The organism is [Erwinia] mediterraneensis, assembly GCF_900604315.1.
GTDB lineage: Bacteria > Pseudomonadota > Gammaproteobacteria > Enterobacterales > Enterobacteriaceae > Pantoea > Pantoea mediterraneensis_A.
The window spans coordinates 1,478,360-1,589,920 of the sequence record NZ_LR026978.1 but is presented as its reverse complement, the minus strand read 5'-3'; the positions used below and the strand labels follow the sequence as shown (position 1 = coordinate 1,589,920).

Below are 111,561 nucleotides of genomic sequence, written 5' to 3'. Positions count from 1 at the left end.
TGATTTTGTTATCACCCGGAGGGCCGCCCGCTGCGACCACCCCGCGAGACGTCGTCGGCGGCGTAAGATGTGAAAAAGAGAAAGGAGGCCCGCCGCCCCCCCCGGTGCCGTTTTCGGGGAAACACCCCAAAAGGCCGCGGAGGCCGGCGGGCCCACCCCCCACAACCCCCCGCCGGCCCCTGGGCCGCGCGGTATCAAATCCCCGCGGGAGGGTGAGGTTTTGGTGGGGGTTCCCCGCCACTATGTTGACCTGCTGCGCAATTGTTGAGGAAAGATCATGACGACTCATGAAAACGGCACCCTGGATGTGGTGACTATCGGCGAAGCGATGGCGATGTTTGTCGCCAGCGAAACCGGCGATCTGGCATCCGCACAAGCCTTTGTGAAGCGGATTGCCGGTGCCGAGTTGAACGTAGCCATTGGTCTGGCGCGTCTTGGCTTGAAAACGGGCTGGGTCAGCCGCGTCGGCAATGACTCTTTTGGCCGCTATGCCTGCCAGCAGTTAGAAAAAGAGGGCGTTGACCATCGTCAGGTCACAGCGGACAGCCGTTATCCGACCGGTTTTCAGTTGAAATCCAGAGTGGATGATGGCTCCGATCCGGTGGTGGAATATTTTCGTAAAGGCTCTGCAGCCAGTCATCTCTCCGTGGAAGATTTCAATCGTGACTACTTTGGTGCCGCGCGGCACCTGCATCTGAGCGGTGTGGCGGCAGCCCTGTCCGACAGCTCGCTGGCGTTGCTGAAGTATACGGCAAAAGAGATGCGCGCCATGGGCAAAACCATCTCGTTTGACCCTAACCTGCGTCCGGTGCTATGGCGCAGCGAAGAGGAGATGCGTACCCAGCTTAACGAACTGGCGGCCTGGGCCGACTGGGTGCTGCCCGGCGAAAAAGAGGGCGAGATCCTGACCGGCTACCGTCAGCCGGAAGCCATTGCCGATTTTTATCTCGATAAAGGGGTAAAAGCGGTGGTAATCAAAACCGGTTGTGAAGGTGCCTGGTACAAAACCGCCTCGGGCGAAAAAGGCCAGGTGGAAGCGATTCGGGTGGATAACGTGGTCGATACCGTCGGCGCGGGTGATGGCTTTGCTGTCGGCGTGATCAGCGCGTTACTGGAAGGGAAAAGCCTGCCGCAGGCGATCCGTCGCGGCAATAAAATCGGTTCTCTGGCCATTCAGGTGATCGGCGACAGCGAAGGTTTACCCACGCGCGCTCAGCTTGGCGATTATTGATCGCCATCATCATCTGCATGCCAGTTCGGCAATAAGACCTGAGGCGCAGCCGTTCCCTGGAAATCAGCGTGCGCCCACTACCTCAACAGAGGATACAACCATGAAAACGCAGACAATCGCCCCGAAACGCTGGTGGTATATTATGCCCATCGTGTTTATTACCTACAGTCTGGCGTATCTGGACCGGGCGAACTTCAGTTTCGCCTCAGCTGCCGGTATCAATGATGATTTAAATATCACCAGGGGGATGTCGTCGCTGCTGGGTGCCCTGTTCTTCCTCGGCTACTTCTTTTTCCAGATCCCTGGCGCTATCTATGCTGAACGCCGCAGCGTGAAGAAGCTGATTTTCTGGTGCCTGATTTTATGGGGCGCCTGTGCCTCACTGACCGGGATGGTAAGTAATATTCCGATGCTGGCGGCGATCCGTTTTGCCCTGGGCGTGGTGGAAGCGGCAGTGATGCCCGCCATGTTGATTTACATCAGTAACTGGTTTACCAAATCGGAACGTTCACGCGCCAATACTTTCCTGATCCTGGGTAACCCGGTGACGGTGCTCTGGATGTCGGTGGTGTCCGGCTATCTGATTGAGTCCTTTGGCTGGCGTGAAATGTTCATCATTGAAGGTTTCCCGGCCATTCTCTGGGCGGTCGCCTGGTGGTTTATGGTGCAGGATAAACCGGAACAGTCGCGCTGGATGAGCGATCAGGAAAAAGCCGCGCTGCAGGCCCAGTTGCTGAAAGAGCAGGAGAATATCAAGGCGGTACGCAATTACGGCGAAGCTTTTAAAAACCGTAACGTCATTATCCTCTGCATGCAGTATTTCGCCTGGAGCATCGGCGTGTACGGTTTTGTACTGTGGCTGCCTTCTATTCTGCGTGAGGCCAATACCGCCATGGGCATGGTGGAAGCGGGCTGGCTCTCTTCCGTGCCTTACCTGGCTGCAACCATTGCGATGCTTGTCGTCTCCTGGGCTTCCGATAAAACCCAGAACCGTAAACTGTTCGTCTGGCCGCTGCTGCTGATTGGCGCGCTGGCGTTCCTCGGCTCTTATATGGTGGGATCCAATAACTTCTGGCTCTCTTATACCCTGCTGGTGATTGCCGGTGCTGCGATGTACGCGCCTTACGGTCCCTTCTTCGCCATCATTCCGGAGATGCTGCCGCGCAACGTATCGGGTGGTGCCATGGCGCTGATTAACAGTATGGGCGCGCTGGGCTCTTTCATCGGCTCCTGGATCGTCGGCTATCTGAATGGCGCTACCGGCAGCCCGGCCGCCTCCTATATCTTTATGGGCTCCGCGCTGCTGATTTCGGTCTGGCTGACACTGATTGTGAAACCGGCTGCCAATACCAAACAGCCGCCGGTACCTGATGCCCGCCATGCCTGAAAACGGCTGAAATAGCGTAACGCTTCCCGGGGGACTCTGTGTCCCCCGCCACGCATTCGACAGGGAACTTTTTATGAAGCCTTCTGTAATTCTCTATAAAAAATTAGCGGATGACCTGCGTGCCCGCCTTGATGAGCACTTCACCGTCACAGAGATCGACGGACTGACGCCAGAGAATCTGGACGTCTATGCGGATGCGTTCCGTACGGCGGAAGGGTTGATCGGCTCCAGCCAGAAAGTGGATGCCGATCTGCTGGCGAAAATGCCGAAGCTGCGCGCCTGCTCGACCATCTCGGTCGGTTACGACCAGTTTGATGTGGATGCGTTAAACCAGCGCGGTATTGTGTTGATGCATACCCCTACAGTGCTTACCGAAACTGTCGCCGATACCATGATGGCACTGGTGCTCGCCAGCGCGCGTCGGGTAACGGAGCTGGATGCCTGGGTTAAAGCGGGCCAGTGGAAAAAGAGCATCGGACCGCAGCAGTTTGGCGTGGATGTACATCATAAAACCATTGGTATACTTGGGATGGGCCGAATCGGGATGGCGCTGGCGCAGCGCGCGCATTTTGGTTTTGGCATGAAAGTGCTCTATAACGCCCGCAAGGCGCATCAGGAAGCTGAAGAACGCTTCTCTGCCCGCGGCTGCGATCTGGAGACCTTGCTGAAAGAGAGCGATTTCGTCTGCATCAGCCTGCCGTTGACCGAACAGACGCACCATATGATAGGCGCAGACCAGCTGAAGCTGATGAAGCCGGACGCCATTCTGATCAATGCGGGTCGTGGCCCGGTGGTCGATGAGTCGGCACTGATCGCCGCCCTGAAAGCCGGTACCCTCCACGCCGCAGGACTGGACGTGTTTGAGCAGGAGCCGGTCGCAGCGGATTCAGAACTGCTGAAGCTGCCCAATGTGGTGACCCTGCCCCATATTGGCTCGGCCACGCATGAAACCCGTTACGGCATGATGCAGGATGCGGTAGAAAATCTGATTGCCGCGCTGGAGGGCAATGTCAGGAAAAACTGCGTAAATCCGCAGGTTGTGAAGTAAAGCGTCCAGCCGTTCTTTATCACCTTTTCCCTGTAACCATTGCGCCCGGGTCAGCCGGGCGCTATGGTGGATCCCCACTCAGTCATTACACATCATTTACACCTTATGAGCTTTTCCCAGTTCGGCGATAAATTCACCCGCCATACCGGCATTTCACGTCTGATGGAAGATATGGGCGCAGGCCTGCGTACGCCAGGCACCATCATGCTGGGCGGTGGTAACCCGGCGCAGATCCCGGCGATGAGCGACTATTTTCATCAGCTGCTGCAAGAGATGCACAGCGCGGGCAAACTGACCGACGCGCTCTGCAATTATGATGGTCCACGCGGCAAAGCGACCCTGCTGGAAGCGCTGGCGACGCAGTTGCGTAACTCGCTGGGCTGGTCCATTTCGGCGCGCAATATTGCCCTCACCAACGGCAGCCAGAGCGCTTTTTTCTATCTGTTTAACCTGTTTGCTGGCCGCTGCGCCGACGGCAGCAAAAAGCGCGTGCTTTTTCCTCTCGCGCCGGAATATCTGGGTTATGCCGACGCCGGGCTTGATGAGTCCCTGTTTGTCTCCGCCAAACCGCATATTGAACTGCTGCCGGAAGGACAATTTAAATATCACGTCGATTTTGAGCGGCTGCCGCTGAGCAAGGAGATCGGGCTGATCTGCGTCTCACGGCCCACCAACCCCACCGGCAACGTGATTACCGATGAAGAGCTGGTACAGCTGGATGCGCTGGCGCAGCAGCATCAGGTGCCGCTGCTGATCGATAACGCTTACGGGGTGCCTTTCCCCGGCATTATCTTCAGCGAGGCGCGTCCGCTGTGGAATCCCAATATTATTCTGTGCATGAGCCTGTCGAAACTCGGCCTGCCGGGATCACGCTGCGGCATTATCATTGCGGATGAAAAAACCATCAGCGCCATCAGTAACATGAACGGGATTATCAGCCTGGCGCCCGGCAGTATTGGCCCGGCCATCGCCTGTGAAATGATTCAGCGTGGCGACCTGCTGCGCCTGTCGGAAGAAGTGATCAAACCGTTCTATCATCAGAAAGTGCTTGAAACTATTGCGCTGATTCGCCGCTATTTGTCGGAAGATCGCTGCCTGATCCACAAGCCGGAAGGCGCGATTTTTCTCTGGCTCTGGTTCCGCGATCTGCCGATCACCACCGAAGCCCTGTATCAGCGGCTGAAGGCGCGTGGCGTGCTGATGGTGCCCGGTCACTTTTTCTTCCCCGGACTGGAACAGCCCTGGCCCCATATGCACCAGTGTATGCGCATGAACTATGTGCCTGATGCTGAGCAGATTGAGCGCGCGGTGCAAATTCTCGCCGAAGAGATCGAGAACGCCTGGCAAGCCTGAGCCTGAGCCTGTCCGTCTCCTGCTGACGGGCGGGCTTTTACGCTGATGCCACTCCGCTTACGGAGAGCTGACACCACTGCGCCAGCTGCCTGATGGCCTGTTCCACCTCGTCGTTCCAGCCAAAGCCGGCGTTCAGCCGGAAACAGCGATCGTAGCGGTGATCAGTGGCAAAAATATGGCCGGGCGCAATACCAATGCCGGCATTGCGCGCTTTCAGAAACAGGGCGCGTACATTAAGCGCCCCGTCCGGCATCTCTACCCACAAGACATAGCCCCCTTCCGGATCGGACACCCGCGTACCGGACGGAAAATAGCGTAGCACCGCCTGACGCATCTGCTGGATCTGGCGCGCCAGTTCGCGCCGCAGCTTACGTAAATGCGCATCATAACCGCCGTTGCGCAGCAGTTCAGCAATGGCGGCCTGCGACAGTACCGAGGTGCCCATGGTGGAAGTGTATTTCAGCGACGCAATTTTGCGCATGTAGTTAACGCTGTGCACCCAGCCGATCCGAATCCCTGGCGCAACGGTTTTGGAGAAGCCGCTGCATAAAATCGCATTCGGGCTGAAGGCGCGCATGGGAAAAGGACGCCGTTCGCCAAACGCCGTATCGCCAAAGATATCGTCCTCCACAATCACCACATCGTGTTCGTCGGCCTGACGGGCAATATAGGCTTTCTGCTCATTGGGAATGCATTTCCCCAGCGGGTTATTGATATTGCTGATGGTCAGAAACGCCTGCACCGCGTGACGCCGGAACAGGCCGGTGAGCTTTTCCACGTTCACATAGCCTTCCGGCCCGGCCTCTATCTCAATCACTCGCAGATTAAGGTTACGCAGCATCTGCAGCAGGACGAAATAACAGGGGGATTCTACCGCGACCACATCACCGGGTTTCAGTGTAGCGCGCAGCGACAGGGAAATCGCCTCAATGCAGCCATTGGTGATCAGGATATCGTCGGCGTTGATATTACAGCCATACTCCACCGCCCGACGGGCAATCTCCGCCTTCAGCGGCGCATAACCGGTACCTTTCACCGTATTGCCCAGCAGTGCCGGTTTGCTGTAGCCCATCTGGCGCATCAGCAGGCCCAGCTTGCGTACCGGATAGAGCGAACTGTCGCCATTAGCCAGATCAAGCCGCACGCGACAGTCGGATCCCACCATCGCCAGATGCAGCTCGGTTTGCTCATCCAGCGGCGCCACCGTACGCGCCTGTTGCTCAACCTGCGGCACTGTGCGGGACGCTCCTCTCTGGCGCGACACCACAAAAAATCCCGACTTTGGGCGCGCCACGGCATAACGTTCATCTTCAAGGGTGCGCAAGGTTTTTAACGCCGTCGTCAGGCTGACGCTGTATTGCGTCGCCAGCGTTCGTACCGAGGGTAAACGACTCTCGGGCGGCAGTGAGCCTGCGTCAATGGCGCGCTTGATCTGTTCTGCTATCTGGCGGTAACGACTATAATGACTCTCCTGATCTTCCCTTTCCCCGATCATCTGTTACACCCCATATCGTACTGATCTGTGCGTATTCAACAGAGTACATTCAAAGTAGTTTAAGCTGCATCTCTTAATTATTAACCCACCGCGGCGCGCTTTGCCGATGCGCTTAACAGCAGGTCAGCATTATCAGCATCGGGTTATTCATCCCCCTGACACTTATATGGCGTATTTACATTGGAATCAGAGCGTTAATTTCGTTTTTACGATTTTACTGGCCAAAGGAAAAGTGAAAAATGGATAATCTTTCCCTCATGATGCGCGAAATAGCAGGCTACCTTTCTCCTGCAATTATCGATTCTGCTAAACATTGTTCCCGTCGCCTGCTGGCCGCCTTGCCGCATCCCGATCAGCTTGAGCGTAACCGCGTATTGCTCGCTTACGGCGGCGGCAAAGACAGCAGCTATATGGTCGCTTACGTTCGCTATATTCAGGGATTATTGTGGCAACAGTATGGCAATACCTTTCGCCTGCGTATCAGTACCAATCGTCATGCGGCGATGAATCACAGCGTGATGGAGAATATCGATCGCGTTTATCAGGCGCTGCGTATCCATAAAGATGAATGTGTCGAGTGCCTGGTCACTGACGGCCTGCTTATCCGCCCTTTTACACGCGATTTGCCGCTGCCTGACGCCGTGCGTCAGCAGAACCGCAGCGATGTGCTGATGAATGGGCACCGCTTTCGCGCTGACGCCCGCTCCACCTTTTGTAACGCCTGCAACCTGAGCATGGCGAACTCCTTTGGCCTGGCGGCAGACTACGCAGGTGGCGTCGATATGATCATCACCGGCGATTCGCCGCAGGAACAAACCGCCTATCTCGCCTGGGCGCGCCATCTTGCCCGCCTGTTTGACGCGGCGCCCGCCGCTAAGCCCCGCGGCTTCAGCGGGTTCCTGCAAACGCTGGATGGCGTGGCGCAGCGCTATTTTGCAGAAATCTACGGAGCCGATCAGGTGACAGCGGCGCATCGCATCATGCATCAGCTGGCGCGGGATCCGCTGTTCTTCAACATCTATCAGGACACCGCCTATGAAGCGGGCGCGCACTGGGCGTTGCTCACCGACTTTATGCATTTCCGCTTTGATGATCTGATGTTCAGTTTTTCTGAGTCAGACTGCGGTAATCCTACCCTGATGGCGCATATTCGCGGACTGCGTGCCGAAACGCTGCTGCAACGCAGCTACGCCGAAGGCATTCGTGAATATGTACGCTTTGCGCTGGGATTAATGGTGCAGAAAGATTTTCCCCGGCCACTGATAGATGCAATGGCCGCCCGTTACCAGGATGACGAGGCTGTTAGCCGCCAGCGACAACGCGCCGCTGACTTTGCGCAACAGGCGTTCGGCCTGACTGAACAGCAGCTGATTTGCATGATCTATTCGCCTTTTGTCGAACAGGGCAAACAGCTGGCGCTGTGGCTGACGCAGCAACAGCTGGCGCTGGATGAACAGGCGATTCGCGCGCTGCTGAGCGGCGACGGCGAAAATGCGCGCCTGGCGCAACAGCTTGCTGCCCTTTCCGGCCTGACGCTGACGCAGATGCGTCACTGCTGGCGCAGCAAGCAGGTCAGTTCGCTGCTGGAGGGGAAAAGCCAGGATCCGCTGTCGCGCATACTGCGCTTCGATCCGCATAAAGCGGTGATTCAGGTTAACAATGGTTACCTGCGCGATACCGTGACAGAAGTGATCTCCGGACGTTGATCCGGTAAGGCGAGCCAGTGAGAAAGATTTTTCTGCAGATTGGCGCCTCGCGTGATGGCCAGAACCCTTACAGCGCGGTGGCAAAACGTGAAGGGTATTTTACCGTACTGGCGGAAACAGCGGATGTCGTCGACCACCTGTCGCTGCCGTTCGATTTGATTCTGCGCCTCGATCGCCCGGAACAACCCTGGGAAGTGATGCAGGCTTATCTGGCTGCCGGTCTGCTGGAGCCTCCCCGGGTAGTGGTGGCGGGTTTTGATGCCTGTAACGCCAGCGCAGGCCGGGTGCGGGCCATGCTGGCGAGTCCGACGGCCGGGCACGACTTCGTTCCGCTGGACAAGTATGCACAGCGTATGGCGTTGAAAAAAGCGTGCGCACGTTTTCCGCAGCCCGAGTTTCGCTTCTTTGCCTCGCCGCTCAGCATTCTTGCTGCACGCGACGCGCTGCTTTATCCCTGTGTCATCAAGCCGGTCGATGGCGGCGGCGGGCGGGGGATCTGGTTGCTTCAACGCGCCAGTCAGCTCGATCAGGTGATCGCCAGGCTGATGGAAACCGTAAACGATGGCGGACGACGCTTTTCCGGCTTTATCGTCGAGTGCTGGCTGCCGGGCGATGAATATTCGCTGCAGGGCATCGTGCATAATGGCCGGGCGCTGGCGTTGACCTGCTGTCAGAAAGTGATTGAGCAGCACAGCGACGGCGATGGCGGCATCAGCTTTTATGAGGCGGGACATGTGGCGGTTGCCGCCCATGCCCTGCCCGCCCCCTTTGCCAGCCTGATGGCGTTTTGCTGTGAAACTTTCGCCTACCATCAGGGCGCGTTTCATATTGATTTTATTGTGGTGGATGGCGTACCCCATTTTCTTGAGATGGGTTTCCGCCTTTCCGGCATGGGGGTAGTGAATCTGGTTCAGGAGGCTACCGGGATCAACTGGGCAGAGCTGGCCTTTTCTGTTGAGGCCGGACTGCGTTTGCCACCGCTGCGTTTTACTCACGAGATGCGCGCCGTGGGTCAGTTGCGTCTGCGACAGCCTGCGCAACTGTTACGGGCACAACGCTGGATCGAACAACATCAGTGCGGCAGTCTGCTGCCGCGCTCTGCCCCGAACAACGATCTGACGCGCCATGCCGCTATGCTTTCCACTTTTCACCTGACTGCCGCGGCGCGTGATGACGTGCTGGCGGTATTTCAGCAGATTATCCAGGCACACCCTGTCATCCGGCGGAGGAACCTGTTATGTGCAGAATGATTCTGGCGCACGGCCGTTTTGAGGTTGCCGCCGTGATGGACGCCGCGCGCGCCATGAGCTGCGGGGAAACTGCTTGTCATGATGGGCCGATCCGGGAGCATCCCAACGGCTGGGGCTGCCTGTGGCGCGATAAGGGGCGTATCCGTACGCTGCATGGCACTGGTACTTTTGCCGCAGCCCTGCCGGATATCGACCTGACGGCCATTCACACCGATTTTCTGTCGGTGCATGTACGCCATGCCACCCTGAGTAAAAACCAGGGAATTGAATTTTCCCATCCGCTACGGCGCGCCAGCGGCGCCACCGAGTGGCACATGATGCATAACGGCTTTCTGCCGACCCTTTATGTACAACTCGGCCTGGCGGAATCGCGTTTCGATTCAGAGGAGTATCTGGCTTATCTGGTGGATCGCATCACACCCGCAGATTTCACCCGCGACTATCTGCGCAGCAAAATGGCGCAGGTGGCGCCGGGAGGCAGTGCAGGCAATGCCATTATCGTGACGCCTGAAAAAGCCTGGGCCTGGCAATGGTATCCCGATGACACCCCTTATCCCGACTATTTCACCATGCAGCTCTGCCAGCAACACGGCAGCACTTTTATAGCGTCTGAACAGATTCCAGCACTGGGCGAAGCGTCAACATGGCGCCGAATGCGTAATCATGAACTTCATGAGATTCCTTTTGGGGAGTGAATACTGTGGCTATTTTCAATCAGATACGCGTTATCAATCCGGAGATGTTTGTAGAAAAAACCTGGCTGGACGACATCGTCACGGCACGCGTGCCGCTGCTGGTGTTGCGACATTTCCTTGATCCGGACGTGCGCACTGCGGTGGTGACGGATCTGCAGCATTGTCGTGAAAAGATTCGCGTCTCTCACTACCCCAACGGGGCGCTGACCACGCTGGGACCCTATCTGGCGAAGCATACCGCTGCGCCGGAAAACTATTTTACCGAACTGCGGGATATTCAGCCTGCGCTGCCTCACTCCCTGAATGCGCTGCGTGATCAGGTCTATCGCTGGGTGAAACATGTGCTGAAGCTGGAGAGCCTGCAAACCGCCAGCGAGCCGCGCCTGGGGGATTATGCCGGTTCTGTGGTGCGCTTTCATGCCGATGGCGTGGCCAACCCCCTGCATAATGACAATATTGTGCGTGATGCCGCTGGCACGGGCCTGGTGGTAAGTGAGATTTTGCATCAGCTGGGTTGCGTGGTCTGCCTGCAGGAGTGCAACGCCGGCGGCGCGCTGCGCATTTACAACAAAAAGTGGACTCCGGAGGATGAACGCTTCAAGACTCCGGGTGAACTGGGCTACCAGCGGGCGGTCATCACCGGTAGCGAAACCTGCGAGTTTTCACCGCGCAGCGGTGATATCTACCTGTTTAATCCCGCTTTTTATCACGAGATTGATCGGGTAGAGGGTGATACACGCATTACGATGGGCTTTTTCTTTGGCCTGACCGATAAAAAAATGAAGCACGCCATCGCCTGGAGCTGAGGCTGGTGCCGTGACGGAGGGACTGGGGTATGACAACATTTGAAAAAGTGATCGGACTACTGGATCGCCAGCAGGCGGATTATCGGCTGGTAGCGCATGAGGCTGTCGGACAAACCGAGACTATCAGCGCCATCCGCGGCAATGCGCTGCAACAGGCGGCAAAAGCTATGGTGCTTGAGGTTACGATGCCTGCGGATGCTGACGTACGCTACCTGCTGGCGGTCGTACCCGGCGACTGCAAAATTAACTTCAAGGCGGCTGCACGGGCTATCGGCGGCAAGAAATCGCGCTTTGCGCCGCCCAACATGGCCGCCGCCTTAACCCGGTGCGAAATGGGAGCGGTGCCGCCGTTCAGTTTTGATGATCGGTTAGCGCTCTGTGTGGATAGCCGCCTGCGTGAGGTGGGCACCCTCTGGTTCAATGCCGGCGTGCTGGATAAATCTGTCGCGCTGGCGGCGAACGACTATTTTCGTATCACTGGTAACTGCTGTACTGAGATTGCAACGCCGGTGACCACCGCGACTGCCTGAGCGAGGCAGAAAGGATGAGGTTATGTCAGTAAAAGATATGCTGTTAGCGCTGTGCGTTGTGGTGGCCTGGGGGGTGAATTTCGTGGTCATCAAGCTGGGCTTACAGGGCATGCCGCCCTTTTTGCTGGCTGGCCTGCGTTTCACCCTGGTCTTTTTTCCGGCGGTTTTCTTTGTCCAACGGCCGTCCATCCCGCTGCGCTGGTTGCTGGTTTATGGCATCACCATCAGCTTTGGTCAGTTCGCCTTTCTTTTTCTGGCGATTAAGCTTGGCATGCCCGCCGGGCTGGCGTCGCTGGTACTGCAAGCGCAGGCGTTTTTTACCATTCTGCTTGGCGCGCTGCTGCTGGGAGAGAAACTGAGCTGGAACCATATCGCCGGCGCGCTGGTGGCCAGCGTGGGGATGTTTATGCTGGCCAGCGCCGGTATGCAAGGGCAGGCGACAGCGGGCATTACGCTGACCACAATGCTGCTTACGCTGGCCGCCGCCTTGTCGTGGGGACTGGGCAATATCACCAACAAAGTCATTATGCGCAACCATCCGGTCCCGGTAATGTCACTGGTGGTCTGGAGCGCGCTGGTACCGGTCATTCCCTTTTTCGCCTGCTCCTGGTGGTTTGAAGGTAAAGCGGCGATCGCCAGCAGCCTGATGCATATTTCACTGCAGACGATACTGGCGCTGATCTATCTGGCCCTGGTCGCTACTGTTATCGGCTACGCCATCTGGGGCCGCCTGATCAGTCGTTATGAAACCTGGCGTATTGCGCCGCTGTCGCTGCTGGTGCCGGTAGTGGGTATTTTCAGTGCGGCGCTGTTGCTGGGCGAGCGTTTGTCAGTGCAGCAGGCTGTGGGCGCGGCGATAGTTATTCTGGGGCTGCTGGTGAATCTGTTTGGCGGCAGGCTGACACAACGCTTGCGGCTACGCCTGCAACACTAAGCCTCGCTGCCGGAGGCAAAAAAAACACCGCTTTGCAGCGGCGTTTTTTGTTAGCTTTCGACAGGCGAATTAGCTCAGAATTTCAATCCGGCGCGGTTTCATCTCTTCGGGGAGAATACGCTCCAGATCGATGCTCAGCAGACCATTTTCTAAACGTGCATCACGCACCACGATATGGTCGGCCAGCTGGAATTTGCGCTCAAAATTGCGCTCGGCAATCCCCTGATAGAGATATTTACGCTCCGTTTGTTCTTCCGGATGCGCGCCACGCACAATCAGCATGTTGTCGTGTGAAGTGATTTCCAGTTCACTCTGCGCAAAACCGGCCACCGCAATGGTGATGCGATAGTGGTTTTCATCTACCAGCTCAACATTGTACGGAGGATAACCGCCGTTTGACTGGTTCTGATTCGCTTCAAGCAGGTTGAACAGACGATCAAAACCGATGGCAGAACGATAAAGCGGAGAGAGATCAAAATTACGCATAAAAAGACTCCTGATAGTCAGCAAGTTTTGGCAACCTTCCACCATGGACAGGTTGTCCGGCCTGTTCGTGTCCCTGTCGGCGACAGCGTTTCTGACCGTGCTTTTAAAATGGGTACAGAGTCAGTTTTTTCAAGCGTTCAAAGACAAATTTTTTCAGCAAATAAGGTGAAATGTCATAGACTCAGGGTTAAATTGACCGGGTAATGACGGAATCACCACAGCATGTGGGTGATGTCAGGCGATCATATTAGCCAGACGATCGCCACGACTGAAGGGATGATGAAAATGAAGATGATGAAACGTTTTCCGCTGGCAGGGATGTTAATCGGCTGCGCTTTTGCCGCCACAGGTTGCTCCAGCGTCATGTCTCATACCGGTGCCAGTCAGGGTTACTACTCCGGCACGCGCGCCAGCGCCGATATGCTGGTGGATGACAATACCAGCTGGGCGTTGAAGCCGCTGGCGTTGATCGACCTGCCCTTCTCAGCGCTGATGGATACTCTGCTGTTGCCCTGGGATTACCTGCGGTCCGATGATGATAAAACCCTCGACTCTCCACGCGAACGCGTCCGGCAAAGCGAAAAGCTGGCGCGCACGCAAGATCACCTCTCGCATGCCGCGCCAATGCCGGTCAGACGGCCGTCACCGTAAACAGCTGACGCCAGCCGTCCACCTCACGCATAAAGGCGATCTGCTGTCCATCCGGCGACCAGACCACCGCATCTCCACTGGGGGGCAGATCGCTGCGGGCCGTCAGGCGCCTGCATTGCCCGCTGGCGACATCGCAGCGCATCACGCTGTTATCGCAGATAAAGGCAATCGCCTCGCCTGCCGGCTGCCAGCTGAAAGCAGACTGAATGCTGCTGCTCAGCTGCGTCACCTGACGTGCAGGTCCACCGTTCGGCGAGACCGTCCACAGCTGCACCACGCCATTATCGTCTGCCAGTAAAAAAGCGATGGCACTGCCGTCTGGCGAGGCGCGTAACCAGTGACGCGGCTGCAGCGCCAGGCCCCGGGTATACGTAATACGTCGTTGCTGCACGCCTGCGGGCGGCGCGGGTAGCTTATCGGGCGTCCCCTGTAACGGCGATGTCCCTGGTCTGGCGTAATCGGCCAGCGTTTCCGGTAAGTCCACCACAAACACTTCCGGCACTTTGTCACCGTTGGCAGCACGCGTATCGCCAATAAAGGCGATCGCCCAGCGCTGCCAGCGGCCATCGGGCTTCTGATAGCCACGATCGCCAATCCAGCACTCTTCGTAAGCGCGGTCGATCTGATCGCTGCCCGGCAGCGGATCGCGCTGCGTCTGGCTGACCAGCACGCAATAGTGGCTGCCATCATATTCCCGCGGATGCTGCTTCGGCGGACAGACCGGATGCAGCGGCAGCGCGACACCCACATTACGCAGATCTTCAGCCGTATCTTTCTCATGCATCACATGATCGTTGTAGGTAAAGCTCAGACGTGAGCCGTCCGGGCTGAATACATGAACGTGTGAGCCGCCACGCAGTGCTCCGGGCGTAAAGGGCGGCGTGATATCACAGGCGTCGAGATTTTCTGCGCGGCCATCCTGAATGATCACGCCGCGCCGGTGGTGAAAATCGTAATGCCAGCGGGCATCGGGATGTTCCGGACCGTGGATGCAGACATAGCGCGGTGGCAGGTCCGGACTGACGGTAACGACGCCAACATGCGCACCGTCACACGCCTGATACAGCACTTCCAGCGCGCCGCTCGCCACATGGACACGCTCAATCGTAAGGCCGGTAAACGCAGCGCCGGAGGGACGCACATCAAACGCCAGCCACTGGCTGTCTGCAGTCCAGACATTGATGTTGGTCAGCTGATGATGACGCGGGGCAAAGGTGAGTTGTTTTTCTGACATGAGGCAACCTTACATCTGACAGTTGCCGAACAAACTACGCGATTCTGCGGCACGACGCAGCACTTTTGCTGCGTGTGGGATGCCGGGCCGCACGGGCCCGGCAGGGGTTACAGCGCTTGCAGCAGTTAGCCAACGCGTTTCACATTGCCCACCAGCAGGATGTAGGAGAGCGCACCAATCAGCGCCACCACGGAGATATAGACCAGTGCCGGGGCAAACCCGTAGTCCTGCGCCAGATAGCCGACAACCAGCGGTACGGTGATACCACCCAGCCCGCCGACAAAGTTGAACACGCCGCCGGTCAGACCAATCAGGCGCACCGGTGCCAGTGACGATACCAGAGACCAGGTAATCGAGGCGAAGCCGTTGCCGAAGAACGCCAGCGCCATGAGGGCCATAATCCATACCGGATCATTGGTGTAATTCGCGCCCATGATGCAGGTGGAGATCAGCAGACCACAAATGATCGGCGTTTTACGCGCAAAGCCGAGCGAACGACCGCTGCGCACCAGGCGATCGGCCACGATACCGGAGAGGATCACGCCGACAAAGGCAGCGAGGAACGGCACGGTGGTCATAAAGCCGGCGGTGAGTGCCGCGATCTGTTTTTCCTGGGTCAGATAGTTCGGGAACCAGGTCAGGAAGAACCACAGCGTGGACGTAACGGCAAACTGCCCGAGATAGACGCCGCACAGTTTGCGGTGAAACACCAGTTTCCAGTCGGCAGCGGTAAGAGGAGTACGCGTTTTTTTCGCTGCCGGCGCGTCGCCATCGACCATCGCCCCGCCTTCACGGATGTAATTCAGCTCTGCCTGGTTGATGCTTTTGCTCTGGCTCGGCGCCTGATAGACTTTGATCCACACCAGCGACCAGATGATGCCGATACCGCCGGTCACGATAAACACCCAGTGCCAGCTCAGCAGTTCCTGAATCCAGATCAGCAGCGGTGTGAGGAAGGCCAGTCCCACGAACTGTCCGGAGGTATAAAAACCGACGGCAGAAGCGCGCTCCTGCTCCGGGAACCAGCTGGTGACCAGGCGGTTATTGGTTGGAAACGCCGGGGCTTCAAAAATGCCGGTAATCGCACGCAGACCAATCAATGACAATAAGCCGGTGGCGAAACCCTGAAATAATGTCGCTACGGACCAGCCGAGAATCGCAATAAAATAGGTCAGGCGGGAACCGACGCGGTCGAGAAACCAGCCGCCCGGGATTTGGCACAGCGTATATAACCAGGCAAAGGCAGAAAAGACATAACCCATTTGCGCTTTGGTAATGCCAAATTCTTCCTGAATATGCGCTGAAGCCACGGCTAAATTCGCACGGTCTACGTAGCAAATAACCACCGTAATAAAAATCATCAGTAACGTAATATAACGCCGGCGCGTCGGTTTGGTATTAACAGCAGAGAGATCCATGGTGTTTCTCCGTAATCTTGCAGGCAGGTTATCTGCCTGGCAGGGCATCGTTTTCGAGAGTAAAACCGCCGCAGCGGTGAAGCGGGTCCGCAGCCAACCGGCAAAGAGATATCCCCGCCTGACGTTGCTGTGTTCCGGTAATGCGGTGAAAAAGGGGTGAGCGTCGCCCTGCGCCCTTTTCACCGGCACATTTTTATCTTTGATTTACACTATTTTTAGCGGGGCTTACTTACCATTCAGCGACAGAACCGTCCGGATAGCGCCATAATGGGTTACGCCAGTCAGGTGCGTTTTTGCTGCGCTCAATAACCAGCTCTTCGTTAATTTCCACGCCCAGGCCTGGTTTATTCAGAGGATAGAAATGGCCGTCGTCCATTTTGAAGTCCTCTTTATTAATCACATAATCGAGCAGCTCTGCGCCCTGGTTATAGTGAATTCCCATGCTCTGCTCCTGGAATACCGCATTGCGCGACACGAAGTCCACATGCAGACAGGCGGCCAGCGCAATCGGGCCAAGTGGACAGTGCGGGGCCAGCGCCACGTCAAAGGATTCCGCCATTGCCGCAATTTTGTAACATTCGGTGATGCCGCCTGCATGCGACAGATCCGGCTGCAGAATCGCCAGGCCGCCCGCTTCCAGCACGCGTTTGAATTCGAAACGCGAGAACATACGTTCACCCGCCGCGATAGGAATATGGGTTTGCGCCGCCAGACGAGGATAGTATTCCGCCTGTTCAGCCAGTACTGGTTCTTCAATAAACAGCGGTCGATAAGGTTCCAGCTCTTTAATCAGCACTTTCGCCATTGGCGCACTGACGCGGCCGTGGAAATCGAGACCAAATTCAATTTCGCTGCCAAAGGCTTCACGAATCTGCGCCACAGTATTGACCGCCGCATCCACCTTACGCGAGTTATCGATAACACCCATCTCTTCACAACCGTTCAGCTTAAAAGTGTCAAAACCGATAGTGCGCAATTTTGCGATGCCATCAATCACTTCCGCCGGACGATCGCCGCCCACCCAGCTGTACGCCTTGATGCTGTCGCGTACCAGGCCGCCGAGCAGCTGATATACTGGTACGCCAAGCGCTTTACCTTTGATATCCCATAATGCCTGATCGATACCGGCGATGGCGCTCATCAGAATCGGGCCGCCGCGATAGAAGCCGCCGCGGTACATTACCTGCCACAAGTCGTTAATGCGCGCCGGATCCTGGCCAATCAGGTATTCCGACAGCTCATGCACGGCCGCTTCGACGCTGCGCGCGCGCCCTTCAATTACCGGCTCGCCCCAGCCAACGATGCCTTCATCGGTTTCAATTTTCAGGAACATCCAGCGCGGCGGCAGGCGATAAGTGGTCAGTTTGGTAATTTTCATCGTACAGCATCCTTATAAGCAGCAATAAATGCGCGGGCCTTTTCTACCGTGCGCGACAGCGGCTGGCCAGCGCGATAGAGATCGCTGCCCAGACCGGCGCCAGTGCAGCCTGCGGCCATAAATTCATGGAGGTTTTCCGGCGTAACGCCACCTACGGCAAACACCGGCACCTCAGGCGGCAGCACAGCTTTCAGCGCTTTGATGTAGCCCGGGCCAAAGGCCGAGGAGGGGAAGATTTTTAGCGCCTGCGCACCGGCCTGTAAGGCGGTGAAAGCTTCGCTGGCGGTGGCGCACCCGGCGGCGACAATCATACCTCTGGCGACCGCCTGACGAATAACGGCGGCATCGGTATTTGGCGTCACCACCAGTTGGCTGTTGAGCGCGGCCAGTTCATCCACCTGCGCCGGGCTCAGTACCGTACCAGCGCCAATCAGCGCTTTATCGCCAAAGGTTTTGACCATCGCGCCGATGCTTTTCGCCCACTCCGGTGAGTTCAACGGAATTTCAATCGCATCAAAACCGGCGTCGATTAAGGCGCCTACGTGCGCTTCCGCTTCATCCGGCGTAATACCGCGCAGGATGGCAATCAGCGGAACTTTAGTTTGCCAGGACATTCGCAATACTCCTCATTCCCTGCTGGAAGGCACGATCGCCCTCCAGCGTGACTGAATCCACGTCAATAAAGGTCAGCGCCTGTTGATAACGCTGCGCCAGTGCGCTGCCTGCAATAAGGGTGATCGGCTGGCGGCTGCTCATCATCTGCTGCGCCATCAGCGTCACTTCATGGCCGATCAATAATCCTGACAGGAAATCACTGATATGGCGCGGATCGCGTGCGCCCAGCACATGCGCGGCGCGCACTTCAAATAAACGCGCCAGAATCGACGCATCGTTGCTGCCCACCTGCACGCCATCCAGAAACGCGCTGCTGCTCGATTCCTGTTCCGGCAACCCCGCACCAATCAGCGACTGCTTCAGCAGCAAATGATGCAGCTCGCCGGTCATTACGGTACGGAAGTCCAGCACGCGATCCTGTGCCATCTGTACCCATTTAGCGTGCGTGCCCGGCATGACATACAACGACGCGGGCTGTAAGCTCAGCGCACCCAGCAATTGCGTCTCTTCACCGCGCATGACGTTGTAGTTCCCGTCACGTTCAACGCACAATCCCGGCACGATCCACGCTTTATCTTCTACGCGCGTCAGACGGCTGCTGATATCGCCCAGCGCGACCGGACAGGATAAATAGGGCACCGACTGCCAGCCAGCGTTGCTGCCCACCATGCCAGCCATTACTACCGGGACATCATTAACCGGCCAGCCTGCGGTAACGCTGGCAAACACCTGCGCAGGCGTGCGGCCTTCAAGGCGCGTGACGCCCGCTTCCGAACGACGTTCATCCACACATTCTTCCTGCTGATAATGCCAGGCGCGCAGGTTGGTGGAGCCCCAGTCAATTGCGATATAGCTGGTCACATAAACTCCTTGAGTCGTGCCGTTGAACTGGCGATCATCGCTTTTGCCGCCTGCTCCGCCGCATCGCCATCCTGATGCCGGATCGCATCAAACAGCGCTTTATGTTCGGCCAGAGTACGCGGCATGTTGCCTTCGTCCGCCATATAGGTCTGTGCGAACACCGCTTTCTGCAGCTGGCTGATCGCCACGTTAAGCTGTTGCAGCACCGGATTGTGTACCGAGGACATCACCGCTTCGTGATAGCGGATGTCCGCTTCGTTAAAGGCCTCACGATCGAGGTGATTGGCCACCATATCGTTATAAGCCTGCTCAATCGCTGCCAGATCGCTGGAGTTAGCCCGCTCTGCCGACCAGCGCGCAATCTGCGGCTCCACCAGCACACGCACTTCATTCATCGCCGCAATCAGACGCGGATCGTGATCGTGCGCCAGCGCCCACTGCAGTACGTCGCTGTCCAGGTAGTTCCACTGGTTGCGCAGCGTCACAAAAGCGCCGCGATAGCGCTTCATCTCCACCAGACGCTTGGCCATCAGCGAACGAAAGACTTCGCGGATAATATTGCGCGACGTGCCAAAGCGTTCGCATAGCTCGGCCTCGGCCGGTAGTGGCGCGCCCGGTACATACCTACCGGCGACAATCTCTTCACCCAGCGTCAGGATGATGCGCTCTGTTTTGCTTAATTGTTCGTGCGTCATGATTTTCCGTTCCGTGAAAACATTGAGCCATCAGCTTACTGATTTCATGTCGCGAAGCCTAACGACTGCCTCCGTTGCTGACTCGCATTGTAGTACCATCAAAGTAAGTTGTACTACAATATGAATCACAAAACAGGCAATCTATGCGCAAAAGCGCGGCAGAGAGACCGGGGAAAAGCGGACGGCAGGTCACCGTCCGTGAAAGAAGGGTTACAGCACCAGCTCTTCGATAGCGTACGCCACGCCATCTTCCATATTGGTTTTAGTAATAAATTGTGCGACTTGCTTCACTGCATCAATGGCATTACCCATCGCCACACCGGTACCGGCATACTCAATCATCGCCAAATCGTTTTCCTGATCGCCAATCGTCATTACCTCAGCCTGCGTCAGTCCGAGTTTTTCCGCCAGCATGCGCACGCCCTCGCCTTTATTGACGCGTTTGTTGAGGATTTCCAGATAGTAAGGGGCGCTTTTCAGAATGGTGTAATTCTCCTGTGCGTGCGCAGGCAGACGGCGAATCGCCTCATCCAGCAAGCCGGGTTTATCCAGCATCATCAGCTTGGGAAAACGCATCTGCGGATCCATCTCCTCAACCGCTCGGTAGCGCACCGGAATGCCGGTCAGGCTCGCTTCGTGGATGGTGTATTCGCTGATATCTTTATTCGGTGTGTAGAGATGCGTTTTGTCGAACGCCTGAAAATGAACACCCAGCTCGCGCGCCAGCTGTTCTATGTAGAGATAGTCATCAAAACCGAGCGTCACTTCCGCCACACAGTCGCCGTTCTGCGCCTGCTGCACCAGCGCACCATTGTTGCTGATGCAGTATTGCCCTTCCTGCTGCAGGTCCAGTTCCATCAGATAACGCTCAACGCCAACAAATGGCCGGCCAGTTGCCAGTACGATGGAAACCCCTTTATCCCGGGCGCGGCCAATGGCTGCTTTTACCGCCGGGGTGATCTGGTGTTGAGGGTTAAGCAGAGTACCGTCCATATCAATCGCAATCAGTTTTATCGCCATTACGTCCTCGTCATCTCAGGGTCAATTCAGTTAACTGCATGCTAGCGCGATTCAGCTCACGTTGACCAGTTACCCGACAGAATGAAATAGCCGGAAACTCAGCGGAGACGGGGAAGCCATACGGAAAGGATGCCAGCACTGGCAGAGGAAACAGACAGAAAAAAATCCCTTCCCGGGCGGGAAGGGATTGCAGGGTCAGATATCAATATTCGCCGCTTTCAGGGCGTTTTCTTCGATAAAGGCACGACGCGGCTCAACGGCATCACCCATCAGCGTGGTAAAGAGCTGATCGGCAGCAATAGCGTCTTTGATGGTTACGCGCAACATACGGCGGCTGTCAGGATCCATGGTGGTCTCCCACAGCTGTTCCGGGTTCATTTCACCCAGACCTTTGTAGCGCTGAACTGCCAGGCCGCGACGCGACTCTTTCACCAGCCATTCAATCGCCTGTTCGAAGCTGGCAATCGGCTGGCGACGGTCGCCGCGTTCAATAAAGGCATCTTCTTCAATCAGACCGCGCAGTTTTCCACCCAGCGCGCAGATTTTGTGATACTCCGGCCCCTGAATAAATTCACCATCCAGCGGATAGTCGGTGTCAACACCGTGCGTACGCACACGCAGAACCGGCTCAAACAGTTTCTGCTCACGGTTTTCGCGTACCTGCGCCAGATAGGTACTGCCGTGCGCTTCCCGTTCGGTCAGGTAAGCCACCAGCGTATCCAGCCAGTTTTTCACCGCGCTCTCATCGCCGAGGTCGTTCAGCGTCGGATGATAAATCAGCGCGCGCAGCAGGGCGACAGGATAACGGCGCTCCATACGCTTGATCATTTTCTGCGTGCTGTTGAACTCAGCCACCAGATTTTCCAGCTGTTCACCACCCAGCGCAGGCGCACTGGCGTTGGTGTGCAGCGTGGCGCCATCAAGCGCGATGGCGATCTGATATTGATCCATCGCTTCATCATCTTTGATGTACTGTTCCTGCTTGCCTTTTTTCACTTTATACAGCGGCGGCTGAGCAATGTAGACGTGGCCGCGCTCAATGATTTCCGGCATCTGGCGATAGAAGAAGGTCAACAACAGTGTACGGATGTGCGAGCCATCGACGTCCGCATCAGTCATGATGATGATGCTGTGATAACGCAGTTTGTCCGGGTTATATTCATCACGGCCAATGCCGCAGCCCAGCGCGGTGATCAGCGTAGCCACTTCCTGAGAGGAGAGCATTTTGTCGAAGCGTGCCTTCTCCACGTTAAGGATTTTCCCTTTCAGCGGCAGAATCGCCTGGTTTTTACGGTTACGTCCCTGCTTGGCGGAACCGCCTGCAGAGTCACCCTCCACCAGGTAGATTTCGGAATGCGCCGGATCGCGCTCCTGACAGTCGGCCAGTTTGCCCGGCAGGCCCGCCAGATCCAGTGCACCTTTACGACGCGTCATTTCACGTGCGCGACGTGCCGCTTCACGCGCACGGGCCGCGTCGATAATTTTGCTCACGACAATTTTGGCATCGTTCGGGTTTTCCAGCAGATACTCTACCAGACGCTCATTCATCTGCGATTCCACCGCCGATTTCACCTCAGAGGAGACCAGCTTATCTTTGGTCTGTGAGGAGAATTTCGGATCCGGTACCTTCACGGAAACCACAGCAATAAGCCCTTCACGCGCATCATCGCCGGTAGCGCTGATTTTGGCTTTTTTGCTGAAGCCTTCTTTGTCCATATAGGCGTTCAGGGTACGGGTCATCGCTGCGCGGAAGCCCGCCAGGTGGGTACCGCCATCACGCTGAGGAATGTTGTTGGTAAAGCAGTAGATATTTTCCTGGAAACCGTCGTTCCACTGCAGCGCCACTTCTACCCCGATACCATCTTTTTCGGTGGTGAAATAGAACACGTTCGGGTGGATCGGGTTTTTGTTTTTATTCAGGTATTCCACAAAGGCTTTGATGCCGCCTTCATAGTGGTAGTGATCGCTCTTGTCATCGCGCTTGTCTTCAAGACGAATAGAGACGCCAGAGTTCAGGAACGACAGTTCGCGCAGGCGCCTGGCCAGAATCTCATATTCAAAGCTGGTGACGTTGGTGAAGGTTTCATGGCTTGGCCAGAAACGTACGCGCGTACCGGTAAGCTCGGTTTCGCCTACTACCGCCAGCGGTGCCTGCGGCACACCGTGCACATAGGTTTGCTGATGCACTTTACCGTCACGGCGAATAGTCAGCTCCAGCTTTTCTGAAAGCGCATTCACCACCGACACGCCCACACCATGCAGACCACCGGAAACTTTGTAGGAGTTGTCGTCAAACTTACCGCCGGCATGCAGCACGGTCATGATCACTTCTGCGGCCGACACGCCCTCTTCTTCATGAATACCGGTAGGAATACCACGGCCATCATCCTGAACCGAGACGGAATTATCCGCATGGATGGTAACCACGATCTCTTTACAGTGACCCGCGAGTGCTTCGTCGATGGCGTTATCCACGACCTCGAATACCATGTGATGCAGACCGGTGCCGTCATCCGTATCGCCGATATACATACCCGGGCGTTTGCGTACCGCATCAAGCCCTTTCAGAACTTTGATACTTGAGGAGTCATAAGAATTCGACATCAACGTTTCTCGCTCATTTAATCTTCAGGTTGAACCACTATTTTACCCTGTTCCACGCGGAACATCTTGCCCTTTTCATCACTCATGTCGATAACATGGTCAGTCCCAATGGCACTGACAAAGACCTGTGCCTGGGTGGCTTTCAGCCGCGCCGCCAGCAGGCGACGGCGGCTCTCATCCAGCTCCGATGCGAAGTCATCAATAAGGTAGAGGCAGCGGCGTCCGCTCTGACGCGTCAGGTATTCCCCCTGCGCCAGACGTAATGCACACATCAGCAGCTTGAGCTGCCCGCGTGAGAGTAAATCTTCTACCGGCGTGCCGTCGGCACGGATCCGAAAATCCGCCTTGTGCGGCCCGCTGGCGGTGTAGGTGAGCGCACGATCGCGCTCGAAGTTGCGTTCCAGCAACCCGGCATAGTCGCTCTCTTTGTCCCAGCCGCGCTGGAAGGAGAAAGCGAGTTGAAACTCAGGCAGAAACTGGGCGCAGGTCGCTGTGATATCGGCGGCAATCGCCTCGCTGTAGCCCGCGCGCCACTGGCTGATCTGTTCCGCCAGCGGCACCAGCTCCTGGTCCCAGGGGCGAATCTGGCTGTAGCGCGTGACCTGACGCAACGCGGCGTTGCGCTGTTTCAGCAGCCGACGCAGGTTGCTCCAGGCATTGAAAAAGCCGGGCGCATCATGGAAACAGCCCCAGTCTATGTAGGCTCTACGGTATTTGGGGCCGCCATTGAGCAAAGTAAACCCCTCCGGGGTAATTAATTGCATCGGCAACAGTTGCGCCAGCTCCGCCACTTTATGACCATCGCTGCCGTCTATCCGCACTTTGCTTTCCCCGGCGCGGTTTTTAGTCAGCCCCACCGCCATTTCACGTTCGCTGTTCACTACGCGGCCATGCAGCACAAAGGCGGGCTGGTCATGACGGATCACACGTCCCGCCTGCAGGCTACGGAAGGCACGACCATGACCCAGCGTATAAATCGCTTCCAGCACGCTGGTTTTGCCGCTGCCGTTGGCACCGATCAGAAAATTAAATCCTGGTGCCAGCGCCAGATCGGCCTGCTCGATATTGCGGAAATCTTTTATAAGAAGGCGGGTTAAAGCCATGTACACGTCCAGCAGCGGGAGAATGTCGGGGACCAGTCGGCATTGTAAACAGACATACCCGGCAGAGGTAGTGACCAGCCTGGTCTGAAGACCAGGCCGACATATCCTACAACCGCATAGGCATCACAACATAAGCCGCCGCCTGGCTGGCAACGTCTTCAATCTGCACGCTGGAAACCGAATCGGTCAGCAGCAAGCGCACATTTTCACATTTCAATGCGTTAAGCACATCCAGCACATAACTGACGTTAAAGCCGATCTCCAGATCGCTGCCGTTGTAGACCACATCCAGCATCTCTTCAGCTTCTTCCTGTTCCGGGTTATTTGCCGTAATTTTTAACTGATTTTCTGTGATGTAGAGACGAACGCCACGGAATTTTTCGTTCGACAGAATCGCCGCGCGCGCAAATGCCTGCTTCAGCAGATCGCAGCCTGATTCCAGCGTTTTGTCCGGATTTTTCGGTAATACGCGGCGATAATCAGGGAAACGGCCATCAACCAGCTTGGAAGTAAAGATAAAGTCGCCTACATGGGCACGGATGTTGCCGCTGCCGATCTGCATCTGGAGCGGCGTGTCACCGCCATCCAGCAGGCGCACCAGCTCCACTACCCCTTTACGCGGCACGATCACCGAATGGTCAGGCAGGGCCTGGCCAACAGGCATTGAGCAAACCGCCAGACGGTGGCCGTCGGTCGCCACCGTACGCAGCTCTTCCCCCTCGGTTTCAAACAGCATGCCGTTGAGGTAATAACGTACATCCTGATGCGCCATGGAGAACTGCGTGGCTTCAATCAGGCGCTTCAGCGTTGCCTGCGGCAGGGTAAATTCCACTTCGCTCTGCCAGTCGTCCAGATTCGGGAAATCACTGGCGGGCAGCGTGGAAAGCGAGAAGCGGCTGCGCCCTGAGCGCACCAGCATCCGGTCCCCTTCCAGCGTCACGTTAATTTCCGCACCTTCCGGCAATCCCCGGCAGATATCGAGGAATTTACGCGCCGGGACCGTGGTCGCTCCGGGTTCATGCGGTTGCGTCAGCGCAACGCGTGCAACCATCTCCATTTCCAGATCGGTACCGGTCAGTAATAACGTGCCCTCATTCACCTGCAGCAGCAGGTTGCCGAGAATCGGTAAAGTAGGACGACCGCCCAGCGGGCCGCTGACCTGCTGGAGCGGCTTAAGCAACTGTTCACGTTCAACAATAAATTTCATAGCGTCACGAAGATAATGTTCTGATGAGATTAGAGAAATCTTCTTTGATATCGTGGCTCTCTTCACGCAGTTGCTCGATTTTGCGGCAGGCATGAAGCACCGTGGTATGGTCGCGACCGCCGAAGGCGTCGCCGATCTCCGGCAGGCTGTGGTTGGTCAGCTCCTTTGCCATCGCCATCGCCATTTGACGCGGGCGCGCGACCGAACGCGAACGACGTTTAGAAAGCAGATCCGCCACTTTGATTTTGTAGTATTCAGCGACTGTCTTCTGGATGTTATCAATGGTGACCAGCTTTTCCTGCAGGGCCAGCAAATCACGCAGCGCTTCACGGACAAAATCGATGGTAATGGCGCGACCGGTAAAGTTGGCATTGGCAATGACGCGATTCAGTGCCCCTTCCAGCTCACGCACGTTGGATCGCAGTCGCTTGGCAATAAAAAAGGCCACCTCGCCCGGCAAGCGGATATCGTTCTCATCCGCTTTTTTCATCAGGATCGCCACGCGAGTTTCCAGTTCCGGCGGCTCGATCGCCACCGTCAGTCCCCAGCCAAAGCGCGATTTCAGGCGATCTTCCACGCCGTTAATCTCTTTGGGGTAGCGATCTGAGGTCAGAATAATCTGTTGATTGCCTTCCAGTAGCGCATTGAAGGTATGGAAGAACTCCTCCTGCGATCGCTCCTTGTTGGCAAAAAACTGGATATCATCGATCAGCAGGGCATCCACCGAACGGTAGTAACGCTTAAACTCTTCAATCGCGTTGTTCTGTAACGCCTTCACCATATCCTGCACAAAGCGCTCGGAGTGCATATACACCACTTTCGCATTGGGCTTACGGGCAATGATGCCGTTACCCACCGCATGCAGCAGGTGCGTTTTCCCGAGGCCGGTGCCGCCATAGAGAAAGAGCGGATTGTAAGCGCCGCCAGGGTTATCGGCCACCTGACGCGCCGCCGCGCGTGCCAGCTGGTTCGATTTACCTTCGACAAAGTTATCGAAGTTATGGCGACTGTTAACATTGGAGCGGTAGGTGACATCCGCCGGGGCGGGCACATTATCCCAGCTCGGGCGCAGGTTTTGCGCAGGAGCCGGACGGTTTTCCGGGCGCGGCGGTACGTTGACGCTGGCCATTACCGGCTGACTGACAGCGGCCTGCGTCACAGGACGCGTTCCCACTTCAAAGCGCAGCAAGGGCACATCCGTACCGCAAAACTCGTTCAGCAGCCCATTAATACTGTTGAGGTATTTATCCCGAACCCAGTCGAGTACAAACCGATTTGGTGCATATAAGGCGAGCGTATTGTCGTTTAACTCAGCCTGGAGTGGACGGATCCACATGCTGAATTCGGTGGCAGGTAGTTCATCCTGCAAACGGGCAAGACACTGTTGCCAAAGCGTAAGTGACACGGCGGACTCCACTCGTACAAAATCGATAAGATATCAGGCGCTAATAAAGAAACGTTCATATTTGACACAGACGTAAGAAAGCGCCTGCGACCGCTATCAGCGGTAGCTCCGCACTGCGATCGCGTCAGGATCATCAGCGGAAGGGCGGATCATAACGCAAAGCGAGACAGAGATCTTCCCTTTCTACACAGTTTTGATCCAATTTATCCACAGGCTGTCAGCAAGCAGTTTAGTTTACGCCAGCCGGGTGAAAAGGCATCAGGGATCGTGCCGAATGATGCAATTTTTCTGGTTAGCTCTCGTTTTCTGCCTGACTATCTTGAAATTGATCGCAAGAAGATCCTGAGCGATCCTTGCGCTTTGAACTGGAGGCCGTATAATTCTTTCCCCCGGCGTTGTACGCTATTTACCCGATGCCGGCTTCAGCGGGCTGTATCGGGGCTTCCAGGTACCGCGACCAGCGAAGTAAATTGACTCCGGACTGTACAATTATTACAATCCCGCCTCTTTATTAAAGACACATTGAGGCGTTGGTCGTTTTACTGGCCCAAAAACGCGTCACCAAGTGAAAATTTTCAAGTTTAGGTAGAAATCGCCATGAAACGCACTTTTCAACCGTCCGTACTGAAGCGCAACCGTTCTCACGGCTTCCGTGCTCGTATGGCTACAAAAAATGGTCGTCAGGTTTTGGCACGTCGTCGTGCTAAAGGCCGTGCTCGTCTGACCGTTTCTAAGTAATAAAAGCTAACCCTCGTGGTTAAGCTCGCATTTCCCAGGGAGTTACGTTTGTTAACTCCCACTCATTTCACTTTCGTTTTCCAGCAGCCACAAAGGGCTGGCACGCCGCAAATCACCATCCTCGGCCGCCTGAACTCGCTGGGGCATCCCCGCATCGGTCTTACCGTCGCCAAAAAGCATGTGAAACGCGCGCATGAACGCAACCGGATCAAGCGATTGACCCGTGAAAGCTTTCGTCTGCGTCAGCATGAACTGCCTGCAATGGATTTTGTGGTCGTGGCGAAAAAAGGGGTAGCGGATCTCGATAACCGTGCGCTGGCGGAAGCGTTGGAGAAATTATGGCGTCGTCATTGTCGCCTGGCTCGCGGCTCCTGATTGTTCTGATACGCGTCTATCAACGCGTCATCAGCCCATTACTGGGACCTCACTGTCGCTTTCAGCCCACCTGCTCGCAGTATGGGATTGAAGCATTGCGCCGCTTCGGCGTGATAAAAGGCAGTTGGTTGACGATAAAACGCGTATTAAAATGCCACCCTTTGAACCCGGGTGGTGACGATCCGGTGCCGCCAAAACCCTTTGATACCAGAGAACATTAACGATGGATTCGCAACGCAATCTTTTTCTCATCGCTTTTCTGTTCGTGTCTTTTATGATCTGGCAAGCCTGGCAGACGGACCATGCTCCGCAGCCGCTGCAAACCCAGACCACGCAAAATACGAACAGCGCAGCAGGTGATGCCGCCAGTCAGGGCGTTCCGGCCAGCGGCCAGGGCAAAACGATCACCGTTAAGACCGATGTCCTGTCTTTAAACATCAACACCCGTGGTGGCGATATTGAGCAGGCGCAACTGCTGACCTATCCCGACAAGCTGGGCTCAAACGAGCCGTTCCAGCTGCTGGAAACCACGCCGGCGTTCCTGTATCAGGCGCAAAGTGGCCTGACCGGTCGCAACGGTCCTGATAACCCGAACAACGGCGCGCGTCCGCTGTATAACACCGATCAGGATCACTTCGAAATGGCCGAAGGCCAGACCGAACTGCGCGTACCGCTGACCTGGACTGCTGATAATGGTGCTGTGTACACCAAAACCTTTGTGTTTAAGCGTGGCGAATATGCGGTCAATGTCGACTATCTCGTCAACAACGCCACTCAGCAGCCGCTGGAAGTGTCGATGTTTGGCCAGCTGAAGCAGACGATTGAACTGCCCAAGCATCGTGATACCGGCAGCAGCAACTTTGCTCTGCATACTTTCCGTGGTGCGGCCTACTCCACCAGCGATGAAAAGTATGAGAAATATAATTTCGATACTATCGCTGATAACGAAAACCTGAATACCACCACCAACAATGGTTGGGTGGCGATGCTGCAGCAATATTTTGCGACTGCATGGGTTCCGCGTACCGCTGGCAGCAATACGCTCTACACCAGCAATCTGGGTAACGGCGTTGCCGCTGTAGGTTATAAATCTGCGCCGGTGACCATTGCCGCAGGCGCGCAGCAGAACCTCGGCGCTACTCTCTGGGTCGGCCCGGAAATTCAGGACAAAATGGCGGCCGTTGCGCCCCATCTCGACCTGACCGTCGATTACGGCTGGCTGTGGTTTATCTCTCAGCCGCTGTTTAAGCTGCTGAAGTTCCTGCACAGCTTTATCGGTAACTGGGGCTTCTCGATTATCGTTATCACCTTCATCGTGCGTGGCATCATGTACCCGCTGACTAAAGCGCAATACACCTCGATGGCGAAGATGCGTATGCTGCAGCCGAAAATTCAGGCGATGCGTGAGCGTCTGGGTGATGACAAGCAGAAGATGAGCCAGGAGATGATGGCGCTGTACAAATCGGAGAAAGTTAACCCGCTGGGTGGCTGTCTGCCGTTAGTGATTCAGATGCCGATCTTCCTTGCCCTTTACTATATGCTGATGGGCTCGGTTGAACTGCGTCATGCGCCGTTCGCGCTCTGGATTCATGACCTTTCAGCGCAGGATCCCTACTACATCCTGCCGATTCTGATGGGCGTGACCATGTTCTTTATCCAGAAGATGTCACCAACCACTGTCACCGATCCGATGCAGCAGAAGATCATGACTTATATGCCGGTCATCTTTACCGTCTTCTTCCTGTGGTTCCCGTCAGGTCTGGTGCTCTACTATATCGTGAGTAACCTGGTGACCATCCTCCAGCAGCAGCTGATCTATCGCGGGCTGGAAAAACGGGGCCTGCACAGCCGCGACAAGAAAAAAGCGTAACGCCCCTGTTACGCAGCGCTTTCAGAAAGCAGCCCGCAAAGTTGCAATTTGAAAGCTGAAGGGTATAAAGGCGGTCAAAGCGACCGCCTTCTTTTTTTATGGTGTGAGAGAACATTTATGAGCCACAGCGATACGATTGTCGCCCAGGCGACGCCCCCGGGACGCGGCGGAGTCGGTATCCTGCGTATTTCCGGTGCCAGAGCAGCAGAAGTAGCGCAACAGGTACTGGGTAAGCTTCCCCGGGCCCGCTACGCGGACTATCTGCCGTTTAAAGATGCTGATGGCAGTGTGCTGGATCAGGGCATTGCGCTGTGGTTTCCGGGGCCTAACTCCTTTACCGGTGAAGATGTGCTGGAGCTGCAGGGCCACGGTGGCCCTGTCATCCTCGACCTGCTGCTGAGGCGCATCGTCGCGCTGCCCGGCGTACGCATTGCCCAGCCGGGGGAATTCTCGGAACGCGCCTTTCTTAACGACAAACTTGACCTGGCGCAGGCGGAAGCGATTGCTGATCTGATCGATGCCAGCTCGGAACAGGCTGCCCGCTCAGCGGTGAATTCACTGCAAGGGGTCTTTTCTACCCGTGTTAATCAGCTGGTGGAAGCACTTACTCACCTGCGCATCTATGTGGAAGCAGCAATCGACTTCCCGGATGAGGAGATAGACTTCCTCTCCGACGGCAAAATTGAAGCGCAGCTGAACAACGTCATCGCCGATCTTGATGGCGTACGGGCGGAAGCACGCCAGGGCAGCCTGCTGCGCGAAGGGATGAAAGTAGTGATTGCCGGTCGTCCTAACGCGGGTAAATCGAGCCTGCTGAATGCGCTGGCGGGCCGTGAGGCGGCCATCGTCACCGACATTGCCGGTACCACGCGTGACGTGCTGCGTGAGCATATCCACATTGACGGCATGCCGCTGCATATTATCGATACCGCAGGCCTGCGTGAGGCTCATGATGAGGTGGAGCGCATCGGGATTGAGCGTGCATGGCAGGAGATAGAGCAGGCCGATCGTGTGCTCTTTATGGTAGACGGCACCACCACTGCGGCCACCGAGGCAGCCCAGATCTGGCCCGATTTCGTGGCTCGTCTGCCTGATTCGCTGCCCATTACGGTGGTGCGTAATAAAGCTGACGTTACAGGTGAGCCTCTGGGCATGAGCGAAGTAAATGGTCACTCACTTATTCGCCTCTCTGCCCGCACCGGCGCAGGTGTGGAAATCTTGCGCGAACATCTGAAACAGAGCATGGGCTTTGCCGGTAACATGGAAGGCGGCTTTCTGGCGCGAAGCCGGCATTTACAGGCCCTGGAGTTAGCGGCCACTCACTTACAGCAGGGTAAAGCGCAACTGCTGGGAGCCTGGGCGGGTGAGCTGCTGGCTGAAGAGCTGCGCCTGGCGCAGCAGGCGCTAAGTGAGATCACCGGTGAGTTTACCTCTGATGATCTGCTGGGGCGTATTTTTTCCAGCTTCTGTATTGGCAAGTAATGTCTGCCGCCTGGCGACAGATTGAAAACAGAACAAGCCATGGCACCGTCGCGCCATGGCTTTCCCCTCACGAGTCATTCAGCATCACTCTGTCATTTTCCCGATCGTAGATCCCCTTCGCAGCCAGATCGATGGGATAAGGCTGCCAGTAGATGAGAGCGTGGATCTCGAACAACATCATGCCATTCTGAAAGGGCGTATCGAGGTTGCCGGGTGCGGTTACCCGCAGCGATTCCGGGATAATGCGTGGCTCAAAGCGCAGGATCGCCTCACGGAAGATTTTTTCGATGGTGGTCCAGTTATGCTGAATGGCGTAGCTGCCGGTCATGGGCGCAATGCCATAGTTCAGTACCGATGCCGTGACATGTTGATGCCGGACAGGGTCAAGCTGGTCTTCCAGATTGGCATTATTCAGGAGTGCGATGAGATCGCGCAGTACAATAGCGCGCATCTCTCTGCCGCTGTAAAAAAAGCGATCAAAGCGCTCCTCCTGCAGCTTAGGCTCCTCGTCAATCAGCCGATCCAGCAGCGTCGGCAGAAACGGTTTTTTCGCCTCCATGATGGTTAACAGGCGAAATGGACAGTTTCAATTTCAAACAGAGAGAGCTCTTTCTTATCGGTGATCAAGACTTTCCTGCCGGATCCAACCGCCAGCATCCCGGTTAATGTTTTCCATTCGGTTTTATGTCCCAACCGGGCCGCTTCATCCGTTTCGCTGTTTATCGGGTAACGTGCAGGAATAAAGCCAAAAAAGGTCTCCCCTTTCACTACGATCTGTGCCCGGGCCCAGATCAGCTCCAGGATCTCTTCAGGCGCGTATACGCGCAGTGATTCTATATCCGCATAAGGGATCCAGCGATAGCCGCCCGCATAGATAAATTCACAGACCGGGCCAAGACGCGCATCGCTGTCTGCCAGCCAGCTGAAGTCACCCGTATTCTCCCCCTGACCGGCGCTCACCGGCGCCGCGCCGAAAGCTTCTGCCCGTAACCGATCGGATAAATCCATCTTACCTTGTTGATATGCCTGATTCGCCTGCTGTAGACGGAGCAACCATACACAGGGTGCATTATCCAGGGTCGCTGCCTGCTTTTCTCCTTTCAGCACTTTATCGCGCAGCAGTTCACTGAAAATAAGATTTTTATAAAGCTCATTTTGTTGATTATTATGCTCATCAAGTAATAAAAGCGTGTCGAGCTGAATAGCAGCTTTTTCCCATAACCCCTGAATGCAATAAAGCCGGAATAATATCTGCCGCCAGGGTATATTATCCGGTCGGCTTTTTACCTGACTGCAGATATTTTTCGTGACTTCATTTAATGTGCTCTGTTTTAACCAATCCTTCAGTTTTGCATAGGTCTGCATGATTCCCTCCTTGATATTAAAACTGGCTGTCCAGGCCAGGCTGATAAAGATGCTGATACGCCAGCGCTGAGAGGCTTTTTTTTCTGCCCTTCACGTAATTTTCCGGCGCCAGCATACTCAGCAGATCGTACGGCTCCTCTGCTGGTGTAAAATCCTCGGGTGCCAGCGTCTCATCCAGTTCAGTTAATACTTTCCCTATTAACGCCGGGGAGGCAAAAAGACATTCGGTTAATGTTCTCGCATTCATTTGTTCCTGCATCCTTGCAAACTGTTTATCGTCGCAGAAGCTTATCTGTGTCTGCCGGACCACACTCTCCTGTACGGGCGTCGCGTGTTCACCCGTCACCAGCCAGGTTTTATATTCCCGCTCGAGTTTTTTGAGTATATCGTCTTCGCCATTTTCTTCAGGTTCGCCGATCAGCAAACTTTCTGCACTAATACTATGATAGCCACTGCCGGGTAGTATCTCTGCAATGTTCCCATGTTGATGTAGGATGTCATCAAACAACGCGGCTTCTGTCTCCGTGTTGTCGCTACCTGGCGTGATAAAACTAAAGTTACCCGCCTGTATTTTACTGTTTTCCCGCAACAGCCGACATTCGCCATTCGCCAGCGCAATGCCCTCCTCAATACAAACATAGTCACGGCAATGATTGCGAATAACCGGACCGATGCCGCACCAGTAAAAATGGATGCTCTCACTGGTATCTGTTTCCTGCAGGGTAAATATCCCGTCGACAACATCAAAGCGCAGCGGCTTATCCGCGCTACAGGTTTCGGCAAGAAAGAATGCATGCTGTTGTTCCGGCCAGGTTAACAGGATATTCATGGCGTTTAGCCTGTGAAAACATTTGCTGAACCGGTCACGATCACCGAACCGCATCCCAGCATATCGCCGCAGCGCGCCGCCGCAGCGCCGTTGATAAATACTGAAGCCGATCCGCTGACAACCGCTGTTGTTCCATGTCCGAGACCACAGCAAGCGCTGGATGCGCCAGCGATGGCGGCCGGAGCGCCATTGATAAAGACATCACCTGAGCCGGTGGTCACCACACCGCCATGACAGATGGCATCGCCCACTCTGGCTGCTTTTTGAGACATGATGCACCTCACTGTTACGTTAAAGCGTTATCTCCTGTGCCCTTCCGCTGACACCCTGATCAGGAAGAGCGCTTGTTATTGTGTCGGCCTGCGTCTGGCTTCTATCGTTGGCGCTGGCGTTTCTGTAGGTTCTGGAGTTTCTGTAGGTTCCGGAGTTTCTGTAGGTTCCGGAGTTTCTGTAGGTTCCGGGGTCTCAGTCGGCTCTGGCGTTTCCGTGGGTGCCGGGGTTTCCGTCGGTTGTGGTATTTCAGGTGGCTGGGGAAGATCCGGACGAGGAAGTTCCGGCAGAGGAGGCAGAGAGCCGGGCAGAAAGCTCATCAGACCGGCCACAGGTGCCAGCCCAGTCAGGCTGGAAATCGCAGCTAATTCCCCGCATTCCTTTCCTTTTCCCCTTCCTTTATCTGCACATTCGCCGGAGTTAAGGTGAATTTCCGGGGCATCAATAATGACCTTACAGTCTCCCTTGATGCGGATGACGCTCCCTTTCAGGCAGAGTTCACCACCTGCGGTTACAGAAACGCTTCCTCCGCTCTCCAGTGTCGCGGCCCCGCCGCTGGTCACTTGCCAGGCCCCGCCTGCGGAAAGTCCATAATATCCCCCCACATTGCTTAAACTGGCGCCGCCAACATTCAGCGCATGCATGCCCCCGACATTGACCGTATTTGCTCCACATACTGAAAGCTGGCGAAACAGGCCAATCTCTTTGACAGCAGCACCGAGAATGGAGCAGCTATAATTCAGGCCAACCGAAAGGATTTTTCCCAGCGAAACCGCTTCTGTCGCTGAACCAAAAATATTTTTGTTGTAGTTGCCGCCGACACTTTTTTCACTGTCTCCAACGACTTTTTTAACCTCATTCGCAGCAATGCTGATATTTCTGTTAGCACCAATGGTAATGCTGGAATTGCAGCCTATCATCTGTTCTTCATTATATTTAATCAGTCGCGTCATATTACGCTCCGCTTGCTCCCAGTATTGTTCCTGACCGGGCTTATCTTCAAAGCGGATACCGTTAAAGTTTTCCCGCCCGCCTCCGACAGAACGGCTGATAATACCGCTCTGGGTGGCATTGGCCGGTAAATCCCAGGGCGGCATGGTCACATCGTTATACAGACTGCCGATAATCAGTGGGCGGTTGGGATCGCCATTAAGAAAGTCGACGATGACCTCTTGTCCGACACGAGGAATATAAATACCGCCAAAATTATTTCCTGCCCAGGCCTGACTGACCCGAATCCAGCAGGAATCCGTTTCACGGTTCTGGCCATAACGATCCCACAGGAAACGCACCTTGACCCGGCCATATTCATCTGTCCATATTTCCTTGTTGGCAGGCCCAACGACAATGGCAGACTGCGGGCCCCGTGTTTCCGGTTTAACCGCCGTCAACGGATGACGGTAAATTTTGCTGGTGGGCTGAACAGTAAAGGTACATTTATATGCAAACTGCGTCTGACCACTTAGCTGCCCCGTTTCGGTAGCAGTAAAGTGCGCGCTGATAACCAGATACTCCTGGTTCGCTTTTGCGAGTGGATGGCCCTGCAACGTAAAATCAGTACCGCAAACAATGGCTCTGACTTCCGCCTCGCCTGTGGCGCGAGAGCCTTCAGCCCCCCGCTCCTCCATGCGCACCCTGGCCAGATGTTCACCTGTCGCGGGATTGTCATAACCTCCCGGCCAGTGAAAAATTTCCATTTCATTAAAGCGGGTTTTTCGGGGTTTCACATCCAGCGCCACAATATCTGCACGTGATTTTTTAAAATCATAATCGCTGGTGACCCACTTACCAGGTGTAATAGACTCCTCGACATGGAACTGACTGATATATTCCCTGATATGCTGATTATCATCAGGACGATAATCCAGGCAGTGGTAAGCGGGATGTGAATAACGCCGGTGCGCACCGACATGGTCAACCAGAATCAACCGGTGCTTATGATCAGAATGTTCGAAAAACCAATAGATGCCCCACTCCTCCATCAGGCGCTGAATAAAATTAAAATCTGTCTCACCATACTGAACCTGAAAATCCAGCAGGGGATAAACGGCTGTTAAACGTTTTTCAAAAGGAAAGTGATAGTCTGACAATACTTCTTCAATAATATCGACCACGTTTTTTTGCTGGAAAATTTTATAGTCAGTGGTCAGATTGGTTAAGTAGAGCCAGGGACGTATAACCAGTTCATACTGCGCCTGACTGGCATCGCGACCAATAAACCGGGCCTTCTCCACCAGCCCGGAGATTTCACGTTTACTGCCCGCTGCTCCTGACAGCTCTGTATCATTCTCAAGCTCAATTTCAATGGTCAGCTCTTTGCCAATAAAGGCTTTTAAATTGAGGTTTGCGGCAGACTGCCAGGAAATGGCCGGGTTCGCTGGCGTTTTCGCACTGATTTTGTATTCGTAAAGCTCCGAAAGCGCCTCTTTTCCCTGAACGCAGGTCAAAACTAAAGCGGGCTCACCCAGCAGCAAAGGCATCGACGGGCAGCTAAAACTAACGGTACGTGACATAACAACACCTGATCCTTAGTGAATAAATCAGAGCGCACCATTCGCTCTGTTTTTTTACTGAAGCGTGATTTTTTGCGAATCAATGATCCTGGCCTGTCGGCTTTGCCGCCATAACCATGCGACATGGCTATGACGAAGACAAAACGGCCACGCTGTCCAGGGCATTCGTTCTACGCCTGCATCTGCGGATAACGCAAAATCGGTTTTACAGCAGGCTGAAAGTAATAATGTTTTTCTGCGCGAGAAACCATTATCCCGGCGGAAAAAGGCGTATTTCCAGCCAGGTAATAGCGCGCGTTCTAATGACAATAACCAGTTACTCCACTGTTCTTCATCCACGCTTTGATTGTCATTATTTACAAGCATCGCCAGTATTCTGGCCTGCCAGAAAGTGAAATTCATGTGATGTAACAGCAATTGTTCGGCCTGTTTTATTTTTAGCGCGACACAGGAAGCAAAAAACCTTTTTTCTTTGCCCTGATACGCGACTACAGCACCAAGAAAACAGCGGTCACCTTTCCGCGATCTGTCGGGCAATACAAAGCTCCATGGATAATCCGCAGGAACCTGTGCTGAGAGCATACTCTTATCAGACTCCCGGTTAATGATCTCCATGATAAGCGATGTAAACTGCTTACCTGGTTGCCATAAGCACCTTCTGGCGGATATTATTTCTCCACCTGCCGATATCATTAATTTTATTTTCATATCTCTCCCTGATTCTCCGCTCCTTGCTTCCGGCGCCAAATCACGATAACAGCAATGTGGCGCATAAAGGCAGCATGGTGAAAAACTTCACTTATTCTGCAGAAGGACAGCGAAACTGCCTCAACATCTTATTCAGTAAAAGAGCGTTGTTACTTAATCCGGTAATTTCTAATGTCAGACGCTTCTTAGCCGTATCGTGTTTAATGCCGGTCAGGGTCGCTGCTTTTTCTGTCGTGGTTACGTTGCCTGTTAAGCTATAGGACAAATGTAATCTTCCCTCCGGTGTTTGCTTAAGCTGATCGGCCTGATCAAGCCAGTGTAACAGCGCCCAGGGACCGGTAAATTTGAAAGCAACGTCCTCTGGTTGTATGGACATACCGATATGCGTATCTGTCGCACTGTCCCAGACAAAATTCACCGGGACGACCGGGCCATGCTTATATTTATACTGGCTTTCATTAACATTTATTTTAATGGCATTGATATCAGGCTGCATAAAAACAACGGAAAGTACAAAGGGGATATGCAGCTTTTTTCCATCCTCTCCCTGGAAAAAGAACCGTTGTATCTCTGCAGCTTGCTCAAAAGAAGGGAGAATATCTTTTCCTGACGCACTAATCTGCATCGCCTGCTTATAGCGCCAGGGCTTTGTGGCTATCTCAACTTTGTCAGCGAGATGAGACTGAAAATATTGATCCATCAATCCTCCCTTACCAAACAGTCGCTCAAAGTCGCGCAGCTGCACTTCTTGCCTGCTGTCGGAGAAAGGGTATTTATCAGCCACCACTGCCCGACATGCTTCACCAATGCCACTCCGGGCATGATGGCTCAGATGGTCGACAATCTGACCGTTGATTTTTAACGTCGTTTTTTTTAGCAGTGACAGGATAATGTTGCCCAGGGGTTCCGGCCAGGATAATGCAGCGGCCCTTAATTGCTGAGCTTTATCCGTCACGGGTGGCATATCACCATTTTTTATTGCTTCCCGTGTTATCACCAGAAAAGTGTAATATTCCCGCAGCATAGCCAGAATAGCCTCCAGGCCGGGGCTGTCATCATGTTCTTCTGCGGCTTTCTGCGGGTACGGGCGGACCAGCTCATGTAAGGCGCTGAAATAATTGTCGAGCTGCTCGTGCAGGAGTTTAGTTTCATGAAATGCCAGCGTCTCCTGCACCTGCGCCACCTTGTGCAGTAACGCGTCCATCCTCTTCTGCGTCGCGCCCGCCTTTCCTGGCAACGGCGCAGCTAAGGTAGTCTCTCTGACAAGGTTTACGATCAGGTTTTTTAACGGCGAGTCAGGCGCAATCATCATACGCAGCGCATAGATATCAAACGTCAGGTTATTGCCGACCTTTTCTCCTTCCGCGTCGCTCTTTAACCGGATGTTGCTGATAAAGGTACTCCAGTTTCGCGCATATTCTTTCAGATAAAGCCTCAGCACCGCATCCTGCAATGTTTCACTCTCCGTAAGCTTGTCGCCGGACAGGTCAAAAGGCAGCGAAACCCGTAAGGAATTGCTGATTTTCCGCGTACCAATAACCCAGTGTTCTTCGCTCTGTAATTGTCTGATAAATTCTTTCAGATATTTTTTAAAAAAATGGTGGTAGCCTTCATAGCTAAACAGACCGGAGATGCCGCTGAGCGCCATCTGAGGATCGTTAAGGGTAAATAACCCGCTGTCCTGCTCGCCGGTCAGCTTATTCAGGGTAATGTTCTCTGCTATCTCAGAAAGAATTTTTTCTTTTAATTGTTCATATATCCGGCGGGCCGGACTCTCTTTTTGCAACAGCGTTCTGGCTTGCGCAACCAGCTCAGCATCGGCAGCCTGCCCATATTTTCGCCACGCCGCTCCCGACAACAGCGTCTCAATAAAAGTCGCAAGCGTTTTTCTGTCACCGTATGCTTCTGCCCTGCCTGCTGATTGCCACTGGCTGAGTAGACTGTCTGTCAGCCAGTGGCGCTCCATTTTCCCCTGTCCGAACACCATCAGATAGGTTTTCAACTGACGATAAAGTTCATCTCTGTTTTCAGAGGTAATGGCTTTCTTCAGCGCCAGCGTTGCCTGCTCCTCAATCGCGGGCAGTAATAAACGCTGAAGGAAAAAAGTATGTAAGCGGTCTGCGGCAGCGCGAATCACATCGCCTGTGTAGAGTCCATAACGATAAGCAACAGGGGGATGATGAATATCAAACTGCTCGCTGACAGGTAACTGATAACTGAGACGTAACAGACCGGGCAACAGCGCTTCCTGAGTAGCGTCAACCCCATGCTCAACCTCTTTTTTTACTGTTTCTGCCCGTTTATTTATCTCAGCGAGATAGGCGTTATTATGAGAATAACTATGATATAAACCATAAAGCAGCCAGATAACGATGCCCATGCATATGGCATGACCAGATAACATTCCTGCGCGGTAATGGAGCGTGGTGAGGCTGTTAAATCCGGCAAGGGCAGCATCCTTTATAATCAGATCAGAAAACAGACGCTGCAGAAAATAATGTTTGCTGTAGTTTGCATCGTTTACAGCTGCATAACCCGTTTCTGCTTTCGTCTCTTCAACAGTCCCTAACGATGAAGAAATGCCTGCAACATAATTCCGCCATTTCTGGATCAACGTTTGCTGGTTAATTAAGGGCTCTTTGCCGGGTTGTATGACACTCGTAAAGTAGATGCCGCGCAGCTGCGCCCGCTTTTGCGTATCCTCATATCTGGAAATTAAAAAAAGATGATGGGCAATCTCAGCGACGCCCGCAGCCAGTACGCTGAAATCCTGTGGGAGGGAATAGAGCTGTTTTCTGTCAGCCGTATCGTACTCCTCCTGCATGCGTAGCGTTATGCCGCGTTCAATACGCTCCTCAAGCAGGGCGAGTTCCGCTTCTATCGTCCCTTTCAGATCGCTTGCCATCCTTTTGTTATCTTCGCCATAAGGTAAGGTGAAACCCCAAATTTGCTCGCGCGCCTCGGGTGTCAAAGTGCGAAAATAGGGGGTAAAACCCGCCAGCCTGTCCATTTGCGTAATACATAAGTAAACGGGAAAATGCATGCCCAGGTGGTTTTTTATCTCCTCAAGGCGCGCACGTAGTCGGGAGGATAACGCATATCGTGCTGCTTTATCGGGCGTCATCACCTCAGCAGCAGATAACATCATCATGACGCCATTGATTGGTCTGAGGGGACGCTGTTTTCTTATCTCTTTTAACAGGGTAATCCATTCGTTATTTGCTTTTTCCTCGTCGCTGACATATTTACCCGCGGTATCGATAAAAATCGCTTCGTTAGTGAACCAGCACTCACAGCAAGTCGTAGGCGCGCTTCTCTTTCCCATACATGCCAGCTGTTCCGGAATCGGGAAAGCCTGGCCAGAAGAGAGGATTGCTGCAGTCTTTCCCGCTTGCTCAGGACCGATCGCGATATACCAGGGCAGAGCTTCAGCAGCGCGACGTGAGGTAAAAAAAAGTCGCCATGAGGATATTTTTCTCTGTTTGGTTTTAAGGATATGCACTGCATGTTTAATAATGTTGCGCACCTCCCGTATGGCTGTTTCATCTGGCTGCACGTCCCGTTTTTTTACCAGAGGATTTAACAATGCCGAATTGGATCTGACGACCTTCATTAAACGCCAGACGCTATACAGCATTGCGATAAAAAATATCGCAATAATGATGCCCTCTCTTACAGCCACCGGGGCCAGGGGAGAGATTTCTCCCACCCGCATGAAAGGACCAAAAACCCAGATAACCATACCCAGCGTCGCAAGAAGCGGGAAAATAAGAGGAAGACGGAAAAGCAGGAAAAAAAACCAGAACAATACGAATAAACTTAACATCATTCTTGCGGTGATGCTGGTCAGCGGCCGCATCTCACCAAGCCCCAGATACGGTCCCAGAAAAGCGATGGCCAAAATAATTATCAGCAGGCCCACCAGCATCAGTGTCCATTTAGTCAGCCTGAGCACATAAGATCTATTAAAAGAAGTCATGGTTTAACTCATTAATAGGTTACGTAGATTTCTACACGTCGGTTTTTTGCCCGTCCCTGCATGCTGTCATTGCTGCTGACAGGCTGTGTATCGCCGGCTCCCCTGATTATTATTTTTTCCGGGTCGATTCCTGCGCGTTTAAACCAATACGCCACGTTCCCGGCGCGTTTTTCTGAAAGTACCTGGTTACTTGCATATTTCTCTGTGCGGATGGGGACAGCATCTGTATGCCCCGTAATCACGACGCTGCCATTTACCCGCCGCACCTCTTGCGTAATACGCTGCAGAGTCGCGATGATTTCCGGTTTCACTTTTTCTGAACCTGAAAGAAACATCGCATCGCCCGTAAATATAATTTTTCTTTCCCGACTGTTTTCAAAAACCTGCACCCGTTTTTGCGTAATTTCTGGTTTCAGCAAAACTGATAAACGCAGCTTTTCCGCGGCTGGTTTAACAGCAGGGATAACATTAATGTGCTGCAGCGCTGCAATGCCGCTTGTGACACTGGCAGAGTGAGAGGAAAGCTTGTACTTAAAAATGAGAAACGCAGCGCTAAGGATCAGCAGGCTGGCCATAAGCGTAACGCGTAGCGGCAGAGAGAAACTCAAGCGTGCCCGCTTTTCATACGGCGCCAGCGGATGAGGAGAAAGTGCCGGAGGCAGCGAGTCGCTGCTATTCTGAATAATATTCAGCAGACGTCGCCGGATTTTGGTTAACTGACGGTCGCCGTCGTGGATAATGCTGTAACGGCCTTCAAATCCTAACCCCAGTATTCTTAACAGTATCTCCAGCACATCCCTATATTCATCCACATTCATTGACAACCGACCGATAAGCAAAAAGAACTTGTTCCCGCCGTCATTGTCGCCTTCAAAATGGTTGAGTAAGTTACTCTGCGACCAGGCTGCAGCTATTCCCCAGGGTTTGGCATGTGCTGACTCATCCAGTGCGGTACAAAGGCAATAACGGACGATAGCCATTTTTTGCCAGCTGATGCCGACCTCATCACAAACCACGGTAAAAGCGTTTATTTCGTTAATTAAGCTTTGTTTTAAAATGGCCACATAGTGTGTATTCGTAACGCTCTCCGGCAGGTCACTTAATGTACGCAATAAAGGTTGAGCCGCTTCCAGTAAGGGATTCTTGCTGCGTCTGAGCATACTGACACGCTGTTGAATACTGTCATGGTGAACAGGAGGAGCTTTTCTCACCTGCATGGCTGGCCCTGACGTGCCTTCATATAATGCTTCGCCCTGCTGGCTGCTGGCTGCATCCGGCAGTATTTGTTCATCAAGGAGGAATTTCCCTGACGCCTGCGGATTAGGCTGTTCGTTATCCATGGCTGATGTTATGCCCCGGGAATCAGTGCGTTCATGGTTCAATGTCTGATCCCCCAGAGTTCCATTTTTAACCCGGGAAGCTCGCCGGCGACATGCATAGCCATGGCCCCACTACTGACTATCTGATCCCAGCAAGCGCCGTCTTTTTGTAATTCGTAATACACATAACCGGAGTGATAAGGGATTTGTCGGGGCGGGACCGGGAGGTATTGCAAAGCCAGTCCGGGCAGATGAGACCTGACCAGCTCCTGTAATTGCTGAGGCGCGCTCATTTTCGTTTGCGCAATAAACTGTTGTTGCAGCAAATCCATCGGCAGCTGTGCATGGACTGCCAGCACAATATGGGTGAACGATCGCAGCTCCGCGGGCATCACGACTGCAGACCAGATGCCATTTCCCTTATATTCCAGAGCAATAAGCTGACCCGCCCGGATAAGAACCTGATTAAGCAGTTCATGAAGGTCTTTAACCAGCGGATAAACCGAGTGGTAGAGCTGCGCATGAGCGTACCCGGGCATGCGTACGGGACGGCGCGTCTCTGACCGGATGAAGGTAGAAAGTTCGGCCGCGAACTTCGCCAGTTCCAGGTAAAGCGTCACGGGCGGCAATTCAGGGATGCTTCTCAGATGATCAAGAACAGATTCATATTTATTAAATAGTTGCAGCAACAGATAATCGGCAATCTCGGCACTGGCTTTTCCATTACCCACAGCCAGGCGCCCGGCTAACATTTCGGCACGTATTTTTACCAGGCCATTTAGGTGCGTTAACCATTCATTTAATAAAGGGCTTGCCCCATACCCGGTAACGGGGGGGATATAATCATCCAGATGCAACACCACGCTGCCATCAGGCTGAAGTGCTTTTATTCGGGTTAAAGGGAGCCCAATCCAGGAGGCTGTCATTTCATGTTCAGCGATCAGCTTTAAGCGCAACCTGGCGAGCTGTACTGGTTTGGGCCCTTGCCGGATGGCATTAGTGTCATGAAGCTCGGTTTCAAAGGCTTCAAACCGCGCCAGTGAGCCCGAATCCAGCACATCAAAAATGGTCTCCTCACTGTTATCAAGGCGCAGCGGCACAGCCAGACAGATAACTTTTCCCAACAGTTCAGGGGTAATGGTTAAGGGCTCAGGTAATTCAGCATGTCCCGGAATATCAAAAGGCGTACCGTCCGGCAATACACCTTTACCGGAACGTACCACCAGTTTGCCGTAAGTCAGCGCCTCTTTATCCAGCTCATAACGGGCAAATCCCCAAAAAAAGGGAGTGATGGTTGCTGCGCGCTGATGCGCATAATATTCAAAATAACGTTCCTGCTGCTGAAAAAGCTGAGGACGCAGAAATAATCCTTCATTCCATACGACTTTGTTTGTTTTCACAGCTTATTCCATTACTTTATCGTCGAAAGATAATTTTTTAAGATGAATATTCAGTTGCATCTTCTCGGGTGAGGAAAAAAAATCATACCAGGGGCGCTTTTTTTGCTCCTGTAACAGGATCACTCGTTTCCACTCTGACTTATTGATATTACGAAAAGCAGCTACAAGGCCAACAGCCACCTCTTCCGGTGCAGCAGGCAGTAGCACTTCCTGCCTTTCGCCCGGCCTGATAATCATCTCTTTCGCAGCGATAATATCTTTTGCAAAACCTGCCGGATTTTTACCCGGCGAAAAAAATTCATCCTGTTGCTCCATGAATTGCTCAGTTGCTCTGAGTTGGTAGATAAACACATTTAATGGCGCAGGCTGGTTAAATTCATTAGGATTAATATCTTTATCGGCGCTAAAAACAAGTACCCTTTCTGTTTTAGTGCCAGACAGCGTATTGTTCGTACAACCTGATACTGTAGCCGCTAACCAAAACATTAATAAAATGATAACAGGCCTCATAGAAACTCCATCGTTCCCTACTGTTTAAGTTTTTTAATATTAATAATAAATAAAATCTCGCAAGCGATTAATAACGAAATTAATTTATAGCTGTCATCTATTGACAGCCATAATGTTCTGCCAGAGCCGTAAACAATTCGCTATATGATACATAAGCCCGCAGAAAGGAATTCTCCAGGTTCCTGAAACTTGCCATCGGTGATGGCAAGTTTCAGGCTTAACACATTAATTAACTCAGATCGTTTCCTTTGATGTTATAGGTCAGCGAAACCGCACCTGCCTGACCACCTTTGTCATTTTGCTCAATATAGTCGGCCGTAACGCTGGCAAAAGTAAACTGTACATTCTCTGATGGGCGAGCCTCGTCAACATGTGAACCATCCATAGAGACGTCCGTAATCAAAACATCCTCAAACACCATTTTTACATATTCCAGCGGCGAGCCTCCCGCTTTACGAATAGTGAAATGGGCTTTAGGAATATGTTTCCCGGCCAGACAATACTTCATCAGATTTATAGAGGCTTTATCAATATAATGAGAAAAACAGAAGTTTTTGACTGTCGCTTTCCCTGCCCCCCCGCCTGTTCCTAAATGCATATTAGAATGCTGGCTTGCGCCCCAACTCCAGCTGTTCACTTCGATTTCATTTTTGTGTGCAACATCATGAGATTCACCCTGAATCCCTTCCAGTTTCAGAAAGATATCTTGTGCCATTTCGTTTCTCCTTGAGCACGTAGGGTTAATGTTACAGGAACTGTAACAACCATAGCAGGAAGTAAGATAATTATAATCATCCGTAAATTACCCTTCCTTTTCCTTAAGTGTTATTGTAATAAGCTCTACAACAACCGACAAATTCTTCCGGTTGAACACCAGAATAAAATATCAAAACCTGAATGAATTATGCTTTGCCTTTAACGGATGGAAGCCTGGCGACCATACGTAAAGAAACGGTAAGACCTTCTAACTGAAAATGAGGGCGCAGAAAAAACTTCGCCTGATAATACCCCGGATTTCCTTCAATATCTTCGACGATGACTTCTGCATCCGCCAGAGGCCGCCGCGCTTTTGTGGCTACCGAGGAGTTATGCGGATCGGCATCGACATAATTCATAATCCAGTTATTCAACCAGTTCTGCATATCCTCACGTTCTTTGAATGTTCCGATTTTGTCGCGGACGATACACTTTAAGTAATGAGCGAAACGAGAGCAGGCGAACATATAAGGCAGACGCGCAGATAAATTGGCATTTGCTGTGGCATCAGCATCATAATACTCAGCGGGCTTTTGCAGCGATTGAGCACCAATAAAGGCAGCATAATCGGTGTTCTTCCGATGAACCAAAGGTATAAAGCCATTTTTGGCCAGCTCTGCTTCACGACGATCAGAAATAGCAATTTCGGTAGGACACTTCATATCTATGCCACCATCATCTGTCGGAAAGAGATGACAGGGAAGATTTTCAACTGCGCCGCCACTTTCCACGCCACGAATCAGGGTGCACCAGCCGTACTCTTTAAAAGAACGGTTAATATTCACGGCCATCGCATAGGCAGCATTGGCCCAGACATATTTTCCGTGGTCGGCACCGTCGGTAGTCTCTTCGAAGTTAAAAGCATCCACCGGGTTGGTCTTAATGCCATAGGGCAGGCGCGCCAGGAAACGCGGCATTGCCAGACCGATGTAACGAGCGTCTTCTGACTGACGCAGCGAGTTCCATGCAGCATACTCAAGGTTCTGCGTGAATATCATCGTCAGATCGCGCGGATTCGCCAGCTCCTGCCAGGAATCCATCTGTAGTACCGAAGGGGCAGCGCCCGTTATAAAAGGGGTATGGGCGGCGGCAGCAATCTTGCTGACCGAACTCAGCATATCGACATCGGGTGGGGTATGGTCAAAATAGTAATCAGCAATGATACAACCGTAGGGTTCCCCGCCCAGCTGACCATACTCTTCTTCATAAACTTGCTTAAACAGCGGACTCTGATCCCAGCCCACTCCTTTAAAACGCTTCAGGTTACGTCGTAGTTCATCTTTGGAGATGTCCATAAAACGCAGCTTGAGCTTTTCATCGGTTTCCGTATTGTTAACAAGGTAAAACAAGCCTCGCCAGGCACTTTCCAGCTGCTGAAACTCGGGATGGTGCAAAATTAAATTAATCTGTTCTGATAACTTACGGTCTATTTCTGCAATGATTGACGCGATATTTTTATAGGCGTCGTCTGCCATAATAACGGCGTTTGCCAATGCCTGTTCTGCAAGGGTTTTCACCGCACTTTCTACAGCAGCCTTTGCCTGCTCCGTTTTAGGCTTAAACTCTTTCGCCAGCAACAGATTAAAATCATCTTGTAATACCGTTGTCGCCACGTTTTTTTCTGTTACGGTTTCTGTTAGTGCAGTCATATGCGTTACTCATTCCATTCATTTTGACCAGCAGCTTCTGCCGCTGTTTGATCATTTTTCGGCTGAGAAGCCAGAGCATTAAGCAGCGCTTTATCTTTTAATACCTCCATCACAAGATTTTCTGCCCCTGATTTGCCATCCATATAAGTTTGCAGGTTCGCCAGCTGCGTACGAGCCTCTAAAAGCTGTGATAGTGGGGCAACTTTTTTCGCAATGGTGTCGGGGGAAAAATCATCCATACTCTCAAAAGTCATATCCACCATCATTTGCCCATCCCCGGTGAGCGTATTCGGGACAGCAAAAGCAACGCGGGGTTTCATGGCTTTCATACGCTCATCGAAGTTATCGATATCAATATGCAGGAACTTTCTTTCTGCCAACGGCGGTAAGGGATCCACTGGCTTACCAGAAAGATCAGCCAATACCCCCATGACAAAGGGTAATTCGATTTTCTTTTCGTTGCCGTAGATTTCGACATCATATTCAATCTGAACTCGCGGCGCGCGATTTCTCGCTATAAACTTTTGTGAACTCTTATTATTCTTTGACATGGTTACTCTTTATAATGCTGGTTATCGAGACACAATAATTATTTTTATTGCAACCTATAAGAGCATAAAGAATTTCTTGGTTATAATATTAAGACGAACTTACCAGAATAGATTATGGGTAAATAATTTCTATTATTGCTTTAGCCTCAACCTCCCCTGCCGTGACAGAATCGTTACCTTTCGCATAATAGCTTGCTGTATAATTGTGAATGACTTCTTCCCCCGTAGCGGGAATGATATAATCTTGCGCTGTTGTTATATCATTAATTTTAATTGCAATTCCATTCTCTTTACGCAGCCTCACCTGAACATTTTTAGCATAGCTCTGACCGTCACTATTAATCAGATTTCCGGTTAAAGTGTCTACACCAGAGAGGCTTCCTCTGAAGATTAACGCAATATTTCTGTTAAAAGGACACTCTTTCAACCCGACAGTAAATGGCTGGATTCCAACCTCGCTGCCATCCTTACTCAGACTGTTAGCTAAAAGCGTCGGCAGTCTTACTGTTTCATTATAGCTTCCGCCGTTGATGCTTATTTCGCATGTTTCTTCCAGATAATTTCCGGCAAAGCTGACATTGACGCTTAAAGCACAGTTTTGACAGGACTGAGCCGCGTACAGGATCTTATTGTAAAAAATATAAGTTATGAAAACCGTGATAAAGATATAAAAAATCGCAAGTAACCTTTTTAGTGAATGCATGTTACCTCCAGCTGTATAACATCATTCGTATTCGCTTTTATTTTTCTCGCCAGTTTTTTATCTGCAGGTATATGACACTTAGGCTCAGCAGAATTCATTCCGACATAGAGTTCCTCATCTTCGGCCTGCCAGCCGCGTAAAAAAGCCATCCCGCTTTGCCCAATAAGGCTTTTTTCTGTACCGTTTTTATCGTAAATCGCGCTGCCAACAGGTAAATAATCTCCCTTTTCATCGCGCACAATTAAGATCACAGGTGTCCCAACGATTGTTTTCATACGAACATACAGTGAGGAGCCCATCCGCGGAATAACCGTATGCTGGTTTTCAAGTATATCGACCTCATTCAAAGCACCATAGCTATTCACAGTCACATTATTCTCACGATATGGCGTCAGAGAGGGCATGATGGCGTAACCATTCCAGTCGAACTGTGTGCCATAGCCATTTAAAATACGTGCTCCTGTCGCCCCTTTCGCTTCAACAATCGCAAAAGGCGCTTCACCAATTTGTGGGCCCAGCGTTACCCCTCCCGAATGCGCGACCAGACTACCGCTGGCAGACAGTGAAAACTGCCGGGATGCATGATTGTCTGCCAATGCTGTCATCCCGTAGCGGCCAATCGGCGAGCGATAACTTATATTCCCGGATAACGTTTCCAGTGATTGTCCATGGTGATATTTTCCTGTTGAGGTTCCCACAGCGTAATTCAACTCATTCTGTTCGCCCTGGCTTCCGGACGCATTCAGCTGAAACGAGGTTGAATTGGTCGTATCATGCATCAGCGATGTATAGAGCGAGCTAAAAGGGGGGTGCTCACTCATATTGCGTCCCAGCGGCACGCTGATGGAGAGCAGGAAAGTATTAACCGCGTTTTTAAAACGGCTGAATTCACGCTGTGCCGTAACAGAGAAGGTGAAATGTTTCATCGGCTGCATAAAGGTGACGGCAAACTGTTTGACCGAGGGTCGGCTATCCCAGTAACTGTAGGTCGCCCCGGAAAGGCTGAGGTAGCTACTGTTCCAGAGTCTTTGCCCGATATTCATCGTCAGGCGATTACGGACCCGGTAGTTAACATCATACAGGTGATTGCTACCGTATCGTGCAAGCGTGGCCTCGGGTAAGGTGTAATATCCTTTGGAAGAGTATCGGTATGCGGCCAGCACGACATCGGTATCTGTCGGTGCCAGATATTTCGAATAGCCAATCCGGAAACTGTTGCCTTTTGAGACTGTATGCTTGCCAATGCTGCTGCTGGCATGGGTTACGTCAGCAGAGAAGCCACCTAAAGAGGTATTCACCGCACTACCCGCCACGACAGCACGATAATGGCGGGCTAACTGAAATCCAGTGTAAGGGGTCAGAATATTCGACAACCCATACTGATAGATTCCCTGGAATATCCCGGGTTTTTTCCTTATTCGGTTATCTCTGAATTGGCCTGCAGCTAAGCCATACTGATGTATACCTTTATGCAGCAGCATAGGAGGAGCAGAAAAGGGAATATTTTGTGTATGCTCCCTTCCGTCTGCTTCGGTGATAACCATTTTTAAATCCCCGCCGTACCCCATGGCACCTATGTCATCAAGTTCGAACGTGCCGGGCGGAACGACCGTTTCATAGATAGTTTTATCACGCTGGATAATTCTGACTCGCGCGTTTGTTTCAGCGATGCCACGTAAGACAGGGACGAAATTGCGATAGGCTTCCGGTAACATGCGGTTTTCGGATCTCAGATAGATTCCGCGCAAGGAGTAACCATCAAAGATATCGCCATGGGTATTGCTATCACCCACTGTCAACCGGCTTTTTATCGTGTCGACATCTGTTTCTGCATAGGAGAAAATACTTTCATTCTTCATTCTCCCTTCGTTTGTCCAGGAAGAGATAACGCGTTTCCTGATACGCCAGCCACCAACATTCAATCCAGCCAGCCAGCCGATATTTGTGCTTTTGTTGCTGTACCGGTTCCCTCCCCGCCGGGCAGAATTATAATGGTTGACGTTATAATCAAAAAAAGCAGAAGTGACACCTTTATCCCAAAGAGACGGATCAACATAGCCACGCGGATATTTGATCATATTCAGTTGCGGAACAGAAATATCCATTTCATAGTCGCCGCTGTTATAACTGACGTTCCCGTCTTTAACAAAATTTTCGATATAAGAACATGCTGAAGCGTTATCTGGGTTAGTCGCGTTATCACTGTCAGGTTTAATCCCGATACTCCGCAACTCTGCTGCTGTAAAACAGGCTCGCGCGTTACGCTCAGGTCCATCAGCAACAAAATTGATCATAAAGTTGCCGCGGCTTTTACCGTTTAGCCTGATCAATACCGGATAGGTTCCGGGCTCAACCGGGTTCCCTTGCGAAAAACGTGATATATCAACATCGATACCCCGGATAAAATCGGCGTTGAACTCTATGTTTGATGCTTTCGAAGTATCTGTGTCGGCTTCTTTTACTCCCTGATGATTCTGTGATGCACAGGCTGGTCCGGAGAGACACAGGATACCTGTTACAGCAGCGATGATTGATTTAGTTAACCCTGGAAAGATTATCTTTCTCTTTATTACATGGCGCTTTATTCTTCCTGAAATGAGCACTTTCGGACTCCTGATGTGAAACAGAAAAAATTACAGCAGGCGAGTTACTCCATTAAACTCGCCAGAAATCAATTATTGGTTATTATCTGACGGTACTACAATAACTGGTTTGTTTTTATTATCATATTTAAATTCAACTTCTACCGCAGCCCCATAATCATTTAACAGCCTTAATCGCCCCTGCGAGATAGCTTCAATGCTGCCGGTCGATTTTTCAAACGGGAAAACCTTGCTGGCTAGTGGCGGTATCATTTCTACTTTTAAATTCTTTTTACCGGAAGCTGTGGTGACATAGCCGCTGTCGAACGAAAAATAGTAAGGTGTCGGGTTTATTATTTTTACACCTTTAGTCTTGTTGTTGTTGATCATCTCCCAGCTCAACTTGTTCACCTCATGGGCGCTACTGCTGGTTAACCCTTCCGGACGATAAAATATCTTTATCCGCGTGTTGAAGGCCAGTTCAAGACGAAGCCTGCTCGCCTTTTCTTTATCGACCGGCGGGATCTCCATCATATTAAACCAAAAAACGGATTCACGATCTTTTGGTAAGGCCATGCCATTATAAATTAACCTGACACTTTGCCCCTTGTTGGGCTCAACCCGATACACCGGTGGCGTAACCAGAAAAGGAACTTTCATCTGATTGATATCTTTATTGGTGCTGCCATCATCAACCCAGACTTGTATCAGTGCAGGCTGTTTCCCTTTATTGCTTGTTCGAATAATTTGCTCTTTTTCTTTTGCAGGGAAAATAATTCGTGTTCCACTTATCGTCATTGCCGCACTGGCAGTATCAAAAATTGACAAAAGCCCAATAAGTAAAAAAGCTTTTCTGTTATACATACCTACTCCGGCAGCGTAAACGATATTGCTATATTTTAATATCCGTGTGTAAATTAAATAAAAGCAAGAGCCGTCATAAAATACAGTACGACTCTTGCAAGAACGTTAATAATCAGGGGTAACTGAGAGTAAATTTCGCTTTCGCCAGTACATCACCTGCGGTCGTGGCACCTGTTGCATAATAACCGCCATAAAAAGCCAGAGATGCGGTATGCGTACCCGCCTCTACAGGCTGAGGAGCGCTGGAGTTACCTAAGGCGAGATGTTTCGCATCAAAATCATAGAGCCGGATTTCGACATTATTGGCAGCTGTTGCGGCATCAGCGCTGTTTTTCAGGTTGCCTGTCGCTGAGTTCATGCCTGAAGAGCCAATAGCTTCGAAATGAGCAGCAACCTGTGACATAGAAGGAGGACAGCTATTTACATTAATACTGAATTTCTGCGTACCCGCTTCTGCACCTGCCGCAGGCAGCGAAGCCGTTGCCAGCGTCGGTAAGGTAACAATAATATCTTTAGAGTCGTCAGCTACCCGGCAGGTTTCATTTTGCAATTTACCGTTGAATGTTACTGTTCCCTGACCTTCCTGCAACGTGTCAGCAGCATTAACCCACGATGCGCCTGTCATGCTTAATAAAGCGACGTACATAGCCAGTTTTTTGCTTTTCATCTTCAATCCTTTAAATTAATTGGTAAAACCTGCTTTTGGCAAGCATAGAGATAAACGCTTTTCATTAAAATAATATGTTTATAATCTTTCCTTTCGGCTAATCGTCCTCCCGTATAAAAAAGGTTATTTTCTCCTCTCCCTCTTTAGCTAACGTTATGGCCTTTTCTGTTTTTCTTGGCTGATGGTTTAAAACATAACGGCTTATAACGGGCAAAATAGCTTGTTCAATATAGCGAATAATTCCCCTTGCCCCCTGAGAAGCCAGGGTATACTGATTCACAATTTGCTGCACAATCTCATCGCTGTATTTCATGGTCAGTTGATGCTGGCCTAAACGTTTCGCGATACGATCCAGATGCAGGTGGGCAATAACTTTCAGGGCCTCGTCATTAAGTGGATAATAAGGCACTACGCTGACGCGTCCCAGAAAAGCTGCCGGGAAAAATTTCAATAACTCTGATTGCAACGCATTGGTCAGATTTACAGGGTCCGGAATAGTGTCGGGATCATGGCACAAACTACTGATAACCTCACTGCCCGCATTGCTTGTTAACAGGATGATAGTATTTTTAAAGTCAATATAGCGTCCCTCGCTATCTTCCATCCCGCCTTTATCAAACACCTGATAAAATATTTCATGAACATCCGGATGCGCTTTTTCAATTTCATCCAGCAGCACCACGCTATAAGGTCTGCGGCGCACCGCTTCCGTTAACAGACCGCCGTCACCATAGCCGATATAACCGGGCGGCGAGCCTTTTAAGGTAGAAACACTATGCGCTTCCTGATATTCACTCATATTAATAGTGATAAGATTTTGTTCACCCCCATAGAGTTGCGCTGCGATCGCTAATGCCGTTTCTGTTTTCCCTACGCCAGACGGACCAACCAACAAAAAGACCCCTCCAGGCTTATCAGGATCGGCCAGCCCGGTTCGGGCGATTTGTATACTGTCGCTGATAAGTTGCAGAGCGGTATCCTGCGCGATAACGCGCTCAGCAAGGCGCTGAGGTAATTCTTTTACAACACAGGCTTCGTCTTTAAGCATTTGTCCGACAGGAATGCCTGTCCAGTCGGCAACAACTGAAGCAATTACGTCACTATTCACTTCCGCCTGTACCAGCAAGGCCTCACTGCGTAGCGCGTTCAGGCTGTTTTCAAGTTCAGCCAGCCGTTGCCGCTGGGCTTTGATCAATTCGGCATCGTCGTTTCCCTGTTCGATAGCCCGATTAAGCGTCTCACGAGCTGTCACCAGTGCAGACACCAGTTCACGCTCTTCGTACCAGCGTTGGCTTAACACCTTCTCTTGATTCTGACACTCAGCCACAGTGCTTTTTAAAGCATTCAGCCGTTCAGGTTGCGTTTTGCCTACATTAACGGCTTTTTCAATCAGGGCCTGCTCAGTAACCACCGACGCTGTCCGGCATTTCAGATGCTGTAATTGTACCGGAGGCATAAATCGGGCAGCGGCTACGCGCGCGCAGGCTGTATCCAGCAGGCTGATTGCCTTATCCGGCAACTGTCGGCCCGAAATGTAACGATGAGAAAGACGAACAGCGGCCTGAAGCGCATCATCCATAATCCATATTTGATGATGTTTTTCTAAAGGAGCCACCAAGCCCCGTAACATGGAAAGCGCTGCCTCTTCATCAGGCTCAAAGATCTGGAGAACCTGAAAACGCCGCGTTAATGCGGGATCCTTTTCAATATGACGCTTAAACTCACTCCAGGTTGTGGCACCAATGGTACGTAGCTGGCCTCGTGCCAGCATCGGTTTCAGCAGGTTCGCCGCATCTCCTGTACCTGCTGCGCCTCCTGCGCCTACCAGCGTATGTATCTCATCAATAAACAGGATAACCGGCTCCGGAGACGTCAGTGCTTCTTCAAGTACACTTTTCAGACGCGCCTCAAATTCTCCTTTCATGCTGGCGCCTGCAGCAAGCGCGACGATATCAAGCATTAATAAACGTGCGGAGGCAAGAGCAGGCGGAACATTACCGGCCACAATCTCCAGAGCCAGGCCTTCAACCACTGCCGTTTTACCTACCCCCGCTTCACCGGTTAACAATGGATTATTTTGGCGGCGACGCAGCAAAATATCGATCAAGGCGCTGATTTCCGCTTCTCGCCCGACAACAGCATCAATTTTACCTTCGCGCGCCTGTGCAGTAAGATCGAAAGCATATTGCGCCAGACCCACGCGTTTGCTGTTACAGCTAAGCGCCCCGGAGACCTCACCGGGTAAGAGTGATGCCCGCGTTATACGGTCTGCGGCCGCTTCATTTTCCTCGGGCGACTCACAGGTGATTTCTTTAAAATGTTGCGTCAGCTGTTTAAGCGAAATGCGCCCGAATGAAGAGCAAATCGAAAAAAGCGCTTTGCGTAACTCTACTGTGGTTAACATGGCCATTAACAGATGGCCGCTGCGAATGCGGTTCTCTGCGCACTCAAGGCTGGCATAAATCCAGGCCTGTTCAATCGCTAACTCTATAAGATAAGAAAAATCAGTGATGGCACTGGCACCGCCAGGTAAACGCTCCAGCGCCTGAGCCAGGCAATGCTCAATAATATCTTTATCTATTTCAAAGAAATGTGCGATCCGTTTAAAGTCACAATCACCCTGATACCAAAGCTGATTTAGCCAGTGCGCTAATTCAACATGAGAATTACCCCGTAATTTACAGAGCGTGGTGGCACTTTCAATGCTTCTGAAAAGGGTAGCGTCCAGCTTGCCAAAGAGATTTTTCCGATTAAAGGCCATATTCCTTTACCAAATCCTTTTAATCGCTGCCCTGTTTTAAACAGAGCAGCATAATCCTTAAATAACTAATGATGTTATTTATCATCATCACAGAGCAAGCTATCCTCTGGTTTAAACTTGCTCACCATTTTCGGCTGATAGTAAGCCATTTTTTATAAAAAGCAATAGCCGACCATAAAAATAATCAACCTAAATGTTTTATTATTAAATAAATGAGTTACATGATCCCGTTGTTTTTCATTATTTAACACCTTAAAAGAAGTCAAAGGTTAATTAGCTAATTATTGGTAATAATAAAATCAGAAAGTTAAGTTTATCAGGACTTCCTCTAAAGCTTGCCTTCTAATACTAAATGCAGTAAAACCATCAGAGAAAGTACCGCTTACAGAATAGCTCAGAAATTTCCATATTGTGCAAACAAAATTCACATGATATAAAAAAGAGCACAAAGAGATTCCATAATTAATTAAGGTGAAAGCATACAGATACATTTCATCATTATATTTCACCAGATAATTATTAGTTTAAAATTAAAAATAAGAAAACAACAAAGAAGTGAAATATTATAACGTTTTTTATTTGGTGCTGACAAAAGCGTTCAGAATTCTCAGGGTAGTAAAAATCGTTAATATGGGATTTATTCGGCGTGGATTACTGACACATCTTGTCTTGTTGACAAAGGGCAAGAAAGCGCTCGGCAATAAACGAGAAACAGGGAAAAATCGCACGACAGAGGTGGAGCGGTGGATCAAAAATTTCTTGATTTCTATAATCAGGAACTCACTTTCATGCGGGAAATGGCTGCTGAGTTCGCAAAAAAACATCCTAAAATCGCTAAACGCCTTGGAATGCACGGGATAGAAGTCGCTGATCCCTATGTCGAACGCTTAATAGAAGCCTTTTGCTTTATGGCCGCGCGTACGCAGTTAAAACTGGACGCAGAATTCCCACGTTTTACGCAGCGTTTGCTGGATGTTGTGTATCCCAATTACAACTCGCCTACTCCCTCGATGGGCGTCGTACAGCTTCTGCCTAAATTAAATGAAGGGGACCTCACGCAGGGATATACTATTCCGCGTAACAGCGCTTTTTTCTCCCGTATTCTGCCTGATGAAATTACACGTTGCGAGTTTCGTAACGGTCATGAAGTCACGCTCTGGCCACTGACCATCACTGAGGCACGTCTCACTTCCGTTCCGCCCGATATACCGAATCTGGAAAGATATCGCATCATTTATCCCCGTTTGAAAGGTGCATTACGCCTGAGGTTAAAATTGCAGAGTGATCAAGTATTTTCGCAGCTTAATCATCTGGACAAACTGCCGATCTATATCACCGGAGATGAAGGAATAGTTTCACATATTTTTGAACTGTTGCATGCCAGCCAGTCGGCTATGATTATTCGCTTTGTTCATCAGTCTAAAGTTACGGATGAAATTATCAGGGAGAACGCTGTGACCTTTGAAGGCTTTCATCCTGACCAGACCCTGCTACCTTTATCATGGAACATGTTTCATGGACATAATTTGATTCATGAATATTTCTCCTGCCGCAGGCGCTTTTATTTTTTTACGCTTAACCAGCTGGCTACCGCACTGAAGAAAAACCCAACCGCCGAGGTGGAAATTATCCTGTTACTGGATCGCTTACCTCAAGCGCTGGTTGGGCATATTGATGCATCACGCTTTCTTCTCTACTGCACGCCTGTTGTTAATTTATTCCCCAAAAGGGTTGATAAGATAGAAATTAACCGTTCCCTTAATGATTTTCATGTTATAGCGGATCGTAGTCGACCGTTAGATTATGAAATATTTTCGGTTAATAAAGTCATTGGACAACAGGCAGAAAAAAGCGAAGAGGTCGTTTTTAACCCACTGTTTCAGACAAAGCAGAGCGAGCAAGACAACTTTGCCCGTTACTTTTCCTTAAAAAGAGAGGCGCGGGTCAGGGAGAACATGAAAAGGAAGTATGAGACGCGTACGCCCTACCTGGGTACAGAAGTCTTCATTTCACTGGTTGATCAGAATGAAGCACCTTACGGAGAAGATATTCGTTATTTATCCGTTGAGGCGATGGTGACTAATCGTGATTTACCACGGGTGATTGCTCACAGTGGCAGCTATGAGTTAAGCATGTCTGACGCAGTGCCTGTTTACGGTGCCACTTTTATCCATCAGCCTAGCGCCCCTCGTCCCCCTTTCGCGCCTGGTGAGAGCGCGTGGCGGCTTATCCGGCAACTCAGCTTCAACTATTTGCCCTTATCCGAGTTAGATCATAAAGAGGGCGGGGAGTCGCTGCGTAATATGCTGCGACTGTTCATTATCGGCTCAGATCAGGATTCAATTTCCCAGGTCAATAGCCTGGTTGGCTGTAAAACTGAGCCTGTTATTCGTCGCCTTCCGGGTAATGGCTTACTGGTTTACGGCAGAGGCGTACGCTGTACGTTAACCGTCGATGAAGAGGGTTTCTCCGGCATCAGTCCTTACCTGTTCGGTTTGATTATGGAGAATTACCTGGCGCGCCATGCCGCGATTAATGTTTTCACTGAAACAGAATTGCATTCGATGCAGCGTGGTTTAATTGGTCGCTGGCCCGCCCGTCCGGGGAGAAGAGGATGTCTTTGATGCGCACGCCGCCTGATACATCAGCTAACCCTGGTGTTCGCTTGCCGACATGGTATCAAAAGGATGCGCCCTGGAAGGTGGGCTTTATCAGCCTGCTCCGCGCTCTGGCAGCATGGATACCGGGTATGCCCGCTCCCGGCAAAGCGACACGCCCTTCTCAGGAACCTTTCCGGCTGGGACAGGTTGCGCATATGGCATTTGCTCCGAGTGAGATAGCGCAGATTAGCGAGGAGCAGAACAAACTGAAGATCGATTTATTTGGGCTGGGCGTCTGGGGACCTCAGGGGGCTATGCCGCTGCATCTGTCTGAGTTAGCCTATTCGCGTTCGGAGCAATATGATCGGGCATTGGCTGATTTTATGGATATCTTCCATCATCGAGCCCTGACGCTTTTTTATCGCGCCTGGTTTATCTCACAGGATACCGCCTCGCTCGATCGCAAAAGTGATGAACGTTTCTCCTTTTATATTGGCAGCCTGGCCGGACTCGATCCTGCGGATTTAGACGGTAATTTACTGCCTGTCCATGCTCGTCTTGCCTCTACAGCACACTTGATTCGTGAAGCGCGTAATCCTGAAGGTCTTACCGGCGCCTTACAATACTATTTTGATATTCCCGTCAGCATGGAGGAATACAGTGAACAGTGGCTATTTCTGGATGAAAAGGATCAGAGCATTTTAGGTCAATTCTCATCCGCAATGGTGTTGGGTGACGGGGCAATTTTAGGCAATGCCATGCAGGACAGGCAGCACAAGTTCAGCTTGATTCTCGGTCCCTTAAACCTTCGCCAGTATATGTTATTCAGCCCCTGGGGTAATGATTTGCCCACCATACGAGAGTGGGTACGCAATTTTACTGGATTTGAATATGCCTGGGATATCCAGCTTATTTTAGCGGCTGATGAGATTCCTCAGGCCACCCTGGACGGAACCCACCAGCTGGGCTATGCCACCTGGCTGGCAAAAGATGAAAAGCGTTTGCCTGTTTTTGGTATGAGCTTCGAACCGGAGAATTACCATTAACGCAGCTGCAATTAACGGATCGTAACAGTAAGACTGACAAGGGAATTGTCTATGCAAATCAACGACTATTTTACCGCTATATTACAGCCCCTGCCAGGAGAAAGGCCTTGCGGCTTGCCCCTGGACTACGATGCCGACTTTATTTTATTACAGTCAAAACTCCAGCCCCGGCAGGGTGCGGAATATGGTGATTTTATTGAACCACCGGAACCCCTGAACTGGAGCGATATTGAACGTGATTGCCTGAAGCTGTTGGCCAAAAGTAAAGATATCAGACTGATTATTGCGCTAATGCGTTGCCGTTTACGTCAGACTGGCGTGGAGGCAGTTGAGGAAGGGTTAATCACTCTGTATCGCTTGCTCACCCTGTTTCCGCATGATCTTCATCCACAGCTTTATGATGAGGGGGAATACGAACCGATTTTTCGTACCAATGCCCTGAGCGAGCTGGTAAATATTCAGGGCTTTCTTACTGAATTGCGTGATACAGAACTGCCTCGTGCCCTGGGAATGCAGCTCACCATAAAAGATCTGGAAAATGCGAAGCGGCCTGCCAGTAACGTAACGGCGTTTTCCGGGGCTCAGACAGCAGCCATGATGGAAGAGTGGAAAATGCGTAGCGAGCCAGGGCCTCTGTCATTACAGCGAGCCTGGTATCGCCTGCAGGATCTGAAAAAAGCAGTATGTGATATTCAGGGAAAGGATGCGCCTCTCTTCACCGAGCTGGAACAAATTCTGCAGCTTTTTCTGCCCTCAGAACTGCAGCAACAACCAGAGAAGTCTCAGCCCATGCCCGATGAAGAAAAGCATCCGTCAGCTTTTCCGCAGGCAGAAACGGAACTTCAGGATACGGCTCAGTGGGTGCCAGCGCCACAGCTTTTACCGCCATTACAGACGCGCGCTGACGCCCTTGCCCGGCTTAAAGAACTTCACGCCTGGTTTACTGAATGGGAGCCCAGCAGCCCGGTGATCCTGTTGCTTGAGTTTGCGGTGAAAGTAACAGGCATGCGTTTCCCGGAAATAATCAAACAATTCCCACGCGAAATTATCGCCAGACTGGAAGGCAAAGAGGAGTAATGGCTATGGAAATTTTACTAAGATCTTTTATTTTTCTGCTTGTTTTCTCTTTTATTCATAGCGTAGAGGCTAAATGCATTTTGCAGGATGCTTCGCCAGGGATGCTGATGTTGCCGGCAGATACTTTCAGGATTGATGCCGATCGGGAGGCTGACACCACAACACCAGTGAAAACTTACGTAACGCCGAATCTTGGCAAAAGCATCAAATATGTTAATTGCGAACATAACCTGTCAAAATATGGCAAAGAGGTTATCGGTTTAACGGGACAAGATCCCGCAACCCGCATTTATAAAACGAACATCCCCGGCATCGGCGTTAAGTTCCTTTATACCAATGGTGCCGCATGGGGCAACTTCCCGTCAACTTCAGTGCATAAATGCATTGATGAAGGTTTTGATAAACCAACAGAATTATGTGCACTGGTTATTCCGCCCCAGTCACTGTATAAAGTCGAATTTTATAAAACACAAGAAAGACTCGCCTTAAATAACAAAGAAGGAGATGTCGTGCTTGAGGCAGGCGATCGCGTTTATAACTGGGTCGAAAGCCCTTCCTTCAGCAATTATTCGCTCAAGCTCAATATAGGGGCGATTAAAGTGGTCAGTACCCCCGTTTGCAATGTCAGCGAAAGCCTTAACGTAGACTTTAATCAGGTTACTGGCCGCACCCTGACTCCATCCGGGATTGAACGTGATCTGAACTTTTTCGTTAGCTGCAGAACAGATTATGGTACTTATTCCGCGACCGCCGCCATTGTTACTGACATGCCCTCCGCTGATGCGAAATATATTCAGGTCAGAGACGCAGCTGGCGCACTGAATACGCTCGGGATAAAAATTAAAGACAGTCATGGCAACGACATGTTGCTGAACGGTAAATCAACGGAAGTGAAAAACAGTAATCCCGATGATACCCGAGCCACATTTAACTGGAAAGCAATTCTGTTTCCTGTCAGTCAGGGAAGCCGCCCAACCAGCGGAAAATTTACTGCGCAAGCGCAAATTATTTTAAACATCAACTGACGCAGATTGCAGCGGATAATTTTTATATGTCGACACTTTTTGTCAGCATTGCCAGTTATCGCGATCCTGAGCTTATCCCGACGTTAATAAATATGATAGACAACGCAGCCGCGTCGGAAAATCTCCATATTGCTGTTTGCTGGCAGCAACAGGAAAAAAGGCCTGTTTTTGAAATGGCCGGCATGATATTGCGTGAAAAATCATCCCTCGCTATGTTTGAAAAACGCGTTTATGACTATTTCGATGCGCGTATCACAGTAATCGACGTTGATTACTATCAGAGCGAGGGTGCCTGCTGGGCCAGGAGCCTTGCTGAAAGTTGCTACGATAATGAGCACTATTTTCTGCAGATAGATTCGCATTGCCGTTTTATCAGACACTGGGATCAAGAAATGATGGCCTTGCATACTGCATTAAAGAGAAAGAGCGCCAGGCCAGTCTTATCCTGTTACCCCCCGGGTTATGAACCCGGCGAGAACGAGGCCAGAGGAGAAGAAGTTAACAGAGTCATTTTTCGTGAATTTAATACCTCCGGCATCCCGCTTTTTTGTCCGAAGATATTAACCAGCACAGAACCTGTACGCAGCAGCTTTCTGGCGGCAGGTTTTATTTTTGCCGAAGGCTGTTTCGTTAAAGAAGTGCCTAACGATCCCACTATTTTTTTTGAGGGAGAGGAGATTACTCAGTCAGCCAGAGCTTTTACGCATGGCTACGATATTTATACTCCCGACAAGATATTATTATGGCATTACTATACCCGTAAACATCATGCCAGAATCTGGGACGACCATCATCGGGAAGCCAGGGATCAGGGTAAGATTCAGCTAACCTGGTGGGAGAGAGAGCATAGATCGCGCCAGCGGATAAAGCATTTTTTCGGCCTGGAAGAGGATCCCTCCTGTTGTTCGGGTTCTTTTATGCCTGGCCCCGTCCGCTCGTTAAAAGATTTTGCGTACAGTTGCGGTATCGATTTTATTAACCGCGCAGTCCAGCCGGAGGTTTTAGCAAAAGAAAAAATTTCTTTTTTTCCTTACCCGCCTACAGATCCAGCAGCGTGGGAAAAAAGGCTTATCTCCCCGCACCGGAAAAAAGTTGTCATTAATCCTCATGACATCAGTTCTGATCAGGAAAAGATAACCTACTGGAGCCTTATCGTCGTTGACAGTAATAACAGCATCCTCGAAAGCATAAATTTTACACAGAAAGCGTTACAGGAAAAAACAGCGCGCGCAGATGATGGCGCTTTCAATGTCCTTTTAACATTTAACACGCTGGTTAATATCCAACCGACTAGGATTCGCATAACGCCTTTTTATGCTGATGAGGGATGGGGCGAAACAAAGGAGATCCCATGGTAGAAACCAGGCAACTGATTAAAATATTAATCAGCATAGATACCATTATCTCTTTTGAAGGCATCATCCCTTCGTATTCAGCGTTGAAAAATCACCTGTTACGGCTACTTAATTTATTGCGCAAAGCGTTAGAAAATGAGGGCGTCACTGATACGCAAGCCGAACAGTTAATCTGGCTGATTGCCATATGGCTGGACCGCACAATTTTGACGCATCGGAATCAGACTCTCAGTGGCCGGAATGACGATTCCCTTGAGTTTTCGTTGTTCCGGCGTATCAGTAACGCCTCAGAATTCGCTGTACGACTGACGGCTCTGCTCCATGAGGCCAGCGAGCCCGTGGTGCATTATGCCCGGCAAATCGGACAGCTTTATTCAGACCACCCGGCATCTGATGAGGCGTTGGTGGCTGCTCTGGCCCGATTTCCCGTTCACCCGGTCGCGCGTGACAGAACACAGCCTGAGCGCCAGCCTTCTCCCCGCCAGCTGGCTTTACCAGCAGGCGCTGACAAAACATCTGCTGCGCTGCGACGTCCGGTGCGCATCTCAATCCTGTACTGGCTGATGGGCGTTCTGATAACGCTCTGGGTAGCAAGTATCATCTGCGTAGAAAGGTCAGGTTGATGGCAACTCACTTCAAATACGATAAGCGCTTCTCTTTCTTTATCCTGAGTGTTGTCATCATTGGCGCGGCGAGCCTGTTTGCCGTTAACCGGGCAGGGTTCGCATACGGAATGGCTGTGCTCACTGTGGGGGCGCTGTTGGGACTTTTTGCTTACAACAGACAGGGAAGGAAAGAACAGGTCATCCCATCAGACGCCGCACCTCCGGTTCATACTGAGGTGGCCACAGCGGTCATTTTTATTACCGGTCCCTGGGCAGAAAAATGGTTCGACAGACAATCTGCCTCTGCGGCGCATCGCGCCGATCATCATATTACCTGGCTGCTGGCACCCTCCGTCCCTGAGTTACATCGCCGTCTGGAAAGCGTATCGGCAGATCCTCCACCACACATTTCGCTTTTTTTCCCTTTTCTGCCGGATGGTCAAGCTAATGAGGCCATAATGCTTTCCCGGCTTACCGCCTGGAAAAACGCTTTTTTATCCCTGAAACAGCAACCACCGCTGCGCTGTACACTGGCAATTTATGCCAGGCTCAGCCATGAACGCCTGGCTCATGATCCCGATAGCGCCATCTGGTCTGGCGAACTTGATTTGGGGCAGGATAAAATGCAAAACCTGCCTGCGTCTTTTGACACCCTCCTCCGCCAGCTGGAAGCCGCAGATAGCGGCACCTGTTGTTACCGGACGCAGCGCAGCGCTATGACCTCCCTGCTGTTTTTATGGCTGACTCAGCGGGCACTGACGCCTTGTCTACAGTCGATTTTTACCGCATCGGATTCGCTGCGATTAAATCGCGTTCTGGTCGCCGATCACAGTTATGGTTTTAGCCGCCACGGTGCATGGTCAGCGTGGCTTGCTGAGAACTATGGCGTCTTGCCAGGCCTGGCGTCTCCCCAGCGCAAGCTTCCCTTACCACCATTTACACTTCCGCAGCCAGAAAAACCGCTTACGACGGCATCACCCTCATGTCATTCCCGCGGGTTGCTGGCGGCCTGTATTACGACGCTGCTGCTCTCTTTTATGCTGATACTGGCGGCAGAAAAACAAAGCGAATTTCTGCAAAAAGTTAACATCGAACAGCGCGATGTTAGCGAACTTGCCTCAGCATCAGCGGCTCAGAAAATTAATACCATTCTCCGGCTGAATAAAAACAGGCGGCTTTTGCTACAGTGCCAGGAAGAGTACCTGGTCGATAAACTTTTACTCTCCCCCTGTAAAAAGCGGCTCATCCGCATGAATAAGCTCATTGCGGATTATTATCACGCGCTTTTTTCGCAGACGGTTTTACATTTTTCCGCAGGACGCGCCGTCTTACAGACGGAAACGCAGCAGGTGCTGGCTGTCCTGCTCCCGGTGCTCAGCCAGAATCCGGAAATGCGTTTTGTCATTACCGGTCATTCCGATAACACCGGGATGCCGGATATGAATAAAGCGCTTTCATTACAACGCGCGCTGGCGGTACGGGACTGGATAATGGAAAACAGTGCCCTTCCCGTGACCCGGTTTATGGTTGAAGGTGCTGCGGATACCCGACCAGTGGCCAGTAACCTTACGGAAGAGGGGCGTCGGTTAAACCGCCGCGTCGAGATCAGGCCGTTGCCAGAGCCTTCCTGATAACATTGAGACGAAACCGGTATGAATCAAAACAACATGACTTATCGCCTGTATGAGGGCGAATTCCTGACCCTGGCACCCGATCTGGATCAAACTGTGAATATTTTAATGTTCCGCGACCCGGAAGAGAAAGAATACAGCGTTCTGATTAACAGGGCCTTTCTGGAACAGGACCAGTCTCTGATGCAATTTTGTGAAAGTGAAATAGGGAAGATGCGAAATACGCTTTCAGCCTTTCAGGAGGAGGGAAAGAGGTTGCAGCACCAGATTGGCCCTTTCAGGCTCCCGGTGATTCAGGTCGCCAACCGTTACCTGCATCAGGGCAAAATGACCCGACAGGTACAGTCAATTATTCAGCTGCCCCGCCATGAGATATCTAATCCTCTGAATAATCGCATTATTATCTTTACACTGAGCACTGTTAATGATTTTACGGAACATCAACGCAGACATTACGTAAAAATCATTAACAGCTTTACGCCGGATACCACACCGTTAAACATTAAAAGTTGATCTATGCGTATTCCGCGGCGGGGTTAATGCGTATCAACAAACGCGATTTTCAGGACAAAAAGCAGCGCAACAATGAGTACGCAGGGACTGATTTCTCGCCAGCGTCCGGTTCCGGCCTTCATCACGCAGTATGCGATAAAACCCAGCGCGATGCCTTCAGTAATGGAGAAGCTGAACGGCATCATCACTGCCGTTACAAACGCAGGGACGCCTTCCGTCAAATCATCCCAGCGCACCCGGGAGAGACTGGCGGTCATCAAAACGCCTACATAGATCAGGGCACCCGCTGCCGCGTAGCCTGGCACCATTGCCGCCAGCGGCGAGAGAAAGATGACCAACAGAAACAGCACACCGGTGACCACAGCCATCAGGCCAGTACGCCCGCCAATGGCGACGCCGGATGAGCTTTCGATATAAGCGGTGACCGATGAGGTGCCAAAGAAAGCGCCGGTTACTGAGCTGGCGCTGTCAACATACAGTGCCTGCTTCATACGCGGGAAGGTTCCTTTATCGTCGGTCAGTCCGGCTTTATCCGTGACGCCTATCAGCGTGCCGGAAGAGTCAAACAGGTTGACCAGCATAAAGGAGAAAATGATGCCGGCCATGCCAATATTCAGTGCGCCTTTCAGATCCACCTGACCGATTACGGTACTGACCGGGGGTGGCGCAGAAAAGATGCCGGTGAACCGGACATCGCCCAGTAGCAGGCCTGCTGCCGTAGTAACCATGATAGATATCAGGACCGCAGCATGAATATTACGTGATGCCAGAATGGCGATGATAAAAAAGCCCAGCGCCCCCAATACTACACTGTGCGAGGTAAGATCCCCGATGGTAACCAGCGTATCGGCACTGGACACGATAATGCCTGCATTCTTCAGGCCCATCATGGCAATAAACAGACCGATACCTGCAGTAATACCTACACGCAGGCTGAGCGGAATATTAGCGATCATCCAGTAGCGGATGCGCAGTAGCGTCAGGATCAGCAGACCGAGCGCCCCCCAGAAAATAGCCCCCATCCCTACCTGCCATGAGTATCCCATCGCACCAACAACCACAAAGGCGAAAAAGGCGTTCAGCCCCATCGCTGGCGCCAGGGCCACTGGCAGATTGGCGATCAGGCCCATCAGGATGCTGCCAAAAGCGGCAATCAGACAGGTGGTAACGAATACAGCCTGCGTATCCATGCCTGCAGCACCCAGAATTTGCGGGTTAACAAACACGATATAGACCATCGTCAGGAAGGTAGTAAAACCTGCTATCACCTCGGTCCGTACCGTTGTGCCATGTTCCTCCAGCCTGAACACACGCTGCAAAAGAGTCTGTTTACGCATAACCTCTGTCCAAAAGAATACATTATCGCCGCGTATCCTATAGATTTTGCGACCGCTGCACACTGATTTTTCGCAAACGATTGCAGCAGTCGCATTCTTCTCTCACTGGGTTACAGTGTGGTCTTACCTACAACAAAGGATGATGTGATGTCAGTTGAATGTGTATTTTTTGATTGTGACGGTACGCTGGTAGACAGCGAAATGCTCTGTACCCGCTCATACGTCAATATTTTTGCCCACTACGGTATTACACTCCCGCTGCAGGAGACTTTTGAAAAATATAAGGGGGTTCAGCTGTATGACATCATTCGCGACATCAGCACTATGCATCATACAGCTTTACCGTTGAAAGAGGTGGAGCGCGCCTACCGGGCCGAGGTGGCACGTCTGTTTGATCTTGAGCTCAGCGAGATCCCTGGCGCCAGGGCTTTAGTCGCGCAGATTAAAATCCCGATGTGCGTGGTTTCTAACGGCACGGTGAAAAAGATGCAACATTCGCTGGGGCTGACGAACATGCTCTCCTTTTTTTATGATCGCTTGTTCAGCGGCTACGATATTGAACGCTGGAAACCCGATCCGGCCCTGATGTACCACGCGGCAGAAAAAATGCAGCTACCGATCGAGCGCTGCATTTTAGTGGATGACTCCGAAGCGGGCGTGCGCGCCGGTATTGCGGCGGGCATTCCGGTATTCTATTACTGCACCGATGCACATAATCCGGAGATTGATCATCCTCTGGTGACGCGCTTTACAGCGATGGCGCAGCTGCCTGCGCTGTGGCGCGCACGAGGCTGGGATATAGCGTAATGCCGGGACGAAGCTCCCGGCGGGTACTGGCGCGGTTTCAGGCGGGTTTGCTGCCGCCCTCCTCGCCAGCCAGCAGCTGATCGAGCTTATCGCCCCCTACATGACGGAAATCCTGCCCCTTCACAAAATAAAAGATGATTTCACAGATATTCTGGCAGCGGTCACCGATGCGCTCAATGGCACGGGCACAGAAGAGCGCGGTCAGGACGCTGGGAATGGTACGCGGATCTTCCATCATGTAGGTCATCAGCTGCCGCACTATCCCTTCGTACTCCTGATCCACCTTTTTATCTTCACGATAAATAGTGACCGCCTGATTGAGATCCATGCGCGCAAAAGCATCCAGCACGTCGTGCAGCATCTGCACGGTATGCCGGCCCAGCGACTCCAGACTCACCAGCAGCGGCTGATGCGCCTGGCTAAACTTTTCCAGCGCGGTGCGGCTAATCTTCTCTGCCACATCCCCGATGCGTTCCAGTTCCGAGATGGTTTTGATGATCGCCATCACCAGACGCAGATCGCTGGCGGTGGGCTGACGTTTGGCGATGATGCGTACGCAGGCTTCATCAATCTCCACTTCCATCATATTGACCTTCTGGTCGCCATCAATAACGCGCTGCGCCAGTTCACCGTCCCTGTTATGCATGGCGGTAATCGCATCGGTAAGCTGCTGCTCCACCAGCCCGCCCATGATCATCACCTGGGTGCGGATATGCTCCAGCTCGGCATTGAACTGACCGGAGATATGTTTATTCAGATTCAGGTTATCCATCTCTTTCCCCTGTCAAATCAGCCGTAGCGGCCGGTAATGTAATCTTCAGTCTGCTTCTGATGCGGTTTGGTGAACAGCGTGTCAGTATCGCTGAACTCGATCAACTCGCCCAGATACATAAAAGCGGTGTAATCGGAACAGCGCGCCGCCTGCTGCATATTGTGCGTCACTATCACCACGGTATAGTCCTGCTTCAGTTCGGTAATCAGCTCTTCAATACGGCCGGTGGAGATAGGATCCAGCGCTGAACAGGGTTCATCAAGCAGCAGCACCTCCGGGCGAATGGCGATGCCGCGCGCGATACAGAGACGCTGCTGTTGGCCGCCGGAAAGGCTGTAACCGCTCTGATGCAGTTTGTCTTTCGTCTCGTTCCAGAGTGCCGCTTTGGTCAACGCCCACTGTACACGCTCATCCATCTCCGCGCGGGAGAGTTTCTCAAACAGGCGGACGCCGAAGGCGATATTGTCATAGATAGACATCGGGAAAGGTGTCGGTTTCTGGAACACCATACCCACGCGCGCGCGCAGCAGCGCAATATCCTGATGCGATTGCAGGATATTTTCGCCCTCCAGCAGTATCTCGCCCTCGGCACGCTGATCGGGATAGAGGCTATACATTTTGTTGAAAGTCCGCAGCAGGGTCGATTTACCACAGCCGGAGGGACCGATAAAAGCGGTAACCTGGTTTCGCGCTATCTCCAGATTGATATTCTTCAGGGCGTGGAATTTCCCGTAATAGAAGTTCAGATTACGCACCTGAATTTTGCCGGGCATTGTTTTTACCATACTGGTTACTCATCTCTCTCTGACGGCACGGCCACAGGCAGCGCCGGACATAAATTAGTTTTTGCGTTTGGCAAAAATCAGGCGTGCTGCGATGTTTAACAGCAGTACGCACAGGGTAATGATCAGGACACCCGCCCAGGCCAGGCTTTGCCACTCGGCAAAGGGGCTCATGGCAAACTTGAAGATCGTTACCGGCAGGTTCGCCAGTGGTTGCATCATATCCGTGCTCCAGAACTGATTTGAGAGCGCGGTAAAGAGTAAAGGGGCGGTCTCGCCAGCAATACGCGCAATGGCCAGTAACACACCGGTAATAATGCCTGACACTGAGGCTTTCAGAGTGATGGCTGAAATCATCTTCCATTTTGGCGTGCCCAGCGCATAAGCCGCTTCACGCATGCTATCCGGCACCAGCAACAGCATATTTTCCGTGGTACGAATGACAATAGGGATTTGCAGCAGCGCCAGAGCGATAACACCTGCCCAGCCGGAGAAGTGCTGCATCTGCGCAACCACCAGGGTATAGACGAACAGCCCAACCACAATCGAAGGCGCTGACAACAGAATATCATTAATAAAACGGATCGCTTCTGCCAGCCAGGATTTACGCCCGTACTCAGCCAGCCAGATGCCCGCCATAATCCCCAGCGGCGTACCAAACACCGTCGCCCAGAGGATCAGCAGGCCACTGCCCGCCAGCGCATTGGCCAGTCCACCGCCAGCGGTATTGGGCGGCGGGGTTGATTCAGTAAACAGCGAAAGCGACAGGCCATCAAAGCCGCGCGTCAGAGTGGTATAGAGGATCCAGATTAACCAGAACAGGCCAAACGCCATGGTCAGCAGCGACAGGGTCAGCGCAATCTTATTTTTGGTACTGCGCCAGGACTGCATTTTGCGCCGCGACACCCCGGGACCGGGCTGCGCAGAAACTTGCCTCTCGATAGTGGTCATGATCGCGCTCCCTCATTTTTCGCCAGTCGCATAATCATCAATCGGGAGATCGCCAGCACAATAAAGGTAATGACAAACAGGATCAGTCCCAGCTCCATCAGGGCAGCCACATGCACGCCTGACTCCGCTTCCGCAAATTCGTTAGCCAGCGCGGAAGTGATACTATTGCCCGGCATAAACAGCGAGGCGCTGTCGAGCTGGTAGGTATTGCCGATGATGAAGGTTATCGCCATGGTTTCTCCCAGCGCACGCCCCAGCCCCAGCATAATGCCGCCAATGACGCCATTTTTGGTGAACGGCAGGACGATACGCCAGATCACCTCCCAGGTCGTGCAGCCAATGCCATAGGCTGACTCTTTCATCATTACCGGCGTCTGTTCAAAGACATCACGCATGACGGAAGCGATGTAAGGAATAATCATAATGGCGAGAATAATGCCCGCAGCGAGGATTCCGATGCCAAAAGCCGGGCCGGAAAAGAGCGCGCCGATAATGGGAATATTTGCCACGACCTCGCCCACCGGCGTCTGAAAATATTCAGCAAACAGCGGCGCGAAGATAAACAGCCCCCACATCCCATAGACAATGCTGGGGATGGCCGCCAGCAGCTCAATCGCGGTGCCAAGCGGACGACGCAGCCAGCCCGGAGCCAGTTCCGTCAGAAACAGGGCTATACCAAAACTCACCGGTACGGCGATGATCAGAGCGATCAACGAGGTCACCAGAGTGCCGTAAATCGGCACCAGCGCGCCGAACTGCTCGTTGGGCGCATCCCAGGTTTTGTTCCACAGAAACGAGAAACCAAATTTCTCGATGCTTGGCCAGGAGGAGATGATCAGGGAGAGGATAATGCCGCCTAACAACAGCAGCACGATCAGCGCCGCCATTCTGACCAGTGTCCCGAAAATCATGTCACCTTGTTTGCCTGGCGCGTTGAACGTCGGCTTTGTCGCAGCCATAGTGATCTCAGCCTTCAGAATAGATCTGGGCGACATAGCTGCCGCCCGGGATAACCGGCCAACCGGAGTCAGCCTCTGGTGTGCGCTTACTGATACAGCGCTTTGCCGCTGCTGTCTTTGATACTGGCTTTCCAGGCGTCACGGATTTGCGTCACCACCGAATCGGGCAGCGTTGCGTAATCCAGGCTGATGGCCGTCTGACCACCATTCTTATAAGCCCAGTCAAAGAATTTCAGCACTTCACTGCCTTTTTCGGCATTGGTCTGGTTTTTGTACAGCAAGACAAAGGTCGTGGAGGTAATCGGCCAGGCGTCATCGCCTTTCTGGTACGTCAGATCCTGGGCAAAAGATTTGCTCCAGTCAGCCCCTTTCGCGGCGTTACTGAAACTCTCTTCGCCCGGAGTAACCGGTTTGCCATCGGCGCTGAGCAGTCGGGTGTAGTTCAGGTTGTTCTGTTTCGCGTAAGCATACTCCACGTAGCCGATGGAGCCCGGCAGACGCTGTACAAACGCGGCGACGCCATCGTTGCCTTTACCGCCCAGGCCAGTTGGCCAGTTTACGGTGTTGCCTTTCCCGATTTTGCTGCTCCACTCCTCATTCACTTTCGCCAGATAGCTGGTGAAGACAAAAGAGGTGCCGGAGCCATCCGCACGGCGCACCACGTTAATGTTGGTGGCTGGCAGTTTCACATTTGGGTTCAGTTTCGCGATCGCCGGATCGTTCCACTTCTTAATGTTACCCAGGTAGATATCACCTACGGTTTTGCCATCCAGCGTCAGCTCGCCTGATTTAATGCCCGGCAGGTTTACCGCCAGTACCACCCCGCCAATGACCGTCGGAAACTGGAACAGGCCATTTTTCTGCAGATCTTCATCTTTCATCGGCGCATCGGAGGCACCGAAATCAACTGTTTTAGCAATAATTTGCTTCACGCCACCGGAAGATCCGATTCCCTGATAGTTAATTTTGCTGCCGGTCGCTTGCTGATATTCGGCTGCCCATCTGGCATAAACCGGTGCCGGAAATGTCCCACCAGCGCCGGTCAGATCGGTGGCAGCCATGGCCGGGACCGCAGTGACGGAAAGCGCCGCGGCAAGCATGCGGACCAGAGTGTTATGCATCAGTGTCATGTTCCCTCCAGGGGCGTTTATCTCTGTTTCAGAGCGTTTTTATTAAACGTTATTGATTGCTGCAGGAGGGAAAATAGGACAGTTTAGTGACAGTAAAATGTATGAAATATGACAGTTTTGTGACAAAGCAAAATATCTTGCCTCCCTGTCTTAACATCGACAGAGAGGGTTTCCCGATCCGGCTGTTTTTATATAAGTATGGCTATCAGCACCGTTGCTAACAGGGCAATATAAATACGCGCATGTAGCTCATCAGGCACCGCGGGAATAAAGCGACGCGTAAAAAGCATGCCCATGAAACCTGAAGCAGTAAGTAGCGTAAGTATCTTCAGGTTGATAAAACCTATCCAGACTTCCCCCGGACTGAAATGCACTCCGCCGAGACCGTACATCGCTGTTCCGCACAGCGCTACGGGAAGGGAGAGCGGATTTGCCGCACTTACGCATTTTTGCATCTCATAGCCGTGTCGCCTGAGCAATGGCACCGTCATAACGCTGCCCCCCACGCCCAGCAGCGCCGCCACGATACCAATAAAGATCCCTCCCATACGTGCCGTGAATCCCTTTAACATGCGCCGTTCAGAGGCAATGACAAAACCTTTACGTAACAAGCAGTCCGCCAGAGTAAGCATGAGATAGAGGATAAATAATATCCTGATGATCTCATCGTTTATTCCGCCTGAAAGCAGAGAACCTACCACTGCCCCGACTGCGATAAACCACATTAATGGAAACAGGAGGCTGGCCGTCAGTTTTCCTGCTCGCCAGCTCTGAAAGCTGGCCCAGCCTGCATTAAAGATCATTACCGCAGTTGAGGTGGCGACGGCAATATGCATGGCCCGGTCAGACAGTATCTGCTGATGGGTCATTATGTGATATACAAAAGGTACCACCACAAAACCGCCGCCAAAACCAAACAGTACCGTCGTGATACCGGTCATAAAGCCCGCGAAAATAATTATAAATATATCCACTTAATAACCTTTCAATCCGCCTGTGTTGATGTATAAATTTTTATCCGGACGACCCGCTACTCTCCTGCAGCCGCCGTTGAGCAAAAAAGGTTATCGGGTTAAAGGATCGCTTCCCATGCCAGCAACGCGCATTTACTTTTGTAAATCGGTCAACCGGGGGTATCGCCGTTTTTATGCGTAATGTTCACATTGATGATTATGACGGGCTTGATCGAGAGGTAGTGGCTGTAGGCAACGATTATTCAAAGAATTATGTGCTGCCTGAACATCATCATCGTCGGGCTCAGCTGCTTTACGGTGCAACCGGCCTGATGCAGGTTACTACAGTTACAGGGAACTGGATGGTGCCGCCGCAACACGCGGTGTGGATACCTGCACAGATGGCGCATAGCGTGAAATTTATTGGCGTTTCAACACGCAGTCTGTATATCGAACCTGAAAGCGCTAATAAACTACGCTTAAGTCAGCAGTGTAAAATTTTAGCCGTATCGCCTTTATTAAGACAGCTGCTTATCGAGGCTGTCGAGCTGGACCCTTTATATCACTCAGATCGGGATCGCCTGCTTATTGCCTTACTTCTGCAGGAACTGGCGATGATGGAAGCCAAAGAGTTTAAAATTCCGCTGCCGCAAAATGCCCGCTTTCTGGCGCTGTGTCAGGCTTTTTTAAGTGCGCCCTCCATCCATGATGCGCCAGAGCGCTGGGCAAGCACGCTATGCATGAGCCTGAGCACTTTCCGGCGTCATTTTATCCAGCAAACCGGCATGCCTTTTTCAGTCTGGCGACAACGAGCCTGTGTATTAGTGGCCCTGGCCAGGTTAGTCGAAGGAACCGCTGTTAATGAGATAGCATTGAGCATGGGTTATGACAATTACTCGTCGTTTTCCACCATGTTTCGGCGTATGACAGGCCAGCCGCCCTCTTTTTATCATCCGGCGAAGTCTGCAGGCCGTTAACCTGACCAGCCGCCTTCGGGTTGATTAAGCTGAGACGGGCCCCTGAGGGCCCGTTAACGTTACTCAACAGTAACGGATTTGGCGAGATTGCGCGGCTGGTCGACATCGGTGCCCTTGATCAGCGCAACATGATAAGAGAGCAGCTGCAGCGGCACGGTGTAGAAAATCGGTGCAATAACCTCTTCCACATGGGGCAGCGAAATAATTTTCATGCCATCGCTGTCGCTGAAACCGGCATCCTGATCGGCAAAGACATAGAGCAAACCACCGCGTGCCCGAACCTCTTCGATATTGGATTTCAGTTTCTCCAGCAGCTCGTTGTTCGGCGCCACGACAATGACCGGCATATCCGCATCGATCAGAGCCAGCGGGCCATGCTTCAGTTCTCCGGCAGCATAAGCCTCGGCATGAATATAGGAGATCTCTTTCAGCTTCAACGCCCCTTCCATCGCGATCGGGTACTGATCGCCGCGACCGAGGAACAACGCATGACTCTTATCGGAAAAACCTTCGGCCAGCGTTTCGATCAGATTATCCTGCGCCAGCATCTGTTCGATACGGCTGGGTAGCGCCTGCAGGGCATGAACGATGTCATGCTCCTGCTCTGCCGCCATCCCGCGCAGGCGACCCAGCTTCGCCACCAGTATCAACAGTACAGTCAGCTGCGTGGTAAAGGCTTTGGTCGAGGCAACACCGATTTCGGTGCCCGCTTTGGTCATCAGCGCCAGATCAGACTCACGCACCAGCGATGAACCGGCTACGTTACAAATTGCCAGCGAGCCGAGATAGCCCAGCTCTTTTGACAGACGCAGCGCTGCCAGGGTATCTGCAGTTTCCCCTGACTGCGACAGGGTAATCAGCAGGCTGTTTTTACGTACCGCAGATTTGCGATAGCGGAACTCAGAGGCGATCTCGACATCACAAGGCACGTTAGCCAGCGACTCAAACCAGTAACGCGCTACCATGCCGGAGTTATACGAAGTACCGCAGGCGATAATCTGCACATGCTCAACCTGGCTCAGCAGCGTTTCTGCATGGGGGCCAAGTTCACTGAGGTCCACCTCGCCATGACTGAAGCGCCCGGTTAAGGTGTTCTTGATAGCCTGCGGCTGCTCATAAATCTCTTTCTGCATGTAGTGACGGTAAACGCCTTTATCACCAGCATCATATTGCACGCTGGATTCGATCTCATCACGCCTGACCTGATTGCCTGCACGATCGATTACCGTAACTTCACGACGGGTAATCTCCGCAATATCACCCTCTTCCAGATAGATAAAGCGGCGGGTAACCGGCAACAGCGCCAGCTGATCGGAAGCGATAAAGTTTTCGCCTACGCCACGGCCAATGACCAGCGGGCTGCCGGAGCGGGCCGCCACCAGCAGCGACGGATCGCGGCTGTCCATGATCACCATGCCATAAGCGCCACGCAGTTGCGGGATCACCCGCAGCACTACCTCACGCAGCGATCCGCCCTGCTTCTGTTCCCAGTGCACCAGGTGCGCGACCACTTCCGTATCTGTTTCTGAGGAAAAGCGGTAACCGCGATCTTTTAACAGCTCACGCAGCGGCTCATGGTTCTCGATAATGCCGTTGTGAACAATGATAATATGTTCAGAGATATGCGGGTGGGCATTGGCTTCCGAAGGTTCACCGTGGGTTGCCCAGCGGGTATGGGCAATCCCGGTGCCGCCAATCAGCGGATGTTCTTCTGCCGCTTCTGCCAGTTTTTGGACTTTGCCGAGACGACGCAGGCGCGTAACGTGCCCCTGTCGATCCACCACAGCCAGACCGGCCGAATCATAACCGCGATACTCCAGACGACGCAGACCTTCCAGAAGAATTTCTGCGATATCGCGCTGCGCTACTGCGCCAACAATTCCACACATGATGTTTTCCTGACTCCAGGCTTTTCGCCATTTTCGTTGTCATACGACCTGATAGTCCGGCATTGCCGGTTCCCCGAGCCTTGTAGAGAGTGGGGATATTTTTATGTTATCTGCTGCAGGCCCGCAGAAGCGGGCCATCAAAAACTTATTTCTTTTTCACCGGGCGCTGCCAGCCCGCTTTGTGGTTCTGTTCTTTACGGTTATAAACCAGCTCTGCACCCGTCACATCTTTCATAACCGTGGTGCCGGCAGCAATGGTCGCGCCACTGGCGACACTGACTGGTGCGACTAACTGCGTATCGGACCCGACAAATACATTGTCGCCAATCACCGTTTTAAATTTGTTCGCGCCATCGTAATTGCAGGTGATCGTACCGGCGCCAATATTCACGTTCGCGCCAATTTCCGCATCGCCCAGATAAGAGAGATGGCCCGCTTTGGAGCCCTTACCAAGACGTGCTTTCTTCATCTCAACAAAGTTACCGACATGCGCCTGCTCCGCCAGATCGCTGCCGGGACGCAGACGGGCAAAGGGCCCCACGGTGCAGGCTGTTGCCAGCGTGGCATCCTCAATCACCGAATAAGGACTGATTTCACAATCGTCGCCGATAATGCTGTTTTTAATCACGCATCCGGCACCGATCTTCACGCGATTCCCCAGCTTAACCTGACCTTCGATAATGACATTGGCATCAATTTCCACATCCCGGCCATGCTGCAGCGTCCCACGCAGATCGAATCGTGTCGGATCGCGCAGCATCACCCCGGCCAGCAGCAACGCTTCTGCCTGCTGAGCCTGATAAGCACGCTCCAGCGTCGCCAGCTGCAGGCGGTTGTTAACCCCCTCGGTTTCACTGATGCGTTGCGGCTGTACCGCAACAATTTCGCGCCCCTCCGCGTGGGCGAGCGCAATAATATCGGTAATGTAGTATTCGCCCTGCGCATTGTTATTGGTCAGCTGCGCAAGCCAGCGTTTCAGATCACCGCCGTTAGCCATCAGGATCCCGGTATTAATTTCGCGGATAGTCAGCTGTTCAGGGGTAGCATCTTTTTGCTCTACAATCCCGGTGATGACACCGTTTTCACGCACTATGCGTCCGTAGCCGGTCGGGTTATCCAGCACTACCGTCAGGAGACCAATGCCGCCCTGCGGCTTCACGGCCTGCAGGCGCTCAAGGGTGGCCTGCGCAATCAGCGGCACGTCACCGTAAAGCATCAGGATATCTTCGTCGTCGGCAAAATGGGGCGCAGCCTGCTGCATGGCGTGGCCGGTACCCAGCTGTTCCGCCTGCAGTACCCAGTTGAGATCATTATCGGCCAGGGTATTCTTCAGCCGCTCGCCGCCATGGCCATAGACCAGATGAATATGACGCGCACCGAGCCCTTTTGCGGCATCAATAACGTGCTGAACCATGGGTTTGCCTGCCAGAGTGTGCAGAACTTTAGGAAGATCGGAATACATCCGGGTGCCCTTACCGGCCGCAAGGATCACCACACTCATCGCGCTGTTAGACATAACTATCCTGACTGTTTATGACAGATGAAAGGTAAACGTTTTACGCCTGAGATTACTACATTTTTCTCAGTCCGAAATTAGGTCTGTGCCGGTTTACGACATTGGGGCAAAAAAAATGCCAGCCCCATGGGCTGGCATTTCTGATACATAACGCCTGATTAAATCGCTTTTTTAGTCAGCTCGATCACACGCAGTTTAGCGATGGCTTTCGCCAGCTCCGCAGAAGCCTGAGCATAGTCCACGTCGCCGTGGGTGCTGTTCATGTGCTCTTCTGCTTTGCGCTTCGCTTCCAGTGCGCGTGCTTCGTCCAGGTCAGTACCGCGAATAGCGGTATCTGCCAGCACCGTGGTGCTGCCCGGCTGCACTTCCAGCACGCCGCCAGAGAGGTAAATATACTCCTCTTCACCGTGCTGCTTCACGATACGAATCATACCAGGCCTGATAGCAGTCAGCAGCGGGGCATGGCCAGGATAAATTCCCAGCTCGCCTTCACTGCCGGACACCTGAATATGCTGCACCGTACCGGAGAACATTTTCTGCTCCGCGCTGACCACATCCAGGTGATAAGTCATAGCCATATCTATCCTCCCGGGAAACTGTAATTACAGTTTCTTCGCTTTTTCCACGGCTTCTTCGATGGAACCTACCATGTAGAAAGCCTGCTCAGGCAGATGGTCGAATTCACCTTCCATAATGCCTTTAAAGCCACGGATGGTATCTTTCAGCGGAACATATTTACCCGGTGAACCGGTGAAGACTTCGGCCACGAAGAACGGCTGAGACAGGAAGCGCTGAATCTTACGCGCACGTGCCACCAGCAGTTTATCTTCTTCAGACAGCTCGTCCATACCCAGGATGGCGATGATGTCTTTCAGTTCCTGGTAACGCTGCAGCACTGACTGCACGCCACGCGCGGTGTCGTAGTGTTCCTGACCAACTACCAGCGGATCCAGCTGACGGCTGGTAGAATCCAGCGGGTCAACGGCCGGGTAGATACCCAGAGAGGCAATCTGACGGCTCAGCGTAACGGTTGAGTCCAGGTGGGCGAAGGTGGTTGCCGGTGACGGGTCAGTCAGGTCATCCGCAGGGACGTAAACGGCCTGTACGGAGGTGATTGAACCGGTCTTGGTAGAGGTAATACGTTCCTGCAGGACACCCATCTCTTCGGCCAGCGTCGGCTGATAACCTACCGCTGAAGGCATACGACCCAGCAGTGCGGATACTTCCGTACCGGCCAGGGTATAACGATAGATGTTGTCGATGAACAGCAGAACGTCACGACCTTCGTCACGGAATTTTTCTGCCATGGTCAAACCGGTCAGCGCTACGCGCAGACGGTTCCCCGGCGGCTCGTTCATCTGACCATACACCAGCGCAACTTTATCGATAACGTTGGAATCGGTCATTTCATGGTAGAAGTCGTTACCTTCACGGGTACGCTCACCCACGCCAGCAAATACCGAGTAACCTGAGTGCTCAGCCGCGATATTACGGATCAGCTCCATCATGTTTACGGTTTTACCTACACCCGCACCACCGAACAGACCGACTTTACCGCCCTTCGCGAACGGACACATCAGGTCGATAACTTTGATGCCGGTTTCCAGCAGTTCCTGCGAGTTAGACTGATCTTCATAAGAAGGCGCTGCGCGGTGAATAGAGGAAACCTCTACAGCGCTGCCGTCTTCTTCTTTCAGATCGCCTTTCATGTCGATCGGCTCACCCAGCACGTTCATGATACGGCCGAGAGTTGCTTTACCTACCGGTACCTGAATCGGCTGGTTAAGGTCAGCCACTTCCAGGCCACGTTTCAGGCCATCAGACGAACCCATGGCGATGGTACGTACCACGCCACCGCCCAGCTGCTGCTGGACTTCCAGCACCAGACGAGCATCACCATTTTTAACCTCAAGGGCGTTGTACACTTGGGGTACTGCGTCCTGAGGGAACTCGACGTCAACAACGGCGCCGATGATCTGGACAATCTTTCCAGTTGCCATCTTGAATCCTCTACCTAATTCGTTTTACCCGGCTTACTTGATGCTGCAGCGGCGTAGCCTGCGTTCTTCCCCTGAGTCGCCAACTTTAGTCAGCACATCAGGATCCCTTCTTATGCCGCCCGGCTTAAGCATCCGATAATCCGGGTATACCTGGTTAAACCGCGGAGGCCCCCGAGACGATCTCGGTAAGTTCCTGGGTGATGCTGGCCTGACGAGCTTTGTTGTATACCAACTGCAGCTCTTTGATCAGGTTACCGCCGTTATCGGTCGCAGCTTTCATCGCCACCATACGCGCGGCCTGCTCGCTGGCCAGGTTTTCCACAACACCCTGATAAACCTGCGATTCGACATAACGACGCAGCAGAGTATCCAGCAGCGCTTTCGGATCGGGCTCGTACAGATAGTCCCAGGTCTTTTTCTTCATCTCCTCTTCACCTTCTGCTGGCGGTAACGGCAGCAGCTGAGCAACGTTCGGAGTCTGAGACATGGTGTTGTTAAATTTATTGCTGACGATAAACAGCTTGTCGATGCGGCCTTCATCATAAGCCTGCAACATCACTTTTACCGGGCCGATCAGTTCGGAGAGGGAAGGATTATCTCCCATTCCGGTAACCTGCGCCACGATGTTGCCACCAACAGAACCAAAGAATGAGAGACCTTTGGAACCGATAATGGCCAGATCGCTCTGTACCCCTTTATCAGCCCAGGTTTTCATCTCTGCCAGCAATTTTTTGAACAGGTTAATGTTCAAACCACCACAAAGCCCGCGGTCGGTAGACACGACCAGATAGCCGACGCGCTTAACGTCGCGCTCTTGCAGGTAAGGGTGCTTGTATTCCAGATTCCCTAACGCAAGGTGACCAATCACTTTGCGCATGGTTTCTGCATACGGACGGCTGGCCGCCATGCGTTCCTGCGTTTTACGCATTTTGGAGGCGGCGACCATTTCCATCGCTTTGGTGATTTTCTGCGTATTTTTTACGCTTCCAATCTTACTACGTATCTCTTTTGCGCCGGCCATTAGCTTCTCCTCAAAGCCTTGCGGCCTGTCTTTTCAGACAAGCCGCCAGACATTACCAGGACTGGGTTGCCTTGAACGTATCGAGGAGGTTTTTCAGTTTCTCTTCGATATCGTTGTTATAGTTACCAGTTTGGTTGATTTCCTGCATCAGCTCGGCGTGTTCGCGATCGGCAAAGGCCAGCAGCGCAGCTTCGAAGCTGCCAATTTTCGCCAGTTCAACGTCGTTCAGGTAACCACGTTCAGCAGCAAACAGAACCAGACCCTGCTGTGCAACAGACATCGGTGCATACTGTTTCTGTTTCAGCAGCTCAGTCACTTTCTGACCATGGCTCAGCTGTTTGCGGGTTGCTTCGTCCAGATCGGAAGCAAACTGCGAGAAGGCAGCCAGTTCACGATACTGCGCCAGTGCAGTACGGATACCACCGGACAGTTTCTTGATGATCTTGGTCTGAGCAGCACCACCCACACGGGATACTGAGATACCCGGGTTCACCGCCGGACGAATACCGGAGTTGAACAGGTTAGATTCCAGGAAGATCTGACCGTCGGTAATAGAGATTACGTTGGTCGGAACGAACGCAGAAACGTCACCCGCCTGAGTTTCGATGATTGGCAGCGCGGTCAGTGAACCGGTTCTGCCTTTCACTTCGCCCTTAGTGAAGGTTTCAACATACTCAGCGCTTACGCGAGAAGCACGCTCCAGCAAACGAGAGTGGAGATAGAAAACATCACCCGGGAACGCTTCACGACCCGGCGGACGACGCAGCAGCAGAGAAATCTGACGATAAGCGATAGCCTGCTTGGAGAGGTCATCGTATACGATCAGCGCATCTTCACCACGGTCACGGAAGTATTCACCCATGGCACAGCCGGCATACGGTGCCAGATATTGCAGCGCAGCAGATTCAGAAGCAGAAGCCACTACGACAATGGTGTTTTCCAGCGCACCGTTATCTTCCAGCTTACGCACCACGTTAGCGATGGTAGAGGCTTTCTGGCCGATAGCGACGTAAACGCATTTAATACCGGAATCACGCTGGTTGATGACAGCATCGATCGCCAGCGCGGTTTTACCGGTCTGACGGTCGCCGATGATCAGCTCACGCTGGCCACGACCGATTGGAATCATCGCATCAACAGATTTGTAGCCTGTCTGTACAGGCTGGTCTACGGACTGGCGATCGATAACGCCGGGTGCGATCACTTCAACCGGCGAGAAGCCGTCGTTCTCGACAGGGCCTTTACCGTCGATCGGCTGGCCCAGGGTGTTAACCACACGGCCCAGCAGGCCACGGCCAACCGGTACTTCAAGAATACGGCCAGTACACTTCACCTTCATGCCTTCGGCAAGGTCAGCGTAAGGACCCATAACTACCGCACCTACCGAGTCACGCTCGAGGTTCAGGGCGATAGCGTAACGGTTGCCCGGCAGAGCAATCATTTCACCCTGCATGACATCGGCCAGGCCGTGTACGCGGATGATACCGTCACTTACAGAAACAATAGTACCTTCGTTGTGAGCTTCGCTCACTACATTGAACTGAGCAATGCGCTGCTTGATCAGTTCGCTGATTTCGGTGGAATTCAGTTGCATATGCTCCAGTCCCCTTAAGACTGCAAGGCGTCTGCCAGACGCTCAAGACGGCCGCGCACGCTGCCATCAATCACCAGATCACCCGAACGGATGACCACGCCTGCCATTACAGACTTATCAATTTTGCAATTCAGCTTAACTTTGCGTGACAGACGTTTTTCCATCGCGGCGCTGATTTTATTCAGCTGGTCGTCACTCAGCGTACTGGCGGAAGTTACATCAACTTCAGCAACCGCTTCATAAGCGTCACGCAGTTGAATAAACTGTTCCAGTACAGCCGGAAGCGCTGTCAAACGTCCGTTTTCCGCCATCACCTTGATAAGGTTCTGCGCGGGTTCATCCAGTTGATCACCACAGACGGTGATGAAAGAGGCGGATAAGGCTTCCGGTGCCAGGGCACCAGAAAGGAGATCTGCCATCTGTTCATTACGAGCCACTTCTGCGGCAAACGCCAGCATCTGCTGCCAGCGTTCGATACCTTGATGTTCAACAGCAAAGTCAAAAGCTGCTTTGGCGTAGGGGCGAGCTACAGTAATCAGATCAGACATCAGCCCCTCCCTCCTTACAGTTCAGCGACCAGTTTATCAACGATGTCGCTGTTAGCAGCTTCATCCACGGAACGTTCGATGATCTTCTCGGCGCCAGCCATTGCCAGCAACGCGACTTGCTTACGCAACTCTTCACGTGCACGTTTACGCTCAGCTTCGATTTCTGCCTGCGCCTGTGCGACGATCTTGTTACGTTCCTGCTCAGCTTCAGTTTTCGCATCATCCAGAATCTGAGCGCGACGCTTATTAGCCTGCTCGATAATGACCTGAGCTTCTTCTTTGGCTTTTTTCAGCTGGTCGGTTGCATTAGCCTGCGCGAGATCCAAATCTTTCTTCGCGCGTTCAGCAGAAGCAAGGCCTTCAGCAATTTCTTTCTGGCGCTTTTCGATGGCAGCCATAATCGGCGGCCATACGTACTTCATGCAGAACGCGACAAACAGGATAAACGCGATGGCCTGGCCGAGGATTGTAGCGTTAATATTCACAGCACAATGCCTCTTGTTAAGTTAAGTTGCTCTGCCGTTATCGGTGATAAGCGGCAGAAGGCGTTCATCATCACACCGGGTGCAATGGATAAACAAACGGCTACTAGGCGACAGCAAACATCACATAGAGACCCAGACCAACAGCGATCATCGGGATAGCATCCACCAGACCCATAACAACAAAGAACTGCGTACGCAGCAGCGGAATCAGGTCAGGCTGACGTGCAGCGCCTTCCAGAAATTTACCCCCGAGGATGCCGATACCGATCGCAGCACCGATTGCCGCCAGGCCCATCATCACAGCGGCAGCCATGTACAGCAGATCCATATTCAGGTTTTCCATGACAGTCTCCAGTTTGTTTCAGTTAAAAGCAGTAGTGTTAAGAAAAAATCAATGTTCTTCAGACGCCATCGACAGATAGACAATCGTGAGAACCATGAAAATGAAAGCCTGCAGCGAAATGATCAGGATGTGGAAAATGGCCCATGGCACATTCAGCACCCACTGACTCCACCACGGCAACAGACCCGCAATCAGGATAAAGATCAGTTCACCCGCATACATGTTGCCGAACAGTCGCAGACCAAGTGAAACCGGTTTGGACAGCAGGCTAACGCCTTCCAGAATCAGGTTGATGGGAATGAAGATCGGGTGATTAAAAGGTTGCAGCGTCAGCTCTTTAGTAAAGCCACCCACACCTTTCATTTTGACGCTGTAGAACAGAATCAAAATAAATACGCCCAGCGCCATAGACAGCGTGATGTTCACATCTGCAGACGGCACGACGCGCAGCGCCGGCAGACCCAACACATGCTCACCAATGTAAGGCAGCAGGTCGATAGGCAGCAGATCCATGAAGTTCATCAGGAAGACCCAGACAAAAATCGTCAGAGCCAGGGGGGCGATAACTTTGCTTTTACCGTGGTACATGTCGCGCACGTTACTATCAACGAAGCCGACAACCAGCTCGATAGCCGCCTGCAATTTCCCTGGCACACCGCTGGTGACACTTTTCGCCACTTTGCGGAACAGCACCAGGAAAATCAATCCCAGCACTACAGAGAAAAACATGGAATCCAGGTTTAACGTCCAGAACGTTGCCGGTGCGTCGTGTGCATTCACCAACTCGAATGTACGCAGGTCAAGCTGAAGATGCTTCAGGTGATGACCTATGTAATCCTGCGGCGTTGAGATTTCTCCTGCGGCCATGATGCCTCTTACCCTTTGTTGTTAATTACAGCCGGTGCAACAATCTGAACCACCAGCACCGATAACCAGGTTAGTCCGACAGGCAAAAACACTGCCCCGAACACACCCAACGCCACAACGAGAAAAATAATAGTGGCAAACACCTTAAACACTTCACCGAGAGCAAAGCTCCAGGCAACGCGCCCTTTTGCGGGTGTTTGCGCCTGCAGGCGCCAGGCTAAAAACATAAACATTACGTTTGGCAGCCAGGCTGCCACTCCACCGGCCAGAGCAGAGGCGCCCCACGTGACATCTTTCAGAGTAAAGAGTGCGCCGATTACGACAAAGGTCACCAGCTGAAGAAGCAGCACGGTTCGGGCTAATTTCACACTGTAAAGAGACACTGACATGACGCTGTTACTCTCCTGCCCCGTTAGGGTATGTCGCGTGTCGTATAAGACTGCCTTTACTCTTTTGAGTCAAGCAGCAAAAGCCGAGCAAATTATACGGGCCACACCTGCGATTTCAATCAGTAAGTAGCGAAAAGGTGAACAATTATTTAAATTTCTTTCCGGAGGGCTATTTTTCCAAACATTCCCCTCAGGTTAAATGAAGATCGTGAAGCAGAACCGGCCCGCATGGGCGCTTATAAAGCGTGCAGTAGATCACATTACAGGCATTTTTGCGGTTACATATTTTCTATGTGCCAGACTTTATATCATCAGCAGACCCGTAAAAATTTAAGATTTACAATAATTTAAAAATAATCACTTCGCGCTGAAGCCCTATTCTCATTTAAAGCGCGCTATTGACAACCCGGACGGCAATAAACAACTCCTTTTATTATTACGTCCGCCAGGTAATTGCGCGGTTATATTTGCTCGCGTGATTATATTTTCCCGGATACAACCCGGGAAAAGTAATCTTGCTGATAAATAAATGTGAAATAAAGGTTAAATGTAACAGTGCTTTTCGGATAATTTCGGCCTGCGCATTTAACCGCCCTGCCCCACTTGTTACGCATTAACAATGCGATTTTATCCGGTGCGAATGCTGCTTTTTTATCCGGCTCAGTGTAGGAAAATTCCGGCAGCAGGGCATTAACCATAAAATTTATAAGGCTATTGCCGCCTGATGACAACCAGATGTCTCTCCCCTTCCAGCTCAGGAACCTGAAGCGCGACCACTGATTCAAGCGCAAATCCGCCTGGCAATGCCGCTATTTCATCATCAGGGCGTACCCCTTTCAGCGCATAAAAACAACCGTCCGTAGCAGGCAGATGATGGCACCAGCTCACCATATCGTTGAGCGAAGCAAAGGCACGGCTGATCACGCCATCGAAAGGCGGCTCGGCCGGGAAATCTTCAACACGACGCTGTACCGGCGTTACGTTATTCAACCCCAGCTCATGCTGCACCTGACGCAAAAAGCGCACGCGCTTACCGAGGCTGTCCAGCAGGGTAAAGTGCGCCTGGGGACGTACGATGGCCAGAGGAATACCCGGCAGCCCGGGGCCTGTGCCGACATCGATAAAGCGCTCACCCTTCAGATAGGGCTCCACCACAATACTGTCGAGGATATGGCGCACTAACATCTGCTGCGGATCGCGCACCGACGTCAGGTTATAGGCCTTATTCCACTTATCCAGTAGCCCAACGTAAGCTACCAGCTGTTGTTTTTGTTGATCGGAGAGCGAAATATTTGCGGCGTTAAGCAACGCGGAGAGTTTGTTAATCACGAAGCGATTCCAGTCAGCGTGGGCGGGTCTCCCCGCCCCGTTTCAGATCAGGCACTTTTGCGCAGCAGGCCTTGTTTCTTCAGATAAATCAGTAAAATAGAGATAGCGGCAGGCGTGATACCCGAAATACGCGACGCCTGACCGATTGAGCTGGGTTTATGATCGTTCAGCTTGGCAATCACCTCATTGGAGAGGCCGCTAACCTGACGATAATCCAAATCCACAGGCAGTAACGTATTTTCGTTGCGCTGCTGGCGATCAATCTCTTCCTGCTGACGCGCAATGTACCCCTCATACTTTACCTGAATCTCTACCTGCTCCGCTGCCTGAGCGTCGTCTAGTCCCGGGCCGAACGAATTCAACGTGGTAAGCTGCGCATAAGTCAGTTCCGGACGACGCAGCAGATCTTCACCGCTGGCTTCTTTGGTCAGGCTGGCGCTCAGCAGGGCGTTCACCTCTGCCACATGCTCTGATTTGGGGTGTACCCAGATATCACGCAGGCGCTGACGTTCCTGTTCAATCGCTTCCAGTTTCTGATTAAAGCGCGCCCAGCGAGCATCGTCCACCAGACCCAGCGCACGGCCCGTTTCGGTCAGGCGCAGATCGGCATTGTCTTCACGCAGCATCAGACGATATTCAGCACGCGAGGTAAACATGCGGTATGGCTCTTTGGTGCCCAGGGTGCAAAGATCGTCTACCAGTACGCCGATATAGGCCTGATCGCGACGCGGCGCCCAGCCTTTCTGATCGGCGGCCAGACGGGCGGCATTCAGACCCGCCAGCAGGCCCTGCGCAGCGGCCTCTTCATAACCTGTGGTGCCGTTGATTTGTCCGGCAAAGAACAGACCCTGAATATATTTGCTTTCCAGCGTCGGCTTCAGATCGCGTGGATCGAAGAAGTCATACTCAATGGCGTAGCCTGGACGGACGATCTTCGCATTTTCCAGCCCTTTCATTGAGCGCACGATCTGCATCTGCACATCAAACGGCAGGCTGGTTGAAATACCGTTCGGGTAAATTTCGTTGCTGGTCAGCCCTTCCGGCTCCAGGAAGATCTGATGCGCGTTGCGATCGGCAAAACGCATCACTTTATCTTCGATCGAAGGGCAGTAGCGCGGACCGATCCCTTCGATGATCCCGGCATACATCGGGCTGCGATCCAGGTTATTCCGGATCACCTCATGGGTTTGCTCGTTGGTATGGGTGATCCAGCAGGGCACCTGCTGCGGATGCTGCGAGGCATCGCTCATAAACGAGAAGACCGGCGCTGGCGTATCGCCATGCTGAGGCGTCAGAACACTGAAATCGATGGTGCGCGCGTCAATACGCGGTGGCGTACCTGTTTTCAGTCGGCTGACACGCAACGGCAGCGCACGCAGACGGTGAGCCAGCGGAATGGACGGGGGATCGCCTGCGCGTCCACCGCTGTAGTTATCCAGACCGATATGAATTTTGCCATCAAGGAAAGTCCCGACGGTCAGTACGACAGATTTGGCGCGGAACTTCAGGCCCATCTGCGTCACTGCACCCACCACACGATCGTTCTCAACGATCAGATCCTCAACGGCCTGCTGGAAGATCATCAGATTAGGCTGGTTCTCCAGTGCGGTACGTACCGCCTGGCGATAGAGTACGCGATCGGCCTGTGCGCGGGTCGCCCGGACGGCCGGACCTTTGCTGCCGTTTAGTATCCTGAACTGAATACCGGCTTTGTCTATCGCGGCAGCCATCAGGCCGCCCAGGGCATCCACTTCCTTGACCAGGTGTCCTTTGCCAATGCCACCAATGGCCGGGTTACACGACATTTGCCCCAGCGTATCGATGTTATGGGTGAGTAACAGGGTTTGCTGACCCATTCGGGCAGCGGCCATCGCGGCTTCTGTTCCCGCATGACCACCACCGATAATGATGACGTCAAAAGGATCTGGATAGAACATGGAAAGGTACCTCGTTAATGGACGGTCAGGGATCGTTGTCCTGGGCGGTGGATTCTACTGAAATTCTGTCTGCGGTGAAAGCGGCGGGATCCTGCGCTTTAAAAGAAAGGATCTTTATATTTTATGTATGATCTTCTGTTAGATCTCTTATTAGGATCGCCCTTGCCTGTGGATAACCGCGAAATCAGTCTAAAAAGCAAAGCCTTGGTCAGGATCGCTTGCTGTGAATGATCGGTGATCCGGATCCGTATAAGCTGGGATCAAAACTGGAAGTTATACACAGGGCAAAAAAGGAGCTGCGGTTGTTATCTGGATAACTACCGGTTATCAGCATCAATTCAGCCTGTTTATCCACAGGCTGCGGCATCCGAAACGGCATAAAACAGGGTATTTCACTGGGGATCCGCAAAAATTCCCGATCCCCTGCCAGAAAGGATCCGCCTATAACAACGATTTCCAGGTCATGATCCATTCCTCTGCTGGATCTTCCGGGATCTCATGTTCCAGGACATTAATTTCCAGCCGCTCGCCAATTCGCGTAGCGCCACAGTCGACCAGCAAGGTTTCCAGCGCTTTGATAGCTCCGCAAAAGATATCGTATTCGCGGTTACCGATACCGATCGCCCCAAAACGCACCCCTGAGAGATCGGGCTGACGTGCCTGAATCGCCTCATAAAAGGGCAGCAGATTGTCCGGTAGTTCACCTGCTCCGTGCGTTGAGCTCACAATCAGCCAGATACCTTCCAGTGGCACCTCATCCAGTTCTGGCCCGTGCAGCATGTGCGTAGAAAAACCCGCTTCCTGTAGCTTTTCTTCCAGATGTTCCGCTACGTATTCGGCGCTGCCCAGCGTACTGCCGCTGATTAATGTAATGTCGGCCATGAGGATCTCCCGGGGCTAAAGGCAAGCATTGTACGCTGTGATCAAGCCGTGATCCACCTGTGGAAAACCCGATTAAGAAAAAGAAGAGATCCACGCCAGGCAAAGCTGGCCAGCGGATCTGTCCGGGATAAGTTTGTGCACAACGTGAAACGATTAAGGCTTGATGGTGCGCATAATCGGGTTCTGCAGCGAGATAAGGGTTTCGGTGGACTGAATTTCGTCAATGGTCTGGATCTTGTTGATCAACACCTGCTGCAGGGCATCAATAGAGCGGCACATCACTTTAATAAAAATGCTGTAGTGACCGGTGGTATACCAGGCTTCTACCACCTCATCCAGCGCTTCCAGCTTGCTGAGCGCTGCCGGATAATCGCGGGCGCTTTTTAAAATAATGCCAATAAAACAGCAGACATCAAAACCCAGCTGACGCGGATCGATATCTACCCGCGTCCCCAAAATAATGCCGGCCTGCTTCATCTTTTCGACCCGCACATGAATGGTGCCGGGGCTGACATTGAATTGCTTGGCCAGTTCAGCATAGGCAGTACGCGCGTTTTCCAGCAGGGCGTTAAGGATGCCGCGATCAAGGTTATCGAGTTGTAATTGCTCAGCCATGCTGATCCCCGTGTCTTCGTCTGTAGAGTTAAAAATAGGGTGAATGTGCTGCAAAATGCCGGGATTGACAATGTGCAGGTGTGCAGCAAAACGACCATGCCGATCAACATAAAAACATGGCTCAGTGGCGCCAGCGGCGCTGCAAACGACTCTTCAGTCCGGTATCGAAGCGCCAGATATGGTCGAAGATCGGCAGGATGCCGGGTTTGCCATGCGCTGACATCGCCACGGCATGAAAGCGGTGCTGATAATGGTGCTGGCGATGCCTGATGGCATTGATCGTCTCTTCCGGCAGGCGTTGGGCAATAAAATCAGAAATGATCACCGCATCCGCTTCCTGCCACATCGCTCCTTCCATGCGTGCCACCACGGCGTTCAGGCAGGCTGCCAGATCGGTACCGCCGCGGAAACGCTGTCCAAGAAAACGGATCGCCTGTTCCAGCCCGCTGTCAGCGCTCAGCTCATAACCCACGATATTATGAGAAAATAACATGACATAGCAGCGTCGCCGATCGGTCAGCGCCACTTTTAACAGTGCCAGGCAAAAAGCTTTCGCGCAGCGCTCGTTAAAACCGCCCATTGAACCCGAGGTATCAACGCAGACCATAAAAGGGCCGCGTGGCTGTGAGGCATGCTGTTGATAGCTGGCCGGACGCCGGGTGACTTTTTCATGCCAGGCGTCCCCCTGCAAGCGGTAGGTCAACAGACGTTTCTCTACCAGCCGACGGTAAAATTCCAGTTCCAGCTCACTGATGCCGAGTGCGGCCAGCTCTGGCGGCAACAGGCGCAGCACATCATCGCTCTGATGAATGGCATTAATCTCTTCCGGTACCCGGGCGGGATCACGCACTTGCTGACGTAGTTCGTCCGGCTGCGCCAGCTGCGACGGGATCGCTTTTGCCTCACGGCTGCGTCCGAGCTGCTGTGCCAGCGCCATCAGTTCCGGCTGCTGCGCAAGAAAATCACCGTACCGGACCATCAGCTGATAATCCTCATATTGCAACGGTGCCTTGCTCATATCCCACAGCCGACCGGCAGCGGTGTCATCATCTTCGCACAGAATCGGTGCCAGCTGACCGCTGAGCGCCATACGCTGCTGGAGTTCCGCCAGCAGCCGCTCGCGTTGCTGTTCCAGTAACTGCTGGTTGAGCGTCAGGGTTTGCAGCGTCAGGCTGAGCCGCCAGCGTTGCAGAAATAACGTATGTTGCGCCGGACTGAGTGTGCGGGCATCGGCATAACGCAGCAGCTTATGCGCCTCAGCTAAAAAAGGCGATGGCAGGCGTTCCAGCGTGGCCATGATCGCAGGCAACTGCTGATTAAATTCCCGATCGCTGAGCAGTTGCGAGCGCTGGAAAAGGGTAAACTCCTCAAGCAGCGCGGCAGGCACCGGCGTCACGTGTAGTTGAGTGATGATCTCCGATTTCCAGCGTGGCACTTCCTGCATCAGCGCATGCTTCATGCGTGGAAATTTTTCAAAGAACAGCGCCAGCTGTGGCGAAGCAAGCAGGACAACAATCAGCTCATCAACCAGATCCGTTCCGCTGATGGACAGCAGGGCACTGAGGGTGTCCAGCGGGATCATTTTCGCGCCTGTTTCAACTGCTCTGCGACATCCTGCAGGCTACTTTCAATACGCGCCAGCCACTCATCGCCGATAAACAGACAACGCTGGTGCTGGCTGAAGCGGGCACGCTGCGTATGTAGCTGATTTTCCAGGGCATCCAGCGCCTCAATGATCTCATCAGGCAACGCACTGTTCTCAGGAACGCCCGGCAGCGCCAGACGCGTTGACTGCAGACTGATGTCGCGCAACGCCAGACAGTTCTGACTATCAACCACCAGATCCAGCGTCTGGGCAAAGCCGATGCCGTTCAGCTTGCCACGAATCTCGCTGCCTTTTTGTAACCAGTGGCTGAGCGCCTCGCGGCTGACCTCAATGTGCATGACCTGGATATCGTGCAACACCAGAGGTTGCTGCAACATCAATGTCAGCTGCTCATCCTGCAGGTTTTCCGGCAGTTCAAAATGGGGCTTGCGGCTGAATATTCCACTGTGCTTTTCCAGCGTAATCGCCCGGGTTACGCTTTGCTGCTGTTGCAATACCAGGCGCCGCGCGTTGATTTGCTGCAGTCTGATCAGCATTGGCAGCTGTTGCCAGGCCTGTTGGGTCATCAGGGTATCGATTTCCCGATCGAGCAACTGCATCGAGGCCACATCGTGCCACAGGCAATCTTTCAGCAGGATCAGATCTACCGGAGCAATGGCGGTCCGCCCGCTGTAAAAGGCGCTGGCCTGCAGCAGATGGATCGCTTTTTTCCAGCGGCGGTCAGAAATGTAGGGGGCGGCAGGCAAGCTTTCCAGCTGCTGACGCAACTGATAAATCAGCTCAAAGACTTCATCAGGCAAGCTGATGCGGGCGATCCCTTTTTGCCACTGCTGATATTCTTCATCAGTGATACGCAGCGCATCCGGCACCGGATTGCTGTTTTCATCCTGCTGGTGGATCAGCATGCTGCGGAAATTTTGCTTGTCATGCACATTATCGAGCCAGAGACGGATCAGCATGCGATCGTACAGCGCTTCCAGACCACTTTCCGCCTCGGGCAGTTCATTGGAGGCAGTGATTAGCAAACGCATCGGAATCACCTGTTCGTCATCGCCATTGCGAAAGCGGCGCTCATTCACGGCAGTTAACAGGGTGTTGAGAATGGCCGGGCCAGCTTTCCAGATCTCATCCAGAAAAACGATTTCCGCATCGGGCAGATAGCCTTTGGTCAGGCGCAGATAGCGACCTTCATCTTTCAGCGCCTGGATAGAGAGCGGGCCAAATACCTCTTCCGGAGTAGAGAAACGCGTCATCAGATATTCAAAAGCGCGCGCGTGGTGGAAGGCGTATTTCAGGCGGCGGGCTATCAGACTCTTGGCGATCCCTGGCGGTCCCAGCAGGAATACGCTCTCGCCACACAGAACCGCCAGTAAGCACAGGCGAATCGCATGATGCCGTTCATACAAGCCTTTTTCTAATGCATTGCTGAGGCGAGAAATTCTTTCTGCCAAAAGGTGGGGTTGAGCCATAATCATTTTATCGTCCCTCAGATTCTGGTGCCGTCGCGTTTTGGCAATCGCTTACTCTACTGATTCTCAGACGAGAATGGGTTGATACGTGTCAGCTTTTTTGTCTCAGAATGTTGAAAGAATTTTCTGAGTAGCCTGTGTCTGTTTCGCTTTCATACCGATTTCTGATGTCCGCTCTGGCGGGCAAAGCGATTTGTTTTTCAGGAAACAGAGGCATACTGTGCTTCTTTTAAAAGCAATGAGCGGTGGGCTCTCTTTTGCCGTCAGCTCCAACAAAAGACGATTCTATGAGTTCGGATAACAAGCAGTCTCTCGGTGCTGTAACGCTGGCCGCGATTGGTGTGGTATACGGGGATATTGGTACCAGTCCACTCTATACGCTGCGTGAATGTCTTTCCGGCCAGTTTGGTTTTGGCGTAGAACCTGAAGCGGTGTATGGCTTTCTTTCGCTGATTTTTTGGCTGTTGGTACTGGTCGTGTCGCTAAAGTACATCAGCTACGTGATGCGCGCTGATAATGCAGGCGAAGGGGGCATCTTAACGCTGATGTCGCTGGCCGGACGCAATACCGGCGCGCGGGCGACGGCCATATTGTTGATTATGGGACTGACGGGGGGCAGCTTTTTCTACGGTGAAGTGGTGATCACGCCGGCAATTTCGGTGCTATCGGCCATGGAAGGACTGGAAATTGCCGCGCCTGCGCTCGATCACTGGATTGTGCCGCTGTCGGTGGCGGTGCTGACCCTGCTGTTTGCCATTCAGAAACAGGGTACCGGTCTGGTCGGCAAGCTGTTCGCGCCGGTTATGCTGCTGTGGTTTCTCGTTCTGGCGCTGCTGGGCATCAACAGCATCATCAGGAATCCGCAGGTGCTGCAGGCGCTGAATCCGGCCTGGGCCGCTGACTTTTTCCTCCACTACAAAACTGTCTCTTTCTTCGCGCTCGGCGCGGTGGTGCTGGCCATTACAGGCGTGGAAGCGCTCTATGCCGATATGGGGCATTTCGGCAAATTTCCCATCCGTCTGGCCTGGTTTTGCGTCGTGCTCCCGGCGCTGGTACTGAACTATTTTGGTCAGGGCGCGCTGTTGTTAGCGCATCCGGAAACTATCAAAAACCCCTTTTTCCTGCTGGCGCCCGACTGGGCGTTGATACCGCTGCTGATTCTGGCGACGCTGGCAACGGTGATTGCCTCGCAGGCGGTGATTTCAGGTGTCTTCTCCCTGACGCGTCAGGCAGTACGTCTGGGCTATCTACCGCCTATGCGCATTATTCATACCTCAGAGAGAGAGTCGGGCCAGATTTATATCCCTTTCATTAACTGGCTGCTCTATTTTGCCGTGCTGATTGTGATTGTCAGCTTTGAACACTCAAGCAATCTGGCGGCGGCGTACGGCATTGCGGTGACCGGAACCATGGTGCTGACCTCCCTGCTTTCCTGCACCGTAGCGCGAAAAAACTGGCACTGGAACAAGTTAACGGTCGCGGCGATTTTAGGGCTGATGCTGTGCATTGATCTGCCGCTGTTCTCGGCGAACCTGATCAAACTCTTCTCCGGAGGCTGGTTACCTATCTGCCTGGGGCTGATAATGTTCCTGGTTATGACCACCTGGAAAAGCGAGCGTTTTCGGCTGCTGCGTCGCCTGAATGAACATGGCAACTCGCTGGAGGCGATGATCGTTTCACTGGAGAAAGCCCCGCCGGTGCGGGTGCCGGGCACGGCGGTTTATATGTCACGCGCGCTGAAGGTGATTCCTTTTGCGCTGCTGCATAATCTCAAGCACAACAAAGTGCTGCATGAGCGCGTGGTTTTGCTGACGCTGCGTACGGAAGACGCGCCTTATGTACATAATGTGCATCGGGTAGCGATAGAGCAACTGTCGCCGACCTTCTGGCGCGTGGTCGCCAGCTATGGCTGGCATGAGACGCCCAATGTGGAAGAGATTTTTCAGCGCTGTGGCCTGGAAGGGCTGAACTGTCGCATGAGCGAAACCTCGTTCTTTATGTCGCACGAATCGCTGATTCTGGGCCAGCGCCCCTGGTATTTGCGTCTGCGCGGCAAACTGTTTATGGCGCTGCAGCGTAACGCGCTGCGGGCGCCGGATCAGTTTGCCATCCCACCCAATCGCGTGATCGAGCTCGGGACGCAGGTTAAAATTTAATCTGCCTGGCCACCGGGGACGGCCCGGCAGCGGTTTAACGGGGCGCTTCAGAGGCCGGGCGCTTTCCACATTGATGTCGTCAGCTTGCGATCCACCAGGCCAAGCTGATCGGCATAAACCTGCTGCCAGGCCGCTTTCTGTTGCAAATAGGCCTGATGGCGTTGTGCATCCGGGACATATTCACGCTCCCAGCGCACCAGCGCCTCGCCCGTTTCTGCCAGTGATGGATAGATCCCGGCGGCAACGCCCGCGGCAATGGCGCAGCCGAGAGCAGTCGCCTCCTTCACTTCCGGCACTTTTACCGGCACGCCGGTCACATCACACAGGATCTGGCTCCACAGTTTCCCTTTTGCGCCACCGCCCGCAAATACCAGCGCTGCGGCGCGCACGCCGGAAAACTCCGCGATCAAATCGAGATTGCAGGCTGACACGATCGCCGCATTCTCCTCCAGCGCACGGAACAGTGTCTGCTTGTTACATTTTTCAGGATCTATGGATAAATTGATGAACGAGGGCGCGGCGTGATACCAGTTTTTGAAATGCATCGCGTCAGAGAAAATAGGCATGATGCCCCAGGCACCTGCGGGTACGCGGGCCGCCATCTCTTCCAGTAAGCTGTAGGTATCCACTCCCAGCCGCTGTGACAGTAATTTCTCTTCTGAGCAGAAGGCATCGCGAAACCAGCGCATGGTCAGGCCGGTAAAGAAGCTGATGGATTCAGCTTGCGCCATGCCGGGGATGACGTGCGGATTAATGCGAATATTCATCTCCGGGTCGGTAATGATCTGCGGAAGGTTGACGACCTGTTGCCAGAAGGTCCCGCCCAGCACGGCAGTTTGTCCGGCACGTACAATGCCCAGCCCCAGGGTGCCAAGCTGCACATCGCCGCCGCCCATGCCAACCGGCGTTCCGGCTTTTAATCCCGACGCCTCTGCGGCCTGCGCTGTCACTGCGCCGAGCCGGCTGCCGGTTTCCACCACCGGCGACAGAATATCGGACCGCAAGCCCGCCAGAGAGAGCAGTTCAGGGCTCCAGTTGCGTGTCGCCAGATCGAGCATGCCGGTAGTGCCAGCGTTGGAGGGATCAACCGCGAGTTCGCCACTCAGCATAAAGGCTAGCCAGTCGCTGATCATGGTGAGCGTTGCCGCCTGACGATAAATATCAGGGCGATGATGTGCCAGCCACAGCAGACGGGGAATCGCGCTCAGCGCCAGCGTCTGACCGGAACGGCTGTACACTTCCTGTTCAAACTGGCCGTCGTGAATGGTTTTAAGCTCTGCGACTTCGTCACCAGCGCGGGCATCAACGTTGGCGCAGGCCCAGATGGGATGGCCCGTTTTATCGTAAAGTACGATCCCTTCGCGCATGGAGCAGGTAGAAACGGCACGAATAGCCGACGCCGGGATCTGCGCCTGCTGCAGGGCCTGACGAATACACTGACAGGTCAGCTGCCAGTTTTTTTCCAGATCAAACTCCATCGATCCCGGCACATCGGCCACGGCAAGATGATGCCATTCCGCCTGGCCGACAGCGAGTTGCTCGCCTTCGGTGTTAAAAATAACGGCACGAATACTGCCGGTACCTGCATCCAGCGCCAGCAGGCACTCCCTGTTATCAGGTGCGGTGAGATCTCTGCTCATCGTGTTGCCTCATGAATGTGCATTGTCAGTCAGGGTTCTGACACGTCTCACCGCCTGCGTGTCAGTCAAGCAGCGCCAGCATCGCCTGCGCTGTGCTCTCTTCAGTGACCAGAGCGTTAATACGTCGCCCCTGTAAAGCTGCAACAATCGCTTCTGCCTTTTCTACGCCACCGGCGACACCCACTACCGTCGGGATTAACCGTAGTTCATCCGGTGAAAGCGCGACAAGCTCGTCGTGAATCGGTAAATGCTCAACCGGCTCACCATTACGTTGCATGAAATAGCCCAGGACATCTCCGACCGCGCCTTTACGGCTAAAAAGCTGCTGTTCTCCCTCGCTGATATAGCCAGAACGCAGAATAGTGGCTTGTAGCTTCTGATTCAGTGAGCCAATACCCACTATCGCCACATCAGCGGCGCTGGCGGTAAGCATGACGTCCCGGACGCTGCTCTCCTGGCGAAAAATGGCCGCGACCGTGGCTGACGAGGTGCGTAACGGCGCCGGAATAATGCTGACGCCGCAGGCCGTATCCAGCTGACCGATGCCGCGCATATAGGTGCCGACGCCGCCCGACAGCGTCACCAGGGAGAGGCCCTGCGAACCAATAAACCCGCTTAAATGCTGTAGCGTGCTCATCGCCGCTTCGCCAAAGCCAATCCCCAACAGCTGGTCCGGTTTAAGCAGGTTCATCAGCAGATGCGCCGCTCCGATACCCAGCCGTTCATTTATGTTGCTGTCGGTGTGTGGCAGGACGCGTACCTGTTGCAGGCCAAAACGCTGAAGCAATGCATCTTCCAGATGGAGGCACCCTTCATAACGGGAGTTGATCTGCACGCGAATTACGCCAGACTGCCGTCCTTTCTCCAGCAGGCGGCACACTTTCAGCCGGGTCAGGCCAAGACGATCACCGATTTCATTCTGCGTTAAGCCGTCGTGGTAATAAAACCAGGCCGTACGTGCCAGCAACTCTTCTTCGTTCATGGCATGCTCTGCGTAAGCGATCGGGGCCGTCATTCGATTTTTTTCACTCATTCTGAACACTTATAAGTTATGGAATGAAATGTTCCATCGCCTGTATCAGGGATTGTGAGCAGGACGACAAATTGCGCGTCAACTACAGGCTTTTATCATACTGGCCTAAAACAATTGATTGAAGTGTGATCGCGCCATGAGTTTTCTCATTCACTGCAGTCTAGCTTTTGAACACTATTGAAAACAGAGTGAAAAAGTTCAACACCGGAGAGGCGCAGCATGACGAGGTATCGCCCGCAACAGCCCGCAACCCGTACAGAACAGCCTCTACTGGAGGTACGGGAATTGTGTAAAGCCTGGTCTGGCGTACCGGTGCTGAAGAATGTTCACTTCACTCTGCAGGCAGGGGAAATCCATGCCTTGCTGGGCGGTAATGGCGCGGGAAAATCGACGCTGATGAAGATCATTGCGGGTGTGGAGATGGCAGACAGCGGCTCTCTCTGGCTCAACGGCGCCTTGTTGCCGCCGCTTACGCCCGCCCGAGCGCAACAGGCTGGTATCTATCTGGTGCCGCAGGAGCCGCTGCTGTTTCCCGGTCTGACGGTAAAAGAGAATATCCTGTTCCGTCTGAAAGGCGAGCAGGCGCGGGAGGAGCGGCTGTTACAGCATCTGCAGGCGCTGGGCCATCACTTACCGCTGGATGCGCTGGCAGGCACGCTGGAGGTGGCCGATCAGCAGATGGTGGAAATACTGCGCGGTCTGATGCGTGAAGCGCGTCTGCTTATTCTGGATGAACCCACGGCTTCACTGACGCCTGCGGAGTCCGGACGGTTGTTTACGCGCGTACGGCAGCTGGCCGCTCAGGGGGTAGGAATTATTTTTATCTCGCATAAACTGCCGGAAATTCGCCAGCTGGCCCATCGCATCAGCGTATTGCGTGATGGTGCCATTGCGCTTACCGGCGCGCTTGAGCGACTCAAGGATGAGACGCTGCTCGAGGCCATGATGCCGCCTGCGCAGGCAGGCGTGCTGTCAGCCACACAAAAACTCTGGCTGGAATTGCCTTCTGCGCGGCCCGTGTCGGAGCAAGGTGAAGAGCGGCTGCGTATTGATAACCTGACCGGCGAAGGGTTCCGTAACATCAGTTTTACCCTCAGAGCCGGGGAAATTACGGCTCTTGCTGGCGTGGTGGGTGCCGGACGAACTGAGCTGGCAGAAACGCTGTATGGCTTACGCCCGGTTGAACAGGGGCAAATCTGGCTGGGGCAGCAGAACATTACCCACGCCAGCCCGGCGCAACGTCTGCAACAGGGGCTGGTGTATCTGCCGGAAGATCGTCAGGCGTCGGGCTTATATCTTGATGCACCGTTACGCTGGAATATCACCGCGTTAACCTTTAATCGTCAGGGTGAATGGCTGCAGACGTCACGCGAAAATGCACTGCTGGTACGCTATCAACGGGCGCTGGGGATCGCCTTTCATGACGGCAATCAACCTGCCCGTACGCTGTCCGGCGGTAACCAGCAGAAGCTGCTGATAGCCAAATGTCTCGAAGCTAATCCCAACGTTCTGATCGTCGATGAACCGACGCGTGGGGTAGATGTCGCTGCCCGCGCTGACATTTATCAACTCTTACGCAGCATTGTGCAGCAACAGGTGGCGGTATTGATGATCTCTTCCGATCTGGATGAAGTTGTGGCGCTGGCCGATCGCGTTATCGTGATGCATCAGGGCGAAAGCGGAGAGGCGCTGCTCGGGGAGGCGATCAATGTTAACCATATTATGCAGCAGGCCTTTGGCCACGCCGCCTCTGTGACGACAGGAGAGTGACGATGCTGAAATCGATTCAGAATAACCGGGAGCTGACGGCGCTGGTTGCCATCATTGCGTTATTCAGCCTGCTGGTCGTGATGGAGCGCGACGCCTTTAGCCTGCAAACCCTGAGTATGGTATTCAGCAGCGCGCAAATGCTGATCTTACTGGCACTCGGTGCCACGCTGGTGATGCTGACACGCAACATTGATGTGTCGGTAGGCTCCATTGTCGGGCTGAGCGCCGTAACGCTGGGATTGCTGCTTAACAGCGGCATGACGCTGATGCTGGCGCTGCCCGCGACACTGCTGGTGGGACTGGCGGCCGGTTGCATAAATGGCCTGCTGGTCGTGGCGCTGCGTATTCCTGCCATCGTGGCCACGCTGGGGACGCTTGGCTTGTTTCGCGGCGCGATGCTGGTGCTGACCGACGGTAAATGGATTGAGGGGTTACCCGCCAGCCTCAAAGCCCTTTCTGTTCCCCTCTGGATCGGCGTTTCGCCGCTCGGCCTTGCGGTGCTGGTCACCGTGGCGCTGATGATACTCTGGCTCGCGCACAGTGCATTCGGCCGTAACTTTTATGCCACGGGTGATAACTACCGGGGCGCGCGTCAGCTTGGCGTGCCGGTAAATTTCGTGCTGATGCTGGCTTTTGCCCTGAATGGCCTGATGGCTGCCTTTGCGGGTATCGTTTTCGCCTCACAAATCGGTTTCGTTCCTAACCAGACCGGCACAGGGCTGGAGATGAAAGCGATCGCTGCCTGTGTGCTGGGGGGCGTCAGCTTGCTGGGCGGCACCGGTACGCTGCTGGGTGCCGTACTGGGCGCTTTTTTTATTACGCAAATCGATACGGTGCTGGTCCTGCTGCGTCTTCCCGCCTGGTGGAATGACTTTGTCGCCGGAGTGGTGCTGCTTACCGTACTGGTGCTGGATGGTCGCTTACGTCTGGCGCTGGCCAAAACCATACGGCGTCAAAAATATGCCCGTTTTCTGTCAGGCGCGACCCCGGCCTCTGGCCGGGTTAACGCCTCCGGGAGTGGCAACACCGTTAAAAGCGTGCTGCCAGCACTGAAGAAAAATAATAAGAGCGGGGTCGCCTGATGAACCGTTTAACCGCTGCGCCGTTGATGCGCTGGGAAAGCGCCCTGCTGGTTTTGCTGGTGGCAGAAATTCTGTTGTTTGGCATGGTGAACTCACGGATGTGGAACATCGATACCCTGCTTTACAGCACCAGCGACTTTATCACCCTGGGCATTATTGCTTTGCCGCTGACGCTGGTTATCGTCAGTGGCGGTATCGATATCTCCTTTGGCGCGGTGGTAGGGCTGTGCGCCATTGTGCTGGGGATATTGTGCCAGAACGCGCTGCCGCTGCTGTTTGCCATCCCCCTGACGTTGCTGGCGGGTCTGGCCTGCGGTTTGTTCAATGCCGCTCTGATCCTGTTTACCGGCGTCAGTCCGCTGGTGATTACCCTGGGAACACTCTACCTGTTTGGCGGCAGTGCGCTGCTGCTTTCGGGGATGGCGGGCGCTACGGGTTTTGAAGGTATCAGCAGCTTTCCGCCTGCGCTGACCGACTTTGTCAATGCCGAGGTGATGGCGCTTCCGGTACCGTTGCTGATTTTCTTTGTGGCCCTGCTGTTCTTTGCCGTGCTGATGCACCGCACACGTACCGGGCGCAACATCTTCCTGATTGGGCAGAATATGCGCGTCGCGCAATACGGGGCCTTACCGATCCGGCGCACCACTTTTATTTTGTATGGCATGACCGGCCTTTCCTCCGCGCTGGCGGCGATTTTAATGACCGCTTATTTCGGTTCGGCGCGCGCGGATCTCGGCGGTTCGTTGTTAATGCCGGCGATAACTGCCGCCGTATTAGGCGGCGCCAATATCTATGGCGGCGCCGGTTCAGTGATCGGCACCGCGATTGCCACGTTTTTGATCGGTTATTTGCAGCAGGGTTTGCAGATGGCAGGTATTTCCAGCCAGGTTTCCAGCGCGTTGTCGGGCGCGTTACTGATTCTGGTGGTGATTGGCCGCTCTGCTTCCCTTAACCGGAGCGCGCTTCGCAGTGTTTTCCGGCGATATCGTCTTCGCTGGTCTGCGTCTTCTTCTCTGACATCCAAATGAAGACAGGTGAATGATGAAAAACATGCGATGGAAAACAGCGATTATCGCTGGCTCGTTGGGGCTGTTCGCGTTACAGGCACAAGCCGCAGATCGGATCGCCTTTATCCCCAAACTGGTTGGCGTTGGCTATTTTACCAGCGGTGGCAACGGCGCGCTGGCGGCGGGTAAAGCGCTTGGCGTGGATGTCACTTATGACGGGCCCTCCGAGCCCAGCGTTTCCGGGCAGGTGCAGATGATCAATAACTTCGTTAACCAGGGGTATAATGCCATTGTGGTGGCCGCCGTTTCACCGGATGGACTGTGTCCGGCGTTAAAACGCGCCATGCAGCGCGGAGTCAAAGTGCTGACCTGGGATTCCGATACCCGGCCCGAATGCCGCTCCATTTATATCGATCAGGGCACGCCCGATCAGCTGGGCACTATGCTGGTTGAAATGGCATCCAGCCAGGTGAAGAAAGAGAAGGCGAAAGTGGCCTTTTTCTACTCCAGTCCGACAGTTACCGATCAAAATCAGTGGGTAAAAGTCGCCAAAGAAACTATCGCAACGCAGCATCCCGGCTGGGAAATTGTCACTACCCAGTATGGCTATAACGATGCCACCAAATCCCTGCAAACAGCGGAAGGCGTGCTGAAATCCTGGCCAGATCTCGATGTCATTATTGCGCCCGATGCGAACGCGTTACCCGCTGCCGCTCAGGCTGCAGAGAATCTGGGGCGGAAATCGGTCACTATCGTAGGATTCAGTACGCCCAACGTCATGCGCCCTTATGTTGAACGCGGCACGGTAAAACAGTTCGGCTTATGGGATGTAGTAAGTCAGGGCAAAATTGCCATTCATGTGGCGCAGCAGCTACTGGAAAAAGGGGAGCTGAATCCGGGCGATAAGATCACCGTGCCGGATAGCGGAGAACTGACCGTTTCGCCCAATAAAGTGCAGGGGTATGAGTATGAGGCGAAGGGAAACGGCATCGTTCTGTTGCCGGAACGGGTCGTATTTACCAAAGAGAATATTGGGCGCTACGATTTTTAAGTGCGAATCAACAACTGACAGCTAAAGGGGTTAAGGAGGCTTCATGGAGGTCACGCTGGTTGAGATCAACGTAAAAGCAGACAAAATCGAAGAATTTAAGCGCGTTTTTCATGCTAATCATCTTGGTGCGATTAATGAGCCAGGCAATCTGCGCTTTGATGTATTACAGGATACGATGTTGCCTACACGGTTTTATATCTATGAAGCCTATGTTGATAACGAAGCGGTGCTGGCACATAAAAAAACGCCACACTACCTGGCTTGTGTCGAAGCGCTGGAAAGCCTGATGACTGAACCGCGTAAAAAAACTGTATTTAACGCACTCTATCCCTGAGTACCATCCTTTAACAGAGACGGCGCCTCCTGCCGTCTCTTCGTCTGTCGCTTTAAACAAATCCCCCCACGCGAGCGAAACGTTTCGATAGCGATCACATTTTCAGCATCTGAGGATTGAGTTGCCCTGGTTATTTCATACACTGCCGTCAGCGAAACGTTTCGCTGTGGAGTGGAAAAGATGAAAAAAGGTCGCTTATTAAACGCTGAACTCTCCTGCGTCATTGCCCGTCTTGGACATACGGATACGCTCACCATCGCCGATGCCGGTCTGCCGATCCCCGCAGGGCCGCAACGTATCGATCTGGCCCTGATGCCGGGTACGCCCGATTTTATGCAGGTCGTTAGCGCGATAACGCATGAAATGCAGGTGGAAAGCGCGCTGATTGCGGAAGAGATTAAACAGCACAATCCACAGCTGCACAGCGCTTTGATCGCGCTGCTGGAACATTTGCAACAACATCAGGGAAATACTATCGCTGTCAGCTACACCAGCCATGAACAGTTCAAACAACAGACTCAGCGCAGCAAGGCGGTGGTTCGCAGCGGCGAGTGTTCACCGTATGCGAACGTCATCCTGAGCGCGGGCGTTACCTTCTGAGGTTTTCATGCAACCTTTATTGCAACTCAAAGGCATTGAAAAATCGTTTCCTGGCGTGAAAGCGTTGAAAGGCGCTTCGCTGACCGTCTGGCCGGGACGCGTGATGGCGCTGGTAGGAGAAAACGGCGCCGGTAAGTCCACCATGATGAAAGTGCTGACCGGCATCTACAGCCATGATGCAGGCTCGCTGCACTGGCTGGGTAAAGAGACCCGTTTCAACGGGCCAAAAGCTTCGCAGGATGCGGGTATTGGCATTATTCATCAGGAGCTGAATCTGATCCCGCAGCTTTCGGTTGCGGAAAATATCTTTCTCGGGCGCGAATACGTCAATCGCTTTGGTCGCATCGACTGGAAACGCATGCATACCGAAGCCGACGCCTTGTTGAAGCGGCTTAATCTGCGTTTCAGCAGCCATATGCTGGTTGGCGATCTGTCGATTGGCGATCAGCAGATGGTGGAGATTGCGAAGGTACTCAGCTTTCAGTCACAGGTGATCATTATGGATGAGCCGACTGACGCGCTGACGGATACCGAAACCCTCTCCCTGTTCCGCGTGATCAATGAACTGAAGGCGCAGGGCTGCGGCATCGTCTACATCTCCCATCGTATGAAAGAAATTTTTGAAATCTGCGATGACGTCACGGTATTCCGCGACGGCCAGTTTATTGCCGAACGCGCTGTCAGCGATCTGGATGAAGAGACGCTGATTGAAATGATGGTGGGTCGTAAGCTGGAGGAACAATACCCCCGGCTGGAGAAAGCGCCAGGCGAAGTCAGGTTAAAGGTCGATAACCTGAGCGGGCCGGGTGTCGAAGATGTCAGTTTTATCCTGCGCAAAGGGGAGATCCTGGGTATTTCCGGCCTGATGGGTGCCGGACGCACCGAATTAATGAAATTGCTGTACGGCGCGCTCCCCAAAAGTGCCGGCCGCATCCGGCTGAATGGCTGTGAAGTGCTGACGCGCTCACCACAGGAAGGCTTAGCGAACGGCATCGTCTATATCTCGGAAGATCGTAAGCGTGACGGCCTGGTACTCGGCATGTCGGTAAAAGAAAACATGTCCCTCACCGCCTTGCGCTATTTCAGTCATCGCGGCGGTACGCTCAAACATGCGGAAGAACAGCTGGCGGTCGGCGATTTTATCCGTCTTTTTAATGTGAAAACGCCCTCCATGCTGCAGCCGACAGGTCTGCTCTCGGGAGGCAACCAGCAGAAGGTGGCGATTGCGCGCGGGTTGATGACGCGCCCGGACGTATTAATCCTCGACGAACCTACTCGTGGCGTTGATGTCGGGGCGAAAAAAGAGATTTATCAGCTGATCAATCAGTTTAAAGCTGAAGGGCTGAGCATCATCCTGGTGTCTTCGGAGATGCCTGAAGTGCTGGGTATGAGCGATCGCGTTCTGGTGATGCATGAAGGCCGTCTGAGCGGCGAATTTACACGTGAGCAGGCCACGCAAGAAGCCCTGATGGCAGCGGCGGTCGGTAAGCAACACAGCGAGGAGTTAGTTGTATGAGTACGCAAACCTTACCGGCCAGTCAGCGCTGGTTCAGTAAAGCCTGGCTAATGGAGCAAAAATCGCTGATTGCGCTTCTGGTGCTGATCGCCGTGGTCGCCAGCCTGAGCCCTAATTTCTTTACCCTGGCGAACCTGTTCAACATCCTGCAACAGACCTCGGTAAACGCCATTATGGCGGTAGGGATGACGCTGGTTATCCTGACTTCCGGTATTGATTTGTCGGTGGGCTCGCTGCTGGCACTGACTGGTGCGGTGGCCGCCTCGCTGGTCGGTCTGGAGGTGAACGCCCTGGTCGCCGTGGCAGCTGCGCTGGCGATGGGCGCCTTTATCGGCGCCATTACCGGCACCATTGTAGCGAAAGGCAAGGTTCAGGCGTTTATCGCCACGCTGGTCATGATGCTGTTACTACGCGGCGTCACCATGGTGTATACCAACGGCAGCCCGGTGAACACCGGCTTCAGCGACAATGCCGATCTGTTTGGCTGGTTTGGCATCGGTCGCCCGTTAGGGATCCCCACGCCGGTCTGGCTGATGGCGTTCGTTTTTCTGCTGGCCTGGTACATGCTGCATCACACGCGTCTGGGGCGTTATATCTACGCGCTGGGTGGCAACGAAGCGGCTACACGTCTGTCAGGCATTAATGTCAGCCGAATCAAAATAATCGTTTATGCGCTGAGCGGAATGCTGGCGGCGCTGGCGGGCACTATCGAAGTGGCGCGACTCTCTTCCGCCCAGCCCACTGCCGGTACCGGTTATGAACTGGATGCTATTGCTGCTGTAGTGTTGGGTGGAACCAGTCTGGCGGGCGGCAAAGGACGGATTATCGGCACCCTGATTGGCGCGCTAATCCTCGGCTTCCTGAATAACGGCTTGAACTTATTAGGCGTTTCTTCTTACTACCAGATGATCGTGAAAGCAGTGGTTATTCTGCTGGCGGTACTGGTGGATAACAAAAGCAGTAAATAACTCTGACCTTTACACAGGAATTTTTAATGAAAAAGTTGACCGCATTGGCCGTCATTCTTGGCGCCACCCTGAGTACCAGCGCACTGGCAAAGGATACGCTTGCACTGGTGGTATCGACCCTGAATAACCCGTTCTTTGTTTCGCTGAAAGATGGCGCACAGAAAGAAGCGGATAAGCTGGGCTATAACCTGGTGGTGCTCGATTCACAGAACAATCCGGCAAAAGAGCTGGCGAACGTACAGGATCTGACGGTACGTGGCGCCAGACTGTTACTGATCAACCCCACTGACTCGGATGCCGTTGGCAACGCCGTGAAAATGGCTAACCAGGCAAACATTCCGGTTATTACCCTGGACCGCGTGGCGGCCAAAGGCGAAGTGGTCAGCCATGTGGCCTCCGATAACCGTTTTGGCGGCAAAATGGCCGGTGACTTTATCGCCAAAAAGCTGGGCGAGGGCGTAAAACTGATTGAGCTGCAGGGGATCGCTGGCGCATCAGCTGCGCGTGAACGTGGTGAAGGCTTCAAACAGGCGGCAGATGCGCATAAATTCAATGTGCTGGCCAGCCAGCCTGCCGATTTCGATCGCACCAAAGGACTGAACGTCATGCAGAATCTGCTGCAGGCGCATCCGGATGTTCAGGCTGTGTTCGCGCAAAACGATGAAATGGCGCTGGGCGCGCTGCGTGCATTGCAAACCGCAGGGAAATCTGATGTGGTTGTGGTGGGCTTTGACGGCACGGATGATGGGGTAAAAGCAGTTGAAAGCGGCAAGCTCAGCGCTACCGTCGCGCAGATGCCGGAAAAAATTGGCGCGATTGGCGTACAAACTGCCGATAAGGTGCTGAAAGGCGAAAAAGTGCAGGCGATTAATCCGGTCGATCTGAAACTGGTAACAAAATAAATCGAAGAAAAGCAGGGCAACGCGCCACCGTTCCGGTGGCGCACTTTCTGGATGATTCCCCTATGAGCAAAAGCGCAAAACTGGCGGTACTCGGTAGCATTAATGCCGATCACATCCTTAACCTGACGCATTTTCCGCGTCCGGGCGAAACGGTGATCGGGAAACAGTATCAGATCGCCTTTGGCGGTAAAGGGGCGAATCAGGCGGTTGCTGCCGGCCGGGCCGGTGCCAGCATCGCCTTTATTGCCTGTGTGGGGGATGATGATACTGGCGAGCGAATCCGTCAGCAGCTGATGCAGGATCGGATTGACACGTCGCCGGTAGAAACCGTACCAGGGGCAACCACCGGCGTGGCGATGATTTTCGTTAACGCTGATGGGGAAAACAGTATTGGTATCAGCGCAGGTGCCAATGCCGCCCTGACGCCCGCCTGCGTTGTGCGCCATCAGCAGGTGATTGCTGAGGCCAGCGCACTGTTAATGCAGCTGGAATCGCCGCTGGAAAGCGTGCTGGCGGCGGCAAAAATCGCGCATCAGCATCAGACGCAGGTCATCCTTAACCCGGCCCCGGCTACGCAACTTTCCGATGAACTGCTGGCGCTGGTCGATATTATTACGCCTAACGAAACCGAAGCGGAAATTCTCACCGGTATTGCAGTTAACAATGATGAGGACGCGGCGCGTGCGGCCAGGGCGCTTCATGCGAAAGGTATCGATACGGTGCTCATCACCCTGGGAAGCCGGGGCGTCTGGCTGAGCGAACAGGGTCAGGGGCAGCGTATTGCCGGTTTCCGCGTTGAGGCGGTGGATACCATTGCCGCAGGCGATACCTTTAATGGCGCATTTATTACTGCCCGCCTTGAAGGGAAGCCCGTTGTTGATGCGGTACGCTTTGCCCATGCGGCAGCAGCCATTGCTGTGACCCGGCCCGGTGCGCAACCGTCAGTGCCCTGGCGTGCCGAAATCGATGCGTTTCTGCAACAACAGGGCGAATGACGTGCCAACCATGAAAGATGTCGCCCGGCTGGCGGGCGTCTCGACCTCAACTGTCTCGCATGTGATCAATAACAACCGTTTTGTCAGCGAGCAGGTACGGGAGAAAGTTGAACAGGCGATTCGCGAGCTTAACTACGCGCCTTCTGCGCTGGCGCGCAGTCTGAAAATTAATCAAACCCGTACTATCGGCATGTTGCTGACTACCAGCAGTAACCCCTTTTATTCAGAGGTGGTGCGGGGGGTAGAGAACTGTTGCTATGAGCGCGGTTACAGTTTGATCCTCTGTAACACCGCAGGGGATGAAGAACGCATGAATCGCAGCCTGGAGACTCTGCTGCAAAAGCGTGTCGACGGATTGCTGATGATGTGCACCGAAAGCCATCTTCCCTCCGCGGAAATTCTCAATCGCTATCCTTCGATACCTACTGTGATGATGGACTGGGCACCTTTTGAAGGCCGTGGCGATATTATCCAGGATAATGCGTTGCTCGGGGGCGAGATGGCAACGCAGCACCTTATTGATCGCGGCTACAAACGTATTGCCTGTATTTCCGGGCCTCTGGATAAAACGCCAGCGCGCCTGCGTTTGGAAGGATATCTTAAAGCGATGGCAAGTAACGCATTAACCGTGCCGCCAGGCTACGTGGTTAACGGTGACTTTGAATTCCACGGCGGCTACCATGCCATGAATCAGTTGCTCAGCCTGAAACCGCTGCCCGAAGCCGTTTTCACCAGTAATGATGCCATGGCGCTGGGAGTCTATCATGCGATCTATCAGGCCGGGCTACGCATTCCGCAGGATATCGCCGTGATGGGGTATGATGATATTGAACTGGCGCGCTATATGACGCCGCCGTTGAGCACTATCCATCAGCCCAAAGATGCGCTGGGCGAGCTGGCTATTGATACGCTGATCCATCGTCTTGGCGATCCCGACGCCAGCCAGCAAACGCTGGTTCTGACGCCGGAACTGGTAGAGCGCAGTTCGGTTTAAGCGCTTTTCTTCTTTTTATCGCGATTGGTGATCAAATGGCGGCCATCGCCATTTTTCAGCAGCATAAAGGTAAATGCTGACAGCACGGTGACCACGCCCATCGTCAGAAAGGTGGCGTGGAAATGCTCAACGGTCGTACCGTCAAACTCCTGATAAAAGCGTAATACCGCTGCACTGACCGCTACCCCCATCCCGATAGATAACTGCTGTGTCACCGCCAGCATACTGTTACCGCTGCTGGCATTTTCATCGGTGAGGTCCGCCAGGGTAATGGTATTCATGGCGGTAAACTGCGTTGACATGGCCATACCTAATATAAAAAGCGGAATAAGCAGCACCACAATGCTTTCCGCTGGCGACTGCAGCGCAAAGGTGGCGATCAAAATACCAATGATGACGGTAATACCGACCAGCGTGCGGCGATAACCAAACAAGCGTAGTACCTGCGTCACGGTCGACTTCGCCAGCAGAGAGCCGATGGCCGTGGGCGCCATCATGCAACCGGCAATAATGGCCGAATAACCAAAACCGACCTGCAACATCAGCGGCATTAAAAAGGGTATGCAGCCGGTCCCCAGGCGCGAAGCGAGGTTGCCGATAATGCCGATAGAGAACGTCCGCGTTCTGAACATCGGCAGGCCGATCAGCGGAGCGGGATGTCGACGCGCATGCACAATATAAAGAAGCAGCAGCACGACACCCGCGACCAGTACGCCAGCAGCCAGCCAGGCAGAGACAATACGCTCACCAAACAGCTCGATACCAATAGAGATAAGCACCAGCCCAAAACCAAAGAGTAAAAATCCGGGCAGGTCAAAGCGGCGCTTAGGCGTGGTGAAGTCGGGCATATATTTGCGCGCGTAAAATATCCCGAGCAGGCCGATGGGAATATTAATCAGGAATATCCAGTGCCAGGTGGCGTAAGTCACCAGTAAGCCACCCAGCATCGGACCCAGTATCGGGCCGACCAGTCCAGGCATAGTGACAAAGTTGAGCACCGGCAGCAGTTCACTGCGCGGATAAGCCCGTAGCAGGGCCAGCCGGGCAACCGGCATCATCATCGCGCCACCCACCCCTTGCACCACGCGTGAGATAACCAGTACGCCAAGCGAGCCCGAAAGGGCGCATGCCAGCGAACCCAGGGTGAACAGGGAGACGGCAATAATAAAGACTTTACGCGTACCAAAACGATCTGCCAGCCAGCCGCTTACCGGGATCAGCATCGCCACCGTCAGGGTGTAGCTGATCACCGCAGATTGCATGGCAAGAGGAGAACGTTCCAGACTGGTCGCTATAGCGGGTAATGCGGTATTGAGAATAGTGGCATCCAGCGCCTGCATAAAAAATGCCATGGCGGCTATCCATGGCAGACCGGCCATACTGCGCGCGGATCGAATCATCGAGAGTCCTTCTTATCGCTATCCAGTCAGAAAGCTGGAAGAAAAAACGGATGGAGAAAAAGAATAGCATCGCAACAGTGGCGTACCGATGAGATTTTCACCTGTTGTCCTGCCGGATTGCGCTTTTAAGCAGCATAAAACGCCTGCTTTTAACGCAAATGTTTAAAAAAGGAGCGCTCGGAAAATTTTCTGAAATAAAGACTTGTCAGCGAGAATTAACTGCCTATAATGCGCCTCCACTGACACGGAACAACGGCATACAGGCCGCCGGGTCAGCAGGTTCAGTCCGCTGAACCGCCGGAGAAAAATCCTGAAAAAAGGATTGACTCTGAAGGAGGAAAGCGTAATATACGCCACCTCGCGACAGACGGCTGAGCCGCGTCGCACCGCTCTTTAACAATTTATCAGACAATCTGTGTGGGCACTCGCAGGATTGATATCGGAGCCTCCGGGCTTAAAAAATATCAAGTCTCAAGAGTGAACACGTAATTCATTACGACGTTTTTCCTTGAGCATCGCTTCACAAGTTGAAGCAAATCAAGCTTTTAATTGAAGAGTTTGATCATGGCTCAGATTGAACGCTGGCGGCAGGCCTAACACATGCAAGTCGAACGGCAGCACAGGAAAGCTTGCTTTCCGGGTGGCGAGTGGCGGACGGGTGAGTAATGTCTGGGGATCTGCCCGATGGAGGGGGATAACCACTGGAAACGGTGGCTAATACCGCATAATGTCGCAAGACCAAAGTGGGGGACCTTCGGGCCTCACACCATCGGATGAACCCAGATGGGATTAGCTAGCAGGCAGGGTAACGGCCTACCTGGGCGACGATCCCTAGCTGGTCTGAGAGGATGACCAGCCACACTGGAACTGAGACACGGTCCAGACTCCTACGGGAGGCAGCAGTGGGGAATATTGCACAATGGGCGCAAGCCTGATGCAGCCATGCCGCGTGTATGAAGAAGGCCTTCGGGTTGTAAAGTACTTTCAGCGGGGAGGAAGGGATGAAGCTTAATACGCTTCGTCATTGACGTTACCCGCAGAAGAAGCACCGGCTAACTCCGTGCCAGCAGCCGCGGTAATACGGAGGGTGCAAGCGTTAATCGGAATTACTGGGCGTAAAGCGCACGCAGGCGGTCTGTTAAGTCAGATGTGAAATCCCCGGGCTCAACCCGGGAACTGCATTTGAAACTGGCAGGCTTGAGTCTCGTAGAGGGGGGTAGAATTCCAGGTGTAGCGGTGAAATGCGTAGAGATCTGGAGGAATACCGGTGGCGAAGGCGGCCCCCTGGACGAAGACTGACGCTCAGGTGCGAAAGCGTGGGGAGCAAACAGGATTAGATACCCTGGTAGTCCACGCCGTAAACGATGTCGACTTGGAGGTTGTGCCCTTGAGGCGTGGCTTCCGGAGCTAACGCGTTAAGTCGACCGCCTGGGGAGTACGGCCGCAAGGTTAAAACTCAAATGAATTGACGGGGGCCCGCACAAGCGGTGGAGCATGTGGTTTAATTCGATGCAACGCGAAGAACCTTACCTGGCCTTGACATCCACGGAATTCTGCAGAGATGCGGAAGTGCCTTCGGGAACCGTGAGACAGGTGCTGCATGGCTGTCGTCAGCTCGTGTTGTGAAATGTTGGGTTAAGTCCCGCAACGAGCGCAACCCTTATCCTTTGTTGCCAGCGATTCGGTCGGGAACTCAAAGGAGACTGCCGGTGATAAACCGGAGGAAGGTGGGGATGACGTCAAGTCATCATGGCCCTTACGGCCAGGGCTACACACGTGCTACAATGGCGCATACAAAGAGAAGCGACCTCGCGAGAGCAAGCGGACCTCATAAAGTGCGTCGTAGTCCGGATCGGAGTCTGCAACTCGACTCCGTGAAGTCGGAATCGCTAGTAATCGTGGATCAGAACGCCACGGTGAATACGTTCCCGGGCCTTGTACACACCGCCCGTCACACCATGGGAGTGGGTTGCAAAAGAAGTAGGTAGCTTAACCCTCGGGAGGGCGCTTACCACTTTGTGATTCATGACTGGGGTGAAGTCGTAACAAGGTAACCGTAGGGGAACCTGCGGTTGGATCACCTCCTTACCTGAACGGTAC

96 protein-coding genes and 1 rRNA gene are annotated in these 111,561 nt (G+C 52.8%); 39 read left to right on the top strand and 58 right to left on the bottom strand.

The window, feature by feature from the left end:
• The first annotated feature begins 277 nt into the window (after nt 1–277).
• The 4 genes from E0E17_RS07470 to E0E17_RS07455 all read left to right on the top strand — a co-directional run bounded on the left by E0E17_RS07470 (nt 278) and on the right by E0E17_RS07455 (nt 5,019).
• Nucleotides 278–1,231, top strand: coding sequence for a sugar kinase (locus E0E17_RS07470; RefSeq protein ID WP_130833007.1), 954 nt, complete (start codon nt 278–280; stop codon nt 1,229–1,231).
• Nucleotides 1,232–1,331: 100 nt separating this feature from the next.
• A complete protein-coding gene (locus E0E17_RS07465) occupies nt 1,332–2,618 on the top strand; it encodes an MFS transporter (RefSeq protein WP_130833005.1) in 1,287 nt (428 codons plus the stop codon).
• Between the two features lie 73 nt (nt 2,619–2,691).
• A complete protein-coding gene (ghrB, locus tag E0E17_RS07460; RefSeq protein ID WP_130833003.1) occupies nt 2,692–3,666 on the top strand; it encodes a glyoxylate/hydroxypyruvate reductase GhrB in 975 nt (324 codons plus the stop codon).
• 105 nt (nt 3,667–3,771) lie between these two features.
• Entirely contained in the window at nt 3,772–5,019 is a 1,248-nt protein-coding gene (locus tag E0E17_RS07455; RefSeq protein WP_130833001.1) for a valine--pyruvate transaminase, read from the top strand.
• A 37-nt stretch (nt 5,020–5,056) separates the two neighbouring features.
• Here E0E17_RS07455 and E0E17_RS07450 read toward each other — a convergent pair whose 3' ends face one another.
• Nucleotides 5,057–6,514, bottom strand: coding sequence for an aminotransferase-like domain-containing protein (locus E0E17_RS07450; RefSeq protein ID WP_130832999.1), 1,458 nt, complete (start codon nt 6,512–6,514; stop codon nt 5,057–5,059).
• A 239-nt stretch (nt 6,515–6,753) separates the two neighbouring features.
• Here E0E17_RS07450 and E0E17_RS07445 point away from each other — a divergent pair, with 239 nt between their 5' ends.
• The 6 genes from E0E17_RS07445 to E0E17_RS07420 are packed head-to-tail and all read left to right on the top strand — an operon-like array spanning nt 6,754 to nt 12,435.
• Nucleotides 6,754–8,220 carry a hypothetical protein gene (locus tag E0E17_RS07445; RefSeq protein ID WP_130832997.1) on the top strand — a complete coding sequence of 489 codons (1,467 nt, stop codon included), beginning with the start codon at nt 6,754–6,756 and terminating at the stop codon, nt 8,218–8,220.
• A gap of 17 nt (nt 8,221–8,237) precedes the next feature.
• A complete protein-coding gene (locus tag E0E17_RS07440; RefSeq protein ID WP_130832993.1) occupies nt 8,238–9,470 on the top strand; it encodes an ATP-grasp domain-containing protein in 1,233 nt (410 codons plus the stop codon).
• Nucleotides 9,458–10,165: a class II glutamine amidotransferase domain-containing protein gene (locus E0E17_RS07435; protein WP_130832990.1), complete on the top strand. Its 708-nt coding sequence runs from the start codon at nt 9,458–9,460 to the stop codon at nt 10,163–10,165. Before E0E17_RS07440 ends, E0E17_RS07435 begins: the two co-directional genes overlap by 13 nt.
• Before the next feature lie 5 nt (nt 10,166–10,170).
• The gene (locus E0E17_RS07430; protein ID WP_130832988.1) at nt 10,171–10,971 is read left to right on the top strand and encodes a 2OG-Fe(II)-dependent halogenase WelO5 family protein; all 801 of its coding nucleotides are present in this window, start codon (nt 10,171–10,173) and stop codon (nt 10,969–10,971) included.
• A 29-nt stretch (nt 10,972–11,000) separates the two neighbouring features.
• Nucleotides 11,001–11,501, top strand: a complete 501-nt coding sequence (locus E0E17_RS07425; protein WP_130832986.1) for a YbaK/EbsC family protein — start codon at nt 11,001–11,003, stop codon at nt 11,499–11,501.
• 22 nt (nt 11,502–11,523) lie between these two features.
• A complete protein-coding gene (locus tag E0E17_RS07420; RefSeq protein WP_130832984.1) occupies nt 11,524–12,435 on the top strand; it encodes an EamA family transporter in 912 nt (303 codons plus the stop codon).
• A 69-nt stretch (nt 12,436–12,504) separates the two neighbouring features.
• Here the strand turns inward: E0E17_RS07420 and ibpA are convergent, their stop codons facing one another.
• Nucleotides 12,505–12,921: a small heat shock chaperone IbpA gene (ibpA, locus tag E0E17_RS07415; RefSeq protein ID WP_130832981.1), complete on the bottom strand. Its 417-nt coding sequence runs from the start codon at nt 12,919–12,921 to the stop codon at nt 12,505–12,507.
• A gap of 285 nt (nt 12,922–13,206) precedes the next feature.
• On the opposite strand from ibpA, the gene E0E17_RS07410 reads away from it, so the two are divergent.
• Entirely contained in the window at nt 13,207–13,572 is a 366-nt protein-coding gene (locus E0E17_RS07410) for a YceK/YidQ family lipoprotein (RefSeq protein ID WP_130835486.1), read from the top strand.
• On the opposite strand, the gene E0E17_RS07405 is transcribed toward E0E17_RS07410, so the two are convergent.
• The 11 genes from E0E17_RS07405 to dnaA all read right to left on the bottom strand — a co-directional run bounded on the left by E0E17_RS07405 (nt 13,553) and on the right by dnaA (nt 27,112).
• Entirely contained in the window at nt 13,553–14,806 is a 1,254-nt protein-coding gene (locus tag E0E17_RS07405; RefSeq protein ID WP_130832979.1) for a YidR family protein, read from the bottom strand. The two genes, E0E17_RS07410 and E0E17_RS07405, sit on opposite strands and share 20 nt — an antisense overlap.
• 125 nt (nt 14,807–14,931) lie before the next feature.
• Nucleotides 14,932–16,224 (bottom strand): MFS transporter, encoded by a 1,293-nt coding sequence (locus tag E0E17_RS07400; protein ID WP_130832977.1) that lies wholly within the window; start codon nt 16,222–16,224, stop codon nt 14,932–14,934.
• Nucleotides 16,225–16,453: 229 nt separating this feature from the next.
• Nucleotides 16,454–17,602 carry a galactonate dehydratase gene (gene dgoD / locus E0E17_RS07395; protein ID WP_130832975.1) on the bottom strand — a complete coding sequence of 383 codons (1,149 nt, stop codon included), beginning with the start codon at nt 17,600–17,602 and terminating at the stop codon, nt 16,454–16,456.
• The gene (locus E0E17_RS07390; protein WP_130832973.1) at nt 17,599–18,216 is read right to left on the bottom strand and encodes a 2-dehydro-3-deoxy-6-phosphogalactonate aldolase; all 618 of its coding nucleotides are present in this window, start codon (nt 18,214–18,216) and stop codon (nt 17,599–17,601) included. The genes dgoD and E0E17_RS07390 overlap by 4 nt, the downstream gene beginning before the upstream one ends.
• Nucleotides 18,200–19,078, bottom strand: a complete 879-nt coding sequence (locus E0E17_RS07385) for a 2-dehydro-3-deoxygalactonokinase (RefSeq protein ID WP_130832970.1) — start codon at nt 19,076–19,078, stop codon at nt 18,200–18,202. The genes E0E17_RS07390 and E0E17_RS07385 overlap by 17 nt, the downstream gene beginning before the upstream one ends.
• Nucleotides 19,075–19,773: a FadR/GntR family transcriptional regulator gene (locus E0E17_RS07380; protein WP_130832967.1), complete on the bottom strand. Its 699-nt coding sequence runs from the start codon at nt 19,771–19,773 to the stop codon at nt 19,075–19,077. Before E0E17_RS07380 ends, E0E17_RS07385 begins: the two co-directional genes overlap by 4 nt.
• Nucleotides 19,774–19,983: 210 nt before the next feature.
• Nucleotides 19,984–20,793, bottom strand: coding sequence for a sugar-phosphatase (yidA, locus tag E0E17_RS07375; RefSeq protein WP_130832965.1), 810 nt, complete (start codon nt 20,791–20,793; stop codon nt 19,984–19,986).
• A 195-nt stretch (nt 20,794–20,988) separates the two neighbouring features.
• Nucleotides 20,989–23,397 (bottom strand): DNA topoisomerase (ATP-hydrolyzing) subunit B, encoded by a 2,409-nt coding sequence (gyrB, locus tag E0E17_RS07370; protein WP_130832963.1) that lies wholly within the window; start codon nt 23,395–23,397, stop codon nt 20,989–20,991.
• Between the two features lie 17 nt (nt 23,398–23,414).
• Nucleotides 23,415–24,500, bottom strand: a complete 1,086-nt coding sequence (gene recF / locus E0E17_RS07365) for a DNA replication/repair protein RecF (protein ID WP_130832961.1) — start codon at nt 24,498–24,500, stop codon at nt 23,415–23,417.
• 106 nt (nt 24,501–24,606) lie between these two features.
• The gene (gene dnaN / locus E0E17_RS07360) at nt 24,607–25,707 is read right to left on the bottom strand and encodes a DNA polymerase III subunit beta (RefSeq protein WP_130832959.1); all 1,101 of its coding nucleotides are present in this window, start codon (nt 25,705–25,707) and stop codon (nt 24,607–24,609) included.
• Nucleotides 25,708–25,711: 4 nt separating this feature from the next.
• A complete protein-coding gene (dnaA, locus tag E0E17_RS07355) occupies nt 25,712–27,112 on the bottom strand; it encodes a chromosomal replication initiator protein DnaA (protein ID WP_130832957.1) in 1,401 nt (466 codons plus the stop codon).
• A gap of 597 nt (nt 27,113–27,709) precedes the next feature.
• On the opposite strand from dnaA, the gene rpmH reads away from it, so the two are divergent.
• The 5 genes from rpmH (at nt 27,710) to mnmE (ending at nt 31,577) form a co-directional block, all read left to right on the top strand.
• Nucleotides 27,710–27,850 (top strand): 50S ribosomal protein L34, encoded by a 141-nt coding sequence (gene rpmH / locus E0E17_RS07350; RefSeq protein ID WP_000831330.1) that lies wholly within the window; start codon nt 27,710–27,712, stop codon nt 27,848–27,850.
• A gap of 15 nt (nt 27,851–27,865) precedes the next feature.
• A complete protein-coding gene (gene rnpA, locus E0E17_RS07345) occupies nt 27,866–28,225 on the top strand; it encodes a ribonuclease P protein component (RefSeq protein ID WP_036625704.1) in 360 nt (119 codons plus the stop codon).
• The gene (gene yidD / locus E0E17_RS07340; protein WP_130832955.1) at nt 28,189–28,446 is read left to right on the top strand and encodes a membrane protein insertion efficiency factor YidD; all 258 of its coding nucleotides are present in this window, start codon (nt 28,189–28,191) and stop codon (nt 28,444–28,446) included. The genes rnpA and yidD overlap by 37 nt, the downstream gene beginning before the upstream one ends.
• 2 nt (nt 28,447–28,448) lie before the next feature.
• Nucleotides 28,449–30,095 (top strand): membrane protein insertase YidC, encoded by a 1,647-nt coding sequence (gene yidC / locus E0E17_RS07335; RefSeq protein ID WP_130832953.1) that lies wholly within the window; start codon nt 28,449–28,451, stop codon nt 30,093–30,095.
• Between the two features lie 117 nt (nt 30,096–30,212).
• Nucleotides 30,213–31,577: a tRNA uridine-5-carboxymethylaminomethyl(34) synthesis GTPase MnmE gene (gene mnmE, locus E0E17_RS07330; protein ID WP_130832951.1), complete on the top strand. Its 1,365-nt coding sequence runs from the start codon at nt 30,213–30,215 to the stop codon at nt 31,575–31,577.
• Between the two features lie 67 nt (nt 31,578–31,644).
• On the opposite strand, the gene E0E17_RS07325 is transcribed toward mnmE, so the two are convergent.
• The 18 genes from E0E17_RS07325 to tssH form a co-directional block, all read right to left on the bottom strand.
• On the bottom strand, nt 31,645–32,136 hold the full coding sequence (locus E0E17_RS07325; protein WP_130832949.1) for a type VI secretion system baseplate subunit TssE: 492 nt from the start codon (nt 32,134–32,136) through the stop codon (nt 31,645–31,647).
• Nucleotides 32,137–32,141: 5 nt separating this feature from the next.
• Nucleotides 32,142–32,942, bottom strand: a complete 801-nt coding sequence (locus E0E17_RS07320) for a type VI secretion system accessory protein TagJ (RefSeq protein WP_130832947.1) — start codon at nt 32,940–32,942, stop codon at nt 32,142–32,144.
• A gap of 16 nt (nt 32,943–32,958) precedes the next feature.
• Complete coding sequence (locus E0E17_RS07315; protein WP_165446212.1) at nt 32,959–33,771, bottom strand: TagK domain-containing protein; 813 nt, start codon at nt 33,769–33,771, stop codon at nt 32,959–32,961.
• Nucleotides 33,772–33,776: 5 nt separating this feature from the next.
• Entirely contained in the window at nt 33,777–34,043 is a 267-nt protein-coding gene (locus E0E17_RS07310) for a PAAR domain-containing protein (protein WP_130832943.1), read from the bottom strand.
• A 75-nt stretch (nt 34,044–34,118) separates the two neighbouring features.
• Entirely contained in the window at nt 34,119–36,554 is a 2,436-nt protein-coding gene (locus E0E17_RS07305; protein ID WP_130832941.1) for a type VI secretion system tip protein TssI/VgrG, read from the bottom strand.
• A gap of 54 nt (nt 36,555–36,608) precedes the next feature.
• A complete protein-coding gene (locus E0E17_RS07300; RefSeq protein ID WP_130832939.1) occupies nt 36,609–37,262 on the bottom strand; it encodes a hypothetical protein in 654 nt (217 codons plus the stop codon).
• A 91-nt stretch (nt 37,263–37,353) separates the two neighbouring features.
• Complete coding sequence (gene tssM / locus E0E17_RS07295; RefSeq protein WP_130832937.1) at nt 37,354–41,241, bottom strand: type VI secretion system membrane subunit TssM; 3,888 nt, start codon at nt 41,239–41,241, stop codon at nt 37,354–37,356.
• An 11-nt stretch (nt 41,242–41,252) separates the two neighbouring features.
• On the bottom strand, nt 41,253–42,581 hold the full coding sequence (gene tssL, locus E0E17_RS07290; RefSeq protein ID WP_130832935.1) for a type VI secretion system protein TssL, long form: 1,329 nt from the start codon (nt 42,579–42,581) through the stop codon (nt 41,253–41,255).
• Nucleotides 42,582–42,619: 38 nt separating this feature from the next.
• Nucleotides 42,620–43,960, bottom strand: a complete 1,341-nt coding sequence (gene tssK / locus E0E17_RS07285) for a type VI secretion system baseplate subunit TssK (RefSeq protein ID WP_130832933.1) — start codon at nt 43,958–43,960, stop codon at nt 42,620–42,622.
• A 3-nt stretch (nt 43,961–43,963) separates the two neighbouring features.
• On the bottom strand, nt 43,964–44,470 hold the full coding sequence (tssJ, locus tag E0E17_RS07280) for a type VI secretion system lipoprotein TssJ (protein ID WP_130832931.1): 507 nt from the start codon (nt 44,468–44,470) through the stop codon (nt 43,964–43,966).
• 229 nt (nt 44,471–44,699) lie between these two features.
• Nucleotides 44,700–45,185 carry an Hcp family type VI secretion system effector gene (locus tag E0E17_RS07275; RefSeq protein ID WP_130832929.1) on the bottom strand — a complete coding sequence of 162 codons (486 nt, stop codon included), beginning with the start codon at nt 45,183–45,185 and terminating at the stop codon, nt 44,700–44,702.
• Between the two features lie 187 nt (nt 45,186–45,372).
• The gene (gene tssC, locus E0E17_RS07270) at nt 45,373–46,875 is read right to left on the bottom strand and encodes a type VI secretion system contractile sheath large subunit (RefSeq protein WP_130832926.1); all 1,503 of its coding nucleotides are present in this window, start codon (nt 46,873–46,875) and stop codon (nt 45,373–45,375) included.
• Nucleotides 46,876–46,880: 5 nt separating this feature from the next.
• Complete coding sequence (gene tssB, locus E0E17_RS07265) at nt 46,881–47,426, bottom strand: type VI secretion system contractile sheath small subunit (RefSeq protein WP_130832924.1); 546 nt, start codon at nt 47,424–47,426, stop codon at nt 46,881–46,883.
• Between the two features lie 112 nt (nt 47,427–47,538).
• Nucleotides 47,539–48,129, bottom strand: coding sequence for a fimbrial protein (locus tag E0E17_RS07260; RefSeq protein ID WP_130832922.1), 591 nt, complete (start codon nt 48,127–48,129; stop codon nt 47,539–47,541).
• Nucleotides 48,117–50,732 (bottom strand): fimbria/pilus outer membrane usher protein, encoded by a 2,616-nt coding sequence (locus E0E17_RS07255; protein WP_130832920.1) that lies wholly within the window; start codon nt 50,730–50,732, stop codon nt 48,117–48,119. Before E0E17_RS07255 ends, E0E17_RS07260 begins: the two co-directional genes overlap by 13 nt.
• A 72-nt stretch (nt 50,733–50,804) precedes the next feature.
• A complete protein-coding gene (locus tag E0E17_RS07250) occupies nt 50,805–51,575 on the bottom strand; it encodes a fimbrial biogenesis chaperone (RefSeq protein ID WP_130832918.1) in 771 nt (256 codons plus the stop codon).
• 112 nt (nt 51,576–51,687) lie between these two features.
• The gene (locus E0E17_RS07245; protein WP_130832916.1) at nt 51,688–52,242 is read right to left on the bottom strand and encodes a fimbrial protein; all 555 of its coding nucleotides are present in this window, start codon (nt 52,240–52,242) and stop codon (nt 51,688–51,690) included.
• Between the two features lie 97 nt (nt 52,243–52,339).
• Entirely contained in the window at nt 52,340–55,003 is a 2,664-nt protein-coding gene (gene tssH, locus E0E17_RS07240; RefSeq protein ID WP_130832914.1) for a type VI secretion system ATPase TssH, read from the bottom strand.
• Between the two features lie 743 nt (nt 55,004–55,746).
• Here tssH and tssF point away from each other — a divergent pair.
• Genes tssF through E0E17_RS07200 form a run of 8 tightly spaced genes read left to right on the top strand, consistent with a single transcriptional unit; the run spans nt 55,747 to nt 64,855 of the window.
• Nucleotides 55,747–57,627 (top strand): type VI secretion system baseplate subunit TssF, encoded by a 1,881-nt coding sequence (gene tssF / locus E0E17_RS07235; protein ID WP_130832912.1) that lies wholly within the window; start codon nt 55,747–55,749, stop codon nt 57,625–57,627.
• On the top strand, nt 57,627–58,649 hold the full coding sequence (gene tssG, locus E0E17_RS07230; RefSeq protein WP_237680820.1) for a type VI secretion system baseplate subunit TssG: 1,023 nt from the start codon (nt 57,627–57,629) through the stop codon (nt 58,647–58,649). The genes tssF and tssG overlap by 1 nt, the downstream gene beginning before the upstream one ends.
• A 51-nt stretch (nt 58,650–58,700) precedes the next feature.
• On the top strand, nt 58,701–59,726 hold the full coding sequence (locus tag E0E17_RS07225; RefSeq protein WP_130832909.1) for a type VI secretion system protein TssA: 1,026 nt from the start codon (nt 58,701–58,703) through the stop codon (nt 59,724–59,726).
• A 5-nt stretch (nt 59,727–59,731) separates the two neighbouring features.
• A complete protein-coding gene (locus tag E0E17_RS07220) occupies nt 59,732–60,751 on the top strand; it encodes a fimbrial protein (protein ID WP_165446211.1) in 1,020 nt (339 codons plus the stop codon).
• Nucleotides 60,752–60,777: 26 nt separating this feature from the next.
• Nucleotides 60,778–62,109: a GlcNAc-transferase family protein gene (locus E0E17_RS07215; protein ID WP_130832905.1), complete on the top strand. Its 1,332-nt coding sequence runs from the start codon at nt 60,778–60,780 to the stop codon at nt 62,107–62,109.
• Nucleotides 62,103–62,729 (top strand): DotU family type IV/VI secretion system protein, encoded by a 627-nt coding sequence (locus E0E17_RS07210; protein WP_165446210.1) that lies wholly within the window; start codon nt 62,103–62,105, stop codon nt 62,727–62,729. The genes E0E17_RS07215 and E0E17_RS07210 overlap by 7 nt, the downstream gene beginning before the upstream one ends.
• Nucleotides 62,729–64,342 carry an OmpA family protein gene (locus tag E0E17_RS07205; protein ID WP_130832900.1) on the top strand — a complete coding sequence of 538 codons (1,614 nt, stop codon included), beginning with the start codon at nt 62,729–62,731 and terminating at the stop codon, nt 64,340–64,342. Before E0E17_RS07210 ends, E0E17_RS07205 begins: the two co-directional genes overlap by 1 nt.
• A 21-nt stretch (nt 64,343–64,363) precedes the next feature.
• On the top strand, nt 64,364–64,855 hold the full coding sequence (locus E0E17_RS07200) for a DcrB-related protein (RefSeq protein ID WP_130832898.1): 492 nt from the start codon (nt 64,364–64,366) through the stop codon (nt 64,853–64,855).
• Between the two features lie 23 nt (nt 64,856–64,878).
• On the opposite strand, the gene E0E17_RS07195 is transcribed toward E0E17_RS07200, so the two are convergent.
• Nucleotides 64,879–66,192: an NCS2 family permease gene (locus tag E0E17_RS07195; RefSeq protein WP_130832896.1), complete on the bottom strand. Its 1,314-nt coding sequence runs from the start codon at nt 66,190–66,192 to the stop codon at nt 64,879–64,881.
• A 147-nt stretch (nt 66,193–66,339) separates the two neighbouring features.
• Between E0E17_RS07195 and yieH the strand changes: the two genes are divergently transcribed.
• Complete coding sequence (gene yieH / locus E0E17_RS07190) at nt 66,340–66,999, top strand: 6-phosphogluconate phosphatase (RefSeq protein WP_130832894.1); 660 nt, start codon at nt 66,340–66,342, stop codon at nt 66,997–66,999.
• 37 nt (nt 67,000–67,036) lie between these two features.
• Here the strand turns inward: yieH and phoU are convergent, their stop codons facing one another.
• The 6 genes from phoU to E0E17_RS07160 all read right to left on the bottom strand — a co-directional run bounded on the left by phoU (nt 67,037) and on the right by E0E17_RS07160 (nt 72,567).
• Nucleotides 67,037–67,771, bottom strand: coding sequence for a phosphate signaling complex protein PhoU (phoU, locus tag E0E17_RS07185; protein WP_130832892.1), 735 nt, complete (start codon nt 67,769–67,771; stop codon nt 67,037–67,039).
• A gap of 17 nt (nt 67,772–67,788) precedes the next feature.
• Nucleotides 67,789–68,556: a phosphate ABC transporter ATP-binding protein PstB gene (pstB, locus tag E0E17_RS07180; protein WP_130832890.1), complete on the bottom strand. Its 768-nt coding sequence runs from the start codon at nt 68,554–68,556 to the stop codon at nt 67,789–67,791.
• 54 nt (nt 68,557–68,610) lie between these two features.
• Complete coding sequence (gene pstA, locus E0E17_RS07175; protein ID WP_130832888.1) at nt 68,611–69,504, bottom strand: phosphate ABC transporter permease PstA; 894 nt, start codon at nt 69,502–69,504, stop codon at nt 68,611–68,613.
• Nucleotides 69,501–70,463 (bottom strand): phosphate ABC transporter permease PstC, encoded by a 963-nt coding sequence (gene pstC / locus E0E17_RS07170; RefSeq protein WP_130835485.1) that lies wholly within the window; start codon nt 70,461–70,463, stop codon nt 69,501–69,503. The genes pstA and pstC overlap by 4 nt, the downstream gene beginning before the upstream one ends.
• A gap of 86 nt (nt 70,464–70,549) precedes the next feature.
• Nucleotides 70,550–71,593, bottom strand: coding sequence for a phosphate ABC transporter substrate-binding protein PstS (gene pstS, locus E0E17_RS07165; RefSeq protein WP_130832886.1), 1,044 nt, complete (start codon nt 71,591–71,593; stop codon nt 70,550–70,552).
• Nucleotides 71,594–71,781: 188 nt separating this feature from the next.
• Complete coding sequence (locus E0E17_RS07160; RefSeq protein WP_272940789.1) at nt 71,782–72,567, bottom strand: sulfite exporter TauE/SafE family protein; 786 nt, start codon at nt 72,565–72,567, stop codon at nt 71,782–71,784.
• 173 nt (nt 72,568–72,740) lie between these two features.
• Here E0E17_RS07160 and E0E17_RS07155 point away from each other — a divergent pair, with 173 nt between their 5' ends.
• Nucleotides 72,741–73,523 carry an AraC family transcriptional regulator gene (locus E0E17_RS07155; RefSeq protein WP_130832883.1) on the top strand — a complete coding sequence of 261 codons (783 nt, stop codon included), beginning with the start codon at nt 72,741–72,743 and terminating at the stop codon, nt 73,521–73,523.
• Between the two features lie 59 nt (nt 73,524–73,582).
• Here the strand turns inward: E0E17_RS07155 and glmS are convergent, their stop codons facing one another.
• The 17 genes from glmS to ravA form a co-directional block, all read right to left on the bottom strand.
• A complete protein-coding gene (gene glmS, locus E0E17_RS07150) occupies nt 73,583–75,412 on the bottom strand; it encodes a glutamine--fructose-6-phosphate transaminase (isomerizing) (protein WP_130832881.1) in 1,830 nt (609 codons plus the stop codon).
• A gap of 145 nt (nt 75,413–75,557) precedes the next feature.
• Entirely contained in the window at nt 75,558–76,928 is a 1,371-nt protein-coding gene (gene glmU, locus E0E17_RS07145; protein WP_130832879.1) for a bifunctional UDP-N-acetylglucosamine diphosphorylase/glucosamine-1-phosphate N-acetyltransferase GlmU, read from the bottom strand.
• A gap of 158 nt (nt 76,929–77,086) precedes the next feature.
• Nucleotides 77,087–77,506 (bottom strand): F0F1 ATP synthase subunit epsilon, encoded by a 420-nt coding sequence (locus tag E0E17_RS07140; RefSeq protein WP_130832877.1) that lies wholly within the window; start codon nt 77,504–77,506, stop codon nt 77,087–77,089.
• 24 nt (nt 77,507–77,530) lie between these two features.
• Nucleotides 77,531–78,928, bottom strand: coding sequence for a F0F1 ATP synthase subunit beta (gene atpD / locus E0E17_RS07135; RefSeq protein WP_130832875.1), 1,398 nt, complete (start codon nt 78,926–78,928; stop codon nt 77,531–77,533).
• A gap of 154 nt (nt 78,929–79,082) precedes the next feature.
• Entirely contained in the window at nt 79,083–79,949 is an 867-nt protein-coding gene (atpG, locus tag E0E17_RS07130) for a F0F1 ATP synthase subunit gamma (protein ID WP_130832873.1), read from the bottom strand.
• A 52-nt stretch (nt 79,950–80,001) separates the two neighbouring features.
• Nucleotides 80,002–81,543 carry a F0F1 ATP synthase subunit alpha gene (gene atpA, locus E0E17_RS07125; protein ID WP_130832870.1) on the bottom strand — a complete coding sequence of 514 codons (1,542 nt, stop codon included), beginning with the start codon at nt 81,541–81,543 and terminating at the stop codon, nt 80,002–80,004.
• 14 nt (nt 81,544–81,557) lie between these two features.
• Nucleotides 81,558–82,091, bottom strand: coding sequence for a F0F1 ATP synthase subunit delta (gene atpH, locus E0E17_RS07120; RefSeq protein WP_130832868.1), 534 nt, complete (start codon nt 82,089–82,091; stop codon nt 81,558–81,560).
• A gap of 14 nt (nt 82,092–82,105) precedes the next feature.
• Nucleotides 82,106–82,576: a F0F1 ATP synthase subunit B gene (gene atpF, locus E0E17_RS07115; protein WP_130832866.1), complete on the bottom strand. Its 471-nt coding sequence runs from the start codon at nt 82,574–82,576 to the stop codon at nt 82,106–82,108.
• Nucleotides 82,577–82,679: 103 nt separating this feature from the next.
• Nucleotides 82,680–82,919 (bottom strand): F0F1 ATP synthase subunit C, encoded by a 240-nt coding sequence (gene atpE, locus E0E17_RS07110; RefSeq protein ID WP_003849523.1) that lies wholly within the window; start codon nt 82,917–82,919, stop codon nt 82,680–82,682.
• Nucleotides 82,920–82,967: 48 nt separating this feature from the next.
• Entirely contained in the window at nt 82,968–83,786 is an 819-nt protein-coding gene (gene atpB, locus E0E17_RS07105; RefSeq protein WP_130832864.1) for a F0F1 ATP synthase subunit A, read from the bottom strand.
• An 8-nt stretch (nt 83,787–83,794) separates the two neighbouring features.
• Nucleotides 83,795–84,175 (bottom strand): F0F1 ATP synthase subunit I, encoded by a 381-nt coding sequence (gene atpI / locus E0E17_RS07100; RefSeq protein WP_130832862.1) that lies wholly within the window; start codon nt 84,173–84,175, stop codon nt 83,795–83,797.
• Between the two features lie 711 nt (nt 84,176–84,886).
• Nucleotides 84,887–85,504, bottom strand: coding sequence for a 16S rRNA (guanine(527)-N(7))-methyltransferase RsmG (gene rsmG, locus E0E17_RS07095; RefSeq protein ID WP_130832860.1), 618 nt, complete (start codon nt 85,502–85,504; stop codon nt 84,887–84,889).
• 47 nt (nt 85,505–85,551) lie between these two features.
• Nucleotides 85,552–87,441 carry a tRNA uridine-5-carboxymethylaminomethyl(34) synthesis enzyme MnmG gene (mnmG, locus tag E0E17_RS07090; protein ID WP_130832858.1) on the bottom strand — a complete coding sequence of 630 codons (1,890 nt, stop codon included), beginning with the start codon at nt 87,439–87,441 and terminating at the stop codon, nt 85,552–85,554.
• 441 nt (nt 87,442–87,882) lie between these two features.
• The gene (gene mioC, locus E0E17_RS07080) at nt 87,883–88,323 is read right to left on the bottom strand and encodes an FMN-binding protein MioC (protein WP_130832856.1); all 441 of its coding nucleotides are present in this window, start codon (nt 88,321–88,323) and stop codon (nt 87,883–87,885) included.
• 153 nt (nt 88,324–88,476) lie between these two features.
• A complete protein-coding gene (gene asnC, locus E0E17_RS07075; protein WP_017349378.1) occupies nt 88,477–88,938 on the bottom strand; it encodes a transcriptional regulator AsnC in 462 nt (153 codons plus the stop codon).
• Between the two features lie 121 nt (nt 88,939–89,059).
• Nucleotides 89,060–90,520, bottom strand: coding sequence for an ATPase RavA stimulator ViaA (viaA, locus tag E0E17_RS07070; RefSeq protein ID WP_130832854.1), 1,461 nt, complete (start codon nt 90,518–90,520; stop codon nt 89,060–89,062).
• Nucleotides 90,517–92,013 carry an ATPase RavA gene (ravA, locus tag E0E17_RS07065; protein WP_130835483.1) on the bottom strand — a complete coding sequence of 499 codons (1,497 nt, stop codon included), beginning with the start codon at nt 92,011–92,013 and terminating at the stop codon, nt 90,517–90,519. The genes viaA and ravA overlap by 4 nt, the downstream gene beginning before the upstream one ends.
• A gap of 287 nt (nt 92,014–92,300) precedes the next feature.
• Between ravA and kup the strand changes: the two genes are divergently transcribed.
• The gene (gene kup / locus E0E17_RS07060; protein WP_130832852.1) at nt 92,301–94,169 is read left to right on the top strand and encodes a low affinity potassium transporter Kup; all 1,869 of its coding nucleotides are present in this window, start codon (nt 92,301–92,303) and stop codon (nt 94,167–94,169) included.
• Nucleotides 94,170–94,216: 47 nt separating this feature from the next.
• Here the strand turns inward: kup and lsrK are convergent, their stop codons facing one another.
• The gene (lsrK, locus tag E0E17_RS07055) at nt 94,217–95,809 is read right to left on the bottom strand and encodes an autoinducer-2 kinase (RefSeq protein ID WP_130832850.1); all 1,593 of its coding nucleotides are present in this window, start codon (nt 95,807–95,809) and stop codon (nt 94,217–94,219) included.
• Nucleotides 95,810–95,870: 61 nt separating this feature from the next.
• On the bottom strand, nt 95,871–96,842 hold the full coding sequence (gene lsrR / locus E0E17_RS07050) for a transcriptional regulator LsrR (protein ID WP_130832848.1): 972 nt from the start codon (nt 96,840–96,842) through the stop codon (nt 95,871–95,873).
• A gap of 219 nt (nt 96,843–97,061) precedes the next feature.
• On the opposite strand from lsrR, the gene lsrA reads away from it, so the two are divergent.
• The 11 genes from lsrA to rbsR all read left to right on the top strand — a co-directional run bounded on the left by lsrA (nt 97,062) and on the right by rbsR (nt 108,061).
• Nucleotides 97,062–98,612 carry an autoinducer 2 ABC transporter ATP-binding protein LsrA gene (gene lsrA, locus E0E17_RS07045; protein ID WP_130832846.1) on the top strand — a complete coding sequence of 517 codons (1,551 nt, stop codon included), beginning with the start codon at nt 97,062–97,064 and terminating at the stop codon, nt 98,610–98,612.
• Between the two features lie 2 nt (nt 98,613–98,614).
• On the top strand, nt 98,615–99,694 hold the full coding sequence (lsrC, locus tag E0E17_RS07040; RefSeq protein ID WP_130832844.1) for an autoinducer 2 ABC transporter permease LsrC: 1,080 nt from the start codon (nt 98,615–98,617) through the stop codon (nt 99,692–99,694).
• Nucleotides 99,694–100,722 (top strand): autoinducer 2 ABC transporter permease LsrD, encoded by a 1,029-nt coding sequence (lsrD, locus tag E0E17_RS07035; protein WP_439654629.1) that lies wholly within the window; start codon nt 99,694–99,696, stop codon nt 100,720–100,722. Before lsrC ends, lsrD begins: the two co-directional genes overlap by 1 nt.
• Before the next feature lie 22 nt (nt 100,723–100,744).
• Nucleotides 100,745–101,752, top strand: a complete 1,008-nt coding sequence (gene lsrB / locus E0E17_RS07030; protein ID WP_130832841.1) for an autoinducer 2 ABC transporter substrate-binding protein LsrB — start codon at nt 100,745–100,747, stop codon at nt 101,750–101,752.
• A gap of 43 nt (nt 101,753–101,795) precedes the next feature.
• Complete coding sequence (lsrG, locus tag E0E17_RS07025; protein ID WP_130832839.1) at nt 101,796–102,086, top strand: (4S)-4-hydroxy-5-phosphonooxypentane-2,3-dione isomerase; 291 nt, start codon at nt 101,796–101,798, stop codon at nt 102,084–102,086.
• Nucleotides 102,087–102,266: 180 nt separating this feature from the next.
• Complete coding sequence (gene rbsD / locus E0E17_RS07020; RefSeq protein WP_130832837.1) at nt 102,267–102,686, top strand: D-ribose pyranase; 420 nt, start codon at nt 102,267–102,269, stop codon at nt 102,684–102,686.
• 7 nt (nt 102,687–102,693) lie between these two features.
• Nucleotides 102,694–104,202, top strand: coding sequence for a ribose ABC transporter ATP-binding protein RbsA (rbsA, locus tag E0E17_RS07015; RefSeq protein ID WP_130832835.1), 1,509 nt, complete (start codon nt 102,694–102,696; stop codon nt 104,200–104,202).
• Nucleotides 104,199–105,170 (top strand): ribose ABC transporter permease, encoded by a 972-nt coding sequence (rbsC, locus tag E0E17_RS07010; protein WP_130832833.1) that lies wholly within the window; start codon nt 104,199–104,201, stop codon nt 105,168–105,170. Before rbsA ends, rbsC begins: the two co-directional genes overlap by 4 nt.
• A 26-nt stretch (nt 105,171–105,196) precedes the next feature.
• Nucleotides 105,197–106,072, top strand: coding sequence for a ribose ABC transporter substrate-binding protein RbsB (gene rbsB, locus E0E17_RS07005; protein ID WP_130832831.1), 876 nt, complete (start codon nt 105,197–105,199; stop codon nt 106,070–106,072).
• A gap of 62 nt (nt 106,073–106,134) precedes the next feature.
• Nucleotides 106,135–107,067 carry a ribokinase gene (rbsK, locus tag E0E17_RS07000; protein WP_130832829.1) on the top strand — a complete coding sequence of 311 codons (933 nt, stop codon included), beginning with the start codon at nt 106,135–106,137 and terminating at the stop codon, nt 107,065–107,067.
• A gap of 1 nt (nt 107,068) precedes the next feature.
• Nucleotides 107,069–108,061, top strand: coding sequence for a ribose operon transcriptional repressor RbsR (rbsR, locus tag E0E17_RS06995; RefSeq protein WP_369408699.1), 993 nt, complete (start codon nt 107,069–107,071; stop codon nt 108,059–108,061).
• On the opposite strand, the gene mdtD is transcribed toward rbsR, so the two are convergent.
• A complete protein-coding gene (gene mdtD / locus E0E17_RS06990) occupies nt 108,058–109,461 on the bottom strand; it encodes a multidrug transporter subunit MdtD (RefSeq protein ID WP_130832827.1) in 1,404 nt (467 codons plus the stop codon). The two genes, rbsR and mdtD, sit on opposite strands and share 4 nt — an antisense overlap.
• Nucleotides 109,462–110,007: 546 nt before the next feature.
• Between mdtD and E0E17_RS06980 the strand changes: the two genes are divergently transcribed.
• Nucleotides 110,008–111,549, top strand: a 16S ribosomal RNA gene (locus tag E0E17_RS06980).
• Nucleotides 111,550–111,561 lie beyond the last annotated feature (12 nt).

Excerpts from the sequence above, each read along its gene's own strand:
- E0E17_RS07470 (WP_130833007.1), top strand. The coding sequence starts at position 278 with ATGACGACTCATGAAAACGGCACCCTGGATGTGGTGACTATCGGCGAA.
- E0E17_RS07465 (WP_130833005.1), top strand. The coding sequence starts at position 1,332 with ATGAAAACGCAGACAATCGCCCCGAAACGCTGGTGGTATATTATGCCC.
- ghrB (WP_130833003.1), top strand. The coding sequence starts at position 2,692 with ATGAAGCCTTCTGTAATTCTCTATAAAAAATTAGCGGATGACCTGCGT.
- E0E17_RS07455 (WP_130833001.1), top strand. The coding sequence starts at position 3,772 with ATGAGCTTTTCCCAGTTCGGCGATAAATTCACCCGCCATACCGGCATT.
- E0E17_RS07450 (WP_130832999.1), bottom strand. The coding sequence starts at position 6,514 with ATGATCGGGGAAAGGGAAGATCAGGAGAGTCATTATAGTCGTTACCGC.
- E0E17_RS07445 (WP_130832997.1), top strand. The coding sequence starts at position 6,754 with ATGGATAATCTTTCCCTCATGATGCGCGAAATAGCAGGCTACCTTTCT.
- E0E17_RS07435 (WP_130832990.1), top strand. The coding sequence starts at position 9,458 with ATGTGCAGAATGATTCTGGCGCACGGCCGTTTTGAGGTTGCCGCCGTG.
- E0E17_RS07425 (WP_130832986.1), top strand. The coding sequence starts at position 11,001 with ATGACAACATTTGAAAAAGTGATCGGACTACTGGATCGCCAGCAGGCG.
- E0E17_RS07420 (WP_130832984.1), top strand. The coding sequence starts at position 11,524 with ATGTCAGTAAAAGATATGCTGTTAGCGCTGTGCGTTGTGGTGGCCTGG.
- ibpA (WP_130832981.1), bottom strand. The coding sequence starts at position 12,921 with ATGCGTAATTTTGATCTCTCTCCGCTTTATCGTTCTGCCATCGGTTTT.
- E0E17_RS07410 (WP_130835486.1), top strand. The coding sequence starts at position 13,207 with ATGAAGATGATGAAACGTTTTCCGCTGGCAGGGATGTTAATCGGCTGC.
- E0E17_RS07405 (WP_130832979.1), bottom strand. The coding sequence starts at position 14,806 with ATGTCAGAAAAACAACTCACCTTTGCCCCGCGTCATCATCAGCTGACC.
- E0E17_RS07400 (WP_130832977.1), bottom strand. The coding sequence starts at position 16,224 with ATGGATCTCTCTGCTGTTAATACCAAACCGACGCGCCGGCGTTATATT.
- dgoD (WP_130832975.1), bottom strand. The coding sequence starts at position 17,602 with ATGAAAATTACCAAACTGACCACTTATCGCCTGCCGCCGCGCTGGATG.
- E0E17_RS07390 (WP_130832973.1), bottom strand. The coding sequence starts at position 18,216 with ATGTCCTGGCAAACTAAAGTTCCGCTGATTGCCATCCTGCGCGGTATT.
- E0E17_RS07380 (WP_130832967.1), bottom strand. The coding sequence starts at position 19,773 with ATGACGCACGAACAATTAAGCAAAACAGAGCGCATCATCCTGACGCTG.
- yidA (WP_130832965.1), bottom strand. The coding sequence starts at position 20,793 with ATGGCGATAAAACTGATTGCGATTGATATGGACGGTACTCTGCTTAAC.
- gyrB (WP_130832963.1), bottom strand. The coding sequence starts at position 23,397 with ATGTCGAATTCTTATGACTCCTCAAGTATCAAAGTTCTGAAAGGGCTT.
- recF (WP_130832961.1), bottom strand. The coding sequence starts at position 24,500 with ATGGCTTTAACCCGCCTTCTTATAAAAGATTTCCGCAATATCGAGCAG.
- dnaN (WP_130832959.1), bottom strand. The coding sequence starts at position 25,707 with ATGAAATTTATTGTTGAACGTGAACAGTTGCTTAAGCCGCTCCAGCAG.
- rpmH (WP_000831330.1), top strand. The coding sequence starts at position 27,710 with ATGAAACGCACTTTTCAACCGTCCGTACTGAAGCGCAACCGTTCTCAC.
- yidD (WP_130832955.1), top strand. The coding sequence starts at position 28,189 with ATGGCGTCGTCATTGTCGCCTGGCTCGCGGCTCCTGATTGTTCTGATA.
- yidC (WP_130832953.1), top strand. The coding sequence starts at position 28,449 with ATGGATTCGCAACGCAATCTTTTTCTCATCGCTTTTCTGTTCGTGTCT.
- mnmE (WP_130832951.1), top strand. The coding sequence starts at position 30,213 with ATGAGCCACAGCGATACGATTGTCGCCCAGGCGACGCCCCCGGGACGC.
- E0E17_RS07325 (WP_130832949.1), bottom strand. The coding sequence starts at position 32,136 with ATGGAGGCGAAAAAACCGTTTCTGCCGACGCTGCTGGATCGGCTGATT.
- E0E17_RS07320 (WP_130832947.1), bottom strand. The coding sequence starts at position 32,942 with ATGCAGACCTATGCAAAACTGAAGGATTGGTTAAAACAGAGCACATTA.
- E0E17_RS07315 (WP_165446212.1), bottom strand. The coding sequence starts at position 33,771 with ATGAATATCCTGTTAACCTGGCCGGAACAACAGCATGCATTCTTTCTT.
- E0E17_RS07310 (WP_130832943.1), bottom strand. The coding sequence starts at position 34,043 with ATGTCTCAAAAAGCAGCCAGAGTGGGCGATGCCATCTGTCATGGCGGT.
- E0E17_RS07305 (WP_130832941.1), bottom strand. The coding sequence starts at position 36,554 with ATGTCACGTACCGTTAGTTTTAGCTGCCCGTCGATGCCTTTGCTGCTG.
- E0E17_RS07300 (WP_130832939.1), bottom strand. The coding sequence starts at position 37,262 with ATGAAAATAAAATTAATGATATCGGCAGGTGGAGAAATAATATCCGCC.
- tssM (WP_130832937.1), bottom strand. The coding sequence starts at position 41,241 with ATGACTTCTTTTAATAGATCTTATGTGCTCAGGCTGACTAAATGGACA.
- tssL (WP_130832935.1), bottom strand. The coding sequence starts at position 42,581 with ATGGATAACGAACAGCCTAATCCGCAGGCGTCAGGGAAATTCCTCCTT.
- tssJ (WP_130832931.1), bottom strand. The coding sequence starts at position 44,470 with ATGAGGCCTGTTATCATTTTATTAATGTTTTGGTTAGCGGCTACAGTA.
- E0E17_RS07275 (WP_130832929.1), bottom strand. The coding sequence starts at position 45,185 with ATGGCACAAGATATCTTTCTGAAACTGGAAGGGATTCAGGGTGAATCT.
- tssC (WP_130832926.1), bottom strand. The coding sequence starts at position 46,875 with ATGACTGCACTAACAGAAACCGTAACAGAAAAAAACGTGGCGACAACG.
- tssB (WP_130832924.1), bottom strand. The coding sequence starts at position 47,426 with ATGTCAAAGAATAATAAGAGTTCACAAAAGTTTATAGCGAGAAATCGC.
- E0E17_RS07260 (WP_130832922.1), bottom strand. The coding sequence starts at position 48,129 with ATGCATTCACTAAAAAGGTTACTTGCGATTTTTTATATCTTTATCACG.
- E0E17_RS07250 (WP_130832918.1), bottom strand. The coding sequence starts at position 51,575 with ATGTATAACAGAAAAGCTTTTTTACTTATTGGGCTTTTGTCAATTTTT.
- E0E17_RS07245 (WP_130832916.1), bottom strand. The coding sequence starts at position 52,242 with ATGAAAAGCAAAAAACTGGCTATGTACGTCGCTTTATTAAGCATGACA.
- tssH (WP_130832914.1), bottom strand. The coding sequence starts at position 55,003 with ATGGCCTTTAATCGGAAAAATCTCTTTGGCAAGCTGGACGCTACCCTT.
- tssG (WP_237680820.1), top strand. The coding sequence starts at position 57,627 with ATGCGCACGCCGCCTGATACATCAGCTAACCCTGGTGTTCGCTTGCCG.
- E0E17_RS07225 (WP_130832909.1), top strand. The coding sequence starts at position 58,701 with ATGCAAATCAACGACTATTTTACCGCTATATTACAGCCCCTGCCAGGA.
- E0E17_RS07220 (WP_165446211.1), top strand. The coding sequence starts at position 59,732 with ATGGAAATTTTACTAAGATCTTTTATTTTTCTGCTTGTTTTCTCTTTT.
- E0E17_RS07215 (WP_130832905.1), top strand. The coding sequence starts at position 60,778 with ATGTCGACACTTTTTGTCAGCATTGCCAGTTATCGCGATCCTGAGCTT.
- E0E17_RS07210 (WP_165446210.1), top strand. The coding sequence starts at position 62,103 with ATGGTAGAAACCAGGCAACTGATTAAAATATTAATCAGCATAGATACC.
- E0E17_RS07205 (WP_130832900.1), top strand. The coding sequence starts at position 62,729 with ATGGCAACTCACTTCAAATACGATAAGCGCTTCTCTTTCTTTATCCTG.
- E0E17_RS07200 (WP_130832898.1), top strand. The coding sequence starts at position 64,364 with ATGAATCAAAACAACATGACTTATCGCCTGTATGAGGGCGAATTCCTG.
- E0E17_RS07195 (WP_130832896.1), bottom strand. The coding sequence starts at position 66,192 with ATGCGTAAACAGACTCTTTTGCAGCGTGTGTTCAGGCTGGAGGAACAT.
- yieH (WP_130832894.1), top strand. The coding sequence starts at position 66,340 with ATGTCAGTTGAATGTGTATTTTTTGATTGTGACGGTACGCTGGTAGAC.
- phoU (WP_130832892.1), bottom strand. The coding sequence starts at position 67,771 with ATGGATAACCTGAATCTGAATAAACATATCTCCGGTCAGTTCAATGCC.
- pstB (WP_130832890.1), bottom strand. The coding sequence starts at position 68,556 with ATGGTAAAAACAATGCCCGGCAAAATTCAGGTGCGTAATCTGAACTTC.
- pstA (WP_130832888.1), bottom strand. The coding sequence starts at position 69,504 with ATGACCACTATCGAGAGGCAAGTTTCTGCGCAGCCCGGTCCCGGGGTG.
- pstC (WP_130835485.1), bottom strand. The coding sequence starts at position 70,463 with ATGGCTGCGACAAAGCCGACGTTCAACGCGCCAGGCAAACAAGGTGAC.
- pstS (WP_130832886.1), bottom strand. The coding sequence starts at position 71,593 with ATGACACTGATGCATAACACTCTGGTCCGCATGCTTGCCGCGGCGCTT.
- E0E17_RS07155 (WP_130832883.1), top strand. The coding sequence starts at position 72,741 with ATGCGTAATGTTCACATTGATGATTATGACGGGCTTGATCGAGAGGTA.
- glmS (WP_130832881.1), bottom strand. The coding sequence starts at position 75,412 with ATGTGTGGAATTGTTGGCGCAGTAGCGCAGCGCGATATCGCAGAAATT.
- glmU (WP_130832879.1), bottom strand. The coding sequence starts at position 76,928 with ATGTCTAACAGCGCGATGAGTGTGGTGATCCTTGCGGCCGGTAAGGGC.
- E0E17_RS07140 (WP_130832877.1), bottom strand. The coding sequence starts at position 77,506 with ATGGCTATGACTTATCACCTGGATGTGGTCAGCGCGGAGCAGAAAATG.
- atpD (WP_130832875.1), bottom strand. The coding sequence starts at position 78,928 with ATGGCAACTGGAAAGATTGTCCAGATCATCGGCGCCGTTGTTGACGTC.
- atpG (WP_130832873.1), bottom strand. The coding sequence starts at position 79,949 with ATGGCCGGCGCAAAAGAGATACGTAGTAAGATTGGAAGCGTAAAAAAT.
- atpA (WP_130832870.1), bottom strand. The coding sequence starts at position 81,543 with ATGCAACTGAATTCCACCGAAATCAGCGAACTGATCAAGCAGCGCATT.
- atpH (WP_130832868.1), bottom strand. The coding sequence starts at position 82,091 with ATGTCTGATCTGATTACTGTAGCTCGCCCCTACGCCAAAGCAGCTTTT.
- atpE (WP_003849523.1), bottom strand. The coding sequence starts at position 82,919 with ATGGAAAACCTGAATATGGATCTGCTGTACATGGCTGCCGCTGTGATG.
- atpB (WP_130832864.1), bottom strand. The coding sequence starts at position 83,786 with ATGGCCGCAGGAGAAATCTCAACGCCGCAGGATTACATAGGTCATCAC.
- atpI (WP_130832862.1), bottom strand. The coding sequence starts at position 84,175 with ATGTCAGTGTCTCTTTACAGTGTGAAATTAGCCCGAACCGTGCTGCTT.
- mnmG (WP_130832858.1), bottom strand. The coding sequence starts at position 87,441 with ATGTTCTATCCAGATCCTTTTGACGTCATCATTATCGGTGGTGGTCAT.
- mioC (WP_130832856.1), bottom strand. The coding sequence starts at position 88,323 with ATGGCCGACATTACATTAATCAGCGGCAGTACGCTGGGCAGCGCCGAA.
- asnC (WP_017349378.1), bottom strand. The coding sequence starts at position 88,938 with ATGGCTGAGCAATTACAACTCGATAACCTTGATCGCGGCATCCTTAAC.
- viaA (WP_130832854.1), bottom strand. The coding sequence starts at position 90,520 with ATGATCCCGCTGGACACCCTCAGTGCCCTGCTGTCCATCAGCGGAACG.
- ravA (WP_130835483.1), bottom strand. The coding sequence starts at position 92,013 with ATGGCTCAACCCCACCTTTTGGCAGAAAGAATTTCTCGCCTCAGCAAT.
- kup (WP_130832852.1), top strand. The coding sequence starts at position 92,301 with ATGAGTTCGGATAACAAGCAGTCTCTCGGTGCTGTAACGCTGGCCGCG.
- lsrK (WP_130832850.1), bottom strand. The coding sequence starts at position 95,809 with ATGAGCAGAGATCTCACCGCACCTGATAACAGGGAGTGCCTGCTGGCG.
- lsrR (WP_130832848.1), bottom strand. The coding sequence starts at position 96,842 with ATGAGTGAAAAAAATCGAATGACGGCCCCGATCGCTTACGCAGAGCAT.
- lsrA (WP_130832846.1), top strand. The coding sequence starts at position 97,062 with ATGACGAGGTATCGCCCGCAACAGCCCGCAACCCGTACAGAACAGCCT.
- lsrC (WP_130832844.1), top strand. The coding sequence starts at position 98,615 with ATGCTGAAATCGATTCAGAATAACCGGGAGCTGACGGCGCTGGTTGCC.
- lsrD (WP_439654629.1), top strand. The coding sequence starts at position 99,694 with ATGAACCGTTTAACCGCTGCGCCGTTGATGCGCTGGGAAAGCGCCCTG.
- lsrB (WP_130832841.1), top strand. The coding sequence starts at position 100,745 with ATGCGATGGAAAACAGCGATTATCGCTGGCTCGTTGGGGCTGTTCGCG.
- lsrG (WP_130832839.1), top strand. The coding sequence starts at position 101,796 with ATGGAGGTCACGCTGGTTGAGATCAACGTAAAAGCAGACAAAATCGAA.
- rbsD (WP_130832837.1), top strand. The coding sequence starts at position 102,267 with ATGAAAAAAGGTCGCTTATTAAACGCTGAACTCTCCTGCGTCATTGCC.
- rbsA (WP_130832835.1), top strand. The coding sequence starts at position 102,694 with ATGCAACCTTTATTGCAACTCAAAGGCATTGAAAAATCGTTTCCTGGC.
- rbsC (WP_130832833.1), top strand. The coding sequence starts at position 104,199 with ATGAGTACGCAAACCTTACCGGCCAGTCAGCGCTGGTTCAGTAAAGCC.
- rbsB (WP_130832831.1), top strand. The coding sequence starts at position 105,197 with ATGAAAAAGTTGACCGCATTGGCCGTCATTCTTGGCGCCACCCTGAGT.
- rbsK (WP_130832829.1), top strand. The coding sequence starts at position 106,135 with ATGAGCAAAAGCGCAAAACTGGCGGTACTCGGTAGCATTAATGCCGAT.
- mdtD (WP_130832827.1), bottom strand. The coding sequence starts at position 109,461 with ATGATTCGATCCGCGCGCAGTATGGCCGGTCTGCCATGGATAGCCGCC.